The organism is Intestinimonas timonensis (genome assembly GCF_900626145.1).
GTDB lineage: Bacteria > Bacillota > Clostridia > Oscillospirales > Oscillospiraceae > Intestinimonas > Intestinimonas aquisgranensis.
Genome location: NZ_LR130817.1, coordinates 747298 through 861408 on the forward strand (window position 1 = coordinate 747298; position 114111 = coordinate 861408).

Annotated in this window: 112 protein-coding genes, 1 tRNA gene, 1 pseudogene and 2 riboswitches (2 of these 116 cut by a window edge); of the genes and pseudogenes, 53 read left to right on the plus strand and 61 right to left on the minus strand. The window is 59.9% G+C overall.

Annotated features, from left to right (window positions below; genetic code table 11):
* From E0E29_RS10315 to E0E29_RS10335, 6 genes are all read left to right on the plus strand, one after another.
* Positions 1-900, plus strand: the 3' portion of a protein-coding gene (locus E0E29_RS10315) for an S-layer homology domain-containing protein (RefSeq protein ID WP_130849782.1). 246 nt of this gene lie to the left of the window's left edge; the window shows 900 of its 1146 coding nt (coding positions 247-1146); its start codon lies off the left edge, out of view; it ends in the stop codon at positions 898-900.
* A gap of 92 nt (positions 901-992) precedes the next feature.
* Entirely contained in the window at positions 993-1163 is a 171-nt protein-coding gene (locus E0E29_RS18215; protein ID WP_165449869.1) for a hypothetical protein, read from the plus strand.
* A gap of 139 nt (positions 1164-1302) precedes the next feature.
* Positions 1303-1379 (plus strand) — tRNA-Arg (locus tag E0E29_RS10320).
* A 141-nt stretch (positions 1380-1520) separates the two neighbouring features.
* A riboswitch (cobalamin riboswitch) is annotated at positions 1521-1707 on the plus strand.
* Positions 1708-1847: 140 nt separating this feature from the next.
* Positions 1848-2873, plus strand: coding sequence for an ABC transporter substrate-binding protein (locus E0E29_RS10325; protein WP_130849783.1), 1026 nt, complete (start codon positions 1848-1850; stop codon positions 2871-2873).
* Between the two features lie 5 nt (positions 2874-2878).
* Positions 2879-3946, plus strand: a complete 1068-nt coding sequence (locus E0E29_RS10330) for a FecCD family ABC transporter permease (RefSeq protein ID WP_130849784.1) — start codon at positions 2879-2881, stop codon at positions 3944-3946.
* Positions 3946-4722 (plus strand): ABC transporter ATP-binding protein, encoded by a 777-nt coding sequence (locus E0E29_RS10335; RefSeq protein ID WP_130849785.1) that lies wholly within the window; start codon positions 3946-3948, stop codon positions 4720-4722. The genes E0E29_RS10330 and E0E29_RS10335 overlap by 1 nt, the downstream gene beginning before the upstream one ends.
* Positions 4723-4991: 269 nt before the next feature.
* On the opposite strand, the gene E0E29_RS10340 is transcribed toward E0E29_RS10335, so the two are convergent.
* A complete protein-coding gene (locus E0E29_RS10340; protein ID WP_130849786.1) occupies positions 4992-5732 on the minus strand; it encodes an N-acetylmuramoyl-L-alanine amidase in 741 nt (246 codons plus the stop codon).
* A gap of 63 nt (positions 5733-5795) precedes the next feature.
* Positions 5796-6650 carry a 16S rRNA (adenine(1518)-N(6)/adenine(1519)-N(6))-dimethyltransferase RsmA gene (gene rsmA / locus E0E29_RS10345; RefSeq protein ID WP_242622455.1) on the minus strand — a complete coding sequence of 285 codons (855 nt, stop codon included), beginning with the start codon at positions 6648-6650 and terminating at the stop codon, positions 5796-5798.
* 209 nt (positions 6651-6859) lie between these two features.
* On the opposite strand from rsmA, the gene polA reads away from it, so the two are divergent.
* The 5 genes from polA (at position 6860) to tsaD (ending at position 12192) form a co-directional block, all read left to right on the plus strand.
* On the plus strand, positions 6860-9595 hold the full coding sequence (polA, locus tag E0E29_RS10350; protein WP_130849788.1) for a DNA polymerase I: 2736 nt from the start codon (positions 6860-6862) through the stop codon (positions 9593-9595).
* Between the two features lie 27 nt (positions 9596-9622).
* Entirely contained in the window at positions 9623-10081 is a 459-nt protein-coding gene (gene rimI / locus E0E29_RS10355) for a ribosomal protein S18-alanine N-acetyltransferase (RefSeq protein ID WP_130849789.1), read from the plus strand.
* On the plus strand, positions 10059-10646 hold the full coding sequence (locus E0E29_RS10360; RefSeq protein ID WP_130849790.1) for a GNAT family N-acetyltransferase: 588 nt from the start codon (positions 10059-10061) through the stop codon (positions 10644-10646). Before rimI ends, E0E29_RS10360 begins: the two co-directional genes overlap by 23 nt.
* Positions 10647-10915: 269 nt before the next feature.
* Positions 10916-11134 carry a helix-turn-helix domain-containing protein gene (locus E0E29_RS10365; RefSeq protein ID WP_130849791.1) on the plus strand — a complete coding sequence of 73 codons (219 nt, stop codon included), beginning with the start codon at positions 10916-10918 and terminating at the stop codon, positions 11132-11134.
* Between the two features lie 47 nt (positions 11135-11181).
* Complete coding sequence (tsaD, locus tag E0E29_RS10370; protein WP_130849792.1) at positions 11182-12192, plus strand: tRNA (adenosine(37)-N6)-threonylcarbamoyltransferase complex transferase subunit TsaD; 1011 nt, start codon at positions 11182-11184, stop codon at positions 12190-12192.
* A 201-nt stretch (positions 12193-12393) separates the two neighbouring features.
* Here tsaD and E0E29_RS10375 read toward each other — a convergent pair whose 3' ends face one another.
* Positions 12394-12909: a DUF4358 domain-containing protein gene (locus E0E29_RS10375; RefSeq protein ID WP_130849793.1), complete on the minus strand. Its 516-nt coding sequence runs from the start codon at positions 12907-12909 to the stop codon at positions 12394-12396.
* Positions 12906-15431: an ATP-dependent Clp protease ATP-binding subunit gene (locus E0E29_RS10380; RefSeq protein WP_130849794.1), complete on the minus strand. Its 2526-nt coding sequence runs from the start codon at positions 15429-15431 to the stop codon at positions 12906-12908. The genes E0E29_RS10375 and E0E29_RS10380 overlap by 4 nt, the downstream gene beginning before the upstream one ends.
* Before the next feature lie 377 nt (positions 15432-15808).
* On the opposite strand from E0E29_RS10380, the gene E0E29_RS10385 reads away from it, so the two are divergent.
* Complete coding sequence (locus E0E29_RS10385) at positions 15809-15979, plus strand: DUF362 domain-containing protein (protein WP_130849795.1); 171 nt, start codon at positions 15809-15811, stop codon at positions 15977-15979.
* A gap of 121 nt (positions 15980-16100) precedes the next feature.
* The gene (locus tag E0E29_RS10390) at positions 16101-16577 is read left to right on the plus strand and encodes a hypothetical protein (protein WP_242622456.1); all 477 of its coding nucleotides are present in this window, start codon (positions 16101-16103) and stop codon (positions 16575-16577) included.
* 44 nt (positions 16578-16621) lie between these two features.
* Here E0E29_RS10390 and E0E29_RS10395 read toward each other — a convergent pair whose 3' ends face one another.
* Positions 16622-17587 (minus strand): alpha/beta hydrolase, encoded by a 966-nt coding sequence (locus tag E0E29_RS10395; RefSeq protein WP_130849796.1) that lies wholly within the window; start codon positions 17585-17587, stop codon positions 16622-16624.
* A gap of 191 nt (positions 17588-17778) precedes the next feature.
* On the opposite strand from E0E29_RS10395, the gene E0E29_RS10400 reads away from it, so the two are divergent.
* The 9 genes from E0E29_RS10400 to argF all read left to right on the plus strand — a co-directional run bounded on the left by E0E29_RS10400 (position 17779) and on the right by argF (position 27942).
* Positions 17779-19080, plus strand: a complete 1302-nt coding sequence (locus E0E29_RS10400; RefSeq protein ID WP_130849797.1) for a hypothetical protein — start codon at positions 17779-17781, stop codon at positions 19078-19080.
* 23 nt (positions 19081-19103) lie between these two features.
* Positions 19104-19808, plus strand: coding sequence for a DUF6320 domain-containing protein (locus tag E0E29_RS10405; RefSeq protein WP_130849798.1), 705 nt, complete (start codon positions 19104-19106; stop codon positions 19806-19808).
* 186 nt (positions 19809-19994) lie between these two features.
* On the plus strand, positions 19995-21221 hold the full coding sequence (locus E0E29_RS10410) for an argininosuccinate synthase (RefSeq protein ID WP_130849799.1): 1227 nt from the start codon (positions 19995-19997) through the stop codon (positions 21219-21221).
* Between the two features lie 81 nt (positions 21222-21302).
* Positions 21303-22688, plus strand: a complete 1386-nt coding sequence (gene argH / locus E0E29_RS10415; RefSeq protein WP_130849800.1) for an argininosuccinate lyase — start codon at positions 21303-21305, stop codon at positions 22686-22688.
* A complete protein-coding gene (argC, locus tag E0E29_RS10420) occupies positions 22685-23623 on the plus strand; it encodes an N-acetyl-gamma-glutamyl-phosphate reductase (protein ID WP_130849801.1) in 939 nt (312 codons plus the stop codon). The genes argH and argC overlap by 4 nt, the downstream gene beginning before the upstream one ends.
* 20 nt (positions 23624-23643) lie before the next feature.
* Positions 23644-24906 carry a bifunctional glutamate N-acetyltransferase/amino-acid acetyltransferase ArgJ gene (argJ, locus tag E0E29_RS10425; protein WP_130849802.1) on the plus strand — a complete coding sequence of 421 codons (1263 nt, stop codon included), beginning with the start codon at positions 23644-23646 and terminating at the stop codon, positions 24904-24906.
* A gap of 32 nt (positions 24907-24938) precedes the next feature.
* Positions 24939-25796: an acetylglutamate kinase gene (argB, locus tag E0E29_RS10430; protein ID WP_130849803.1), complete on the plus strand. Its 858-nt coding sequence runs from the start codon at positions 24939-24941 to the stop codon at positions 25794-25796.
* Between the two features lie 9 nt (positions 25797-25805).
* Positions 25806-26981 (plus strand): aminotransferase class III-fold pyridoxal phosphate-dependent enzyme, encoded by a 1176-nt coding sequence (locus tag E0E29_RS10435; RefSeq protein ID WP_130849804.1) that lies wholly within the window; start codon positions 25806-25808, stop codon positions 26979-26981.
* A 40-nt stretch (positions 26982-27021) separates the two neighbouring features.
* Positions 27022-27942, plus strand: a complete 921-nt coding sequence (gene argF / locus E0E29_RS10440; protein ID WP_130849805.1) for an ornithine carbamoyltransferase — start codon at positions 27022-27024, stop codon at positions 27940-27942.
* 85 nt (positions 27943-28027) lie between these two features.
* Here argF and E0E29_RS10445 read toward each other — a convergent pair whose 3' ends face one another.
* From E0E29_RS10445 to E0E29_RS10470, 6 genes are all read right to left on the minus strand, one after another.
* The gene (locus E0E29_RS10445) at positions 28028-28885 is read right to left on the minus strand and encodes an IS3 family transposase (RefSeq protein ID WP_130848459.1); all 858 of its coding nucleotides are present in this window, start codon (positions 28883-28885) and stop codon (positions 28028-28030) included.
* On the minus strand, positions 28882-29196 hold the full coding sequence (locus E0E29_RS10450) for an imidazolonepropionase (protein ID WP_130848458.1): 315 nt from the start codon (positions 29194-29196) through the stop codon (positions 28882-28884). Before E0E29_RS10450 ends, E0E29_RS10445 begins: the two co-directional genes overlap by 4 nt.
* Positions 29197-29363: 167 nt before the next feature.
* Positions 29364-29612, minus strand: coding sequence for an IreB family regulatory phosphoprotein (locus E0E29_RS10455; RefSeq protein ID WP_130849806.1), 249 nt, complete (start codon positions 29610-29612; stop codon positions 29364-29366).
* Between the two features lie 389 nt (positions 29613-30001).
* Complete coding sequence (gene pheT / locus E0E29_RS10460) at positions 30002-32692, minus strand: phenylalanine--tRNA ligase subunit beta (RefSeq protein WP_130849807.1); 2691 nt, start codon at positions 32690-32692, stop codon at positions 30002-30004.
* Between the two features lie 46 nt (positions 32693-32738).
* A complete protein-coding gene (gene pheS / locus E0E29_RS10465; RefSeq protein WP_130849808.1) occupies positions 32739-33764 on the minus strand; it encodes a phenylalanine--tRNA ligase subunit alpha in 1026 nt (341 codons plus the stop codon).
* Positions 33765-33791: 27 nt separating this feature from the next.
* Complete coding sequence (locus E0E29_RS10470; RefSeq protein WP_130849809.1) at positions 33792-34151, minus strand: inorganic pyrophosphatase; 360 nt, start codon at positions 34149-34151, stop codon at positions 33792-33794.
* Positions 34152-34514: 363 nt separating this feature from the next.
* Between E0E29_RS10470 and E0E29_RS10475 the strand changes: the two genes are divergently transcribed.
* The 8 genes from E0E29_RS10475 (at position 34515) to E0E29_RS10510 (ending at position 42707) form a co-directional block, all read left to right on the plus strand.
* A complete protein-coding gene (locus E0E29_RS10475; protein ID WP_242622457.1) occupies positions 34515-35903 on the plus strand; it encodes an MATE family efflux transporter in 1389 nt (462 codons plus the stop codon).
* 13 nt (positions 35904-35916) lie between these two features.
* On the plus strand, positions 35917-37452 hold the full coding sequence (locus E0E29_RS10480; RefSeq protein WP_130849810.1) for an NAD(P)H-hydrate dehydratase: 1536 nt from the start codon (positions 35917-35919) through the stop codon (positions 37450-37452).
* 30 nt (positions 37453-37482) lie between these two features.
* Entirely contained in the window at positions 37483-38097 is a 615-nt protein-coding gene (locus E0E29_RS10485) for a hypothetical protein (RefSeq protein WP_242622458.1), read from the plus strand.
* A gap of 33 nt (positions 38098-38130) precedes the next feature.
* Complete coding sequence (gene alr, locus E0E29_RS10490) at positions 38131-39246, plus strand: alanine racemase (RefSeq protein WP_130849811.1); 1116 nt, start codon at positions 38131-38133, stop codon at positions 39244-39246.
* 195 nt (positions 39247-39441) lie between these two features.
* Positions 39442-39807 carry a type II toxin-antitoxin system PemK/MazF family toxin gene (locus E0E29_RS10495; RefSeq protein ID WP_130849812.1) on the plus strand — a complete coding sequence of 122 codons (366 nt, stop codon included), beginning with the start codon at positions 39442-39444 and terminating at the stop codon, positions 39805-39807.
* A gap of 59 nt (positions 39808-39866) precedes the next feature.
* Positions 39867-40400 carry a hypothetical protein gene (locus tag E0E29_RS10500; protein WP_130849813.1) on the plus strand — a complete coding sequence of 178 codons (534 nt, stop codon included), beginning with the start codon at positions 39867-39869 and terminating at the stop codon, positions 40398-40400.
* A 17-nt stretch (positions 40401-40417) separates the two neighbouring features.
* Positions 40418-40693: a metal-sensing transcriptional repressor gene (locus tag E0E29_RS10505; protein ID WP_130849814.1), complete on the plus strand. Its 276-nt coding sequence runs from the start codon at positions 40418-40420 to the stop codon at positions 40691-40693.
* 145 nt (positions 40694-40838) lie between these two features.
* The gene (locus E0E29_RS10510; protein ID WP_130849815.1) at positions 40839-42707 is read left to right on the plus strand and encodes a heavy metal translocating P-type ATPase; all 1869 of its coding nucleotides are present in this window, start codon (positions 40839-40841) and stop codon (positions 42705-42707) included.
* 64 nt (positions 42708-42771) lie between these two features.
* Here the strand turns inward: E0E29_RS10510 and dinB are convergent, their stop codons facing one another.
* The 4 genes from dinB to E0E29_RS10530 all read right to left on the minus strand — a co-directional run bounded on the left by dinB (position 42772) and on the right by E0E29_RS10530 (position 46451).
* Positions 42772-44028, minus strand: coding sequence for a DNA polymerase IV (gene dinB, locus E0E29_RS10515; RefSeq protein ID WP_130849816.1), 1257 nt, complete (start codon positions 44026-44028; stop codon positions 42772-42774).
* A 76-nt stretch (positions 44029-44104) separates the two neighbouring features.
* Complete coding sequence (locus E0E29_RS10520) at positions 44105-45304, minus strand: DUF2812 domain-containing protein (RefSeq protein ID WP_130849817.1); 1200 nt, start codon at positions 45302-45304, stop codon at positions 44105-44107.
* Complete coding sequence (locus tag E0E29_RS10525) at positions 45301-45618, minus strand: PadR family transcriptional regulator (protein ID WP_130849818.1); 318 nt, start codon at positions 45616-45618, stop codon at positions 45301-45303. The genes E0E29_RS10520 and E0E29_RS10525 overlap by 4 nt, the downstream gene beginning before the upstream one ends.
* Positions 45619-45764: 146 nt before the next feature.
* Positions 45765-46451, minus strand: a complete 687-nt coding sequence (locus tag E0E29_RS10530) for an ECF transporter S component (RefSeq protein WP_130849819.1) — start codon at positions 46449-46451, stop codon at positions 45765-45767.
* A gap of 126 nt (positions 46452-46577) precedes the next feature.
* Positions 46578-46719: riboswitch (FMN riboswitch) on the minus strand.
* Positions 46720-46886: 167 nt separating this feature from the next.
* Between E0E29_RS10530 and E0E29_RS10535 the strand changes: the two genes are divergently transcribed.
* The 3 genes from E0E29_RS10535 (at position 46887) to E0E29_RS10545 (ending at position 50103) form a co-directional block, all read left to right on the plus strand.
* Positions 46887-47387: an SLOG family protein gene (locus tag E0E29_RS10535; RefSeq protein ID WP_130849820.1), complete on the plus strand. Its 501-nt coding sequence runs from the start codon at positions 46887-46889 to the stop codon at positions 47385-47387.
* A 140-nt stretch (positions 47388-47527) separates the two neighbouring features.
* Positions 47528-47908 (plus strand): BlaI/MecI/CopY family transcriptional regulator, encoded by a 381-nt coding sequence (locus tag E0E29_RS10540; RefSeq protein WP_130849821.1) that lies wholly within the window; start codon positions 47528-47530, stop codon positions 47906-47908.
* Positions 47908-50103: a M23/M56 family metallopeptidase gene (locus tag E0E29_RS10545; RefSeq protein ID WP_242622548.1), complete on the plus strand. Its 2196-nt coding sequence runs from the start codon at positions 47908-47910 to the stop codon at positions 50101-50103. The genes E0E29_RS10540 and E0E29_RS10545 overlap by 1 nt, the downstream gene beginning before the upstream one ends.
* A gap of 52 nt (positions 50104-50155) precedes the next feature.
* Here E0E29_RS10545 and E0E29_RS10550 read toward each other — a convergent pair whose 3' ends face one another.
* From E0E29_RS10550 to E0E29_RS10590, 9 genes are all read right to left on the minus strand, one after another.
* Positions 50156-52648: an ATP-dependent Clp protease ATP-binding subunit gene (locus E0E29_RS10550; protein WP_130849823.1), complete on the minus strand. Its 2493-nt coding sequence runs from the start codon at positions 52646-52648 to the stop codon at positions 50156-50158.
* Positions 52649-52760: 112 nt separating this feature from the next.
* Positions 52761-53498, minus strand: a complete 738-nt coding sequence (locus E0E29_RS10555) for a CvpA family protein (protein ID WP_130849824.1) — start codon at positions 53496-53498, stop codon at positions 52761-52763.
* A 32-nt stretch (positions 53499-53530) separates the two neighbouring features.
* Complete coding sequence (locus E0E29_RS10560) at positions 53531-54709, minus strand: DUF5711 family protein (RefSeq protein WP_130849825.1); 1179 nt, start codon at positions 54707-54709, stop codon at positions 53531-53533.
* Positions 54710-54750: 41 nt separating this feature from the next.
* A complete protein-coding gene (truA, locus tag E0E29_RS10565) occupies positions 54751-55503 on the minus strand; it encodes a tRNA pseudouridine(38-40) synthase TruA (protein ID WP_130849826.1) in 753 nt (250 codons plus the stop codon).
* Between the two features lie 40 nt (positions 55504-55543).
* The gene (locus E0E29_RS10570) at positions 55544-56350 is read right to left on the minus strand and encodes an energy-coupling factor transporter transmembrane component T family protein (RefSeq protein WP_130849827.1); all 807 of its coding nucleotides are present in this window, start codon (positions 56348-56350) and stop codon (positions 55544-55546) included.
* Complete coding sequence (locus E0E29_RS10575) at positions 56350-57216, minus strand: energy-coupling factor transporter ATPase (RefSeq protein ID WP_130849828.1); 867 nt, start codon at positions 57214-57216, stop codon at positions 56350-56352. Before E0E29_RS10575 ends, E0E29_RS10570 begins: the two co-directional genes overlap by 1 nt.
* A 14-nt stretch (positions 57217-57230) precedes the next feature.
* The gene (locus tag E0E29_RS10580; protein WP_130849829.1) at positions 57231-57497 is read right to left on the minus strand and encodes a hypothetical protein; all 267 of its coding nucleotides are present in this window, start codon (positions 57495-57497) and stop codon (positions 57231-57233) included.
* A 16-nt stretch (positions 57498-57513) separates the two neighbouring features.
* A complete protein-coding gene (locus E0E29_RS10585; RefSeq protein ID WP_130849830.1) occupies positions 57514-58359 on the minus strand; it encodes an energy-coupling factor transporter ATPase in 846 nt (281 codons plus the stop codon).
* A gap of 37 nt (positions 58360-58396) precedes the next feature.
* Positions 58397-59263, minus strand: a complete 867-nt coding sequence (locus E0E29_RS10590) for a class I SAM-dependent methyltransferase (RefSeq protein ID WP_130849831.1) — start codon at positions 59261-59263, stop codon at positions 58397-58399.
* 191 nt (positions 59264-59454) lie between these two features.
* Between E0E29_RS10590 and E0E29_RS10595 the strand changes: the two genes are divergently transcribed.
* The 4 genes from E0E29_RS10595 to E0E29_RS10610 all read left to right on the plus strand — a co-directional run bounded on the left by E0E29_RS10595 (position 59455) and on the right by E0E29_RS10610 (position 64430).
* Complete coding sequence (locus E0E29_RS10595) at positions 59455-60153, plus strand: hypothetical protein (protein ID WP_130849832.1); 699 nt, start codon at positions 59455-59457, stop codon at positions 60151-60153.
* 226 nt (positions 60154-60379) lie between these two features.
* On the plus strand, positions 60380-61225 hold the full coding sequence (locus E0E29_RS10600; protein ID WP_242622459.1) for an undecaprenyl-diphosphate phosphatase: 846 nt from the start codon (positions 60380-60382) through the stop codon (positions 61223-61225).
* Positions 61226-61281: 56 nt separating this feature from the next.
* The gene (locus tag E0E29_RS10605; RefSeq protein ID WP_130849833.1) at positions 61282-64014 is read left to right on the plus strand and encodes an FtsK/SpoIIIE family DNA translocase; all 2733 of its coding nucleotides are present in this window, start codon (positions 61282-61284) and stop codon (positions 64012-64014) included.
* Between the two features lie 5 nt (positions 64015-64019).
* The gene (locus E0E29_RS10610; RefSeq protein ID WP_165449870.1) at positions 64020-64430 is read left to right on the plus strand and encodes a GNAT family N-acetyltransferase; all 411 of its coding nucleotides are present in this window, start codon (positions 64020-64022) and stop codon (positions 64428-64430) included.
* A 65-nt stretch (positions 64431-64495) separates the two neighbouring features.
* Here the strand turns inward: E0E29_RS10610 and E0E29_RS10615 are convergent, their stop codons facing one another.
* The gene (locus E0E29_RS10615) at positions 64496-65866 is read right to left on the minus strand and encodes a PepSY1/2 domain-containing protein (RefSeq protein WP_130849835.1); all 1371 of its coding nucleotides are present in this window, start codon (positions 65864-65866) and stop codon (positions 64496-64498) included.
* Positions 65867-66024: 158 nt separating this feature from the next.
* Here E0E29_RS10615 and E0E29_RS10620 point away from each other — a divergent pair, with 158 nt between their 5' ends.
* The 4 genes from E0E29_RS10620 to E0E29_RS10635 all read left to right on the plus strand — a co-directional run bounded on the left by E0E29_RS10620 (position 66025) and on the right by E0E29_RS10635 (position 70014).
* A complete protein-coding gene (locus E0E29_RS10620; protein WP_165449871.1) occupies positions 66025-66576 on the plus strand; it encodes a copper amine oxidase N-terminal domain-containing protein in 552 nt (183 codons plus the stop codon).
* A gap of 84 nt (positions 66577-66660) precedes the next feature.
* The gene (locus E0E29_RS10625; RefSeq protein ID WP_130849837.1) at positions 66661-67599 is read left to right on the plus strand and encodes a phosphodiester glycosidase family protein; all 939 of its coding nucleotides are present in this window, start codon (positions 66661-66663) and stop codon (positions 67597-67599) included.
* A 253-nt stretch (positions 67600-67852) separates the two neighbouring features.
* The gene (gene abc-f / locus E0E29_RS10630; protein ID WP_130849838.1) at positions 67853-69331 is read left to right on the plus strand and encodes a ribosomal protection-like ABC-F family protein; all 1479 of its coding nucleotides are present in this window, start codon (positions 67853-67855) and stop codon (positions 69329-69331) included.
* 14 nt (positions 69332-69345) lie between these two features.
* Entirely contained in the window at positions 69346-70014 is a 669-nt protein-coding gene (locus E0E29_RS10635; protein ID WP_130849839.1) for a class I SAM-dependent methyltransferase, read from the plus strand.
* Here E0E29_RS10635 and E0E29_RS10640 read toward each other — a convergent pair.
* From E0E29_RS10640 to gltX, 3 genes are all read right to left on the minus strand, one after another.
* Positions 69995-70993, minus strand: a complete 999-nt coding sequence (locus E0E29_RS10640) for a hypothetical protein (protein ID WP_130849840.1) — start codon at positions 70991-70993, stop codon at positions 69995-69997. The two genes, E0E29_RS10635 and E0E29_RS10640, sit on opposite strands and share 20 nt — an antisense overlap.
* Positions 70990-71484, minus strand: a complete 495-nt coding sequence (locus E0E29_RS10645; protein ID WP_242622460.1) for an RNA polymerase sigma factor — start codon at positions 71482-71484, stop codon at positions 70990-70992. The genes E0E29_RS10640 and E0E29_RS10645 overlap by 4 nt, the downstream gene beginning before the upstream one ends.
* A gap of 113 nt (positions 71485-71597) precedes the next feature.
* The gene (gene gltX, locus E0E29_RS10650; protein ID WP_242622549.1) at positions 71598-73064 is read right to left on the minus strand and encodes a glutamate--tRNA ligase; all 1467 of its coding nucleotides are present in this window, start codon (positions 73062-73064) and stop codon (positions 71598-71600) included.
* Positions 73065-73232: 168 nt separating this feature from the next.
* Here gltX and E0E29_RS10655 point away from each other — a divergent pair, with 168 nt between their 5' ends.
* The 4 genes and pseudogenes from E0E29_RS10655 (at position 73233) to E0E29_RS10670 (ending at position 75406) form a co-directional block, all read left to right on the plus strand.
* Complete coding sequence (locus tag E0E29_RS10655) at positions 73233-73535, plus strand: ArsR/SmtB family transcription factor (protein ID WP_130849843.1); 303 nt, start codon at positions 73233-73235, stop codon at positions 73533-73535.
* Between the two features lie 87 nt (positions 73536-73622).
* Positions 73623-74623, plus strand: a pseudogene (locus E0E29_RS10660) (permease).
* A 118-nt stretch (positions 74624-74741) separates the two neighbouring features.
* Positions 74742-75059, plus strand: a complete 318-nt coding sequence (locus tag E0E29_RS10665) for an MTH895/ArsE family thioredoxin-like protein (protein ID WP_165449872.1) — start codon at positions 74742-74744, stop codon at positions 75057-75059.
* Complete coding sequence (locus E0E29_RS10670; protein WP_130849844.1) at positions 75056-75406, plus strand: recombinase family protein; 351 nt, start codon at positions 75056-75058, stop codon at positions 75404-75406. Before E0E29_RS10665 ends, E0E29_RS10670 begins: the two co-directional genes overlap by 4 nt.
* A 471-nt stretch (positions 75407-75877) precedes the next feature.
* On the opposite strand, the gene E0E29_RS10675 is transcribed toward E0E29_RS10670, so the two are convergent.
* The 12 genes from E0E29_RS10675 to E0E29_RS10725 all read right to left on the minus strand — a co-directional run bounded on the left by E0E29_RS10675 (position 75878) and on the right by E0E29_RS10725 (position 86784).
* Complete coding sequence (locus E0E29_RS10675) at positions 75878-76627, minus strand: metallophosphoesterase family protein (RefSeq protein ID WP_130849845.1); 750 nt, start codon at positions 76625-76627, stop codon at positions 75878-75880.
* A gap of 20 nt (positions 76628-76647) precedes the next feature.
* Positions 76648-78291: a recombinase family protein gene (locus E0E29_RS10680; RefSeq protein WP_130849846.1), complete on the minus strand. Its 1644-nt coding sequence runs from the start codon at positions 78289-78291 to the stop codon at positions 76648-76650.
* Positions 78292-78294: 3 nt separating this feature from the next.
* Positions 78295-79104 carry a recombinase family protein gene (locus E0E29_RS10685; RefSeq protein WP_165449873.1) on the minus strand — a complete coding sequence of 270 codons (810 nt, stop codon included), beginning with the start codon at positions 79102-79104 and terminating at the stop codon, positions 78295-78297.
* Positions 79101-80654 carry a recombinase family protein gene (locus E0E29_RS10690; protein ID WP_130849848.1) on the minus strand — a complete coding sequence of 518 codons (1554 nt, stop codon included), beginning with the start codon at positions 80652-80654 and terminating at the stop codon, positions 79101-79103. Before E0E29_RS10690 ends, E0E29_RS10685 begins: the two co-directional genes overlap by 4 nt.
* A gap of 68 nt (positions 80655-80722) precedes the next feature.
* Positions 80723-80872: an SHOCT domain-containing protein gene (locus E0E29_RS18220; protein WP_165449874.1), complete on the minus strand. Its 150-nt coding sequence runs from the start codon at positions 80870-80872 to the stop codon at positions 80723-80725.
* Positions 80869-82803 carry an ATP-dependent DNA helicase gene (locus E0E29_RS10695; protein WP_130849849.1) on the minus strand — a complete coding sequence of 645 codons (1935 nt, stop codon included), beginning with the start codon at positions 82801-82803 and terminating at the stop codon, positions 80869-80871. The genes E0E29_RS18220 and E0E29_RS10695 overlap by 4 nt, the downstream gene beginning before the upstream one ends.
* 425 nt (positions 82804-83228) lie before the next feature.
* Positions 83229-83723, minus strand: coding sequence for an AsnC family protein (locus tag E0E29_RS10700; protein WP_130849850.1), 495 nt, complete (start codon positions 83721-83723; stop codon positions 83229-83231).
* Positions 83724-83967: 244 nt separating this feature from the next.
* A complete protein-coding gene (locus E0E29_RS10705) occupies positions 83968-84204 on the minus strand; it encodes a hypothetical protein (RefSeq protein WP_118623837.1) in 237 nt (78 codons plus the stop codon).
* Positions 84205-84255: 51 nt separating this feature from the next.
* Positions 84256-84861, minus strand: coding sequence for an ImmA/IrrE family metallo-endopeptidase (locus E0E29_RS10710; protein WP_130849851.1), 606 nt, complete (start codon positions 84859-84861; stop codon positions 84256-84258).
* Complete coding sequence (locus tag E0E29_RS10715; protein ID WP_130849852.1) at positions 84858-85256, minus strand: helix-turn-helix domain-containing protein; 399 nt, start codon at positions 85254-85256, stop codon at positions 84858-84860. Before E0E29_RS10715 ends, E0E29_RS10710 begins: the two co-directional genes overlap by 4 nt.
* Before the next feature lie 123 nt (positions 85257-85379).
* A complete protein-coding gene (locus E0E29_RS10720; RefSeq protein WP_130849853.1) occupies positions 85380-86339 on the minus strand; it encodes a helix-turn-helix transcriptional regulator in 960 nt (319 codons plus the stop codon).
* Positions 86340-86526: 187 nt separating this feature from the next.
* Positions 86527-86784, minus strand: a complete 258-nt coding sequence (locus E0E29_RS10725; RefSeq protein ID WP_130849854.1) for a helix-turn-helix domain-containing protein — start codon at positions 86782-86784, stop codon at positions 86527-86529.
* 157 nt (positions 86785-86941) lie between these two features.
* Between E0E29_RS10725 and E0E29_RS10730 the strand changes: the two genes are divergently transcribed.
* The 5 genes from E0E29_RS10730 (at position 86942) to E0E29_RS10750 (ending at position 95418) form a co-directional block, all read left to right on the plus strand.
* Positions 86942-87574: a recombinase family protein gene (locus E0E29_RS10730; RefSeq protein WP_130849855.1), complete on the plus strand. Its 633-nt coding sequence runs from the start codon at positions 86942-86944 to the stop codon at positions 87572-87574.
* Between the two features lie 259 nt (positions 87575-87833).
* Positions 87834-88736 (plus strand): zinc-ribbon domain-containing protein, encoded by a 903-nt coding sequence (locus E0E29_RS10735; RefSeq protein ID WP_278045161.1) that lies wholly within the window; start codon positions 87834-87836, stop codon positions 88734-88736.
* 10 nt (positions 88737-88746) lie between these two features.
* Positions 88747-92649 carry an S-layer homology domain-containing protein gene (locus E0E29_RS18225; protein ID WP_165449875.1) on the plus strand — a complete coding sequence of 1301 codons (3903 nt, stop codon included), beginning with the start codon at positions 88747-88749 and terminating at the stop codon, positions 92647-92649.
* A 141-nt stretch (positions 92650-92790) separates the two neighbouring features.
* Complete coding sequence (locus tag E0E29_RS19260; protein WP_130849857.1) at positions 92791-92967, plus strand: integrase DNA-binding domain-containing protein; 177 nt, start codon at positions 92791-92793, stop codon at positions 92965-92967.
* Positions 92968-93255: 288 nt separating this feature from the next.
* A complete protein-coding gene (locus E0E29_RS10750) occupies positions 93256-95418 on the plus strand; it encodes an S-layer homology domain-containing protein (protein ID WP_130849858.1) in 2163 nt (720 codons plus the stop codon).
* A 104-nt stretch (positions 95419-95522) separates the two neighbouring features.
* Here the strand turns inward: E0E29_RS10750 and E0E29_RS10755 are convergent, their stop codons facing one another.
* From E0E29_RS10755 to E0E29_RS10765, 3 genes are read right to left on the minus strand one after another with little or no spacing between them, the layout of a single operon-like run.
* On the minus strand, positions 95523-97562 hold the full coding sequence (locus tag E0E29_RS10755; protein ID WP_130849859.1) for a C40 family peptidase: 2040 nt from the start codon (positions 97560-97562) through the stop codon (positions 95523-95525).
* 6 nt (positions 97563-97568) lie between these two features.
* The gene (locus E0E29_RS10760) at positions 97569-99902 is read right to left on the minus strand and encodes a VirB4-like conjugal transfer ATPase, CD1110 family (RefSeq protein ID WP_130849860.1); all 2334 of its coding nucleotides are present in this window, start codon (positions 99900-99902) and stop codon (positions 97569-97571) included.
* Positions 99895-100248, minus strand: coding sequence for a PrgI family protein (locus E0E29_RS10765; protein WP_075704031.1), 354 nt, complete (start codon positions 100246-100248; stop codon positions 99895-99897). Before E0E29_RS10765 ends, E0E29_RS10760 begins: the two co-directional genes overlap by 8 nt.
* A gap of 103 nt (positions 100249-100351) precedes the next feature.
* Between E0E29_RS10765 and E0E29_RS10770 the strand changes: the two genes are divergently transcribed.
* Positions 100352-100690, plus strand: coding sequence for a hypothetical protein (locus tag E0E29_RS10770; RefSeq protein WP_118623807.1), 339 nt, complete (start codon positions 100352-100354; stop codon positions 100688-100690).
* Position 100691: 1 nt separating this feature from the next.
* On the opposite strand, the gene E0E29_RS10775 is transcribed toward E0E29_RS10770, so the two are convergent.
* The 14 genes from E0E29_RS10775 to E0E29_RS10840 form a co-directional block, all read right to left on the minus strand.
* Positions 100692-101537, minus strand: a complete 846-nt coding sequence (locus tag E0E29_RS10775; protein WP_130849861.1) for a VirB6/TrbL-like conjugal transfer protein, CD1112 family — start codon at positions 101535-101537, stop codon at positions 100692-100694.
* Between the two features lie 65 nt (positions 101538-101602).
* A complete protein-coding gene (locus E0E29_RS10780; RefSeq protein ID WP_130849862.1) occupies positions 101603-101929 on the minus strand; it encodes a formate hydrogenlyase in 327 nt (108 codons plus the stop codon).
* On the minus strand, positions 101926-103659 hold the full coding sequence (locus tag E0E29_RS10785) for a VirD4-like conjugal transfer protein, CD1115 family (protein ID WP_242622461.1): 1734 nt from the start codon (positions 103657-103659) through the stop codon (positions 101926-101928). Before E0E29_RS10785 ends, E0E29_RS10780 begins: the two co-directional genes overlap by 4 nt.
* A 72-nt stretch (positions 103660-103731) precedes the next feature.
* Positions 103732-104466, minus strand: coding sequence for a DUF3801 domain-containing protein (locus tag E0E29_RS10790; RefSeq protein WP_130849863.1), 735 nt, complete (start codon positions 104464-104466; stop codon positions 103732-103734).
* A complete protein-coding gene (locus E0E29_RS10795; protein ID WP_130849864.1) occupies positions 104447-105853 on the minus strand; it encodes a relaxase/mobilization nuclease domain-containing protein in 1407 nt (468 codons plus the stop codon). Before E0E29_RS10795 ends, E0E29_RS10790 begins: the two co-directional genes overlap by 20 nt.
* The gene (locus E0E29_RS10800; protein ID WP_130849865.1) at positions 105853-106170 is read right to left on the minus strand and encodes a plasmid mobilization protein; all 318 of its coding nucleotides are present in this window, start codon (positions 106168-106170) and stop codon (positions 105853-105855) included. The genes E0E29_RS10795 and E0E29_RS10800 overlap by 1 nt, the downstream gene beginning before the upstream one ends.
* Positions 106163-106528 (minus strand): hypothetical protein, encoded by a 366-nt coding sequence (locus E0E29_RS18445; protein WP_130849866.1) that lies wholly within the window; start codon positions 106526-106528, stop codon positions 106163-106165. The genes E0E29_RS10800 and E0E29_RS18445 overlap by 8 nt, the downstream gene beginning before the upstream one ends.
* Positions 106512-107426, minus strand: a complete 915-nt coding sequence (locus E0E29_RS10810; RefSeq protein ID WP_130849867.1) for a HipA domain-containing protein — start codon at positions 107424-107426, stop codon at positions 106512-106514. Before E0E29_RS10810 ends, E0E29_RS18445 begins: the two co-directional genes overlap by 17 nt.
* A gap of 5 nt (positions 107427-107431) precedes the next feature.
* A complete protein-coding gene (locus E0E29_RS10815; RefSeq protein ID WP_118359266.1) occupies positions 107432-107704 on the minus strand; it encodes a hypothetical protein in 273 nt (90 codons plus the stop codon).
* Between the two features lie 93 nt (positions 107705-107797).
* The gene (locus E0E29_RS10820; protein ID WP_024723025.1) at positions 107798-108526 is read right to left on the minus strand and encodes a DNA-methyltransferase; all 729 of its coding nucleotides are present in this window, start codon (positions 108524-108526) and stop codon (positions 107798-107800) included.
* Positions 108516-109106: a hypothetical protein gene (locus tag E0E29_RS10825; protein WP_130849868.1), complete on the minus strand. Its 591-nt coding sequence runs from the start codon at positions 109104-109106 to the stop codon at positions 108516-108518. Before E0E29_RS10825 ends, E0E29_RS10820 begins: the two co-directional genes overlap by 11 nt.
* Positions 109107-109880 (minus strand): DUF7768 domain-containing protein, encoded by a 774-nt coding sequence (locus E0E29_RS10830; RefSeq protein WP_130849869.1) that lies wholly within the window; start codon positions 109878-109880, stop codon positions 109107-109109.
* Positions 109877-110518, minus strand: coding sequence for a hypothetical protein (locus E0E29_RS10835; protein ID WP_130849870.1), 642 nt, complete (start codon positions 110516-110518; stop codon positions 109877-109879). Before E0E29_RS10835 ends, E0E29_RS10830 begins: the two co-directional genes overlap by 4 nt.
* A gap of 14 nt (positions 110519-110532) precedes the next feature.
* Positions 110533-111291 carry an adenine nucleotide alpha hydrolase family protein gene (locus tag E0E29_RS10840; RefSeq protein WP_130849871.1) on the minus strand — a complete coding sequence of 253 codons (759 nt, stop codon included), beginning with the start codon at positions 111289-111291 and terminating at the stop codon, positions 110533-110535.
* Positions 111292-111403: 112 nt separating this feature from the next.
* Between E0E29_RS10840 and E0E29_RS10845 the strand changes: the two genes are divergently transcribed.
* Complete coding sequence (locus E0E29_RS10845) at positions 111404-111676, plus strand: HU family DNA-binding protein (protein WP_116722047.1); 273 nt, start codon at positions 111404-111406, stop codon at positions 111674-111676.
* Positions 111677-111717: 41 nt separating this feature from the next.
* Here E0E29_RS10845 and metK read toward each other — a convergent pair whose 3' ends face one another.
* Genes metK through E0E29_RS10860 form a run of 3 tightly spaced genes read right to left on the minus strand, consistent with a single transcriptional unit; the run spans position 111718 to position 113600 of the window.
* Complete coding sequence (gene metK, locus E0E29_RS10850; RefSeq protein ID WP_130849872.1) at positions 111718-112869, minus strand: methionine adenosyltransferase; 1152 nt, start codon at positions 112867-112869, stop codon at positions 111718-111720.
* A complete protein-coding gene (locus E0E29_RS10855) occupies positions 112859-113323 on the minus strand; it encodes a DUF3846 domain-containing protein (protein WP_341273104.1) in 465 nt (154 codons plus the stop codon). Before E0E29_RS10855 ends, metK begins: the two co-directional genes overlap by 11 nt.
* A gap of 10 nt (positions 113324-113333) precedes the next feature.
* Complete coding sequence (locus tag E0E29_RS10860; RefSeq protein ID WP_130849873.1) at positions 113334-113600, minus strand: hypothetical protein; 267 nt, start codon at positions 113598-113600, stop codon at positions 113334-113336.
* A 145-nt stretch (positions 113601-113745) separates the two neighbouring features.
* On the opposite strand from E0E29_RS10860, the gene E0E29_RS10865 reads away from it, so the two are divergent.
* Positions 113746-113955, plus strand: a complete 210-nt coding sequence (locus E0E29_RS10865; protein WP_130850851.1) for a hypothetical protein — start codon at positions 113746-113748, stop codon at positions 113953-113955.
* Between the two features lies 1 nt (position 113956).
* On the opposite strand, the gene E0E29_RS10870 is transcribed toward E0E29_RS10865, so the two are convergent.
* Positions 113957-114111: the 3' portion of a gamma-glutamylcyclotransferase family protein gene (locus E0E29_RS10870; RefSeq protein ID WP_130849874.1), read on the minus strand. It continues 349 nt past the right edge of the window; only the last 155 of its 504 coding nucleotides appear in the window; its start codon lies beyond the right edge, outside the window; its stop codon occupies positions 113957-113959.

The following is a 114111-nucleotide window of genomic DNA, read 5'->3' on the forward strand; positions in this document are numbered from 1 at the left end:
GGTACCGCCGGCGGCGGCAGCTATCAGGCCGCCTTCCAGGACATTCGGGTCAAGCAGGGTGATACCATTCAGGTGACCGCCGGATCGGGCTTTCTGCTGCTGGCCGGCAGCGGAGACCTCTCCTGCACGGGGAAAAAGACCATTGATCTCTCCAGCGGCTGGGAGAAGGGGGCCGGCGCCCTGACCCAGGGGCGGCGGTATCTGGTGATGGAGGACACGACAGCTACCATCACGGTGACCTCTCCCACAGCGGTCCTCTCCCTGGAGGGTTACTATACCCTGACAGAGAGCAGCAAGACCGATTATAACGCCTTAGTCGACGCCCTGCACATCATGGGGCTCTTCCAGGGCAGCGATACGGGTTATGGCTCCGGCTACGATCTGGAGCAGGCGCCCACCCGTATTCAGGGTCTCATTATGTTCCTCCGCCTCATCGGGGAAGAGAAGGCGGCACTGTCCACCACGGCGGCGTGTCCCTTCACCGATGTGCCGGCCTGGTGCCAGAGCTATGTGGCCTACGCCTATGAGAAGGGGTACACCAAGGGCATGGATGAGGCGGCCAAGCTCTTCGGCACCAATGACACCCTGACCGCCGGGCAGTATGTGACCTTCCTCCTGCGGGCGCTGGGGTACAGCGAGAGCGGCGAGAGCCCCGACTTCACCTGGGACACCGCTCTCCAGCGCAGCGTGGAGCTGGGCGTCCTGACGGCGGGAGAGCGGCAGATTCTGGAGAGCGGCACCTTCCTGCGGGCCCACGTGGTCTATCTCTCCTACTTCGCCCTGGACGCCGCCCAGAAGGACGGAAGCGGGACCCTCCAGCAGCGTCTGGTAGCCGCAGGGGCACTGGATGAGGCAGTGGTGACCGCGGTACGGTCCGGCGTAACTGTTTCCCGGATGTAAGTTTTGATTTATGGAGCACGAAACCGCTGCCCGCGCATAGGATGAGGTGGAGGCCGGAGACGGTCTACCATCTCATTGGGAGGTACTTCATTATGGGGTGCAACAACGGCTGCGGGCTCAGCGGCTTTGGCGGCGGCAGCTGCCTGTGGATTATTCTGATCATCATCCTGATTTGCTGCTGCGGCGGTAGTTGGGGTGGCTGCGGCAACAGCTGCGGCTGTGGCAATAACTGCGGCTGCGGCGGCAACAACGGCTGCTGCTGAGTCAACATAGGATGCGGGCGGGGGGGCTCCCCCGCCCGCAACGAAAAAATTGTCTTTTTTTAAAAATACCTCTTGCATTTCCTCAAAGGATATGCTATCATGATTGAGCTGTCAGGAAGAACTTCCTTGAAAGCGACAAGCGGCTGTAGCTCAGCTGGATAGAGTGACTGGCTACGAACCAGTAGGTCGGGGGTTCGAATCCCTTCAGCCGTACCAGCGCATCGCAAGTGTTTCACTTGCGATGCGCTTTTTCCTTGCCATGAAAGTCCCGTGACCTAAGGATGGATGGAAGAAAGGCCCAGCGCCCGGATGACGCTTGACAATTGGGGGCGCATCCTCTAGAATAGGGGACTGTCACAATTACATATTCGGCAAGTGCCCAGCTCCGGCTGGGGTAAAAGGGAATCGGGTGAGAGTCCCGAGCGATCCGGTCACTGTGAACGGGGAGCGAGCCGCAGATGCCATTGCCGCGCAGAGCGCGGTGAGAAGGCGCGGTCCGCAGAGATCCGTAAGCCAGGAAACCTGCTTGGTTGAATGAAAACAGAGATGTCTTCCGCTGAGAGCAGTCTGTTGGAACGGTGCACGGCCTTTGCCGGGCACTGTTTTCGTGCCGTCTGCCCGGTTGGGCAGGCGGCCGTTGTTTTTCGGCGGGAGACACACGGAAGCAGGAAAGGAGCGCCCCCCATGAAAAACGCAAAGACTCTGGCTACGCTGACGGCCCTGGCCCTGACGGTCTCCCTGACCGCCTGTTCCGCCGGAAAGACGGCGGAAACGACCCCGGTGCCCACGGCTACCCAACCCCAGAGCAGCCACTACCCGGTGACCATCACCAACTACAATTACGCCGGCGAGCCGGTGACCTATACCTACGAAAAGGCGCCGGAAAAGGTCATCGCCGTGTACCAGGGCTGTATCGAGACCATGATCGCCCTGGGACTGGAGGACCACGTACTGGCCTCCTACGGCCTGGACAATGAGGTCAAGGACGAGTGGAAGGACGGTTTTGCCCGGATGAACTATGACGAGACCGTCTTTGCCCCAGATAAGGAGACGGTCACCCTCCTGGAGCCGGATATGATCTTCTCCTGGGGCTCTTACTTTGGGGAAAAGAAGCTGGGCGACGTGGCGGCCTGGAATGAGAAGGGCGTGGGGACCTACATGAACTCCAATACCGTCCCCGGCGGCACCCGCACCCTGGAGAACGAATATACCGACATTCTGAATATTGGTAAGATCTTTGACGTGGAGGACCGTGCTCAGGCCCTGGTAGACGAGATGAAGGCCCAGGTGGAGACCACGCTCACCGCCGCCCAGGGGCAGGAGCCCGTCCGGGTGGCGGTGGTAGAGCCCACGGCCAGCGGCACCATCACCAACTACGGCGCCGACTCCCTGGCCGGAGATATGGTCACGGCCCTGGGCGGCGAACTGGCCCGGCCGGATGGCAGCGACATGGGTAAGGAGGACCTGGTTGCCTGTGATCCCGACGTGATCTTCGTAGTCTATATGGCCTATGCCGGGGATGATCCCGACACCGTTCGGGCGGAGCAGCTCGCCGCCGTCCAGGACGACCCCGCCCTGGCCAGTCTGTCGGCGGTGCAGAGCGGCCGGGTCCACCTCATCATGCTGGGTGACATGTACGCCAGCGGTCCCCGCACCATTGACGGCCTCAAAACCTTGGCACAGGGCATGTACCCCGGCCTGGACCTCTGAGCGCCGTGGAACGGAACCGTTTTGGGGCTAATTCAGCCTACCTCCTGGTCTGTCTGGGCCTGTTGGGGGCGCTGCTGCTCTCCCTCCTGGCTGCGGTCAGCTTCGGCACCGTGTCCATCCCCCTGGGGCAGGTGTATGAAGTCATCCTGGAGGAGCTGAGGGCCCTGTTACCGGGCGGGACGGCGCCCACCGGGAGCAGCGTCCACGATGTGGTGTGGCTCATTCGGCTGCCCCGGCTGATCCTAGCCGTGGGGGTGGGGATGGGGCTCTCGGTCTGTGGTGCCGTCATGCAGGCCATCGTCAAAAATCCCCTGGCTGACCCCTATGTGCTGGGCGTGTCCTCCGGCGCTTATCTGGGCGCCTCCCTGGCCATGCTGCTGGGGTTTGGGGGACTCCTGGGGGGCAGCGCCATGGGCATGCTGGGCTGCGCAGGGGCACTGCTAGTTTCTCTGGGGGTGATGGCTCTGGCCAATCTGGGCGGGCGGTCCAACGCCGTCAAGCTCCTCCTGGCCGGTACCGCCCTCAGCGCCGTGTGCTCCGGCTTCTCCAACTTCTTCATCTTCTTCCTCAACGACGACCACGCCGCCAGCGCCGTGGTCCAGTGGTCCATGGGTTCTCTGGCCGCCGCCGACTGGGGGAGCAATGCCGTCATCGTTGCCGTGGCGGTATTGGGGACGCTCTTTTTCTGGAGCCAGTACCGAAACCTCAACCTGATGCTGCTGGGGGATGACTGCGCCGTCACCCTGGGCACCGACCTCCACCGGTGGCGGCTCATTTACCTGACGGTAGCGGCGGTGATGGTGGGCTTCGCGGTCTACAAGGCGGGGCTCATCGGCTTTGTGGGGCTACTTATCCCCCACGTGGTGCGGATGCTCTTCGGCACCGACCACAAAAAGCTCATCCCTATCTCCGCCCTCCTGGGCGCCATCTTCCTGGTGTGGGCCGACGTGCTCTGCCGGGTCATCCTGCCGGGCAACGAGCTGCCCATCGGTGTGCTCACTGCCCTGGTGGGTGCTCCCGTCTTTGTCTACCTGATGGCCAGGAAGAAATACGGCTTCGGAGGTGGTGACTGATGGAGATCCGTGCGTCGGACGTCCAGGCCGTTTTGGGCGGCAGCCAGATCCTCCGTGGGGTGGACCTCCGGGCGGAGCGGGGGGAGCTGGTAGGGATCATTGGGCCCAACGGCAGCGGCAAGAGCACCCTGCTCAAGTGCATCTACCGGGTCCTCCAACCAACGGGAGGTGTCGTCTACCTGGATGGAAGGACACTTTCCGAATACAGCTATAAACAGTCCGCCCGGCAGGTGGCTGTTGTGGCTCAGCACAACTACTATAACTTCGACTTCTCCGTCCGGGATGTGGTTATGATGGGCCGAGCGCCCCACAAGAGGGCTCTGGACCGGGACAACGCCCAAGACTATCAGATGGTGGCCCGGGCCCTGGAGACGGTGGGCATGGCGGACTTTGCCCAACGCTCCTTCGCCACCCTCTCCGGAGGTGAACAGCAGCGGGTCATCCTGGCCCGGGCCCTGGCCCAGGACACCCCCTGCCTCATCCTGGACGAGCCCACCAACCACTTGGACATCAAATACCAGCTCCAGCTTATGGACATCGTTAAGAGTTTGGACCGGACGGTGATTGCCGCCATCCACGACCTGAACATCGCCGCCATGTACTGCGACCGGCTCTACGCCGTCAAGGAAGGGCGGGTGGTGGCCTCCGGCAGGCCGGAGGAGGTGCTCACCCCGGAATTGATCCGGACGGTCTACGAGGTGAATGCCGGGGTGCTCCGGGACAGAGAGGGCGGGCTGCGCATCTTCTATCACCCAAGCGCTCATGGTTCAGGATAAAGAGAAAAAGGACGCGGCAGAGTGCTCTGCCGCGTCCTTTTCATGATGAGACGCAAAAAACGCCGACAGCCAAGCTGACGGCGGAAGTTTTGGTCTGCCTCCCCGGAGAAGCGGCTGCCTCTCCGGGGAGCACAGCAGTGTTGCAAAGAGAGAGGGAGGAGGTTGGAATGGTTTGGGTCCTTGCGAGTATTAGGATACCACACCACGCACAGAAGTGATGGACAGATTTAGAACGCTCTGTGAACTTTCTATGAACGTCACAAAACATGTCAAACCAGGGTGATGTAGTCCCCGCTGGCGTAACCGGTCACATCCCCAAAGCGGACCAGATACCACCCCTGCCACTGGTTGATGATGGTGAGCCGGGCGCCGTCATAGGCCCGGGCCAGGATGGGGGCGGAGCGGTCGGGTCGGGAGCGGATATTGAGGGAGCCCCAGGATACGTCCACCACCCCCCGGCGCTCCGGCACCGGAGTGAGGAAGGGGATGCCGAAGTACTGGCACAAGGAGTCCACCAGGTTTTGGGCGATGAGGTCCAGCTGGCTTTTCACCCAGGCGGCGTCGTCCGGGTTATCGTGGTAACCCAGCTCCAGAAAAACGGAAGGGGCCCGGAGCTTGCGGACCTCGCCAATGGTGGTGGTGGCCTCGGCCCGGACCAGGGAGGGGATGGGATAGATCCGCTTCAGGTTCTCCGCCATGATCTCTGCGGCCCGGCGGCCCTTGGCGCTGCCGGGGTAATAGAAGACCAGCACACCCCGCACCTCTCCATAGCGGCCCTCCGGGGCGGCGTTGGAGTGGAGGGCCAGGTGGAGGTCGTAATTGCCCCGATTGGAGGCGACAATGGAGCTGGCGGCGGTCATGTCTGGGGTGTTCCGGGTGTAACGGATGCCGGAGGCATCCAGGTAGGGGACCATGGCGTCGGCGAGACGATTCATCCAGTATTCCTCGGAGCCGCCGCTCACATAGAGATTATTTTCCTGGGTGGAGGGAGAGAGGTAGATAATGGGCATGGAGAGGCCCTCCTTTCCCTTCATGCTATGCGGAAAGGAGGGCCGGGGACACGATAGAGAAGCTTAAAAATCACCCAGGGCACGAGTGAGGGCGGCAAACTCCGGGATACCCAACCGCTCACCTCGGATGTTTTCCTCCAGACCAGCGGCGGCAATGGCGGCTTTGATATGTTCCTTGTCTACGCCGCCCAAACCGGCGGAGAGAGCATTGAGGAGGGTCTTGCGGCGCTGGCCAAAGGCGGCTTTCACCACCCGGAAGAACCGCTTTTCGTCCTCTACACCCTCCGGGGGAGCGGACCGGGGGACCATACGGATCACCGAGGAGGTCACCTTGGGGGCGGGGACGAAGCACTCGGGCCCCACGTCGAAGAGAAGCTCGGGGACGGTGTGGTACTGGCAGTACACCGAGAAGGCGCCGTAGTCAGCCGTGCCCGGGGCGGCGCAGATGCGCAGGGCCACCTCCCGCTGGATCATCACTGCGATGCAGGAGAAGCGATTGGCCTCGATGAGGGCAGTGATGACGGGAGTTGTGATATTATAGGGGAGGTTGGCGCAGGCCATGGGCACCATGCCGGAGAATTTCTCGTCTACAAGGACAGGAATGTCCAGCTTCAGAATGTCGGCGGGGAGGATCTCCACGTTGGAGAAGTCCGCCAGGGTCTCGTCCAGCACCGGCAGGAGGGAGCGGTCCAGCTCCACCGCGACCACCTTCTGGGCCACGGCGGCCAGCTGAGAAGTGAGGGGGCCGATGCCGGGGCCAATCTCCAGCACGCCGTTTTCCGGCCCCACGCCGGCCCCCTCCACCAGTCCCCTTGGGACCCAGTCCTGTATGAGAAAATTCTGCCCCATGGACTTGGAGAAGTGAAAGCCGTGTCGGCCCAGCAGGGCCTTGATGGTATTGAGATCACAGAGATCCATAACAGCACTCCTATGTGTTGATGTGTGAGAAAAATCAGTCGTGACCATTATACCCCCAGCCAGCCGGGCTGGAAAGGGGGAGTTTTGTGATAACGGTACATTTTTGTTTCTGAGGAGGGGCTGGCTTTTTCTTGCCCTGAGGCGGGAAAGCTGTTATACTATACTGTATCTGTGTATCTGAACTTTCACGCGGCGCGGAGGGAACTTCCATGAAGCTCATGGTCATCGACGGCAACTCCATCATCAACCGGGCCTTTTACGGCATCCGGATGCTCACCACCCGGGACGGCACCCCCACTAACGCCGTCTACGGTTTCCTCACCATCCTCCAGAAGCTGGTGGGGGAGGAGTCGCCCGACGCCCTGTGTGTCTGCTTTGACCGCAAGGCGCCCACCTTCCGTCACCTGGCCTACGAGGGCTACAAGGCCCAGCGGAAGGGGATGCCCGATGAGCTGGCCGCCCAGCTGCCCATCCTGAAGGACGTGCTCTCCGCCATGAACATCCCCCGGTATGAGATGGACGGCTGGGAGGCCGACGACCTGATGGGCACCATCTCGGTGAAGGATACTGCCGCTGGCTGGGAGACCGTCATCGTCACCGGCGACAAGGACTCTCTCCAGCTCATCACCGATACCGCCCGGGTGAAGCTGGTCACCACCCGTATGGGACAGACCACCGAGAAGGACATGACCCCGGAGACCTTCCGGGAGGTCTATGGCTTCGATCCCATCCACATCATCGACCTCAAGGCCCTCATGGGAGACGCCAGCGACAACATCCCCGGTGTCAAGGGCATCGGGGAAAAGACGGCCATGGACCTCATCCAGCGCTACGGCAGCGTGGAGGCCATCTACGCCGATCTGGACGCCGTGGAGGCAAAGCCCGCGGTGCTCAAGAAGCTGAAGGAGGGCGTGGACCAGGCCAAGATGTCCTACGACCTGGCCACCATCCGCACCGACGCCCCCCTGGAGTTCGCCCCCGGCGACGCCCTGCGGCGGGAACCTGACCAGCGGGCCCTCTACGACCTCTTCCTGAAGCTGGAGTTCAACAAACTCATCGACAAGATGGGCTTAAAAGCCCCTCAGGGGGAGGCGGTCCAGGCCGAGGAGCTGGTGACGGGCACCTGCACCAGCGAGGTGGTCACCGACCCCGTCCGGGCGGAGGAGCTGCTGGAAATCTGGCGGAAGCAGGACAGCGTGGACGTGCTGGCCCTCCCCGACCTGGACGTGGTGGCGGTGGACTGGTGGGAGAGTAAGGAGAAGGCCCACGCCGCCGTGCTGATGGCCTCCAAGCTGGAGGGGTACAACGATACCCTGAAGGCTCTCTTCGCCCCTGACATCAAAAAGAATACCCACGATGTAAAAACCCTCCTCTCCCGGCTGCTGACTGAGGGCATCGAAGGGGGCGGTTTCGTCTTCGACACCGCCATCGCCGCCTACCTTCTGGCACCCACCGACGGCAGCTACGATCTGGAGAAACTGTCGGTGACCTATTTCAATCACGAGACGGCCAAGGCTAAGGAGACCTATCTGGCCAAGGACGCCTTTTCCCCTCTGGCCGAGTTCCAGACCGCTCTGGACCTGGGGAAGGACCCCTATGAGGGGGCGGAGGACCAGGAGGCCGCCGCGGCGGAGGTGAGCGGCCCCATGGGCGCGCTCCTGTCCCACTGCGCCCTCATCGGTGCCTTGAAGGAGGCCATGGCCCCACGGCTCACCGAGCTGGGCATGGACAAGCTCTTTTATGAGGTGGAGCTCCCCCTGTGCCCTGTGCTGGCCGAGATGGAGCACGCCGGAGTGCTGGTGGACCGGCAGGCCCTCACCACATTCGGCGCCATGCTGGAGGAGCGCATCAAAGCCGACGAGGCCATCATCTACGACCTGGCGGGGGAGGAGTTCAACATCAACTCCACCCAGCAGTTCGGCAAGATCCTCTTTGAGAAGCTGGGGCTGCCACCGGTGAAGAAGACCAAGAGCGGCTGGTCCACCAGCGCCGAGGTGCTGGAGAAGCTGCGGGGCAAGCACCCCATCGTGGAGGCGGTGCTGGACTACCGGCAGCTGGCCAAGCTGAAGAGCACCTATGTGGACGGCCTCACCAAGGTCATCGCCGCCGACGGGCGCATCCACACCTCCTTCCAGAACACCGTCACCGCCACCGGACGCCTGAGCTCCACTGAACCCAATCTGCAAAATATCCCGGTGCGTACCGAGCTGGGGGCGGAGCTGCGGAAGATGTTCGTCTCCCCCAAGGGGTGGCAGCTGGTGGATGCTGACTACTCCCAGATTGAGCTGCGGCTGCTGGCCTGCATCTCCGGGGACGAGGCCATGCAGGCCGCCTTCCGGAGCGGGGAGGACATCCACACGGTGACGGCCTCCCAGGTCTTTGGGGTGCCGACTGAGTCGGTGACCCACGAGATGCGCCGCCGGGCCAAGGCGGTGAACTTCGGCATCGTCTACGGCATCTCCGATTTCTCCCTGTCCCAGGACATCGGGGTCACCCGGGCGGAGGCCAGGGAGTATATGGACAAGTACTTTGAAACCTATCACGGGGTCCGGGACTATATGAAGGAGGTGGTGGAGCAGGCCAAGGAGAACGGCTATGTCTCCACCATCCTGGGCCGGCGGCGGTGGCTGCCTGAGCTGAAGTCCTCCAACTTCAACCTGCGCTCCTTCGGGGAGCGGGTGGCCCTCAACATGCCTATCCAGGGTACCGCCGCCGACCTCATCAAGCTGGCCATGATCAAGGTGCGGGACAGGCTGCGGGAGGAGGACCTGGAGGCCCGGCTCATCCTCCAGGTCCACGACGAGCTCATCGTGGAGTGTCCCGATGGGGAAGTGGAGCAGGTCAAGGCCCTCCTCACCCAGGAGATGGAGGGGGTCATGGACCTGCCGGTGCCCATGCGGGCCGACTCCGCCGCCGGGCGGAGCTGGGCGGCGGCCAAGGAGTAAGGAGCAAGAGAAGGAGAGAGAGTACCCGTGCATTATGATTTGGTTCCCATGGACCGCTCCCATCTGGAGGGAGTGCTGTCCATCGAGCGGGCCTGCTTTGAACGGCCGTGGTCGGAGCAGACCTTTACCGACGCGCTGTATAACGATTCCGTCTCCCTGATCGCGGCCCAGGGAGAGGATGGGACGGTGCTGGGCTACGCCGAGCTGTCGGTGATCCTGGACGAGGGGTGTCTGGAGAAGATCGCCGTGGACCCCAAGTACCGCCGCCAGGGCGTGGCAGAGGAGCTTTTGGGTGCTTTTCTGCGGTTTGGCCGGGCAAATCTGGCTTTCATTACCCTGGAGGTCCGGGAGAGCAACGCCCCGGCCATCGCCCTCTACGAAAAGCTGGGCTTTCAGCAGGTGGGGCGGAGAAAGAATTATTACGCGGAAGTCCATGAGGACGCAATTTTAATGACGGTGGAGTTTGATCGAATTGGAACAGTATGAGTTGAAGAAGTTGGATCTGGATACCCTGCACCTGGTCTATCGGGACCATTTGACGCCGGACTTTCCTCCGGCGGAGCGCAAGCCCCTGGCGGCTATGGAGAAGCTGCTCTCCGCAGGGCGGTATGAGCCCTGGGGCCTCTACCGGGGCGAGGAGCTCATGGCCTACGCCATGATGTGGAAGGACCCGGAGGGCGGCTTTGAGCTGCTGGACTATCTGGGCGTCTGTCAGGGCAAGCCCCGGGGCGAGGGCATCGGCACCGTGATGGTGGCCTACCTCATGGACCATTACAGCCATGTGGAGGGCATCCTGGTGGAGGCTGAGGCCGAGGACGACGGACTGCCGGAGGAGGAAAACGCTCTGCGCCGCCGTCGGCTGGCCTTCTACCGCCGGGTCGGCTTTAAGGACCTGAGCTATGTGGCTGATATCTATGGCGTGCGCTACGCCATGTTCCTCTATGGTGACAAGAGCGAGGAGGAGGCTATGGAGGCTCACCAGCGTCTCTATCACTATGAGCTCACTCCCTGGCTCTACGACAAGTTCATCTATATCCCCGAAAAAGCCTGACCGGTTTCTAGTCCTAAGCGAAGGCCGGCAAGAAAACAGAGATAGCCCCATTCATACTCTCGGGTGGATGCGGCATCGTCCCAGTCCAATGGAGGATTGAGGTCATTCCAGTGAGAGAGAGCTTCCGCATACCCAGTGCTGTCAGCAAGAGGGCGTGTTACGCTCTCATAGAGAGACTCCAGCAAGAACTCCATAAAGTTGACATCCTAGACATTTTGTGTCTATATGATGCTAGACAAAATTTGTCCTGTCAAGAGAGCGTGTGTGATATGAGACCACAACCCATTCGATTAAAAGAACTACGGGAAGCAAGAGGGCTGACCCAGGAGGAGCTGGCGGACCTGATGGGCGTGGTGCCCCGTCAATACCAGCGCTACGAGCGGGGAGAAGGGGAGCCCAAGCTGGCGGGCTGGATTTTTCTTGCCGACTTCTACGACGTATCGCTGGATTATCTGGTGGGACGGTCGGAGGAACCGGCGCGGCGCTGAGCTGAGGGAGCCGTTTCCTGTGAATTTCTAGGAAAAGAGCTGATACCATGAACATACTGGCCTTTGAGTCTTCCTGCGACGAGACTGCCGCCGCGGTGGTCCGGGACGGCCGTCAGGTCCTGTCCGACGTCATCGCTTCCCAGGCGGACATGCACGCCATCTACGGCGGCGTGGTGCCGGAGATCGCCTCGCGGAAGCACGTGGAGGCCATCGCCGGCCTGGCCGACGCCGCCCTCCAGAAGGCGGGCCTCCAGCGGCGGGACATCGACGCCGTGGCCGTCACTTACGGCCCCGGCCTCATCGGCGCGGTGCTGGTGGGGGTCAACTTCGCCAAGTCGGTGGCCTACGGCCTGGGAGTGCCCCTCATCCCCGTCCACCACGTCCGGGGACACATCTCGGCCAACTACATCGCCCACCTGGACCTGGAGCCCCCCTTTGTCTGCCTGTGCGTCTCCGGCGGCACCACCCTCATCGTGGATGTGAAGGACTACACCAAGATGCGGGTGCTGGGCGCTACCCGGGACGACGCGGCGGGGGAGTGCTTTGACAAAGTGGCCCGGGTGCTGGGCATCGGCTACCCTGGCGGCGCCCCCATGGACCGGCTGAGCCGGGGCGGGGACGACAAGAAATACACTTTCCCCTCGGTCCACGTCCACGACGCCCCCATGGACATGTCCTTCTCCGGACTGAAGACGGCGGCCATCAACCTCATCCACAACGCCCAGCAGAAGGGAGAGAAGTTGGATCTGCCCTCCCTGGCGGCCTCCTTTGCCGGGGCGGTCAGTGATATGCTGGTGCCCAGAGTTATGGAGGCGGCCAGGCTCTGCCGTTACCGAAAGGTGGCGGTGGCCGGGGGCGTGGCGGCAAACTCCCGGATTCGGGGGGATTTGGAGAAGGCCTGTGCCCAGGCGGGCATGGAGCTCTATCTGCCCCCCCTCTCCCTGTGCGGCGACAACGGTGCTATGATTGGCTGTCAGGCCTATTACGAGTACCTGGCCGGTAAACGGGGTGGGCTGGATCTGAACGCCTACGCCAATCTGGACATCGAAAAGGGATAAAACTTCATGCGCCCAAGGCGCACCATGAAAACAGGCGAAGGCTGGGTCGCATGAAGTTTTCGCGCATGTGGGCCGTCCCGGCCCACGCGCTGTAATCTCATGGCCGTGCCGCTGTAAGCGGCACATGGCCAATTTTGCTATGCTTTTGCATAGCAAAAATGGTCCCTTCCCGCTTTGGGAAGGGACCATTTTTTGTTTGCCTCAGCCGTTGAGAGAGGTCTTGATGGCGTCCAGGACGGTGTCCTGGTCCTCGCACATGACCAGCAGAATGGTGCCGTCGTCCAGGGTCTCTACCTTGGCGGCGTTGGCAATCTCATACTGGTCCACCAGATACTGCTCAAAGCTCTGCTTCTGCTGCTCCACGAAGGCGTTGACGCCCTCCAGAACCTCCTCGCTCTTGCCCTCGGCGGGGAGAATGGCGGCCACGCCGTAGGCCTTGATGTTCATGGGGGAGATGGCAACAGCGAAAGCGTCGGTATTCTCGTCGGTGACGCCAATAAGGGAGAGCACCAGGGAAGCGGTGTCATCTTCGGTGGAGGTGACCACGGGAACGGCCTCGTTGAGCTCGTCGTCACGGGCGGACTCGATGGTGGTCTTATAGGCCTCGGTATACTCCTCGGGGGTCTTGCTGGCGGTGCCGGAATCCTTGCTCCCGCAGCCAACCAGGGCGGAGAGGAGCAGAAGGGCAGACAGGGAAAGAGACAGCATACGTTTCATGGGGATGATTCTCCTTTAGCTTTGTTTTGTTCACAGTCTCCTTGGACGCAGGCCGCCGGATTTTGTTCCCCGGGTGCCGAAAAAATATTTAGTTTGTTTTCCTCGGCCAAAACCATGGCGGTTTCTCCAGCGGAAAGTCCGCCCCCCAAAAGCAATTCTGCGATAGGGTCCTCCACCTGGGTGCGGATGGCCCGGCGGAGGGGGCGGGCGCCGTATTCCGGGTCAAATCCGGCATCTGTAAGCCGGTCCAGGGCTTTGTCGCTCACTTTGAGGGCAACCTGGTGCTCACCCAGACGGCGTTCCAGCTGCTCCAGCAGCTGCCGGGCGATCCGACGCAGTTCCGGACGGGTGAGCTGCTGAAAGACCACGATCTCGTCCACCCGGTTGAGAAACTCAGGCCGGAAGATCTGCTTGAGCTCGGAGAGGACGGCTTGGCGCAGCTCTTCCGGCGGACGGGTATCTCCCTGCCGGGCCGTAAATCCCAAATGCCCCCCCTTGGCTGTGAGCCGCCGGGCGCCGGCGTTGGAGGTCATGACCACCACGGTATTTCGAAAGTCCACTTTGCGGCCCTGGGCGTCGGTGACCACGCCGTCCTCCAGGATCTGAAGCAGAACACCCCATACGTCGGGGTGGGCTTTCTCCAGCTCGTCGAAGAGGACCACAGAATAGGGTTTGCGCCGCACCCTTTCCGTGAGCTGTCCGCCCTCGTCATAGCCCACGTAGCCCGGCGGAGAGCCCAGGAGCCGGGAGACGGTGTGCTTTTCCATATACTCCGACATGTCGAAGCGGAGGAGGGCGTCCTCGGTGCCGAACATGGAGGCGGCCAGGGCCTTACACAGCTCAGTCTTGCCTACGCCGGTGGGGCCCAGGAAGAGAAAGGAGCCAATGGGACGACCGGGCTCTTTCAGCCCTGCCCGGCTCCGGCGGATGGCCCGGGCCACCGCCTGTACGGCAGCGTTCTGCCCCACCACCCGGCGGTGAAGCTCCCCCTCCAGGGCCAAGAGGCGGTCAGACTCGGCCTGCGTCAGGGTGCTTACCGGGATGCCGGTGCAGTCGGCCACCACAGCGGCCACGTCCTCCGCCTCCACACCACGTTTTCCATGGTCCTGGTGCCAGGCGCAGCACTGTACCGCCAACTCCCGCCGGAAGTCCCGTTCCGCGTCCCGGAGCATGGCGGCCCGCTCGTAATTCTGCCCCCGGATGGCGGTCTCCCGGGCGGCGGCAGCCTGACAGGCCTTTTCCTCCAGCCCCCGCAGGGCGGGAGGAGTCTCCAGGGCACTGATCCGGACCCGCGCGGCGGCCTCATCAATGAGGTCCACCGCCTTGTCCGGGAGAAAACGGTCGGGGAGGTAGCGGCAGGAGAGGGTCACTGCCGCCTCCAGAGCCTGGTCAGAGATGGTCAGCTTGTGGTGGCTTTCGTAGCGGCTGCGCAGGCCCCGGAGAATGGCCAGGGCATCCGCCTGGCTGGGTTCCTCTACCAATACGGACTGAAACCTCCGCTCCAGCGCGGCATCCTTTTCGATATATTTCCGATATTCCGCCAGAGTGGTGGCGCCTATTACCTGGAGATCTCCCCGGCTGAGAGCCGGCTTGATGATGTTGGCGGCGTCAATGGCGCCCTCCGCACTGCCCGCTCCTACGATGGTGTGGAGCTCATCCAGAAAGAGGATGATGTCGCCTGCCCGGCGGACCTCCGCCAGGATGTTTTTGACCCGCTCCTCAAACTCGCCCCGGTACTTGGTCCCCGCCACAGTGGCGGAGAGGTCCAGGGAAAGGAGCCGCTTGCCCCGCAGGCAATCGGGGACCTGGCCGGAGACGATGCGCCGGGCCAGGCCCTCCACGATGGCCGTCTTGCCAACGCCGGGCTCGCCGATGAGGGCGGGGTTGTTCTTCTGCCGCCTGGAGAGGATCTGGATGACCCGGTGGATCTCCCGGTCCCGTCCGATGACGGGGTCCAGGCTGCCGGCGGCGGCCAGACGGGTCAGATCTTTCGCAAATTGTTCTAACAGCTTTTTTTCGCCCCGTTCCGTGTGTTCACGCTCCGGACGGGGACGGGCCGGCTCACTCCAGGGGAGCGGACCGGCGGGCGTCTCGCCCAGAGCTTTCATGGTATCTGTGTAAAGGCCGCCCAGCTGGCCGGTGGCGGCCAGGACCTGAGTGGCGGCGCAGGTCCGCAGGCGGAGAAGGGCCAGAAGCAGATGCTCGGTGTCCACCTTCCGGAAGCCGGTCCGCAGACACTCCGCCGCCGCCAGTTCTACCGCCTGCCGGCAGTTGGGCGTCAGGCCCTGGAGGGGGAGACTCACGGTGCTGCCCGCGCCGGAGACCTGTTTCACCCCCTCCTCCAGGCGCTGGGGGGTGAGGCCGGAGGCCCGGAGGATCTGGGCGGCCACGCCCAGCCCCTCCTGGCTCAGCCCCAGAAGAAGGTGCTCCGTCCCCACATAGCTGTGGCCCAGCCGCACCGCGGCCGCCTGGGCCAGCTTCAGGGCTGCCTGGGCCCGCTGTGTGAATCGGTCTTCTCGGATGGTCTCTCACCTCGGTTCCGTTTGGTCTGGGCCGTACGAGCAGTCCGGTGCCCGTGGGCGCGGCTGTGTGCGGCACCCGCCAGCTCGGGGGTCAGGGCGCCGGCCAACTCCGCGCGAAAACGGTCCTGATATTCCCGCATATGCTCACCTCCCGGGAGCGCATTCTTGGCTCCTCACGCTTCTAACTATATCCAGGTCCCCGGCGGGATAAACCGCCTTCCGGCTGGTCACGCCTGGAGCGTATCCCTAGTTTAACCACTCTGAGGACTTCTACCCGCAGAGGCAAAAAAATGAGGAGGGAAATTTGCAGAAATAAACGTTGCATTTTTTCGAAACTGTGGTAGAATAGGCTTACATTCAAATTGGAGGTGTTACCAATGGCCTATGTCATCAGTGATGCTTGTGTGAGCTGCGGCTCTTGTGCCGATTCCTGCCCCATGGGTGCTATTTCTCAGGGCGACAGCCAGTACGTCATCGACGCCAATACCTGCATCGATTGCGGTTCCTGCGCTGATACCTGCCCCACCGGCGCTATCTCCCAGGGCTGACACACACAGCGTACTTAACGAAAAAACAGGGCGGCGTACTTGGTACGCCGCCCTGTTTTTTCTCTTGACAGGACTACCGGGCTTGGGTATGCTGGAACAAATGAGAAAAAGGAGCAACGACATGGAACACCACCACGAGCACTGCGGCTGCGGCTGCGGACACGACCACAGCCATGAGCGCCATCATGAGCACCACGGTGAGCACGCTCATCACCAGGGAGAACTCACCCCGGCCCAGGCGGCCTTTTTCCATGAGCTGGAGCACCACCGCTACCTGCCTCTGGCCCGGTTCCTGATGGAGAGTACGGCGGAGGACGACTTTTCCGCCGTGGCCCTCTCCCCGGTCTACCTGCGGAGCCCCGAGGACACCATGAAGCAGGTGAAGGAGATGGGGGCGCTGCTGCTGGACCTGGAGCGCCGGGGCTGGATCACCCTGGACTACGGCTACGCTCTGGAGGGCTATCCCTACGAGGAGTACCGGACCTCCCAGCTATACGCCTACTTCTGCCGCACGGTGGAGGAGGCCAAGGGCCGGCCAGGCTTTCTGGGGGACACCCCGGTGCTGGAGCTGGGGAGCATTGCTCTGGCAGAAGAATAAAGGAACGGGAGGCCGCGCGCCGCGCGGCCTCCCGTTTTTTGAGCTCAGTCCATCTCCAGCAGGAACTGGCCGATGTGATTCATGGCTTGGGCAGCCTTTTTCATGGGGAACATTTGGAAAACATGCCACATGTCGGGCCACACCTCCAGGCGGCAGGGAGTGCCGGCCTGAACCAGGCGATCCCGGAGCCGCACGGAGTCGGAGAGCAGGATCTCGTTGGTACCGGCCTGGATGAGAACAGGGGGGAGCCGCCTCAGATCTCCAAAAAGGGGAGAGAGCAGGGGGGCGGACAGGTCCTGACCGGGGGCGTACACCCCACGTACCGCCCGGATATAGTCCATGGTGAGCATGGGATCGTCGTCCCGGTGCTCCTGATAGGACTTGCCGCTGGCCGTCATATCGGTCCAGGGGGAGAGAAGGACCAGCCGACGGGGGAGAAGCCGTCCAGCATCCCGGAGAAGCATGGCCAGAACAAGGGCCAGGTTGCCGCCTGCGGAGTCGCCGGCCACCACCACGTCCCGGGCGCCGTAGCCCAGATGCATCAGGTAATCCCAGGCCTTCATGGCATCCTCCAGGGGGGCGGGATAGGTGTACTCGGGGGCCAGACGGTACTCAAAGGCCAGTACCTCGTAGCCGGTGACGCCGGCCAGCTTGGCGGCCAGAATGCGGGCATAGCCCAGGTTGCCGCTGGTATATCCGCCGCCGTGGCAGTATAGAATGACATGGCGCTTGTCATGGCCACGCTCCGGCCGGACCCAGGCGGCGGGCATGCCCCGGAGGTCGAAGGGCTCCCAGCTCATGCCCAGCATGGGGGCTACCAGTCGGCCCAGCAGCTCCTGACCCTTGCGCTGGCGCTCCAGGTCGCCTGGGTCCATAGAGTCGGGGGAGGTAGCGGAGTGGATGGCCTTGAGGGCACCCATGACGGCGCTGGTGCGCTTTTGCTCCGCGGTTTGTCGTGCCTCGGGAGAGAGGGGGGACAGGTGTTTGCGTTTTTTTTCTTTGTGTTCCATAAAAACTCCTGACTGTGCGGCGGAGGCGCTGCCGCCGCCGTATGGGATGCGGTGAAGGGAAAATCTCTTCTCATCTTACAGGATATTCCCTTGGATTGCAAGGCCGTGGGGTTTATAGTATAATGATACCTGCTGACCGCTGCCCGGGGGCGTGATCCCCCTGGCGCATACAGGAAAGGGGCTGCTTGGCCGTGCCGAAAAAGAAGAAGACGGAGTGGTACCGCCTGGACAACGCCGCCATGATGTACTCCGCCATCCAGCGGGAGAACTACTCCGCCATTTACCGCTTCTCGGCGGTGATGACAGATCTGGTGGACCCGCAGGCACTCCAACGGGCCATTGACCGGACCATGCCCCGGTTTCCCGGTTTTCGGGTCCACATCAAGCGCGGCTTCTTCTGGTACTACTTTGAGCCCAACGACGCCCCCGGCCCCTTTGTGAAGGAGGACATGAGCAACCCCTGTCAGCCGGTGCGTTTCAAGGAGGATGACGGCTGGCTCATCCGCTTTTTCTACTATGGACACCGCATCTCTCTGGAGGTCTTCCATGCCTTGGCCGATGGGGCGGGGGCGCTGACGCTGTTCCGAACTCTGCTGGCGGTCTACCTGCGGGAGCTGGGCCACCAGATCCCCAATACCGGCGGGATTTTGGATGTGGACGAGCCGCCCTCCCGGGAGGAGCAGGAGGACTCCTATTTCCGCTATGCCAAGTCCCGGGTGCGCCGTGGTATGGGGGAGAGCAAGGCCTATCAGAACAACGGTACGCCGGAACCCTTTTATACCCTCAATGTCACCATGGGCCTGGTGCCCCTGGACAAGCTCCGGGAGGTGGCCAAGGGCTACGGTGCCTCGGTGACGGAGTACCTCTCCGCAGTCCTCATCGAGTCCATCCTGGCCAAGCAGCGCCGGGAGGGACGCCGCCGGGAGCTGCCGGTGGCGCTGGCGGTACCCATCAACCTGCGGCCTCACTTTCCCTCCCGCACCCTGCGCAACTTCATCCTGACGGTGCGGCCCGTCATTGACCCGGAGCTGGGGGACTACACCTTTCCGGAGATCGTCTCCCAGGTCCATCACCATATGCGCCTGCACATCAGCCGCCAGGAGATGCAGGCGGTTATCACCCGCAACGTGATGCTTCAGAAAAATAAGCCGCTCCAGCTGGTGCCGGCGCCGGTGAAGAACCTTACCATGGCCATCAGCTACAAGCTGGTGGGCTGCCGGCCCTATTCCACCACCTATACCAACCCCGGCGCCTTTACCGTTCCGCCGGAGATGGAACCACACATCCAGCGCATGGAGGTCATACTGGGCCAGTCCTACACCCCGCGCAGCAACTGTGCCTCCATCAGCTACGGAAACACCATGGAGATCACCTTTGCCGGTACGGTGAAGGAGTCCGACGTGGAGCGGGACTTCTTCCGTCACTTGGTCCGGGAGGGCATCCACGTGAAGGTCATATCCAACCGCCAGAGCCCGGAATCGCCGGCCGGTTGAGCGGGTACAGGGAGGAGATACGAATGTCATACTGCGTCAACTGCGGGGTGGAGCTGGACCCCACCGCCAGCGCCTGTCCCCTGTGCCAGACCCCGGTGGTCAACCCACGGCAGCCGGTGGACACCGAGTTGCCCCCTCCTTTCCCCAGCAGGCGGGAGGAGGTGCAGCCGGTGAACAAGCTGGAGCTGGCCTTGCTGCTCTCGGCCATGCTCGGCTCGGTGGCGGTGGTCTGCGGGGTGCTGAACCTCTTTTTCCTTCATTCCAGCCGCCCATGGTCCCTCTATGTGATCGGCGCGGCAGTGATGCTGTGGATCTGGCTGGTGCCGCCCCTCCTCTTCCGGGGTATGCCTCTGTGGGTCCGGCTGGGTCTGGACGCCTGCGCCGTTGGGGTGTACGTCTACCTCATCTCCATCGATCTCCATGGCATAGAGTGGTATCTGGGACTGGCTCTGCCCATCATCCTCACCGGCGGTGCCATTATGGTGGCCCTAGGGCTGATCCTCAGCCGTGGGCGGTCGATTCTTACCAGCGTTACCCTCATCATCGGCGCCATCGGCCTTTTCGTTATGAGCATTGAGCTCTACGTGGACCGCTGGCTTCACCAGGACTACCTCCCAGGCTGGTCCCTTGTGGTGGCCGCTGTATGTGTGGCGCTCATCATTCCGCTGGTCATCGTCCGCCGCCGCCCGGCGCTTCGGGACGAGGTACGCCGGCGGTTCCATATGTAACCCAATGTGCAAAGGAAGCGTATAAACATAAGAATATACATTATATAACGCATATTATACATATTGATGTGAGATTGTACGAGAAAATAGGGAGGCAATTCGCATATTTATGCGAATTGCCTCTTGCATTTTCTCGGCGGAAGTGGTACACTGTGTCCAACATCGAAAGACATGGAGGAGTTCACCATGACAGATCACAAGGACATCAAGAAAGTCGTACTCGCCTATTCCGGCGGCTTGGATACATCCATCATCATCCCCTGGCTGAAGGAGAACTACAACAACTGCGAGGTCATCGCCGTCTCCGGCGACGTGGGCCAGGGCACCGAGCTGGACGGCCTGGAGGAGAAGGCCATTAAGACCGGCGCCTCCAAGCTCTATGTGGAGGACCTCACCGATGAGATGGTGGATGAGGTCATCATCCCCTCCATGAAGATGGGTGCCAAGTACGAGCAGTACCTGCTGGGTACCGCCTTTGCCAGGCCCATCATCGCCAAGCGGCTGGTGGAGATCGCCAAGAAGGAGGGCGCCGACGCCATCTGCCACGGCTGCACCGGCAAGGGCAACGACCAGGTCCGGTTCGAGCTGGCCATCAAGCGCTTTGCTCCCGAGATGAAGATCATCGCCCCCTGGCGTGAGTGGGACATCAAGGGCCGGGACGAGGAGATCGACTACGCCGAGGCCCACAACATCCCTCTGAAGATCAGCCGGGAGACCAATTACTCCAAGGACAAGAACCTGTGGCACCTCTCCCACGAGGGCCTGGACCTGGAGGACCCCTCCAACGAGCCCCAGTACGAGAAGGAGGGCTTTTTGGAGATGGGCGTGAGCCCCATCGCCGCCCCGGACAAGCCCACCTACGTCACCCTGGAGTTTGTCAAGGGCGTGCCCGTGGCCATTGACGGGGAGAAGATGAAGGCCAGTGACATCATCCGCAAGCTCAACAAGCTGGGCGGTGAGAACGGCATCGGCCTGCTGGACATCGTGGAGAACCGGCTGGTGGGCATGAAGGACCGCGGTGTGTACGAGACCCCCGGCGGCACCATCCTCTACCACGCCCACGAGGTGCTGGAGATGATCACCATCGACAAGGACACCGCCCACATGAAGGCCAAGCTGGCGGTGGACTTCGCCGACCTGGTCTACAACGGCAAGTGGTTCACCCCCCTGCGGGAGGCCCTGAGCGCCTTTGCCGACAAGACCCAGGAGCACGTCACCGGCACCGTGAAGCTCAAGCTCTACAAGGGCAACATCATCAATGCCGGCGTCACCTCTCCCGAGACCCTCTACTCCGAGGATCTGGTCACCTTTGAGGAGAGCGACTACGACCAGAAGGACTCTGCCGGCTTCATCAACCTGTGGGGCCTGCCCGACACCGTTCAGGCGCTGCGGGAGCAGGGCAAGCTGAAATAAGAAAACGGACAAAGAGGGACGCCGCGCCGGTCAGCGGATCGGCACGGCGCCCTTTTTCCCATACGTAAGGAGCGAAGGAACATGAAACTTTGGGCAGGACGCTTCCAGAAGGAGACCGATACCGCGGTCAACGACTTCAACTCCTCCATCAGTTTTGACGCGCGGCTCTATAAGGAAGATATCGCCGGCTCCATGGCTCACGCCGCCATGCTGGGCAAGCAGGGCATCATTGAGGAGCACGAGGCGGAGAAGATCATTGAAGGCCTTCAGGCCATTCTGGCCGATATCGAGGCCGATAAGGTGGAGTTCTCCGAGGAGAACGAAGACATCCACATGAACATCGAGAGCGAGCTCACCTCCCGCATCGGGGACACGGGCAAACGCCTCCACACCGCCCGGAGCCGGAACGACCAGGTGGCGGTGGACTTTCGCCTCTACGTGAAGAAGGAGATTCCGGTCATCATCGGCATGGTGCTGGACCTGGAGAAGGTCCTCATCAAGAAGGCCCAGGCCAATCTGGACGCCGTCATGCCGGGCTACACCCATCTCCAGCGGGCCCAGCCGACCACCTTCGCCCACTACATGATGGCCTACGCCAACATGCTCAAGCGGGACGTGACCCGGCTGGAGGACTGCCTGGAGCGGATGGACGAGTGCCCTCTGGGTGCCGGCGCCCTGGCCACCTCCACCTATCCCGTGGACCGGTTCCAGACCGCCGCCGCCCTGGGCTTCGCAAGGCCCACCGACAACTCTCTGGATTCCGTCTCCGACCGTGACTTCGCCATCGAGTTCACTTCGGCCCTGTCCATCCTTATGATGCACCTGTCCCGGTTCTCCGAAGAGATCATCCTCTGGTGCTCCTGGGAGTTCAAGTTCGTGGAGCTGGACGACGCCTACTCCACCGGCTCCTCCATCATGCCCCAGAAGAAGAACCCCGACGTGGCCGAGCTGGTCCGGGGCAAGACGGGCCGGGTGTACGGCTCCCTCATCACCCTTCTCACCATCATGAAGGGCCTGCCCCTGGCCTACAACAAGGACATGCAGGAGGACAAGGAGCCTGTTTTTGACGCCATCGACACCGTGGAGCAGTGTCTCCCCGTATTCGCCGCCATGGTGGACACCCTCACCGTCAAGCACAAGAACATGCAGAAGGCGGCCGCCGGAGGCTTCATCAACGCCACCGACTGCGCCGATTACCTGGTGAAGAAGGGCCTCCCGTTCCGGGACGCCTACATGATCGTGGGCCGGCTGGTCCACATGTGCATCAAGACCGGCGAGACTCTGGATACCCTGCCTTTGAAGGACTTCCAGTCCGTGTCCGGCGCCTTTGGTCCAGACGTGTACCAGGCCCTGGAGCTCAAGACCTGCGTGGGCGGCCGGAAGGTCTACGGCGGCCCCGCCCCCGACTCCGTCAAGACCCAGATCGAGCATATCCAGCAGTTTGTGGAGGCGCGTGAGAAGAAATGAAACCCAAGGTTTACATCGACGGCCAGGAGGGTACCACCGGCCTTCAGATCTACGAGCGGCTGGGGGGACGGGACGACATCGAGCTTCTCCTCATCGACCCTGACAAGCGGAAAGACTTGACGGAGCGAAAGAAGCTCCTCAACGCCGCCGATCTATGCTTCCTGTGCCTGCCTGACGCCGCCGCGATTGAGGCAGTGGGCCTTATTGAAAATGAAAAAACCAAGGTCATTGATGCCTCCACTGCTCACCGGACGGCAGAGGGCTGGACCTACGGCTTTCCGGAGCTGCTGGCCGGACAGCGCCAGCGGATCAAATTCGCCAAGCGGGTGGCCAACCCCGGCTGCCACGCCACCGGTTTCCTGGCTTCCGCCGCCCCTCTGACGGCCATGGGGGTCCTGCCCAAGGACGCCGCTCTCACCTGCTTTTCCCTCACCGGCTACTCCGGTGGCGGGAAGAAGATGATCGCCGACTATGAGAACGGGGAGAAGGCGGAAGCCCTTTACAGCCCGAGAATCTACGGAACCACCCTCCGGCACAAGCACCTGCCCGAGATGAAGGCCTATGCCGGTCTCACCCAGGCCCCCATCTTCTGTCCGGTGGTGGACGACTACTACAAGGGCATGGCCACCACCTTGATGCTGCCCGTCTCCCTGCTCACCGGCCACCCCACGGCGGAGGACCTGTGTGAGATGCTGGCCCGGTACTACGAAGGGGAGGCCCTGGTACAGGTGCAGCCCTATCAGAAGGAGGCCGCCTACCTGGCGGCCAACACCATGGCGGGGAAGGACAGCCTGACGCTGGTGGTTTCCGGCCATGAGGAACAGATCATTGTGACCGCCCTCTTTGACAACCTGGGCAAGGGCGCCTCCGGCGCGGCGGTCCAGAACATGAACCTGATGCTGGGCTTCCCCGAGACCACGGGGCTGTCCCTGTGACGACAAAGGAGTTGTGTGATATGAAACAGATCTCCGGCGGCGTGGCCGCCCCCAAGGGATTTACCGCCTCCGGTGTCCACTGCGGCGTGAAGAAAGGGAAGGGGGACGGCAACCAGCCCCCCATGAGCAAGATGCCCGAGGTGCTGGAGGGCAAGAAGGACCTGGCCCTCATCGTCTCCGAGCAGCCCTGCACCGCCGCGGCGGTCTACACCATGAACCGGGTGAAGGCGGCGCCCCTGTACGTCACCATGGACCACCTGGAAAACGGCGAGGCCCAGGCCATCGTGGCCAACTCCGGCAACGCCAATGCCTGCGCCCCCAACAGCCATGAGCACGCTGAGAAGATGTGCGAGCGGGCCGCCCAGGCCACCGGTCTGAAGGCCAGCGATTTCGTGGTGGCCTCCACCGGCGTCATCGGTCAGGAGCTCAACATCGCCGCCATCCAGGCCGGGCTGCCCGCCTGTGCCGCTGCCCTCTCTAAGGACGGCTCCGACGCCGCGGCCAACGCCATCATGACCACCGACACGGTGAAGAAGGAGCTGGCGGTGACCTGCTCCATCGGGGGCAAGACGGTGACCATCGGCGCCATCGCCAAGGGCTCCGGCATGATCCACCCCAACATGGGCACCATGCTGTGCTTCGTTACCACCGACTGCGCCATCACCCACGAGATGCTCTCCGATGCCCTCCACGAGATCGTCCCCCGCACCTTCAACCGGGTGACCGTCGACGGCGACACCTCCACCAACGACATGTGCGTGGTGCTGGCCAACGGCATGGCGGAGAACTCCCTCATCGAGTGGAAGGACGACGGCTATACCGTCTTCTACAAGACCCTGTACAGCGTCTTTGAGCAGATGGCACGCTCCATTGCTGCCGACGGCGAGGGCGCCAGCAAGCTCATCACCTGTACCGTGCGGAAGGCTCGCAGCGAGGAGACTGCCGAGCGTCTGGCCAAGGCGGTGGTGGGCTCTTCCCTGGTTAAGGCCGCCATGTTCGGCTCCGACGCCAACTGGGGCCGGGTCCTCTGCGCTATGGGCTACTCCAAAGCCCCCTTCCGCCCTGAGTATGTGGACGTGAAGTTCTCCTCCGCCGTGGGGGAGATCCTGGTGTGCCAGCAGGGCGCCGGGGTGGACTTCGACGAGGAGGCCGCCAAGAGCATCCTCAGTCAGGATGAGGTGGTCATCGATGTGGACCTCAACGAGGGTGAGCACGAGGCCACCTGCTGGGGCTGCGACCTCACCTACGACTATGTGAAGATCAACGGGGACTACCGGACCTGATGAGCCCGGCACATCCCATGGAGGTAACTGAAATGTCCGATTTCCCCGTGGCCCAGCGGGCTCAGGTCCTGGCCGAGGCCCTTCCCTATATCCAAAAATATTATGGCAAGACCATTGTGGTCAAATATGGCGGCAATGCCATGATCTCCGAAGAGCTCCGCCAGGCCGTCATCAGCGATATCATCCTTCTCCACCTGGTAGGCATCCAGGTGGTGGTGGTCCACGGCGGCGGCCCGGAGATCTCCGCCATGCTCAAGAAGATCGGCAAGGAGTCCAAGTTCGTGGACGGCCTGCGCTACACCGACGCCGAGACCATGGAGGTGGTCCAGCAGGTGCTGTGCGGCAAGGTGAACAAGGATCTGGTGGCCACCCTCAACGCTGTGGGCGGCCGGGCCCTGGGCCTGTGCGGCATGGACGCCGGTCTCTTCCAGGCCAAAAAGCTGGATGAGAAGTACGGCCTGGTGGGGGAGATGGTCCAGGTGGACCCCGCCATCGTCAATGACGCCCTTTCCGACGGCTACATCCCCGTGGTGTCCACTGTGGCCCAGGGGGTGGACGGTGAGACGGCCTATAATATCAACGCTGATACCGCCGCTGCCAAACTGGCGGTGGCTCTGGGAGCGGAGAAGCTCATCCTCCTCACCGATGTCCGGGGCCTCCTGCGGGACCCCAAGGACGAGTCCACACTCCTGCCGGTGGTGGAGCTCTCCAAGGTGCCCGGCCTCATCAAGGACGGGGTCATCCAGGGGGGTATGATCCCCAAGGTGGACTGCTGCGTGGAGGCGGTGCGCTCCGGCGTGAAGAACGCCGTCATCCTGGACGGCCGCATCCCCCACTCTATCCTCATCGAGCTGCTGTCCAACGAGGGCATCGGCACCATGCTGCTGTGAGGTGATACCATGGATTTTCAGACCATAAAGGCCCGGGACGACCAGTATGTGGTGCACACCTACAACCGCTTCCCGGTTGACATTGACCACGGCAAGAACGCCACCCTCTGGAGCGCCGAGGGAAAGGAGTACATTGACTTTACCTCCGGCATCGGCGTCAATTCTGTGGGCGTGGCCAACCCCAAGTGGGTGGATGCCGTAGCCGTCCAGGCGGCCAAGCTGGGCCACATGTCCAACCTGTTCTACACCCAGCCCTGCGGGGCTTTGGCCGAGCGGCTGTGCCGCCGGGCGGGGATGTCGGCGGCCTTTTTCGCCAACTCCGGCGCCGAGTCCAACGAGGGCCTCATCAAGCTGGCCCGGAAATACTCCTTTGACAAGTACGGGAAGGGGAGGGGGACCATCCTCACTCTGACCAACTCCTTCCACGGCCGGACGGTGACCACTCTGGCCGCCACCGGACAGGACGTGTTCCACAATTATTTCTTCCCCTTCACCGACGGTTTCCGCTCCGCCGAGCCCACTATGGACGGCATCGCCCAGGTGGCCGGCCACGACGTCTGTGCCGTCATGCTGGAGCTCATCCAGGGGGAGAGCGGCGTGTGGCCTCTGGAGCAGTCCTTCATCCACGACCTGGCCGTCCTCTGTGCTGAGCGGGACTGGCTGCTGCTGGTGGATGAGGTCCAGACCGGCATCGGCCGCACCGGCACCCTGTTCTGCTACCAGCAGTACGGCATCCTGCCCGACGCCGTCTCCTTTGCCAAGGGTATCGCCGGTGGCCTGCCCTTCGGTGGCTTCTTGGTGGGGGAGAAGTGCCGGAACGTGCTGGGTCTCGGTACCCATGCCACCACCTTCGGCGGCAACCCCATCTGCGCCGCCGCCGCTCTGACCACCCTGGACATCCTCAGCGAAGAGATGATGGGGGAGATCGCCGATAAGGGCAAATATCTCCGCAGCGCCATCGAGGCCATGGACCTGCCCTGCCTGGGCAAAACCAGGGGTCTGGGCCTGATGATCGGTGTGGAGGTCAAGCCCGGCCAGACCAACCGGGACGTGGCCATGAAGCTCATGGACAACGGCCTGCTGGTGCTGACGGCCGGGCCCGCCCTGCGGCTGCTGCCGCCGCTGACCATCACCAAGGACGAGATGGACAAGGGCCTTGCCATCATGAAACAGACCCTTTCTTAACACAGGAAAAACGAGAGAAGTAAGGATGAGGTGATCGACGATGAAAAAAGACCTGCTCAAGCTGCTGGATCTGACCCGGGAGGACATTACCAAGATCCTGGACGTGGCCGACCAGATGAAATACAACCAGAAGCACGGCCTGCCCCACGACTGCCTGAAGGGCAAGACTCTGGCCATGATTTTTGAGAAAAACTCCACCCGGACCCGCGTATCCTTCGAGGTTGGGACCTACCAGATGGGAGGGCACGCTCTCTTCCTCTCCGGCAAGGAGAGCCAGATCGGCCGGGGAGAGCCCATCGCCGACACCGCCCGGGTGCTCAGCCGCTACTGTGACGGCATCATGATCCGCACCTATGGACAGGACGAGGTGGAGGAGCTGGCCAAGTACGCCACCATCCCCGTCATCAACGGTCTTACCGACTTCGCTCACCCCTGCCAGGTACTGGCCGACCTGATGACTGTCCGGGAGAAGATGACCCGGCTGGAGGGTCTGAAGCTGTGCTTCATCGGCGACGGCAACAACATGGCAAACTCTCTCATCGTGGGCGGCCTGAAGTGCGGCATGGACGTGTCCGTTGCCTGCCCCGAGGGCTACGACCCCGATCCCAAGGTGCTGGCCTTTGCCAAGACCGTCACCGACGCCAAATTCACCCTCTGCCGGGACCCCAAGGAGGCCGTTGCCGGGGCCGATGTGGTCATTACCGACGTGTGGGCTTCCATGGGCCAGGAGGAAGAGGCACAGAAGCGCCGTCTGGCCTTTGAGGGGATCTATCAGGTCAACGCTGAGCTCATGAAGCTGGCCAATCCCGGCGCCATGGTGCAGCACTGCCTGCCCGCCCACCGGGGGGAGGAGATCACCGCCGAGGTCTTTGAGGCCCACGCCGATGAGATCTTTGAGGAGGCCGAGAACCGGCTCCACGCCCAGAAGGCCGTGATGAGCCTGCTCATGGGCAACAACTGACACAGAAAAAGCGCCCCGTTCCGGTGAACTGCCCCAGATTGTGCGGACAGTACAAAAAAGAGCCCTTAGTAGGAAAGATTAAGTTTTAAGCGGAGAGGCGTCGCGCCAGCGGCGCCTCTCCAGTTTTTAACTGGATGCGCTCATGGTTATAGAAGTAAATATAGCGGTCAATCATCTCATTGGCTTCGGAAAAGGTCGCCGGTTTGTGGCGGTAAATACATTCTGTTTTGAGGATAGAGAAGAAATTTTCCGCCATGGCGTTGTCGTACGGGTTTCCTTTCCTTGACATGGATGGTGTGATTCCGTATGCTTGAGTCAGATTGAAGTATGCTGCAGAGGTGTACTGAAATCCTTGGTCGCTGTGGAGCTGCAACTCCGCAGCGACCCTCTTTTTCTCCTGTTTCATTGCCAGATGAACGGTATCCAGAACCAAATTCACTGTCTGCTGGGTTCCAGTCTTGTAGGCGATGATGCTGTTGTCATAGAGGTCCCGGATTATGGAAAGGTACAGCACACCCTGCCTGGTGTGGATGTAGGAGATGTCTGTTACCCATTTGCTGTTAGGTTTGTCCGCATGGAACTCCCTGTTCAGCAGATTCCTGTATTTGTGTGCCTGCCGCCCCATCTGCTGCCATTTCCTGCGGCGGCGGATCTCCGAGAGCAGATCATATTTCTTCATGATTCGCAGCACAGTTTTGGGATTGCAGAAGATATTCCGGCTTTTCAGCCACAGCCACATCCGCCGGTAGCCGTAGGTGCGGAAGCTGCGTTCCCGCTGCTGTGCGATGAGCCCCGCAAGAGCCGCATCCTTTTCTGGCTTGCCTAGGCGATGGACAAAAGCATAGTAGCCGCTTCTGGACACTCCAAAGAATTTGCACATGACTGCCACTGGATACTCTGTCCTGTGACGATAGATGATATGATACTTTACCTTTGCTCTCACTTCCTTTCTGTGAAGCGCAGAAAATCCCGCAGTAGTTTATTTTCCATGCGAAGCCGTTGGATCTCACAGGCCTGCTCTGCCACAACGTCTCCTGGCGCAGCATCTTTTCTCGGCCGTCCTTTCGGTCGTGGGCGGATTCCGGCTTCCAGTTTTCGTTCTTTACGGCGCTCACGCTCAAGTAGTCTTTTTACCACCTGCTTATTCCGGAAGCCATAGTATTCTGCGACTTCCCGCTGTGTTTTCCCCTCTGCCAACATGGCCTTGATCTCTGGTAAAAGCATTTGAACGTGTGTGTAATTTCGTTTCTTCATGACAAAACCCCCTGATGTAGTCTATTTTCCTACATCAGGGGGGCTTTTGTCACTGTCCGTTTTTACTGGATCTGTTCACCGGCTCGCCGGAACGGGGCGCTTTTTTACTCATGGATAAACAAAAAGGTGCCTGCGTGAGACCACGCAGGCACCTTTTCATCTGTTTGTCAGCTCGCCAGGTATTTCTTCACCAGCTCCTGGAGCAGCTCGTCCCGGTCCAGCTTGCGGATCAGGGAACGGGCGTTGTTGTAGTTGGTGATATAGGTGGGGTCCTCGGACAGGATGTAACCGACGATCTGGTTGATGGGGTTATACCCCTTCTCCTGGAGGGCGTTGTAGACGGCGGTCAAAATAGCCTTGATCTCTTCGTCCCGGTCCTCATTGAGGTTAAATTTGCGTGTAAAATCGATCTCCATGTCGGAAACACCTCCCGTTTGGTGTAATGGATGGGGATGAGCATACAAAATATAGTATATCTTACTCATCACGGATGCTCTTATTGTACTCGAAATGACTCCGGGTGTAAAGGGGTGGTGGCGAATTTTTATGAAGATTTAAGGGTTTGCCGCCAGCCGTCAGCGCAGGACGGCGCCCAGTTCCTTCTCCAGGGTCTCCAGGATGCTCTTTACGTCGGCGTCAGCCATTCCCGCAAACGCAAAGCGTTTGCAGGGGCACAAGGGCCGATTTAATTTGCGCGGCGGAACTGAATTCCGCCTTGCGCCAAGGTCCCGGCTTTCAGCCGGGACACTTGTACGCACTGACGTGCGCCCCGCTGTGCGGGGACCCGCGAAGAGACCGAGTGACCTCAGCGCAGGATGGCGCCCAGCTCCTTCTCCAGAGTCTCCAGAATGCTCTTTACGTCGGCGTCAGCCTCGTCGGCGGTGAGGGAGCGGTCGTCGGCCCGGAGCACCAGATTAAAGGCCACAGACTTCTTACCCTCGGGGATGCCCTTGCCACGGTAGATGTCGAAGAGGGTGACGTCCTTCAGGAGGCCCTTGGCGCCCTTGCGGATACAGTCCTCCAGCGCGCCCACGGTGATGGCCTCGTCGCACACCACGGCAATGTCACGTGTGACGGCGGGGAACTTGGGCAGGGGGACGTACTCGGGGACAGAACGATCCATGTGCAGCAGCTGATTGAAATCCAGCTCAGCGCAGTAGAATTCGGCGTCCACGCCATAGCTCTTGGCCACCAGCGGGTGGACCTGGCCCAGCACACCGATGCGGGAATCGCCGACGTACACATCGGCCACCCGTCCGGGGTGGTAAGAGGGGTTGGGCACAGAGGGGACCTCAAAGCGGACATTCAGGGCCCGCAGGTCCTTCAGAATGGCCTCCACGGCGCCCTTCAGAGCGAAAAAGTCCATGTCGTCGCCATAGGCGCCCATGGAGAGCACCTTGTTCTCGATGGCCAGGCCATCCTCGCCGCCGTGCAGGTAGATACGGCCCACCTCATAGAGCTTCACGTTCTGGTTGCGGTAGTTGTAGTTGCGGGTCAGGATCTCCAGCATGGAGGGGAGGACGGTAGTGCGCATGATAGAGGTGTCCTCGCCCAGGGGGTTGAGGATCTTGAAGGACTCCCGGCGGGGGTCGTCGGCGGCCCAGCGGATCTTGTCGTAGCAGGTGGGGGAGATGAAAGAGTAGGTGATGATCTCATCGTAGCCCATGGCCCGGCACATGCCGCCCAGCTGCCGCTCCAGCTTCTCCTCCTCAGAGAAGCCGCCCAGAGTGGTCTGGCCCCGCATGAGGGTGACGGGGATGTTGTTGTAGCCGTGGAAACGGGCAACCTCCTCGGCAAGGTCCGCCATGCCGATGACGTCGCCGCGCCAGGAGGGGACGGTGACCTGGTCGCCTTCCACGCCGAAGTCCAGCTTCTTCAGGATGCGGACCATCTCGTCGGCGGCGATGTCGGTGCCCAGCAGGCCGTTGATACGGTCGGGCTCCAGCTTGAGGACACGGGGCTGGGGCACGTAGTTGAGAATGTCGATGGTACCGGGGAGAACCTCGCCGGCGCCCAGCATCTCCACCAGCTCACAGGCTCGATCCACGGCGGGGAGGGTGTTCATGGGGTCCAGGCCCTTCTCGAACTTGGCAGAGGCCTCGGTGCGCATGCCCAGGGCCAGGGCGCCCTTGCGGATGCAGGTGCCGTCGAAGCAGGCGGATTCAAAGACCACATCGGCGGTGTCGTCCACGATCTCGCTGTTCAGACCGCCCATAATGCCGGCCAGGCCCACGGCCCGGTGCTCGTCGGCAATAACCAGATGGTTGGCGTTGAGGATGTGCTCCTTGCCGTCCAGGGTGGTGAGGTGTTCGCCCTCCTCGGCCCGGCGGACGATGATCTTGCCACCCTTTACATAGCGATAGTCAAAGGCGTGCATGGGCTGGCCGTACTCCAGCATGACATAGTTGGTGATGTCCACGATGTTGTTGATGGGGCGTACACCCATGGCGCGCAGCCGTTCCCGCATCCACTTGGGGGAGGGGGAGATCTTCACGTTGCGGACCATGCGGGCGGTATACCGGGGCACCAGGTCGCTGGCGGGGGTCTCCACGTCCAGCAGATCTACCAGGGAGCCCTCGCCCTCGGCCTTCACCACGGGGGTGTGGAGATTCAGGGGGGAGTCATAGGTGGCGGCTACCTCGCGGGCCAGACCGATGACGGAGAGACAGTCGGGGCGGTTGGGAGTGATCTCGAACTCCACCACGGAGTCGTCCAGGCCGATGACAGACTTGATGTCGTCGCCGGGCTTGCACTCCTCGTTGAGGATGAAGATGCCGTCGGGAATGCAGTGAGGGAACTCGGCCTGCTGTGCCCGCAGGTCGGTGAGGGTGCAGATGTGTTCCTTCTTGGTATCCAGCGCCACCAGGTCATCGGTGTGGAGGTTGGGAGAGGTGGTGGAGACAGTGCAGGTCTTGTCCCCGGTGTCCAGAGTCACATTATAGGTGGAGTAGGCGGTGGTGACCACCTCGGTGACCTTGGCGCAGACCACGCTGCCGAAGATCTTGTGGCCAGGCTGAATGTGGTTGGGAATGGAGGGCTTCTCCTTATCCAGGGGCTTGTAGTCGCCCAGAATGGCGGCGGGGTCGATGACAGCATAGGGGAAGTCCCGCTCCTCCAGGCCCAGCTCGGAGAGGCCGCACATCATGCCGTTGGAGACCTCGCCCCGGAGCTTGCCCTTTTCGATCTTCACGCCGCCGGGCAGGGTGGACTTGTGGAGGGCGGCGGGGACCAGGTCGCCCACATGGACGTTCCAGGCGCCGGTGACGATCTGGATGGGCTCGGCCTGGCCAACATCGATCTGGCAGATCCACATGTGGTCGGAATTGGGGTGGCGCTCCATGGAGAGGACACGGCCCACCACCACGTTGGAGATCTCGGCACCCAGGTCGGTGGTGATCTCCACCTTGGAGCCGGAGAGCGTCATGGCCTCGGCGAAGTCACGGTCACCGGCGTCCACGGTGACGAACTCGCGCAGCCATTTACGAGACAGATTCATATTCTAAAACTCCCTTACATCAGGCTATTCATTGTGGAGCGGCAGTTCAGAACTGCTCCAGGAAGCGCACGTCATTTTCGAAAATGAGGCGCAGATCGGCGATCTTGAAGCGGCGCATGGCGGTGCGCTCCAGACCGATGCCAAAGGCCCAGCCGGAATAGACGTTGGTGTCGATGCCGGCCATCTCCAGCACACGGGGGTGGATCATACCGGCGCCCAGCAGCTCGATCCAGCCCTCGCCCTTGCAGGTGGGGCAGCCCACGCCGCCGCACTTGTGGCACTGGACGTCCATCTCGCAGGAGGGCTCGGTGAAGGGGAAGTGGTGGGGGCGGAAGCGGGTCTTGGTGCCCTTGCCATAGAGCTTCTCCACTACGGTGTTGAGGGTGCCCTTCAGGTCGGCCATGGTGACGCCTTTATCGATGACCATGCCCTCCACCTGGTGGAACATGGGGGAGTGGGTGGCATCCACCTCGTCCTTCCGGTACACCCGGCCGGGGGCGATGATGCGGATGGGCAGCTCCATGGTGTCCATGGCACGGACCTGCATGGGGGAGGTCTGGGAGCGGAGCATCACCCGGCTGTCCTCATCAAAGTAGAAGGTATCGCTCCAGTCACGGGAGGGGTGGCCCTCCTCAGCGTTGAGGCGGTCGAAGTTGAGCTCAGCCAGCTCTACCTCGGGGCCGTCCAGCACGGTAAAGCCCATACCGATGAAGATCTCCTTGATCTCATCCAGGGCGATATACATGGGGTGGCGGTGACCGGCCTTAAAGGGCTTGCCGGGGATGGTCACATCCAGGGACTCGGCGGCCAGACGGTCCTCCAGGGCCTTGGCCTCCAGCTCCTTGCCCCGGCGCTCCAGAGCCTCCTCCAGAGCGGCCCGGACCTCGTTGGCCAGCTGGCCCATGGCGGGGCGCTCCTCGGCGGAGAGCTTGCCCATCTGCTTCAAAACGGCGGTGAGCTCACCCTTCTTGCCCAGGTACTGGACACGGAGGGCGTCCAGGGCGGCGGAGTCGTTGGCGGCCTCAAAGGCGGCCAGGGCCGTCGCACGGATCTGTGCTAACTGTTCTTTCATCGGTGCTTTCTTCCTTTCGGATGTTGATTATGGTGTGGAGCCGGGCCTGGGAACGAGCAGGCCCTTCATAGATGGACTGCGATTGTGAAAATCCAGAACCAGCTGGATTTCTTCCCGGGTGCAGCCAAGGAGGAGTTTCACCTCGATGTCGCGCTTTTCCAGGTCCACGGTACAGATGATGGCGTTCAGGGACTGGGCGGGGGCTGAACCCTGCCAGACGTCCACGCCCTCACCGTCTGTGGAGGAGGTCTGCGCCAAGTAGCCGTAATCCAGGGGATAGGTGAGTGCGGGGAAGCGGGGATGAGCGGACCCCCGGGGACGGTCGATGACCAACTGAGAGCGACGGATCAGTTCGTCCAGCGCGGACCAGAAATCCGGATGTTCCATAACTGCCTCCTGATTCAGACGACAAAAAAGCCCTCCGTCCCACACTGGGACGAAAGGCATGCCTTCCGCGGTACCACCCACGCTTCGCGGTCACCCGCGCACTTGAGGCCCCGTAACGGAGGGCGGCCGTCCCTGTCTCCAGGGCCGCTCCGGGGCGAACCAAGCACGGCGTCCGCAGTCTGGCTTTCAGCCGGTGACCAGACCTCTCTTGGCGGCGGTTTCGCACTATTTTCCCCTTCCACGCATTTACAAATGTACTTTATATCACATTGGCGGGAAAATTGCAAGATGAAATTGACTCAATACCTTCCAAGGGCTATAATGGGGGGCAGTTCAGCGCGAAAAAGAAAGGAGGCGGAGGACGTGAAGCAGGACCGCCGGGCACTGCTCCTATACGAGCCTAACCTGTATAAGGCTTTCCTCACCCTGGCGCTGCCCGTGTTCGGGGCCAACTTTATGAAGGCGTTCAATGAGCTGGTGGACACCTTCTTTATCGGCCAGACGGCAAACTCAGTGGCCGCCCAGGCGGGGGTATCCATCTCCTGGCCCCTGATCAATATTTTCGCTGCTTTCCAGGTGGGTTTCGGGGTGGCCGGTGTGGCTGTGGTGAGCCAGCTCTTGGGGGCGGGACGCCGGGAGGAAGCCCGGGAGAACGCCGGGGTTCTGCTGGCGGTGGCCGTCCTCTTCGGCGTAGTGCTCAACGCCCTCCTCTATTTGGTGGCCCCCTGGGTCATGGCCTTTACCGGCGCCACCGGCGACGTCTTCACCTGCAGCGTCTCCTACCTCCGGGTGCGCTCCTTTGAGCTCATCTTCACCTTTATCTTCGCCGCCTTCCAGGCGGTGCGGCAGGCCCAGGGGGACACGGTGACCCCGGTGGTCTTGTCGGTGAGTGCTGTGCTGCTCAACATCGTGCTCACCGGTGCCTTTGTTCAGGGCCTGGGTATGGGGGTCTTTGGCGCAGGCCTGGCCACGGTGCTGGGCAACGTGGCCGTAGCACCGGTGTGCCTCTTCCTTCTCTTTTCCAAGCGGCAGGCCCTCCACCTGGAGTGGGGCCGCATCACCCTCTCGTGGCCCATCCTCTTCCGCCTGACCCGCATCGCCGCCCCGGCGGCCTTCAGCCAGGCCCTGAGCTCCCTGGGTTTTCTGGTGCTTCAGACCGTCATCCTCAGCTATGGCGAGGCGGTGACGGCGGCCTTCAGCATCGGGAACAAGATCTCCAATATTCTCCTCATGCCGGTGCTGGCTCTGGGGTCTGTGCTGGCGGCCTATGTGGGTCAGAACATCGGTGCCGGGAATGGCGACCGGGCCCGGCAGGCCTACCGGGTGAGCCGAAATATCGGTTTTGCCATCGCTGTGGTGGGGAGCCTGATCCTGCTGCCCTTCCGGGTGGAGCTGGTTGGGCTCCTCAGCAATGACGGTGCTACCCGCATCGCCGCCGTGGAGTACATGTTCTGGGTGCTCCTCACCCAGCCCCTCATGTCCCTCTTCCAGAATTATCTTGGGGTATTCAACGGCTCCGGTAAGACCATCTACGCCTTCTGGATGTCCACCGCCCGTCTGTGGCTGGTGCGGCTCCCACTCATCATGTTTTTCAAGCATTTTACCGCCGTGGGCAGCACCGGTGTCTGGTATGCCATGGTATTGAGTAATTTTGTCATCCTGTTCCTTGGAGCCTTCCTGTACCGCAGGGTAGATTTTACCCCCTGCCGGGCAGTAATGGAGGAGGAACAGGCTGCGTTTGAGAATTTGTAGGAGGAATTGATTGATGAAGATCGCCACATCGGAACAGATGCGGGGACTGGACCGATCCGCCATCCGGGAGCGGGGTATTCCCTCTCTGCAGCTCATGGACAGGGCCGCCGCCGCAGTGGTGGAGCGCTGTCTGGAGCGGATGGCGGGGAAGGAGAAAAAAAGGGTGGCCGTTTTCTGCGGCGCCGGTAACAACGGCGGAGACGGTGTAGCCGCCGCCCGGCAGCTGATGGAGGCCGGCGTGGAGGTCCGCTGCTTCCTGGTGGGTCGCCGAGACAAGATGACGCCCGACTGCCGGGAGATGGAAGCCCATTTGGAGGCAGCGGGTGGAAAGTTAGAGGACTTTACAGCTGATCCGGCTTTTGCGTCCTGGTGCCTGGGCTGTGATCTGATGGTGGACGCCCTCTTCGGCATTGGACTCAATACGGAGCTGCGGGGAGACGCCTATACCGCCGTACAGATGATGAACACCTGCTCGGTGCCGGTGGTGGCAGTGGACATCGCCAGCGGAGTAGAGGCCGATACCGGTCGGGTGTTGGGCTGTGCGGTAGAGGCGGTGGAGACCGTTACCTTCACGTTGCCCAAGGTGGGCAATCTTCTGGGGGAGGGAGGCACCTTGGCTGGCCAGCTCACTGTGGCCGACATCGGTATCCCTGACGACCTTGTCCGGAAGCTGGAGAGCAATCTCCATGCTGTCTTTCCCCAGGAGCTTTACCTGCCCAGAAGAGACCGGGATTCCCATAAGGGGAATTATGGTAAAGTATATATCCTTGCGGGCAGCGTGGGGTACAGCGGCGCCCCGATCCTGGCTGCCCGGGCGGCGGTGCGGTGTGGGTCCGGCCAGGTATCCCTGGGAGTGCCGGGTCCGGTGTGGCCCATTGCCGCCCAAAAGCTGGACGAAGCCATGCCGCATCCGCTCCCTGCCTCCAAGGACGGCATGCTCTCTCTGGAGGCCGCTGAGGAGGTGCTGCGACGGTTGGAACCCTGCGGTGTGTGCCTCATCGGTCCCGGCTTGGGCCGGGGCAACAGCGTGGGCTCCGTGGTGCGGCATCTGCTGAAGACGATTCGGCTTCCCGTGGTGCTGGACGCCGACGGCATAAACGCCCTGGCGGGGCATATAGATGGATTGGATGTCCGCCAGGGGGAATGTACGGTGCTCACTCCCCATGACGGCGAGTTTGCCCGGCTGGGTGGGGATCTCTCCTCCGGGGACCGACTCTCGGCGGCCCGGACCTTTGCCGCCGAGCACGGCTGTGTGTTGGTGCTCAAGGGACACCGCACCATCACAGCCTTCCCCGACGGAGAGGCCTATGTGAACACCACCGGCAACCCCGGTATGGCCAAGGGGGGCAGCGGAGATGTGCTCAGCGGTATGATCCTTTCCCTGCTGGGCCAGGGGTTCCCACCCCGGGTAGCGGTACCTATGGCGGTGTGTCTCCACGGCATGGCGGGCGATGTGTGTGCCGGGGAGCTGGGGGAGTACGGCATGACCCCCGGCGACATGATCGACCGGCTCCCGCTGGTGCTCAAGGGCATCATAAGAAACAACTGAGCACCGAAAACCAGGACAGGAGGCGGAGCTGTGCGCAGAGCGGCTTGCGCACTGATGATGACCCTGTGCCTCATGCTCTCCGGATGCGGCGGGCAGGCCACAGATGAAGTAGACCAGCTGACCCTGGACATCCGGGGAGAGTATTTGGCTCTGGATCGGGTGACGGCACAAATGGAGGTGGGCGCAGATTACGGCCGCCGCGTGTATGCCTACACCATGGAGCTGGACTGGCAGCGGGAAGGGGACACCACTGTCGCCGTGACCGCACCGGAGACGGTGGCTGGGATCACCGCCCGGATCTCTGCCGGAGAGACCTTCCTGGAGTACGACGGCGTCAGTTTGGAGACAGGTCCACTGGATGAAAGTGGGCTCTCCCCTGTGGGGGCAGGTATTTTCCTGATGAAGGCTGCCACTGAGGGGTTTATTGCCGAGAGCGGTTTCGATATTCTGGAGGAGCGGGACTGTTTGCGGCTCCTATGCCGGGACCCGGAGGGGGCGCCGGGGGAGGGGACGGAGTGCACCCTCTGGTTTGACAAAGATACTCATGACCTGTTGCGGGGGGAGATCTCCACGGACGGTCAGCGGGTCATCGAATGTACCTTTACCTCGTTTGTCAGAGTGGAGACGACGGGAGAAGACACATAGAGGCCCAAACATAGATAGTGAGGCGTAAAAGTCATGGAAGATGCACAGAAGAGGACCTGGGCAGAGATCGACTTGGGACGGCTGGCGCGGAACTACCACGCCCTCCGGGGACTGACGCCGCCTGGGTGTAAATTCCTAGGTGTTGTGAAGGCCAACGCCTATGGCCATGGCGCTGTGCCGGTGGCCAAAAAGCTGGAGGAGCTGGGGGCGGATTACCTGGCGGTGGCCTGCTTGGACGAGGCTCTGGAGCTGCGGAACGCCGGCATCCAAATTCCCATCCTCATCCTGGGGGTGACGCCGGCGGAATATGCCGGTGTCCTGCTGGAGCATGATATCACCCAGGCGGTAGGGGATCTGGAGCTTGCCCAGGCCCTCTCGGCCGCCGGTGTGGCGGCGGGGCGCAAGGCCAAGGTCCACATCAAGGTGGATACAGGTATGTCCCGGCTGGGCTTTTTGTGGAGTCAGGGGGCAGAGGAGGATATCCGCCGTGTGTACGGCCTGCCCGGCCTGGAGTGTGAGGGAATCTTTACCCATTTCGCCAACGCCGACGGGGATGAGACCTACACCATGGAGCAGTTTACCCGCTTTCTGGACCTGCTGGGCCACCTGGAGCGGGAGGGTGTGACCTTCCCAATTCGCCATTGCGCCGCCAGCGCCGCTGTGTTAAACTATCCCTGTACCCATTTGGATATGGTCCGGCCCGGGATCGCCCTCTATGGCCACTATCCCGCCGCCGGTATGGAGTATACCTGCCCTCTGGAGCCGGTCATGACCCTGAAGACCCGGGTGGCGGCGGTCCGCAGCTTGGCTGACGGTACGCCGGTAAGCTACGGCTGCACCCATGTCCTGAAACGGGACAGCCGCCTGGCCGTGTTGCCCGTGGGCTACGCAGATGGCTTCTTCCGCCTGTTTTCCAACCGGCTGGAGGTGGAGATCAGAGGCCAGAAGGTGCCGTTGGTGGGTCGGGTGTGCATGGACATGTGTATGGCCGACGTCACCGACCTGCGAGAGGTGAAGGCCGGCGACGTGGTGACCCTCTATGGTGACGAGGTGCCGGTGGAGAACGGCGCCGATCTGGTGGGCACCATCCAGTACGAGCTCCTCTGCGACGTGGCGCCCCGGGTGCCCCGGATCTACCTGGAGGGCTGAACGGCCCCATCCCGCCGGGCATATGCTGAAGGGGGAGGTTCCGCCGGGCAGGCGGCGGGAGGGCCCGCCGCGCTTCAATTTTAGAGACCTGGCGTATAATTCCCGCCGCCCCGTGGGAGAATCATAGTGTCGGTGTTACATAGGCTTCGGCCTTGGTGACGCCGGGCACTATCTTCCAGCGGAGTGTGAGCATACGTGGACAACAGCGTAAAACGCGGCGATATTTTTTACGCCGATCTGAGCCCTGTGGTGGGGAGTGAGCAGGGGGGCGTCCGCCCGGTGCTGATCATTCAGAACAACACCGGCAACCGCCACAGCCCCACGGTCATCGCGGCCGCCATCACATCTCAGACGGGGAAGGCCAAGCTCCCCACCCACATCGAGCTGGCCGCCATGAGCTGCGGACTGCCCAAGGATTCTGTGATCCTGCTGGAACAGATCCGGACCCTGGACAAACGGCGGCTCCGGGAACGGATGGGCTGCCTGGATGAGAAGCTGATGCACCGGGTGGACTCCGCCATTGCCGTCAGCTTTGGTCTGCATCCGGAAGAACTGGTATAAGGGACAGCCGGTCGGACGCCGGTCCGGCCGGTCCCTCTTTTTTACTATGGAGGTTACATATGAAAACGCGCCGCAAAACCCTTTTCACCACCGTCCTCTCCGTGGGCGTCCTCACCCTGTTGCTGGGGGCCGCCGCGGGGAGCCAGACCGACCCTCTGGTCACCATGAGCTATCTCAACGACGTCAACACCCCCGCCATTCTCAAGCAGGTGGACGCCAAGCTGGACAGCCGGGAGCAGGCTCTGGTGGACAAGCTGGATGGGGTGGCCGACGCCTATGCCCAGGAGGTGGAGTCTCTCATGGGCACTTCCTCCGGCAGTGGTACCGCTTCTTCTGTTTTCTCCGTGGTGACGGTGAAGGCAGAACAGCAGCTGCTGGGCTCCACCGGCTGTGAGCTGCTGCTGCGAAGCGGTTCCGCCACCTGTGTGGCGGCCTCTGCACCCGGGCTGGTGGACTCCACGGAGGGTTCCACTCTGGCCTCCGGCGGCGCTGTGCAGCCCAACCACCTCTACCTCATCACCGCCGACGGCAGAGGGCTGAAGGCCACCGCCGACGCCACGGTAATGGTCCGGGGCAGCTACACCATTTCCTGAGGCGGGAGGGGAATACAATGAGACAGTGCATGGACGCAGAGAACCTTCACCGCCGGCTCAAAAAGATCATTGGACAGGTACAGGCCATTGACCGCATGGTGGATGAGGATGTTCCCTGTGAGGATGTGCTTTTACAAATCAACGCCGCCAAATCCGCCCTCCACAAGGTAGGGCAGGTGGTGCTGGAGGGACACATCAACCACTGTGTCCGGGACGGAATCGAGCACGGCGATGCCGAGCAGACCATTGCCAGCTTTACCAAGGCTGTGGAGCGGTTCGCCAACATGAAATGACGACTGAGATCCCTGGGCGGAGCCAAGCTCCGTCCGGGGATCTTTTTGTCTTTGGTCCGTAGATCCTCTTGACAACCTATACCCCCATGGGTATAATCATGGGCATAAAGAAACCATAAGGGGTATAGGTATCTGGAGGTGGCGTATGGAACGGTTGGAGCGAATACTGGCCTGGGGCGATGTCCGAAAGGAGATCCTTTTTCTGACCCTGTCCGCAGTAGCGCTGGGGTGCAGTATCGCGGGCATTTCTCCCTTTCCCTTTGACATGGCCTGGGTTGCCATCGTGCTGTGCGGCGTGCCCATCATTTTGGAGGCAGTCATTGGTCTGGTGACGGCCTTTGACATCAAGGCCGATGTGCTGGTGTCTATGGCCCTCATCGCATCCGTGGTCATCGGCGAGGACTTCGCGGCGGGCGAGGTGGCCTTTATCATGCAGCTGGGGGCCCTTCTGGAAGACCTCACCGTGGCGAAGGCCCGCGCGGGTATCGAGAAGCTGGTTCGCCTGACGCCCCGCACTGCCCGCCGGCTGACGGACAGCAGGGAGGAGGTCATCCCCGCCGAGCAGGTGCGGGTGGGAGACCGGCTGCGGGTGCTCCCCGGGGAGACGGTGCCGGTAGATGGCATCATCCGGATGGGACAGACCTCCATTGACCAGTCGGTGATGACGGGGGAGTCCCTGCCGGTGGACAAGGGCGTGGGAGATGAGGTCTCCAGCGGTACCGTCAACCAGTTCGGTGCCTTTGATATGGAGGCCACCAAAGTAGGGGAGGACAGTGCCATCCAGCGGATGATTCGTTTGGTCCAGTCGGCGGACGCCGGAAAGGCCAAAATCGTGGGCCTGGCCGACCGCTGGGCCACCTGGGTGGTGGTTGTGGCTGTTGCGGCTGCAGGTCTCACCTGGCTTGTCACCGGAGAGATCATCCGGGCGGTGACCATCCTGGTGGTCTTCTGTCCCTGCGCTCTGGTGCTGGCCACACCCACCGCCATCATGGCGGCCATTGGCAACGCCACCCGGTATGGCTTTCTGGTCCGGGAGGGGGATGCCCTGGAGCGGCTGGCCGGGGTGTCTGATGTGGCTTTTGACAAGACGGGCACACTGACCTTGGGGACCCCAAAGGTGGTGGAGGTCCGGAGCTGTTCCCCCGACCATGACCGGAACCAGCTGTACGCCTGGGTGGCCAGCGCCGAGCTCCGGTCGGAGCATCCCCTGGGAAAGGCGGTGGTGAACTGCTACCGGGAACTGGGGACTGGTGAGCCTGTCCAGCCGGAGGAGTTTCAGATGCTGCCGGGCCGGGGTGTCCGGGCGGTGGTGGAAGGGAAAGCCCTGATCGCAGGCAACGAGGCCCTCCTGAAACAGAATGGAGTGCCGGTACCGGAGTCGGCCCGGTCGGCGGCGGAACACTGCTTGGCGGAGGGCTGCACCCTTATCTATCTGGCGGTGGACGGGGTGCTGGCGGGCTTCCTGGCTCTGGCAGATACCCTCCGACCGGACGCCGCCGACACCGTCCGGGGTGTGCGGGAGGCTGGGGCGGAGCCGGTGCTTCTCACCGGCGACCACGCCAATGCCGCCCACCATATCGCTCAGACCCTGGGCATCCAGACAGTCCGCTCCGACTGCCTTCCGGAGGACAAGCTGGACTGGATCGACGGGCAGCAGCGGGCAGGCCGGCAGGTGTGCATGGCGGGGGACGGCATCAACGACGCTCCCGCCCTGAAAAAGGCACAGGTGGGCATCGCCATGGGAGGTGTGGGCAGCGACATTGCCGTAGACGCTGCCGACATCGCTTTGGTCAACGACGACATCCACGCCTTGCCCCATCTGCTTTCCCTGTCCCGGCGGATGATGACCACCATCCGCTGCAATCTGACCTTCTCTATGGGCCTCAACTTCCTGGCCATCCTCCTGGCTATGACTGGTGTGCTCAATCCAGTGGTGGGTGCCCTGGTCCACAACGCAGGATCAGTGCTGGTCATCGTCAATTCCGCCCTGCTACTGCGGTGGCGGAAAAAATAAAAATGAAACAGCACGCCCTCCGCGCCGATGATGGCGTGGAGGGCGTACTGCTGTTTGGCGTGTTTCAGTCCCGGCCTGTGCCGCCGGGGGGTGGGATGCTGCCGGCGTGACCGGCGGGATGGTCGATATCCTCCCACATGGTGACGGCGGAGCGGATGGCGGCTTTGCCGAACTTGGTCCGGATGCCGTCCACCGTCCGCTCCAGCTGCTCACGCCGCTCCCGGCGGGGGGTGGCGTCGGCGGCGAAGAGGTCCAACTGCTCTCCGGCCTCCCCTTCGGGAATCAGGTTTTGGCCCGTAATAGTGAGGGCACGGATGGGGGCGCTGCCGCTCCAGGAGGACTGGATGAGCCCCAGAGCCGCCCGACCGATGTCCTGGGCCGTGCAGGAGGGAGTCTCCAGCCGGGTCTGACGGCAGATGTCCTTGAAATTGGGGTCCCGGATGGTGACCTGGACGGTGGTGCACTTCATGGCGTGCTTCCGCAGCCGGGCGGCCACGCTGTCGGAGAGAAGGGCCACGCCGGTGTGGATGTCCTTCCAACCCACCAGGTTCCGGCGGAAGGTGATGCCGTTGCCCACCGACTTGGGGGGCGGTGTCTCACCGGCACGGGTCACCGGGCTGTGCTCCAGACCAGCGGCGTATTCATAGAGCTGCCCGCCCTGCTTGCCCAGCAGCTGCTCCAGACGCTCCCGGCCGAAGGCGGCCAGGTCGCCGATGGTGTGGACGCCGTACTGGTGCAGTACCCGGGCCGACGCCCGGCCCACGAAGAGAAGGTCGGTCACCGGCAAAGGCCACACCTTTTCCGGCACGTCTGCCCGGGTGAGGACGGTGGTTGCGTCCGGTTTTTTCAGGTCGCTGCCCAGCTTGGCAAAAACCTTGTTGAAGGAGACACCCACGCTGATGGTGAGTCCAGTCTCTTCCTTCACGGTGCCCCGGATCTGGTCGGCGATGGCCCTGCCGTCCCCACCGAAGAGGTGCATGGAGCCGGTGATGTCCAGCCAGCTCTCGTCGATGCCGAAGGGCTCCACCAGGTCGGTGTACCGCTCGTAGATGGCGTTGACCCGCCTGGACCACAGCCGGTACTGGTCGTGGTGGGCGGGGAGGAGGATGAGATCGGGGCATTTCCGCCGGGCCTGCCAGATGGTCTCCGCCGTCTTGACCTGGAATTTCTTGGCCGCCTCGTTCTTGGCCAGGATAATGCCGTGGCGGCTCTCCGGGTCGCCGCACACCGCCACCGGTTTGTTCCGCAGCTCCGGCTTGTCCCGCAACTCTACCGAGGCGTAAAAGCCGTTGAGGTCACAGTGCAGGATGGTCCGGTCCATGTCTCCACCCCCTTTTCCTCAGTGTACCACAGGAAATTCAGTTAGTCAAACACCTGTTCGATGAAATCCTTACCCATCACCCATCCCACCGGAGGAGAGCGGCCACCTGATCTAGGTGTTCGGTCAGGTCCCGGCTGCCGGTGTAGTCCAGATGGACCACCCGGTTCCCCAGTCGGACGAAGAGCTGCTGACCGCCGTAATCCACGTTCTCCACCACCACCAACCGGTCAAAGCCGGGGGCGGACAGCTCCTCCACGGCGTAGCGCTCCGGCACATAGCGGAGGTCGTAGAGCTCATAGTCCATCAGATCCTCCAGCAGGGGACCGGCCAGTAAGGGGAGGGTCAGGTCGTACCACTCCATCTTCAGGTAGCGCCGCTCCCTATCCAAGGCGCCGGCCTGCTTCACCTCGTAGATCCGGGCCAGGGGCCGACCGTCGTAGGAGATGAAGTTGTCCCGGTCAGGGCCCACGTAGCCGGGATAGCCAAAGGGCTCCGGGGCGTAGCCATCCCCCTCCAGCTCCGCCAGGGAGAGCACCGGGGCGGGGCGGTCCAGGCCGGAGAGCTCCGTATCCCACTTGGTCACTCCAGCGAAATAAGCGGTGGTGAAGCCGATCTGAATGAGGGCGGCGATGGACAGCAGGAGGGTGTAGCCCTGCCGCACCAGCCCGGTGTGCCGCCAGCGTCGGGGCCGCTGGTGGGGGATGCCAGCCCGGAGCCGCCTCCGCAGGCGGCACAGGCCCCACACCTCCAGCGAAAAATGGAGGACCAGGACCAGCTCTACCAGAATAACCAGATTGGTATAGAGGGAGCCGAACCGTACCAGGCTCAGGACCAGGCCGAAGGAGCTGTCCAGGCGGGCCCACACCATGAAGGCCACCAGAGCCGCCATCATGGCCAGCAGGAGCCACACAAACCGGGTCAGCCTCTTAGTGAGCCGGTCCAGGGTGTAGCTCTGGGCCACCGGGTCGGTGTGGAACTCGGGGGCGTCCGGATCAGCCGTCCGGAACAAGGCTAGATAGCCGATCTTTCCCATGTAAGTCCAGCCCAGATCCGCATACTCGCCGGTCTGGGCGGGGATGGAGGTCCCGCCCTTTTCCGTGGGCTCGGCGTGCCAGCGTACCTTGGCCGGGTCGCCGGGACGGAACTGGGCAAAAAAGGTCCCAAATTTCTGGAAATGGAGCCCTTTGGCCGCCATCTCCTCCAGCCATAATTCAATGCCGTCAAGGTCCAGGAAATCCACCGGGACCAGCCTGCGCACGATGTTCTGCTCCTTCATGGCCGTTCCTCCTCACTCTCGGCGTCGGCCACGCAGGCGCGCAGCCGGGCCACCTCCTCCTGGTACCGCTTTTCACCGATTTCCGTGAGCTGATAGGTCCGCTTCCGTCCCTCAACAGCGATCTCCGTAAGAAAACCCTCCTCCTGGAATTTGCCCAGAATGGTGTAGAGGGTGCCCGGCCCCATGTTCACCCGGCCCTTAGTCTTGCGGGAGACGAAGTCAGCCACCTCCGTGCCGCACAGGGTCTGCTTCCGAAAGGCCATGAGCACATAGAACATGGTTTCGGTAAGGGATTCCAGGGATTTTTTGCCCATGGGCAGCCTCCATTCTGATATCGTGATTCGATATCGTCTATCGATATTATAACATCGAGGCACGATATCGTCAAGCGGGCAAAAGAAAACTCCCCCGGCGTGAGCCGGGGGAGTGGAACGTAATCAGGGAAGGTGGGAAAATGGGATCAGATGACGCCCCAGAGAACCAGGGCCAGCAGGACGAAGGTGGCCAGCAGCACCAGGGAGAAGAGGAGGAAGCCGGCGCTGGAGCGGCGGGAGGGCTGCTCGCTGGTGGAGGGGGCCACCAGGCCGGACCGGCGCAGGGCGGTGACCACAGGCTTGTAAAGCAGGAGGGTGGCGGCCATGTTCATACCACCCTTGACCAGGTTGAAGGGGAGGAAGATGGGCACCAGCATGGCGGCCACGGCCTCACGGGGCATGCCCTGGTAGATGGGAGTGAGGAAGTAGTTCCACAGCAGCATGACAACGGTGAGGGCCACCACACCGGCGGCCAGACCCAGCACGGCGCCCGCCATGGTGTGGCGCTTCTTGTAGATGAAGGTGGCGGTGCAGCAGAAAGCGCAGGTGGCCAGGGCGTTCATGACAAAGCCGATGATGCCGGTGTGGCTGACGGTGATCATCTCCACGAAGGCCACCACGACAGCCATAGAGGCGGCGGCCATGGGTCCAAAGACGAAGCCGCCGATGCAGATGACCACATCCTTGAAGTCGAAGTCCAGGAAGCCGTTGACGCTGGGCAGCAGCTTGGACACCAGCATGACCACGAAGGCAATGGCAGAGAGCATGGCCAGGGTGGTGATGGTCTTGGTGTTGGTGGCCGGACGGGCCTTGACCAGTGTGGGATCGGACATAAAAATACGCGCTCCTTCCGGACGCGGCCACATTCCAGCCGCGCCCCATGTAAAGTAGAAAACACCCGAAAGACCCAATGCCTTCCAGGTGTTAAACACGTTACATGGGGAGAGGTGCGCATTTGAACACATCTTCTTCCATCCAGACTTCGCACTCGAAAAGAGCACGTCACTGTCGGTCCCGGAGTTCCACCGGGTCAGCCGCGCGGAAGCGCGGGTCGCGGACTGTACCGCCGATCGGGATTTTCACCCTGCCCTGAAGACATTTTTGATTCAGTTGTTTTCTCTACCTGCTATTATACATGGTCCCACCAAAAAAGCAAGCCCCAAATTTTGAGAAACAAATGTTCGATTTCCGTTGACTTGTATTGCTGGATATACTACAATGGCAGAGACAAGAATGCCGGGACAGGCGGAAAGGGGAGAGGACAGGGCGTGAAGAGAGAGACCACCTGCTGTTTTACTGGCCACAGGCCCAACAAGCTCCCCTGGGGGAACAATGAGTCCGATCCCCGGTGCGCAGACCTGAAGGCACGGCTGGGTGCGGCTCTGGAGACAGCCTACGCCGACGGCTACCGCCACTTTCTCTGCGGTATGGCCCTGGGCTGCGATCTCTATTTCTGCGAGGCGGTCCTGGACCTGCGGGACCGGTACGAAGATGTCACAGTGGAGGCCGCCGTCCCCTGTGAGGAGCAGTCTGCCCGGTGGCGGGAGCGGGACCGGAACCGGTATTTTGCCCTGCTGGAGCGATGCGACTATGAGACTCTGGTCCAGCATCACTATACTGCCGGATGTATGCAGCGCCGGGACCGGTATATGGTGGACCGCTCTCAGCGCATCATCGCTGCCTATGACGGCAGGACGCTGGGCGGGACCATGTATACCCTGACCTACGCCCTGCGTCAGGGGCTGGAGACCGTGATTTTAGACCTGTGAACAAAGGTCCTGTGCTGACAAAACGCCGGCGCAGGGCCTCTTTCTGCATTTGCAAAAATATCTTGACAACAAACTTCTGCAAATGTAGAATATAGCCACAGAAGGACTTCTGCAAATGCAAAATATAGGGGGCTCCAAACGTGAAGGAAAACAAGCGGCTGCCGGAATCGGAACTGGATATCATGCTGGTGGTGTGGGCCGGCGGGGGAGGGGTCACCGCCCCCGCCATCCTGGAGCACCTGGAGCGGCCGCTGACGGCCAGCGCCCTCCACAGTTACCTCAAGCGGTTGGAGGAGAAGGGCTTTCTCGCCTGTACCAAGGAGGGCAAGACCAACGTCTACACCCCCCTGGTGAGCCGGGAGGAGTACCAGCGCAGTGAGGGCCGCAGTATTTTGAAAAAACTCTACGGCGGCTCTCTCTCTCGGTTTGCCGCCGCCCTCTATGATGGGGACAAGGTAGCGCCAGAGGAGGTGGCGGACCTCCAGGCCCTCCTGGACCAGCTGAAGGAGGGAGAACGGTGATGGCGGAACTGGTGGAGCGGCTGGGACACCTCTCCCTGACGGCGTCTGCGGTGCTGCTGCCCCTGCTGCTGCTGAGCGCCCTGATCCAGAAGAGATATACCGCAAAGACCTGCTATGTCCTGTGGCTGGCCCTGGCTGTGTGGCTCCTGCTGCCGGTGGACTGGTCTTTGCCGGAGCCCGCCGTCACCATCACGGTGCCGGAGGTGCCCCAAGTGTGGACGGCGCCGGCGGAACCGGTGGCCGCCACTGTTGTGACCGGGACATCGGAGACGGTGTCTGAGCCAGCCAGGATGACCCTACCCACTCTGGGTCAGATCCTCACCGGGACCTGGCTGGCGGGGGCGCTGGGGTTGCTGCTGTGGCACGGGACCGGCTACCTGCTGGTCCGGTGTCGGCTGCGTGTCGGGAGCTGGGAGGAGCCGGAGGACCAGGTTCTGATGGCCTCCCTCTGGAAGGGGGAGCACGGAGCGCCGGAGGTGCTGCGGACCGAGGATACGGCGGCGCCCCTGTCCCTGGGGCTCTTCCGGCCTCTGGTGTTTCTGCCCGCCAGGCTGGGGGAGGAGGAGACCGCCATGGTCCTCTCACATGAGCTCACGCACGTCCGCCGTCGGGACCTCTGGTATAAATTCCTGCTGTTGCTGGTCAACGCCGCCCACTGGTTCAATCCCCTGGTGTGGTGGATGTGCCGGCAGGCGGGTCGGAATCTGGAATACTGCTGCGACGACGCAGTGGTGGCGGGCCGGGATGCCGCTTTTCGGTACGACTACGGTCAGATCCTCCTGCGGTACGCCGCCCATGGCGCCGGTCTCCCCCTGTACGCCACCCGGCTGAGCAGCGGGGGCCGGCAGATGAAAGGAAGACTGATGAATCTGTTTCTCAAGAAAAAGACCGGCGTAATGCTGGTGGCGGCGGTACTGTGCGCCGCCGTGGCTGTGGGCGCTCTGGTGACGGTCCAGTCCGCCCAGGCCGAGACGCCCATGACGGCCCGGGAGGCCCTGGATACCCTGGCCCAAAGTGTGACGATCAATGACAAGGAATTGACCTTTACTATTCCTGCGGCCTATGAGAAAGCCGACGACTGGCGTATCCAGGTGTCCGGCCGGTATCAGATGAAGGAGAACGGGACCATGAGCGTCCACCTCGTCGACAACGATGGCACTGCCGGGCGCTGGAAGGGGGGAGAGGGCGCCTACTCCGTCCCCCTCACCGATTACGATCTGGACCAGTTTGAAAGCCTCACCCTATGGGCCTTCCTCACCGATGAAAGCGGGCAGGAGTTGGAAAAGGAGGTAGACCTGCTGTCCGCCCGCGGTACGAATGGGCACGATGTGATCCTGTCGGGGCTGGATATGAGCGCTGCCGAGCCCGCCTGGGTCTGGCCGGTGCCGGAGTATCAGGAGGTCACGGAAACCTTTGACACCCGGGTCCACCCCATCACGGGCAAAGAGAGCAGCCACGACGGCGTAGATATCTCCGCCCCGGAGGGTGTGGCGGTGCTGGCGGTGCGCAGCGGCACTGTGGCGGAGACAGGCTGGGACGACACCGATGGAAATTACGTCCTTCTGGACCACGGGGACGGCCTCACCACCCTGTACGGCTGTCTGAGTGCGGTCTCCGTCCAGACTGGGGATGCCGTGGCTCAGGGAGACGTCCTGGGGGCTGTGGGCCAGACCGGCGCTGCTACCGGTCCCCATCTCCACCTGGAGGCGGCCCAGGACGGTGCCCTGTATGATCCCCTGACCTGGTTCCCGGTGTTGCCGGAGACGGCCCTGAAGCCGGAGGCGATCACCATCCAGGGGCTGACCCTGACCTGCAACGGCCACGCCTACGATTTGACCGAGCGGTCCCCCGCCATCACCGCCGTGACCAAGATGCAGTGGGTGGGGGAGGAGCTCCTCCTGGAGTGCCACACCGGCCCCGAAAACAACCTCTACCTGGTCTTTGATCCCCAGACGGAGACCTTCGTGAAGGAGCTGGCCGGGACCCACCTCAACTGGAAGGGGGAGGACCTAACCACTGGGGTCTACGCTTTCTGGGGCGATATCTGTACCTGGGACGGCACCGTGCTGGCCACGGTGGACCTTGGGACGGATGGCTATGTCAGTGATTTGTCCTTTACAGATAGTGGGGATCAGGTGGAGGTGACCGTCACCCAAAATGAGGTCAGCAGCACCCAGTTGGTGTCCCTTACCTGACTCAATAGACAGAAAAAGGCCCGCCTTCCGGCGGGCCTTTTTGATGCCTTTTTTAGAGAGCCAACAGCTCGATCTTGCCGTCCTTGCCCACGGCCTTGAGCTGGGTGATGGGCTCCATATAGCTCTCGATGATCTTGGTGGCGATGGGGTCCTCCAAGTCCTTCTGCACCTGGCGGCGCAGGTTCCGGGCGCCATAGGTGAGGGAATAGGAGGTCTTGACCAGGTGGTCCAGGACGCTCTCGTCCCAGGTGAAGGTGATGCCCTTGTCCCGAAGGTTGTCGGTGAGCTCGCCCAGCATGATCTTGGCGATCTCCTTGAAGTTTTCCTCGCTGAGACGGTTGAAGTAGACCACCTCGTCCACCCGGTTGATGAACTCGGGCCGCAGGAACTGGCCCAGGGCCTTCATGGCCTTGTCCTTGCCCTGCTCCTTGTCGGTGCGGCCGAAGCCCACGGAGCCGCCGCCCTTGTCGCTGCCGGCGTTGGAGGCCATGACGATGACGGCGTTTTCGAAGTTCACGTTCCGGCCCTGGGCGTCGGTGATGTGGCCGTCGTCCAGGATCTGGAGCATGATGTTGAGCACATCGGGGTGGGCCTTCTCGATCTCGTCAAAGAGGATGACACAGTAGGGCTTCCGGCGGACCTTCTCGGTGAGCTGTCCGGCCTCGTCGTAGCCCACATAGCCCGGGGGAGAGCCGATGATGCGGCTGACGGCGAACTTCTCCATGAACTCCGACATATCCAGTCGGATCAAGGACTCGGGGGAGTTGAACATGTCCTGGGCCAGCTGCTTGACCAGCTCGGTCTTGCCCACGCCGGTGGAGCCCACGAAGATGAAGGACACGGGCTTGCGCTTGGAGGCGATGCCCACCCGCCCCCGGCGAATGGCATTGGCCACCTCGTGGACGGCCTCGTCCTGGCCGATGATATGGCTCTTGAGTCGGTCCTCCAGGTGAGCCAGACGCTCGAACTCCTGCTCCTGGATCTGAGTGGCGGGGATTTTGGTCCACAGCTCGATGACCCGGGCAAGATGAGCCACAGTGAGGGGCGGGGTGAGCTTGTCGGCCAGGGAATCCTTCTCCTGAGTGAGCTGGAGCTCCTGGCTCTTGAGGACGGCCAGACGCTGGTAGGCCTTCTCGCTGTTGACGCGCTCCAGTTCACTCCGCTCCTGGTTCACCTGCTCCAGCTGCTGCAGGAGCTCGGCCAGCTTGGTCTGGCGCTCGGTGTCCTCGGGCTGGGCGGGAGTGCTCTCCAGCTTTTCCTTCTGTTGGAGGAGGGTCTGCTCCCGGCGGCGCAGGCGGTCAAAGGGCTCGCCGGACTTGTCGTTGGCGGCGGCCAGCATGACCTCCCGCTCCTTGGCAATGTCGGCCAGTTCCTTGTCGATCTGCATGGTCCGGGTGAGGGCTTTGTTGTGGAGGTTCACGTCAGAGGAGGCCTCGTCAATGAGGTCGATGGCCTTGTCAGGGAGGAAACGGTCGGTAATGTACCGCTCCGACATGGTGACCGCCAGGCGGCACATCTCCGGGGAGATGGTGACATGGTGGTACTGCTCATAGTAGGGGGCAATGCCCTTGATGATCTCGATGGCGTCATTCACCGAGGGCTCCTCCACCATGACTGGCTGGAACCGGCGCTCCAGGGCGGAGTCCTTCTCGATGTACTTGCGGTATTCGGTGAGGGTGGTGGCGCCGATGACCTGGATCTCGCCCCGGGAGAGGGCGGGCTTGAGGATGTTAGCAGCGCTCATAGAGCCCTCGGCATCGCCGGCGCCCACCAGGTTGTGGACCTCGTCGATGACTAGGATGATGTTGCCCAGCTTCTTGATCTCCTCGATGAGGCCCTTCATCCGGCTCTCAAACTGACCGCGGAACTGGGTACCGGCCACCAGGGAGGTGAGGTCCAGCAGGTAGACCTCCTTGTCCAGCAGCTTGTAGGGTACGTTCTTCTCGGCGATGCGCAGGGCCAGACCCTCGGCGATGGCGGTCTTGCCCACGCCGGGCTCACCGATGAGGCAGGGGTTGTTCTTCTGCCGGCGGTTGAGGATCTGCACCACCCGCTCCAGCTCGGAGTCGCGGCCCACGATGCGGTCCAGCTTGCCCTCCTGGGCGCGGTTGGTCAGGGAGATGCAGTAGTTCTCCAAAAACTTCCGCTTGGGCTGGCGCTCCTTGCCGGCGGATTTCTCCTCCCTTTGCTGGCGGGTCTGCTCACCGCCGGGGGGCTCGGAGGCCGGCTGGCCGCCGAAGAGCTTGTTGAGGAAGGGGAAGGTGGCGGTGCGCCCCTCGTCATCCTCCTGCTCGTCATCGGGCTGGGGGGCCAGACCCTCCATGCCCTCGGCGCCGCCAAAGGCGGACATCATCTCGTTGGTGAGACCCTCAAGGTCCTCCTCGCTGATGCCCATCTTCTGCATCATATCTTCCACGGGCTTGATCCCCAATTCCTTGGCGCACTTAAGACAGAGACCCTCATTCTTGGTCTCTCCGCCCTCAATGCGGGTGACGAAGATCACGGCCACGTTTTTATGGCAACGGGAACAAAGTGTAGGCTGCATACGTTACTCCTTTTCGGGAGATGGGTCGCGCTGCATACATCCCCCGGAGAATCGAATCTATCATGGAAATATGAACTGGTAATGAATTTCGTACAAAAACTTTTTTGAGCGGTCAGACGGCGGTTTCGGTGGCGGCGGCCAGCCCGCCCAGCACCAGAGCCACCGGGTTGGTGGTCATGAAGAATTTGAGCAGGTGGGTCTGCTCCACAGTCTCCTCGGGGATGACCTTGCCCAGATAGCGGAGGACCCAGGCACACAGGAAGAGGATGGCACAGCCCTTGATCAGGCCCAGAACGGCGCCGCCGGTCTTGTTGAGGAAGTGGAGACCGGGGAGGTGTGCCACCAGGTCCAGCCCGTGGCTGATGAGGGTCCAGGCGATGAGAATAAGAACGAAGAAAACCACAAAGAGGATCATGTAGGCAACGGTACCGGCGATGGATGCGGCCACGGCCGCAGCGGCGTTGGCGGCGACCTCAGTCATGCCCTGCTCCACGGCGTCGTTGACAGCGTCCACAGCGCTCTGGTAGAAGCCCATGTCCTTCAAAATGTTGAGGATCTCGGTGAGAGGAATCTCATCGGTCTGGAGGTCGGCGTCCTGGTCGGGGAGGACGGTAGAGTCGGCGATCTCCTGGTCCAGCCGCTTCTCAATGGCGGAGGCGAAGCGGGGTTCCAGATAGTCGGCCACCTTGGGGGAGAGGGCACCGGCCAGGAAACCGGCACCGATAAAGGCTACCAGCACCGCCACCAGGCCGCACAGGGAGAGCAGAAGCCCCCGGGAGGCGCCGTGGATGGTAAAGACGGCGAGAACAATGAGCAGAATGATGTCGAAGATAATTGCGGTTGTCAGCATGGTTACACCTCGGTCAGATAAACGGGAAGGGATCAATCAGGAATACAGAGCTGGGCGGTCTCGCCGCTGGCAAGGTAAGCGGTGCCGTCACTGCGCAGGACCACGTTGCGGGCGCCCATGGTGTTGTCTATGGTCTCATAGACCTGGAGGTCCTTGGTATAGATGGTGAGGGTGGAGGCGGTGAGCACCGCCACGTACCGGCCGGAGGTGGCCAGATCCAAGATCTGATCCTCCAGATCCAGGGTGGCAATGGTTTCGCCCTTGGTATCCACCGTGGTCAATGTGGTGCTGCTGCCCGCCCGGTACTTGCCCAGCAGCAGGGCGGCGTAGCCGTCACCGCCCAGAGAGTAGTCCTTCAGATAGGCGCCGCCGTAGTCACAGGTCAGGTTGGCAGCGCCGTCGGTGCTCACGATACTCAGGCCGGTCTCGCCCAGAGCCCAGAACACGCCGCCGGAGCAGCTCAGATCCAGGATGGCGTTGTTGCCCAGGGAGCACTGGGCAAAGGCCTCGTCCCCGGCCCTGTCATAAAGGGCAAGAGTACTCTCAAAGGTGTTGTTGGACTGTCCCACGGTGAGAACGGCGGCGATGGTCTTCCCGTCCTGGGAGGGAATGGCGTCCATGACATAGCGGGTGGAGATCCGAATGGCCATGGTGGGCTGGAAGTCGCTGCCGTAGAGGGTGACGACCCCCTTATAGCCCGTCTCACGGGTGACCACTGCCAAGGTCCTGCCTGGACCCATGCGGGCGGAGAGGATCTCGTGGCCCTGCTCGGCGTCCAGGGAGAAGATTTGAGCACGATCGGCATAGACCCGCAGGGTGGTGCCGCCGGCATCATAGACCACCGCGGCGTCATCCCGAATGTCGGCCATCGGGTGGAGAAGGGAGAGGGCGTCGTTGAGGTATTCCACGCCGCTGGAGGAGTAGAGCCGAATACCGGCGGAGGACCACACCAGCAGGTCATCTCCCAGACTGGAGAAGCCGCCCCGACCGGAGCTGTCGAACTGGAAGGCGTCGATCTGGCCGGAGTCGCTCCGCTCCAGGGAGCGGTAAGTGAAGTAGCGTTTGATGGCGTCCAGGTTGATGCGGTCCCGATAGGCCACCAGGGCCACCGCCCCCAGCAGAAGGGCCAAGGTGAGGGGAAAGGCCAGCAGGCGCAGGATGGGATTTGGTTTTTTCTTGGGTGCCGGTGGGACCGGCCTGAGTTCTTCCATGTTATGTGCTCCTGATCTGGTGTCATGTGAACGGGGAGGGCTTACAGCACATCCTCGTCATACCACAGCTTGGTCATGTAAAGGCCGCCCGGCGGTACAGTGGGACCGGCGGCGGTACGGTTCTTGCTTTCCAGAATGGCGCTCACTTCCTCCGGGGCGAATTTCCCCTCGGCGGCGTAGACGCAGGTGCCCACCATGGCCCGCACCATGTTGTAGAGAAAACCGTTGGCACATACTCTGCACTCGATCAGGTCACCAGTGCGGCTGATGTCAAAGTAGTACACCGTGCGGATGGGGGAGCGGACATCGGTGCCCACAGCACGGACGGCAGAGAAGTCATGGGTGCCCACGAAGCAGTCGGCCGCCCGCTGCATCACGTCCTCGTACAGGTGCTTGGGGTAGAACCAGGCCCGGTTCACATAGAAGGCGTTGCCCAGCCGGGAGTTGTAGATGCGGTAGGTGTACTCCTTTTTGATGCAGGAGCCGATAGCATTGAAGTCCTCCGGGACCTCTGTGGCCTTCACCACAACGATGTCGTCGGGCAGGCGGGTGTTCACCGCCAGGGGGATGCGGTCGCAGGGGATGCGGGAGGTGGTGCGGAAGTTGGCGATATAGGTTTCGGCGTGGACGCCGGCGTCGGTTCGTCCGGCGCCGGTGCACTTCACCGGGTGGCACACCACGGTGGAGAGGGCCTTTTCCAGGGTCTCCTCCACGGTGACGGCGTTCTTCTGCACCTGCCAGCCGTGGTAGGCGGTGCCCACGTACATGAGCTTGAGGGCAATGTTCCTTGTCATAGACGTTGCAGCGACTGTAAAGCCGCACTCCTTGTCGTTGTTAGATCCCGAGAGTCCGGAAAATCAGCACCACAGCCACCAGGGCAGCGCCCAGAATCAGGGCGGCGATGTCAGAGCCCTGGAACCGGAGCTGCCGCAGCCGGGTGCGGCCCTCGCCGCCGTGATAGCAGCGGCACTCCATGGCGGTGGCCAGCTCGTCGGCCCGCCGGAAGGCGGAGATGAAGAGGGGCACCAGCAGGGGTACCAGGGCCTTGGCCTTCTGAAAGAGGTTTCCGGTGTCGAAGTCGGCCCCTCTGGCCTTCTGGGCGGACATGATCTTGTCGGTCTCCTCGATGAGGGTTGGGATGAAGCGCAGGGCGATGGACATCATCATGCTCAGCTCATGGACGGGGACGTGGATCTTCTTGAGGGGACCCAGCAGCTTTTCCAGGCCGTCGGTGAGCATGATGGGGGAAGTGGTATAGGTGAGCATGAAGGTGCAGGTGATGAGGAAAGAGATGCGCAGCACCATGAAGAAGGCAGCCCACAGTCCCTCCACCGTGATTTTCAGAAACTTCCACTGCCAGATGGGGTCGCCGGGGGTGTAGAAGATGTTGAGCACGGCGGTGAGGATGATGATGAAAAGGATGGGCTTCATGCCTCGTAGGATGGTCTTGGGCCGGATCTTGGAGACAGCGATGCAGGCGCACAGTGTCACGAATAGAACGGCGTAGGCCAGCCCACCCTTGGCGGAGAAGAGGGCCACAATGTAGAGAATGGTAAAGAGCAGCTTGGTCCGGGGGTCCAGCCGGTGGATGATGGTATTGCCGGGGAAATACTGCCCTAGAGTGATGTCCTTGAGGGCCATTATACCGCCCCCTTTCGTGCCAGATAGTCCCGGACGGCGGAGCGGGCCTGGTCAATGGTGTAGACCGAGGGGTCGATGTCCACCCCCATGGCCCGGAGCCGGTGAAAGACCCGGGTGACCTGGGGGACACCCAGTCCCATGGCCTCAAGCTCGTCCCCGTGGGAAAAGACCTCCCGGGGGGTGCCGGTGAAGGGAATGTGCCCCTTGCTCACCACCACCAGCCGGTCCACGGTGCGGGCCACCTCCTCCATGGAGTGGGAGACCAGGATGATGGTGGCGTTTTTGGCTCTGTGGTAGTCCCTGATGTTGCCCAGGATGGACTCCACACCCACCGGGTCCAACCCGGCGGTGGGCTCGTCCAGAATGAGGACGGAGGGCTCCATGGCGATGACGCCGGCAATGGCCACCCGGCGTTTCTGTCCGCCGGAGAGCTCGAAGGGGGACTTCTCCAGCACGGCGTCGGGGAGCCCCACAAAGGCGGCGGCGTCGCGGACCCGGCGGTCTACTTCGGCATCGTCCAGCTTCATGTTTTTAGGGCCGAAGGAGATGTCCTTGTAGACCGTCTCCTCAAAGAGCTGGTACTCCGGGTACTGAAATACCAGTCCCACCTGGAACCGGGTCTGGCGGGTGCGCTCCTTGGTCTCCCAGATGTCCTTGCCTTCAAAGAGGACCCTGCCCGAGGTGGGCTTCAGCAGGCCGTTGAGGTGCTGGATCAGGGTGGACTTGCCGGAGCCGGTCCGGCCGATGATGCCCAGGTACTCGCCCCGGCAGGCGGCAAAATCCACATCCTCCAGTGCGGCGTGCTCAAAGGGCGTGCCGGAGGAGTAGATGTGGCTGAGTTTTTCCGTTTGTATGATGGCGTCCAAAGGTGGATCAGTCCTTACATTTTGGAAGTGGTGGCGGGGTCCTGCTCCAGTCTGTAGAGCTGGTCCTGAAGGAAACGGACCTGGGTCTCCAGCCGGCGCAGGCGAAGCCAGAGAGCCGTGATGAGCCCGCCCAGGGCGGCGAGGATCAGGCTCGGGATGAGACAGAGGAAAAACCAGTAGTTTCCGTCAGAAAGAGAGACGCACAGGGTGAGCAGAAGCATGGAGGCAAAAAAGACAAGGATACAGACCCCGATGACGGGGTGGTTCCAGTCGCTGTTCATGAGCGGCCTCCTTTTGTCATTTCGTGAGCAGGTCGTAAAGAGCCTGGGCACACTCCTCGTCGGAGAGAGCGTCCAGAGGGAGGTCCAGACCGTCCCGCCGGAGGGTCCAGCACAGCTCCACCGTCTCGGGGACGGTGAGCCCCACCGATTTGAGAGCCTCTACGTGGGAGAAGACATCCCTGGGGGTGCCGTCGGCCACCACTTTGCCCTTGGACATGACCACCAGCCGGTCGGCCTGAGCGGCCTCGTCCATGTGGTGGGTGATAAGGACCACCGTCACACCGGCGGTGAGATTGAGCTTTTTGATGGTATCCATGACCTCACGTCGGCCCACCGGGTCCAGCATGGCGGTGGGCTCGTCCAGAACGATGCACCGGGGCGCCATGGCCAGCACGCCAGCGATGGCCACACGCTGCTTTTGTCCGCCGGAGAGAAGGTGAGGGGCGTGTTCCCGGAACTCATACATACCCACGGTCTTGAGGGCGTCGTCCACTCTCTGCCGGATCTCCTCCGGGGGGACCCCCAGATTTTCTGGGGCAAAGGCTACGTCTTCCTCTACCACGTTGGCCACGATCTGGTTGTCGGGGTTCTGGAAGACCATGCCCACCGTGCGACGGATGTCCAGCAGCCGGTCCTCGTCGGCGGTGTCGATGCCGTCCACGTAGACGGTGCCACCGGTGGGGAGGAGGATGGCGTTCATATGTTTGGCCAAGGTGGATTTGCCGGAACCGTTGTGGCCCAACACGGCCACGAAGGAGCCGGAACGGATATTCAGATCCACGCCGTCCAGCACCACAGGGGTGACGCCTTCGGCGGCGGGATAGGAGAACCGGAGGTCCCGGGTCTCAATGATGTCACTCATGGTAAAAGACCTCGCAGTCGGGAAAAAGTGGCGGGGTTCAGCCCAGGCTGGTCCAGCGGCCGGTGGCGCCGCAGGGGAGGACCAGGCTGGTGTCGGTGACGGGGAGGCCCAGCTCCTGGCTGTGGGTGCGGCCGCCCCAGCGTTTTGAGACCACGGTCTCCAGAATGTAGGTGAGCACCGACGGGGCAAGGCCCGTGGTGTAGGAGTTGATGAGGAAGAAGAGGGGATCGTCAGAGAGGACTCCGGCCACCAGGTTCACGAAGGGCCACAGGTTCTCCTCCAGCTTCCAGATCTCACCGGAGGGTCCCCGGCCATAGGAGGGAGGGTCCATAATAACGGCGTCGTACCGGCGGCCCCGGCGGATCTCCCGCTCCACGAACTTGCCGCAGTCGTCCACGATCCAGCGGATGGGGGCGTCGGCCAGGCCGGAGAGTTTTGCGTTCTCCCGGGCCCAGGACACCATGCCCCGGGCGGCGTCTACGTGGCAGACGGAGGCACCCGCCGCCGCGCAGGCCACCGAGGCGCCGCCGGTGTAGGCGAAGAGGTTGAGCACCGAGATGGGGCGCCCAGCCTTCCGGATGAGATCGGCGCAGAAGTCCCAGTTGGCAGCCTGCTCCGGGAAGAGGCCGGTGTGCTTGAAGTTCATGGGCTTGACCTGGAAGGTGAGGTCCCGGTAGCGGATCTTCCACTGCTCGGGTACGTCTTTTTTCTCCCACTGACCGCCGCCGGTGGAGGAGCGGGCATAGCGGGCGTCGGGCCGCCGCCACAGGGGATTGTCCCTGGGGGTGTCCCAGATGGCCTGGGGGTCGGGGCGGACCAAGATACGGTCCCCCCAGCGTTCCAGCTTTTCCCCTCTGCCGCAATCGATCAGCTCATAGTCCTGCCATTTGTCCGAGACCCACATGGTGTCGCTCCTCCTCATTTTCTCTCAAGCAAATCGATTAATTATACCATAAAAAAGAAGAAGGGTCAATTCATTCCCGAAGGGGGAGATTTGTCGGAACCCGTTGAGTTGTGGTGCGTCTTGTGATAAAATAAAAAACAAACGATTCGGGCGCGTCCGTCCGGAGAGAACAGGAAACGGAGGATACACACATGGAGCGAGGGGAGCATACCTTCCGTACAGCAGTGGTGGGAGGGTTCAACCGCCAGGATGTGCTCAATTATATCGAGGCCACCGTCAGGGAGAGCCGTGAAAGAACGGCTGCCCTCCAGAAGGAGCTGCAGGAGCTGAGGGAGGAGCGCACGAAGCTCCGGCAGGAGAAGACGGCGCTGGAGCAGCAGGTGGAGACGCTGCGGAAGGAGACCGAGAAGCTGCGCAAGACCGGCACCGACCAGGGCACCGAGCTGGGACAGGTCCAGGCGGAACTGACCCGGGAGCAGGAGACCTGTGCCGCCCTCCGGAAGGAGTTGGACGGCTACAAGGACCAGTGTGCCAAATGGGAGGGGGGCGCCAAGGCCTACGATGACCTGAAGGACCGTACCGCCACCATCGAGCTGGAGGCCAGGCAGCGTGCCCGTGCCATCGAGAGCGCCGCTGAGGAGAAGGCAAAGAAGCTGCGCACCGAGGCGGAGCAGATTCTCTATAAGGTCCAGGCGGGCTATGGCCGCCTGCGTGGTGACGTGGACGCCACCATCACCCACGCCAGTGGGGAGCTGGGCCGGGTGGACAAGGCCCTGGAGCAGGTGCGCTCGGAGTTCGCCGAGCACGACGCCGCTCTGGAGAAGCTTCTCCAGTCCTGCAAGGATGTGGCCCGCAAGGTGCCCGATCCCCTCCCTCTGGAGGAAAAGTAAAAGGTCCTATCAGATTTGGTTTGGATCACAGATCCGCCACCTCGCCGAACAGCGGCGGGGTGGCGGTCTTTCTGTGTCGGAAAGGGGACTTACCCGACGAAATAACGGTATTTCCCCCTCAGGATAGGGGTAGAAATGTTTTTTGCCCTGTGCTAATATAATTATAATGTTCCCACATTGAAAAGCGCCGCAGCGGCGGCAGATCTGAAATCGGGAGGATCCAACGTTGAACTATCTCTTTTCCATTGCCATGGGTTTCTTGCAGGGCGTGGCGGAGTTTCTGCCCATCTCCAGCTCCGGCCACCTGACGCTGTTTCAGTACTTTTTCTCCCCGGAACAGAACCCGGAGGAGCTGGACATGCTCTTTACCATCCTGCTGCACTTCGGTACTCTGATCTCGGTGTGCGTCTACTACTGGCGTGACATCATCGATATGATCCGGGAGTTCTTCCTGGGCATTTCCGACCTTTTCTCCCGGCGTGGAAGTCACGAGGGGCGCCCGCCGGAGGCCCGGCGGCTGGTGCTGATGATTATCGTTGGCACGCTCCCCCTCTTTGCTGTGCTGCTGGTGAAGGACACGGTAGACGCCGCCTTCTCCAATGTGACCTTTGTCTCGGCGGCCCTCATCGCCACCGGCTTCCTGCTCTTCTTCTCCGACCGGATGGCCAAGGGCCGGAAGACTGCCCGCACCGCCACCATTCTGGATGCCCTACTGGTGGGCTGCGCCCAGGCGGTGGGCACTCTGCCCGGTATCTCTCGGGCCGGCTCCACCATCTCCGCCGGCATGCTCTGCGGCTTTGACCGCACCTTTGCCGTGCGCTTCTCCTTCCTGCTGTCCCTCCCCGCGGTGCTGGGTGCCAACATCCTGGAGATCGCCGACGCTGTCCAGGCCGGCGGTGTGGACATGTCCAGGCTCCCTATGTACATCGTGGGCATGGTAGTGGCCGGCGTGGTGGGCTATTTCGCCATCCGGCTGGTCAACCTGCTGGCCAACAAGGGGAAGTTCGGCGCCTTTGCCTACTACTGCTGGGCGGTGGGCATCGTCTCCCTGGTGGCCAGCTTCCTGGTCTGAGCACATAAGATCGATCCCGGCGGTCCCGGCCGCCGTATTCCGGAAAGGATGGTTCCATGGCGACCACACGAAAGAAGACGACGGGGGGGAAGCGAACGGCCTCCTCCGGCGGAAAGCGAAGCGGCTCCAGCAGCTCCGCCGCCAAGAAAAGCGGCGGCAGCCGCTCCAGAAGCACGGCCCCCCAGCCCAAGCCCATCCGGCGGGAGGTGGGAGCGGTTATCTGCCTGCTGCTGGCCTTTTTTGCCGCCTTTGGCTATTTTAATATCCAGGCCATTTTTATTGACCTTTTCTGCAGCCTCCTCAAGGGCCTCTTTGGTTACGGTTTCTGGCTGGCCCCTCCCATGCTGGTGGTGGCCAGCTATATCCTAGCCTTCCACCGGGGGCGGCCAGTGCGCCTGCGGCTGTGGTGTGCCCTGCTGACCCCCCTGGTCATGGGAGCCATTCTCCACCTTTTCCTCTATAAAGGGGAGTTTGCCTTCAGCATAGAGGCCATCGGCGGACTCTGGAAGCAGGGAGAAACCGTGCAATGCGGGGGTGTGGTGAGCGGTCTCATTGCTGAGACCCTAACTCTGGTGTTCAGCCCCATCGGCGCCGGGCTCATCCTGATCCTGGCCCAACTGCTGATGTTCCTTGGGGCCTTCCACCTCTCCGTTCCGGAGATCGTGGACGCCATTCGGAACCGTCCCCGCGCCGAGTATGAGTATGTGGAAGAGGAGGAGCCTGAGCCGGAGGAGCGGCCGGTCCGCCGCCGCCCGGAGCCGGAACGGCGGAGATCGGCCATTGACATCCCCGTTGACGATGGCCCAGCCCAGCAAACGGAGAAGCCCCAGACGCAAAGCCTCTTCCCCAGGAAGGAGCGCCTCTTCAACCGGAAGGCGGGGGCCATGCCCCCGGACCAGGTGCTCACCGGTGCCCGGCCCATGGCGGCGGAGCCGCAGCCGGAGCCGTCTGCCCCGCAGCCTGAGCCCGTTCCGGCACCGGCTGTCGAACCGGCTCCCGCTGTCCAACCAGTATCCGTCATACCGCCTGTCCCGGAGGTGGAGCCGGAGCCGGCGATTCTCCAGCCAGAGCCGGAGATCCCTGTGACACCCCCTCCCATGCCTCTGCCGGAGATCGTGCGAGAGCCCGCGGTGGAGAAGGTCTCCGCCAAGGAGGCGCAGGCCGAGGCGGCCAAGGTGGGGCAGGATATTGAAAAGACGATGGCGGAGAGCACCCCTGCCGTTTACCAGTACCCGCCGGTCTCCCTCCTCACTGAGGGAGGCGGCGACGTGGGGGCTGGTGCCCAGGCCGAGCTCAAGATGAACCAGGAGCGCCTGGCCGACACCATCCGCTCCTTCGGTATCGAGGCCCAGATCTCCGACGTGACCCGGGGCCCCTCGGTGACCCGGTACGAGGTGGAGCTGGATCAGGGCGTCCGTCTCAACAAGCTCACCAATCTCTCCGACGACATCGCCCTGGCCCTGGGCGCCACCGGCGTCCGTATTGCCCCTATTCCAGACAAGATCGCCACAGTGGGCATCGAGGTGCCCAACAAGCTGGTGAGCCCTGTCCACATCCACGAGGTCATCGACTCCAAGGAGTTCCGTGACCACTCCTCCAAGGTGGCCTTTGCCGTGGGTAAGGACATTGCGGGCAACTGTATCGTGGGCAATATCGCTAAGCTGCCCCACCTGCTCATCGCCGGTACCACCGGCTCCGGTAAGTCGGTGTGTACCAACTCCCTCATCATCTCCCTCCTCTATAAGGCCACACCGGAGGAGGTCCGCCTCATCATGGTGGACCCCAAGATGGTGGAGCTGGGCATCTACAACGGCATCCCCCATCTGCTCATCCCGGTGGTCACCGACCCCAAGAAGGCGGCGGGCGCCCTCCAGTGGGCGGTCACCGAGATGATGAAGCGCTACCGGGCCTTTTCTGAGGTGGGCGTCCGTGACCTGGCCTCCTACAACGCCCACGCCGCCAAGACCGAGGGCATGGAGAAGATGCCCCAGATCGTGGTGGTCATCGACGAGCTGGCCGACCTGATGCTGGTGGCGGCCAAGGAGGTGGAGGAGTCCATTTGCCGGGTGGCCCAGATGGGCCGTGCCGCCGGTATGCACCTCATCATCGCCACCCAGCGGCCCTCCGCCGACGTTATCACTGGCCTCATGAAGGCCAATATCCCCAGCCGTATCGCCTTCGCTGTGGCCTCCGCCCTGGAGTCCCGCATCATTCTGGACACTACCGGTGCCGAGAAGCTGGTGGGCCGGGGCGATATGCTCTATTTCCCCCTGGGCTCCGGCAAGCCCCTGCGTGTCCAAGGCTGCCTCATCTCCGATGAGGAGGTGGCTTCGGTGGTCTCCTTCATCAAGGAGCAGAGCACCGTGGAGTACGACGAGTCGGTCATCCACGAGATCGAGCAGCACGCCGCTGAGAAGGAGAAGGGCGGCAAGGGTGTGGGCGGTTCCGCACCTGAGGAGGTGGGGGAGGAGTATGACGAACTCCTGCCCGCCGCCATTGAGGTGGTGGTGGAGACCGGCATGGCCTCCGTGTCCATGCTCCAGCGGCGTCTCAAGCTGGGTTACTCCCGTGCCGCCCGTCTGGTGGACCAGATGGAGGAGAAGGGTGTGGTGGGTCCCTTTGAGGGTTCTAAGCCCCGGCAGGTCCTCATCACCAAGGAGCAGTGGCAGGAGATGCAGTTCAAGCAGGGCATGGTGGACCGTGCCCCTGAACCGGTACCCGACGAGCTGGAGTTTGAGGGCGACGCCATTCCTCAGAGTCGTGAGATGCCTCCCTTCGATATGGAATGAGAAACATGAACGGCTACAAGATCGTATCTGCGGGTGAGCTGGAGGGCCAAGCCATCCACACCGGCCTTCGAAGCTATAATCGGAGATTTGTACCGGATATGGAGGACCTCTCCCTGGCGGTCATCAATGAAGCAGGACAGATCATCGGCGGCTGTGATGCGTTCCGCATGGGAGAATTGGCCATGCTGGATGTGCTCTGGATAGCGGAGGAGCATCGGGGCGCCGGCCTGGGTGGGTACATTCTGCATCAGTTGGAGGAAAAAGCCCTCCGGCAAGGTGCCAAGCGGATGGAACTCAACACCTTTGGTTTTCAGGCGCCCGGCTTTTATGAAAAACTGGGTTACCGCCGTTTTGGTGCGATTGAACCGGCGGTGGGGACCTATGGCCACTACTTCTATGTCAAAGACTTGACCTGAACAAACAAAAACCCCGGCGCGGCACCAATGGTGCCGCGCCGGGGTTTTTTGCTGCCTGCTGCTGATTAGAGTACAAGAGTACCGTTTTCATCCTCCAGCAGCAGGAGGATCTTCTCCTCCTGACCATTCTGGGCATTGACATAGACGATGACATGGCGGCCGTCCTCATCCTGGCACTTGAATTCGTGGCACAGGACCTCGTATTCTCCGCCGGTAGGGATGACGGCCAGCTGGTGGGATAGGACGGTGAGGGCGGGGGAGACTACGGCCTGAGCCTCCGCCTCGGTGACGGCGGGGGCGGGGAGGTCACGGATCATATGGTTCATGAGGTAGCCCTCCGACTCAAAGCCCACCACACGGCCGGTGTCCAGGGCCACGGAGACCTTTACCAGGTCGGGGTAGCAGAGAACGCCCCCCTGAACGGACGCAAAATTGATGGTGATCACGCCGCCCTGGTCGATGAAATAACTCTCACGCATAGAGGGATAGCCCCGGGATGCCAGGAAATCCCGGGCCAGGGCAGCGGCCTCCTCCTGGGAGAGTGTAGCCGTTCCGGCGGAGCGGGAGTTGATGGCCTCCAGCACCAGACCACCCTGCTTGGTCACCTCCACGTACAACTCGCCGCCGTCTACCGCAGCGGAGAAACCGTAGGTGGGCAGGGTGCCCTCTCCGGAGGAGACCAGGGAGAAGAGCTCCGGTTCCAGGTCAAAGAACTTGGCGGCGGCAAGGCGGGCGTCTTCCTGGGTGACCTGGGCCAGACCCTCCAGCATCCGGGGCGCCCGTCCGGTGATGTGGTCGGAGAAGGGACCGTCGTAGATAAGCGTGGGCAGTTCGGGAAAGTCCTCCTCAACGGTCTGGTAGACAGAGCCTGCCAGCTCTTGACCGCCGCCCTCCTGGCCGGAGAGCCGCGCTTCCGCTGTGTCCATATCCTCCAGTGTGGCCGCCCCGGAGAGCAGATCGGCCTGGAGGGCGGAGACCTGACTGGACAGGGTGGCCGCTGCGTCTGCCAGACTGCGCAGGCCCTCCCGCTCCTCCTCGGAGCAGGTGCCGTTTACCGCCGCCGAGCGGGAGAGGGCGGCGGCGTAGTCACCGGTTTTGGCCAGAAAAGCGGCAGTCTGCTCCAGCTCAATGTTACCGTAGGGCAGTTCGCCCAGCGCCATCTGGGCCGACATGGCCCGGCCAAAGATCTGGGTGCACAGGGCGCCCAGCATGGAGGGGGTGGTGGCGTACACACCCTTTTGCAGGTCGGTGCCCAGCTGGCCCAGGTTGGCCGAGAGCTCGGCGAAGGCGTGGAGCCGGTTGTTGGTGAGATAGCGCCGGTAGGCTGCCGCCTCCATCTGGCCTTGGACGGCCAGGCCGGCTACCACCGCGAAGGCGGCGGCCAGGAAACTCACCCTCCGTGCCAGCTGCCTGGGACTTTTTTTGCGTTGTTCCATCAAGAGCGCCTCCTTTCCACCCTAGGATGGACAGCGGCCGCAAAACTCATTCGGCAGCAGATGGTGAAATATTTGCCGTATGCCGTTGGCATATTGATTTTTTCCAGACGAGGCAATATAATGAAGAAGCTATATTTTGCAAGAGAGAAGGCAGGAACATGAAGAAAAAGTATCTCTTTGGGGTGCTTTTGGCACTCTCGCTGGTGGTCGGCATGCTGCCGGTCTCCACTCTGGCCGCCTCATCTGAGGTGGCGCTGAAGCTGGGCAGTCCCTGGTGCGCCATTGATACCCAGGTCACCCAGGTGGACGAGAGCAACGCCCAGGTCACCCCCTACGCAGTCCAGGTCAATGGCGGCGGCTACACTCTGCTGCCCATCCGTCGGGTGTTGGAGGCCTTCGGCGGCTCTGTGGAGTGGGTCCCGGCCACCAACGGTGTGCTGTGTACCCTGAACGGGCATCAGGTGGAGCTGGCCCCCGGCTCCGCCCAGGCCACGGTAGATGGTCAGGCTGTCACTATGGATGTGCCCGCCGAGGCCAAGAACGACCACACCTTTGTGCCGGTCCGGTTTGTCTCCGAGAATTTGGGCCTCTCTGTGTCCTATGAGCCCACCAACCAGATCGTGGTGGTGAGCGCCGCCCCCGTGGACCAGAACAACCTCACCAATCTGAGCAGCGTGAAGGCCCTGACGGAGAAGCTGGCCAGCATGTAGCCCGCTGTCCAGCCGGTCACCTACCAGGAGGGGAGCTACGCCCTGCCCTCCGGCACCGTCAGCGCCAAAATCATCACTGTAAACATGAGCGATCCCCGGGTCTCCGTGAAGAGCGCCATCGTGGGCAACAAGCTCAACGCCACCGCCGACTTCGGCAGCATTGTCTCTTACTCCGGCGGCGCTACGGCCACCATCAACGCCAACTTCTTTGAGTCCTACGAGGACATCAAGGACCCCATAGGCCCCGTCATGGTGAACGGGAACTTTGTCTACGGCAACAGCGGCTCCCTGACCTCCCTGGGCATCACGGCGGACGGCAAGATGTACTATGGCCGCCCCTCTGTGTTTTATCGGGTCATCACCACCGACGGCTGCACCGCCCAGCAGTGGTCCGGCTACAATCTGAACGTCTTTGAGCAGTATACCGACGGCTCCGTGCTCTACACCCCCGCCCGGGGCGAGAGCGTGCCCGTCGCCTGCGCCTGCGCAGCCCTCACCGTCCGCAATGGTGTCACCACCGACTACCGGGCCGTGGCGGCAGGGGAGACCCTGACCATCCCCGCCGACGGCTATGTGCTGTGGATGGGCTCCGCCTTCACCGCCACCCACTACTACCAGGTCCCTGAGCTGGGCCGCACCGTGGCCATGGAGCCCTATCTGCGGGTGGAGGACAAGGAGGGCTTCGTCCTGGACGGCGTCACCTCCCTCATCTCCGGCGCTCCCCGTCTGGTGAAGGACGGCGCCATCGAGACCTATCTGGACCCCGGCTTCACTGAGGCCCGCTTCACCACCAGCATCACTCCCCGCACCGCCGTGGGTACAACCGCCGACGGGAAGCTGCTGCTGGTCAGCGTTCCCTCCGCCTCCATCCAGCAGATGCGGGAGCTCATGCTCCAGCTGGGCTGCCAGGACGCCATCAACCTGGATGGCGGTGCCTCCACCGCCATGTACTACAACGGCCAGACTCTGGCCGCCCCCGACCGTCAGCTCACCACCACCCTCCAGGTCTTTGTGAGCCCCTGACCGCTTGACAAGGCGGCGCGTTTCTGCTATGTTGTACCCAGAAAAAATGATTTGAGGTGAAAGGATGCGCAAGTAACTTGCTGGATTTGGATACGGGATACGGGTGGTCACCGGACCACCTGTGGTCTCCTGTACCTGTCGGCAAGCGGCCTGCGCTCCCTTCACGTTGTGCGCCTTCCCATCCAGCGGGACAGAATGGGCGCGGAGCGTTGCCGCTCCGCGCCCATTTTTGTGTATTGGAGGCGTTTTTTTCATGGCTTTGATCGAGATCTCTCACCTTAGCTTCACCTATGAGGGCAGCTTTGAGCCGGTCTTTGAGGACCTCTCCCTCCAGCTGGACACCGAATGGCGGCTGGGACTCATCGGTCGCAACGGCAGGGGCAAGACCACCCTGCTGAGACTGCTCCTGGGGGAGGGGCGGTATACCGGCACCATTTCCGCCCCTGAGCCCTTTGACTACTTTCCCTTCGATGTACCCGACCCGGAGGCAGAGGGGCAGACAGTGGCGGAGACCCTCCGGCCAGAGCTGGAAGAGTGGCGGCTGATAAAGGAACTGCGGCTGCTGGGACTGGAGGAGGAGGTGCTGTACCGGCCCTTCTCCACCCTCTCCCACGGGGAGCGGACCCGGTTCCTTCTGGCCCTCCTCTTTCTCCGGGATTACCGCTTTCTCCTTATCGACGAGCCCACCGATCATCTGGACGCCGCCGGACGGGCCCTGGTGGGGGACTATTTGGCCCGAAAGAAGGGCTTTCTCCTGGTCTCCCACGACCGGGCCTTTCTGGACCGGTGCATCGACCATGTGCTGGCCTTCCAACCCACGGGCTTGGTGGTGCAGAAGGGCAATTTCTCCACCTGGTGGGAGGAGCAGACCAGCCGGGAGGCCTCGGAGCGGAGCGCCCAGGAGCGGCTGAAAAAGGACATCCGTCGGCTGGAGGAGGCCGCCCGCCGGACGGCGGACTGGTCCGACGCGGTGGAACGGACCAAATACGCCAGCCGAAATTCCGGCCTGAGGCCGGACCGGGGCTATGTGGGCCATAAGGCGGCCAAGCTCATGCGCCGGTCCAAGGCGGTGGAGGAGCGGCGGCAGGCCGCTGTGGCGGAAAAGTCGTCCCTCCTTCGGGACGCGGAGGAGGCGGAGACACTAAAGTTAAATACCTTGACGCCACCTCAGCAGAAGGTGCTGGAGGTCCGGGACCTCTTCATTGACTACGGGGCGGGACTAGTGTGTACCGGTCTCACCTTCACCGTGGAGCGGGGAGACCGGGTGGCCCTCCGCGGGGCCAACGGAGCGGGGAAGTCCAGCCTGCTCAAGCTGCTGCTGGGGCAGGACATCCCGCACACCGGCCAGGTCTGGCGCTCCGGCGGCCTGACGGTGTCCGTGCTGCCCCAGGACACCGCCTTTCTCCGGGGGAAGCTGAAGGACTTCATCCGGGAGAGTGGGGCGGAGGAGGCCCTTTTCAAGGCCATCCTGCGGAAGCTGGGCTTTCCCCGGAGCCAGTTTGACCAGCCACTGGCGGCGTACAGCGCCGGACAGAAAAAGAAGGTTCTCCTGGCCCGGAGTCTCTGTGAGACGGCTCACCTTTACATCTGGGATGAGCCGCTGAACTACGTGGACATCTACACTCGGATGCAGATGGAGGAGCTGCTACTGGCCCACCGGCCCACCATGGTCTTTGTGGAGCATGACCAGGCCTTCACCGACAAGGTGGCCACCAAAGTGATCGAGTTATAAGGAGGGAAAATGACATGGAACTGGAGGAGATGACGGCCTTTTTCACCAGCCGTCTGGATCTGTATGACGAACACATGCTCCAGGAGGTCCCCGGCTGCCGGGCGGGCTACGCCCGGATGGCGGCGCTGCTGCCGGAGGGGATGGCCCGTCTGCTGGACCTGGGCTGTGGCACCGGCCTGGAGCTGGAGCCCATCTTTGCCCGCTTCCCGGCGCTGAGGGTGACGGGGGTGGACCTGACGGCGGCCATGCTGGACCGTCTGCGGGCGAAGTTCCCCGACAGGGAGCTGACCCTCATCCGGGGCAGCTATGTGGGCATGGACTTCGGCCGGGCCTGCTATGACGCCGCGGTGTCCTTTGAGACCCTCCACCACCTGGAACCGGAGGAGAAGGGGGCGCTCTACCGCCGGGTGTGGGAGGCCCTGACGCCGGAGGGGGTCTATGTGGAGTGCGACTATATCGCGGCGACGGCAGAAGAGGAGGAGGCCCTGCGGGCGGAGCACCGCCGCCTGCGGATGGAGGCCGGGGCGGGTGAGGATACCCTCTACCACTTCGACATCCCCTGTACGCTGGAGCATCAAAAGGCGCTGCTGGAAGCGGCGGGCTTTGTCCAGGTGACGGCGGAGCCGTTGGAGGGGGACACCGTTCTGCTGACAGCCCGAAAGGTCACTCCGACAGGGGCGTAAGGAAGATGTGGTCCACCTGCAAAGTGGTGGGCTCCACCTCGTTGATGAGAGCCAGGATCTCATCACGGCTCCCTTGGACGCAGAAGTTCTGGCTCCTGAAGTCCTCCATTTCCCGGGCGGAGGCCAGAGCCTCCTCCACCACGCTGGTCCCATAATAGACGCGGAAGTTGGAGAAGATGCCCAGAGAGGTGAGCAGCTTGGGCTGAGTGAGGAGGAGTTCCAGGTTGTCGGCATAGTACTGGACCAGTTCCGGACCGTTCAGTTCCCGGGGATCGGTTTCCCCACCGAAGAGGTGGGGCGAGGCCAGATTGACGCCGCCCTGATATTCCACCTCCGGGTCATAGACCTGGGCCCATGCCACCTCTGCCGGCAGGGCCCGCAGCTCCTCCATGGTGCGGGGGGTATTGGTGCCCACAGACAGGCGGAGATAAGCGGAGGAGGGCAGCTTTTCCAGTTCGGCAAGTAGGTCGGTCCGGTCTATGAGGTCCGAGTCAAAACGACCCAGATATTTGGTCAGCTTCCCGGTGGGGTCAGAGGTCACCTCTGCCTCACCCAGGCGGATGGTCAGGTGGACGTCGGTGTAGCCGCCAACATAGGCTTTCAGATTTTTGGGCCCGACCACATAGAGGGCCGCGTCATAGGTGCCGAAGCTGGTATCGGTGATGTCGGTGCCGGTGACTCGGACATAGGGCTGCATGGTGCCGAAGTAGGCATTGAGGTATTGGGTAAAGCCTCCATCGTTCTCCTCCATGGGGATGGGGTTGAAGGCGGTGAGCTTGGCCAGTGGGTTGATAAGGCCAAAAACCAGAGCGGCGCAGATTACCACCACCAGCAGGGTTTTGAGACAGATGCTGCGGACCCGGCGGCGGATAAGCTTCTCCAGGGCCCTCAGCTCCTCCTCAGCGGACTGGGCGGGGGAGGAGGCCTCCGGCTCTCCCAGGGCTTCCAGGCGGCGGTCCAGATCGTCAGGCTGTGTCATGATGGTTCCTCCTCTCCAAGCTCTTCCCGGAGCCGGCGCTTGGCCCGGGACCGGAGCTGACGTACATTTTCACGGGTGATATGGTGGGTGTCGGCGATCTCGCCGTCGGTGAGGCCGAAATAGACGCTGTCCAACAGGATGGACCGCTGGAGCACCGGCAGCCGGGCGATGGCAGAGTAGAGCCGCCGCTTCTCCTCGTCGGCAATGAGCTGTTCCGGCAGGGTGGGGGAGGGGTCGGCCAGGTGCTCGGGCAGGTCATCCTCGCCCCGCCTGGCCCGGTCCCGCCGCTGGTTGAGGAACTCGTTGCGCAGCACCTTCACCAGCCAGTGGTCCAGGCTGCCGGTGGCCCGGTAGGAGAGAAGGGCCTTAAGGAAGGCGGACTGCACCAGGTCCTCGGCCTCCTCCTGGCTGCCGCACAGGGCGTAGGCGTAGAGCAGCAGGGGACGCCGCCGGGCCTCATAGACCCGGCGCAGCAGATCATGGTCGGCCACGGCATTCCCTCCTCTCTTGTCCTCTCTACTAAGAATAACACTTGTCAGCCCGTTTTGTGACAACAAAAATGGAGCATCGCGTTTGCGATGCTCCATTTTTTCGCATTGATGGTTTACAGGGCAGCGGAGACCTTCTCCAGGCCCAGCTTCAGCCGGCGGAGGGTCTCATCCTTACCAAGGATGTGGCAGATCTCCACGGCGCCGCCGGGGGTCACGGCCTTGCCGGCGGCGGCGATGCGCACCGGCCACATGAGGGTGGCGTTTTTCACGCCCAGGGACTCGGCCAGGGACACCAGGGTGTCGTGAATGGCGTCGTTGGTCCAGGCGGAGATGGCCTCCAGGGCGGGGATGGCGGCCTCCAGCATGTTCTTGGAGACCTCGGAGTTGGTCTTGGACTTCTTGTTGGTGAAGAGGTCGGCGCCGTACTCGGGCAGAACGTCGAAGAAGTCCAGCTTCTCCGGGATGTCGGTGAGGCGCTCGCACCGGGCCTGGAGGAGGCCGGCGACCTCCTGGGAGGAGTATGCCTCGTTCTTCACGGCCTGACGGATATAGGGCTCCGCCACGGCGTGGAAGGCCTCGGGGGAGAGCTCACGGAGATAGTGGGCGTTAAAGTAGGTGAGCTTTTCGATGTCAAAGATGGCGGGGGACTTGGAGATGCCCTCAATATCGAAGATATGGGAGAGCTCTTCGATGGTGAAGAACTCACGCTCCACGTTCTCGCCACGGGGAGACCAGCCCAGGAGGGTCACATAGTTGACCACGGCCTCGGAGAGGTAACCCATAGCCAGCAGATCCTCATAGGAGGGGTCGCCTTTCCGCTTGGACATCTTGTTGTGCTGGTCCCGCATGACGGGGGAGCAGTGGATATAGGTGGGGACCTCCCAGCTGAAGCCCTCATAGAGCAGGTTGTACTTGGGGGCGGAGGAGAGATACTCGCTGCCCCGGACCACGTGGGTGATGCCCATCAGATGGTCATCGATGACGTTGGCGAAGTTGTAGGTGGGCAGGCCGTCCCGCTTGATGAGGACCTGGTCGTCCAGGGTGTTGTTTTCCACGGTGATGTCGCCGAAGACGGCGTCATGGAAGGTGGTTTGCCCCTCCTTGGGGATTCTCTGCCGGATGACATAGGGGACGCCGGCTTCCACCTTGGCCTTGGCCTCCTCGGGAGAGAGGGTACGGCAGGGATCGTCGGGCCGGTCGAAGTCGCCGCTGTCCTCCTCGGACTCGGTCTTTTCGCAGAAGCAGTAATAGGCATGGTCCAACTCCACCAGGCGCTGGGCATACTTGCCATAAAGGTCCCGGCGCTCGGTCTGGATGTAGGGACCCACAGGGCCGCCCACGTCGGGACCCTCGTCCCAGGTAAGACCGCACTTGCGCAGGGTGTTGTAGATGATCTCGGTGGCGCCCTCTACCAGACGGCCCTGGTCGGTGTCCTCAATACGCAGGATGAACTTCCCACCGGCGTGGCGGGCGATGAGCCAGGTGTAAAGGGCGGTGCGCAGATTGCCTACGTGCATGTAGCCGGTGGGAGAGGGGGCGAAGCGGGTGCGGACCTCTCCGTGAGGGATGCGGGCTTCCATGTCGTCGAACCACTGTTTGTCCAAAGTGAATTCCTCCAAAAAGTTCATGTGACACCATTTTAACACAAGGAAAGGTCTTGTCAAGCATGTGGAGACCTTTCCCCTTGACAGGACGGGGAAGGAGTGGTAGAATACATCAAAAGTTTTTGATGTGAAGGAGGCGGCGACATGTACGAGGAGGCCGTAAAGGTATTCAAGGCCCTGGCGGACCCCAAGCGGCTGGCCATTTTGGAGCAGCTGCGATCGGGGGAGAAGTGCGCCTGCGTCCTTCTGGAGCCACTGGACCTCTCCCAGTCGGGCCTCTCCTACCACATGAAGGTACTGTGTGACTCCGGTATCGTGGCCAGCCGGCAGGAGGGGAAGTGGACGCACTACTGGATCGACCCGGCGGGTAGGGCCAGGGCCGCCGCCCTGGTGGGGGAGCTCACCGCCCCGGTCACAGAGACGTCCTGCTGCCGCTGCCAGGACTGAGGAAAGGCGCCGCCGGTCCGGCGGCTCTTTTTTAGGCCAATACATCAAAAATTTTTGATCTATTTTCACAGGGAAAGGGGAACTGTTATGTCCATTGGTACGTTCCTGCAGGACCAGGTCCTGGGGATGGCGTGGCTCAAGGAGCTCATCGGGCGAGGGCTTTCGGCCCTCGGCGTGGATCTGGAGAGCCGGCTGGGAGGGAGCATTCACTTTTTTCTCTATGACATGGTGAAGATCATGGTGCTCCTCACTGTCCTCATCCTGATCGTCTCTTACATCCAGAGCTATTTTCCGCCGGAGCGCTCCAAGCGCATTCTGGGGCGCTTCCACGGACTGGGCGCCAATATCGTGGCTGCTCTGCTGGGGACGGTGACGCCCTTTTGCTCTTGCTCCCCCATTCCGCTCTTCATCGGCTTTACCCGAGCGGGCCTTCCCTTGGGGGTCACCTTTTCCTTTCTAATCTCGTCTCCTATGGTTGACCTGGGTTCCATCATGTTGCTGACGGGGGTCTTTGGATGGCGGGTGGCCGCCGCCTATGTGGCCCTGGGTCTGGTGGTGGCTGTGGCGGGCGGTACGCTCATCCAGGCCCTCCGGCTGGAGGATCAGGTGGAGCCCTATGTCCGGAGTCCCGGCGGGGGAGAGGCGCCCCAGGAGAAGCTGACCTGGCGGGACCGGCTCTCCTACGCCTGGGATCAGGCCCTGTCCACCGGGAAGAAGGTGGCACCCTATGTGCTGGTGGGTTGGGCATCGGGGCCATCATCCACAACTGGATTCCCCAGGAACTGGTGGTGAAGGTCCTGGGTGGGGATGGCCCCTTTGGCGTGATCCTGGCCACCGCTGCCGGCATCCCCATGTACGCCGACATTTTCGGCACTATCCCCATTGCGGAGGCCCTGCTGGCTAAGGGTGCCCGGCTGGGCGTGGTCCTCTCCTTCATGATGGGTGTGACCACCCTTTCCCTGCCGTCGCTGATCCTGCTGCGGAAGGCGGTCAAGCCCCGCCTGCTGGGCATTTTTGTGGGCGTGTGCACGGTGGGCATCCTGATCGTGGGGTATCTCTTCAACGGTATCCAGGGCATGCTGCTCTGAATCTGAAATATTGATAAAGGAGAAGATGATGATGGCACTGTTTGGATTTGGAAAGAAGAAGGAGAACGCCGCACCCTGTTCCTGCGGCTGTACCTGCGAATAATCGGGCGGCGCGGTCATGCCGGAGGAGGGTATTTTGGTCCTTGGCTCCGGGTGCAGCTTCTGCCACCGGCTCTATGAGAATGTGAAGGCGGCGGCGGAGAAGCTGGGCTGCGCCGGACAGGTGGAGTATGTCACGGACATGGCGCGGGTGGCATCCTACAACGTCATGCGCATGCCCGCTCTGGTGGTCCGCGGCGCTGTGGTCTCTTCGGGAAAGGTTCTCAAGGCCGAGGAGGCGGAGGAACTCCTCCGCCGGTCTACGGAGGGGCGCGGCTACTGTCCCTTTACGGTGTCCAGATATCAGCGGCGCACGACCCGCAATACGACACGATGAAAGCCTATTTCTATTGCCGGGTCGCTCACGACGATAGCTTTTCTTTGGAACAGCAGGCCGCCAAGCTCCGCCGTTATGCGGAACAGACCGGGTACACCATCGTTGGTGTTGCCGCCGAGTATGGCTCGGGATTGACCCTTGACCGTCCGGCTCTGCAAGAGCTGACGGTGGCCGTTCTTGCCGGAAAGGTGGATGTGGTGCTGGTAAACAGCCTTGACCGCTTGGGGCGAGATTGGGGCATGACAAAGCAATACATCGACCTGCTGACCGAGCACAAGGTCAAGCTGCTGTGCGTGCGGGAACGGATGATGATCGACAGCTCCAGCTTTTCACCATTCTTCACATAAAAAAGCAGAGTGTCCATTACAGGATACTCAGATCCTATAAGGACACTCTGCATGTCGGGTGTTGACAGAAAAGATGCAGGAGCAAAGTCTTGTGTCGCAAGGGTTTGCGGGCTTTTGAGGCTCGATTTTCCGTTTTGCAATTCGAACCCCCAGCATCTTGTGATGACGGATGAATGATCTGTAAATGTGCGCGTGAATCTATAAATTAAGTATACGTGAAAATACATAAAACGTCAATTCCAATAGACCAATTTTACGAGCCTTTTATTTGAAGATCCTTTGCGCTATCAATCGTCATGTTTGTTTCCTCCTGTTTTTTGTCTTGGGCGTAGCCTGCGTCAACACAATGGCATAACGTAGTCGGGAAAGCTATTCGTGAACCCGGACAAAGATTTATGCCTGAGCTTGTGAAAAACTTACTTAAATAGAAAGTGGAGACACATTAGCCAATCGCCAGTGCGCCTCCACTCATCATTTCAGTCGGATAATCTGATTATAGAGCATTACGAACTCCTTCTCTACCACCATGTTTTCGTGGTAGTGTCCGAAAAACCAGTATTGGAATCGGCATCGCTCTCGAACCTCATCGAGAAAGTCTGTCAGGGCATCCCGTTGGAACAACCCGCCGCTGAATGTGTCCTGAATGCTACTGGGGCAGCAGTGGGTGATGATGTAGTCCACGTCCCAACCTGTTTTGTCCAGTGCTTCTCTTGCGGTCCGGTATTCGTCCTCGCCGGGCAGTTCCTCTTTCCACCAGGAGCGGTGATTGACTCGGTAGAGAGCGCCTGCGGCGTTGAGCTGCCGCAGCTTTCGCTCATAGTCCGGATTATCCGGTTCCAGAATGCCGTCCCGGATATCGTGGCTGCTGGCGCCGCCCATGGTAAATATCCGCTTTCCGCAGATGTTATAAAGCTGGCCCCGCATCAGATGCAAGACACTGGGGCGTATGGCCTGTACCAAGCCGCCGTGCCATTGGCTGATTGGATAGTTGTGGAGCAGATCATAGTTTTCATGGTTTCCGCTGACGAACAGCGTGGTAAAGGACCTGGTCTCCAGCCAGTCCAGCCACTGCTGCTCCGCATCGCCGCCATCCCAGACACCGCCGAAGTCTCCACAGATGATGAGGTAATCCTCTTTGGTCAGGTCACGTTGCTCATGGAATGCTGCAGGCAGGAGCCTGCTGAAATCACCGTGCGTATCACCGGTTATAAAAATGGCCATTTCTTTTCTCCCTTTTCTACTCATTCTACTTCCTGTTCCAGCACCACATCCGAGTCTCGGAAGTGGATGTGGATGGTTTCCGCATCCTCCACCGTGATCTTTTGGATGACCTGCCGGACGAGCTCATTGTCAAATTCCGTGTAGCCCGCGGCGCATTCCATGATACTGTCCCACATCTGCTGGCGTCTGGCAGCCTGTTCCTCCAGATTGACCTCTGCCTGCTGCGCGTCTGCGATCTGCGCCTTAAGGGATTCCTTCTCATCCGTCAGCGCTTTCATTCTGACATTCAGCTCGGTATCGGCCATGTTGACGAGCAGCCGATCCAGCACATCGCTTTGCTCCCGGCTCACCGCATCCATACGCTTCTTCAGCTGCAGCAGCCGTGCACCGGCCTGAGATAACGCCTGCCTTGCTTCCTCCGCCATGGCCAGCACATCGGGGCAGACCTCCTGCCGGATGGCGGCGTACTCGTTCATGGCCGCGAGGATGGCGCTGTGCAGCTTGCCTTCATCCAGTGTCGGAGAGTGCTGGCAGTATTTTGTACCGAACTCCAGCCGGGAGACACAGCGCCACACGATGCGCTTTTTCCCATTTCTGGCCCATGTGACCCGCTTGTAGGGGGAGCCGCACTCGCCGCACACCAACAATTCTGTCAGTGCGTATTTACCGGAGTATTTCCCAAGTTCCGTTTTTCCGCTCTTTTGCAGCACCTTCCGTTTGCTGGACCGGCGCGTCATCTCCTGCTGCACCCGATTGAACAGATCCCTTGAGACAATGGCCGGATGGCTGTTCTCCACATAGTACATCGTGCGTTCACCACGGTTCTTTTTGACCTTTTTGTTGATGCAGTCCGTCACATAGGTTTTCTGCAGCAGGGCGTCCCCAATGTACTTTTCATTGGTCAGGATATTGTGGATGATGGAGGGAGACCAGCGCTCTACACCCTGTGCGGTGGGAACACCGTCCTCGTCCAGCTCCCGCTTGATCTGTCCCAGGGTGCAGCCGTCCAGATACCTGTGGTAAATGCGGCGAATGATCTCCGCTTCCTCCGGTACGATCTCCGGCTGTCCGTCCGCCCCCTTCCGGTATCCCAGCATCTTTTTGTACTGGAAGGTGACCTTTCCCGCCTCCGCGCTCTTCTGCTTTCCCCACGCGACATTCTTGCTGAGAGACTCGGATTCCGCCTGGGCGAAGCCGCTGAACAGGGTGATGAGAAATTCGCTGGATTCCGTGAGGGTGTTGATGTTTTCCTTCTCGAAGTACACCCCAATGCCGTTTGCTTTCAGGAGCCGCACCGTATCCAGGCAATCCACCGTGTTTCTGGCAAAGCGGGAGAGGGACTTGGTGATGATGAGGTCGATGTGTCCCCGCTTGCAGGCAGTGATCATCTTGTTGAACTGCGTCCGTTTTTTCAGGCTGGTGCCGGAGATGCCCTCATCGGCATAGATCCCTGCCATCTCCCAATCCGGGCTGTCCTGGATCTTCTGGGTGTAGTAGGTCTTTTGCGCCTCATAGCTGTTGAGCTGCTCTTCACTGTCCGTCGAGACGCGGCAGTAGGCCGCTACGCGCATTTTCCCGTCATGGTCTCTGTGCAGTTCTTCCGGTTTTCTGGTTGCGGGGATCACCCGCACCCGCCGCTCTAAGGTGGCTGCTGTCGCTTCCATGGATCATTCGTCCTTTCCTGTCGCTTTTTTATCCGTAAATATAAGAGTTACTTCGGTATCCTGTGAGATGGTGATATGGGAAACCGCTCGTTGGAAGCGTCTCCAATCCGCCTCTGTCAGACTATCTGACGGCTCAGATTCGGCAGACGGCTCTGGACAGCAGGCATACCGCGCTGCCGCACCCTGCAGGATCAGCACCATCACCGCTTCCGGCGAGGCCGGCTGCTCCAGCCCCCGGTTGATGGCATTGTCCAGCCGCATGACCTCCGCAGAGGGCGTGTAGGCGGTGCAGCTGGGCTGTTCATGGTTCCGGAACTGACGGACGATCCCGTTTACCGTTGCATCCATGTCCATGACCGCGGTATTCCCGCAGCCTTCGCATCTCAGATACAGCTTGCCGCTGTTCTGCCAGCCGCCGCCCAGCCGGGTCATCTTCCCGCCGCAGGTGCAGCGGAAGTATGGAGTCAACCGCGCAATGGCAGGCTTCTCTCCGTGGGACTGCTTCCTGGCATTCTTTTCCGCCGTCTTTTCCTGCGCCGCTTGGAAAATATCCGCTTCCACCAGTATGGGGTATCCCTCCTTACCGGTGTAACGGGGATTTTCCAAAAGGCGCTTTACCTTATGCTTGTTCCAGAGCGGCACTTCCCGGCAATACGGAATACCCTGCCGGTTCAAGGCGTCCGAGATGGCCTGATAGGAAGCCCCGGCGTTATAGAGCGTAAAGACCATACTGACGGTCCGCTGCTCCTCCGGCACGATCTCTAACGCGCCGTTTTGGATCTGATACCCGTATAACACCTTGCGGTTGATCATCTTGCCGCCACCTCCCATTGTTCTGTCAGTTCCAAGCCTCCGTAAAGCCGGAAGCGGATACGGTTTTGAGACTCTGCAATGATCTTCTCCACCAGATGTTCGAACAGCTCTTCATCGAAGCCGTCCAGCCGTTCCGGTCCGTTGAGAAGCGTCTGCTCCACCTTGCGGAGCGCGTCCATCGTTTCGTCTATCGCTTCGTTCTCTGTCAGCCTGCGCCGTTCTCCGCGAAGCTGCGCCAGTCTGGCGCTGATGGCATTCATGCGGGCGGCGCAGATATCCGCGTCCAGCAAGCCATTGGCCCGCAGAGTGCTGATCTTATGGCTTTCTTCTGTTGCTTCCGCGATGGCCCGGTTGATGGTCAGCAACTGCGGATGATTCTGCCGCAGGATCGTGTCCAGCGTGTTCAGCTGCCGGAGGGCCGGGGCCAGAATGATGTCCGCGCTGCTTTTGAGCCTGTGGTACATCCGCAGGAAGGCGGCATGGATCTCCGCTTCCGGGATGCGTCCTACAGGGCAGTCCGCTGCGTGGCGGTCGTGGGTTCGACAGACCCAGGACACATATCCGCTCTGGCTGCTTCGGCGCTGAAACACCGTCCCGCAGTTCCCGCAAACGATTTTTAAGGCAAGAGGGCTTTTTTCTCTGCGCTTTTTCTCTTTCTGCGCTTTCTTTTGCAGCAGTGCCTGCACCCGCTCAAAGGTGTCCCGGTCTATGATAGCTGGATGGGAGTTCTCCGTGTAGTATTGCAGGCGTTCCCCGTGATTTCGTTTCTGCACGAAGGGAAAGCCGCAGCTGTAGGATTTCTGGCTCAGAGCGTCTCCGATGTACTTTTCATTGGTCAGCAGGTATCGAATCCCCGTTTCTCTCCAGCATTCCGCGCCAGACTGGGAGGGGATGCCTTTCGCCGTCAGCTGCTCCGCAATCCATCCGGAGCTGCGCCCCTTGAGGTATGCGTCGAAGATCCAGCGCACCGTGGCGGCTTCCTCCGGGACGATCTCAAGGTCTTTCTTATTTACGATTCGGTATCCGTAAGGGGCGGTGCAGGTGATAAATTCCCCACGCTCCATCCGCCGCTGATAGCTCATCTTCTGATTGGCGGAGATGGAGATGGATTCTTGCTGGGCAAGAGAACCGGAAACGCTCACCATCAGTTCGGTGGTGAGCGTTTTCGTGTCGATATTTTCTTTTTCAAACCGGACGCTGACGCCCATGGCGGATAACTCCCGCAGGGCGGACAGGCAGTCTCTGGTATTCCGGGCGAAGCGGGATACGGACTTCACCAGAATACGGTCAATCTTGCCCTTCCGGCAGTCCCGCATCATGCGGTTGAAGTCATCCCGCTGATCCATCCGGGTGCCGGTCAGCCCTTCGTCGGCATACACATCCACCAGCTCCCAGCCGTCATGCCGGGCGATCTCTTCCGTATAACTGCGGATCTGGGCGGCGTAGGAATGCAGCTGATCTCTGGAGTCCGAGCTGACCCTGCAGTAGGCCGCCACCCGCAGATGTTCCGCTTCCCGCGTCTGCGGCGCGATGATTTTTACCTGTGCCATGTTTTTCACTTCCCTGTATCTTTTTTGCCAACACACAAGCTACCACACGATCCGCAGAATATCCAGCACTATTCCCAAACAGTCTGCGGGGAATATTTCTCTCTGGCCAGTCTCTTGGCGTAAGACAGTTCTTCCGCGCTCAGCAGGCCGATTTCCGCCAGATGCTCCAGCATCCGGACTGCCAGCCGATACTGCAATTCTTTCTTTGCGTCGATCATCTTCCCACCTCAAAATAGCTCTCCGGCTTTTTCTCCCGCAGAAACCTTGTCACTTCCCGCAGGCTGCCGGTCCTCCGCATTTCCGGCAATGCCTCACTCACAGCCTGGGCGTATCTGCGCCCACGGCAGGCCCGTTCATCCAGAATGGCGATGACGCAGGTATCGCTCTCCGTGCGGATGGCCCGTCCAAAGCCTTGGCGCAGCTTGATCTGCATCTCTGGTACAGCTACCTCACGGATGAATGCGTGAAGGGAAGGATACTTTTCCAATTCCCGCTCCTTCCGGGCGTCCGGATAGGCGAAAGGCAGGCGTGGGATGATCAGCAGAGATACACAGTCGCCGGGGAAATCAAAGCCCTCCCATGCCGCGCCGGTGGCCAGCAACACCGCTCCCGGCGTGTGCCGGAACTGTTCGATGATGTGGGGCGCGTTGCGGCCCAGCGTCAGCAGTGGGAATGGGAGCGATTCCTCCCACAGCCGCTCCTTCACAGCCGACATGGCTGCGTAGGATGTAAAGAGCACCAGCGCGTGACCGGTGGCTGCTTTGATGAGTCCGACGAGCTCGGCAGTCAGCTCATTAAAGTACACATCCGTATCCTCCACTCTCTGGCGGGGCGGGATTTGCGGAAGGTAGAGCAGGCAGTTGTTCCGGTAGTCAAAGGGGGATGGAGAAACGGATTCCATGACACGGTGTCCCTTCTCCAATCCTGCCTGCGTTTTGAAACGGCGGAAATCACTGCCCACCGCCATGGTGCCGGAGGTCAGAACAAACGCCTGATCCGGCTGCCACAGGATCTTTTTCATCCGCTGCGTGATGTCATCAGCCGCGGCGCACAGCATGGTGCCGCCTGTGCTGACATCTTCGGCAGTGTAAAAAATCATATCTGTCTGGGAACTGGTGAACAGCTTGACCGCGTCCAGCACCGTATTCAGCTGGCGGCTTCCCAGCGGGGAGAGCAGGCTGCCGATCTGCCGCTGGATGATGGGCAGTGTGCAGGATGGCGCGGTCAGCAATCGCAAACAGGCTTCCACCGGCTCCGCTTCCTCTCTGGGCTGTGCCAGCTTGCGCAGCAAAGGACCTGTGCTGTCCTCCAGCATTTCTGCCGCCAGTAAGTACCGTTCCTCTTTTAGCTGAAGGATAAGGTTTCGTATCTCTTCGGCTGCCAACGTCACACCCAGCATCTGCTGTGCGGTTTCCGGGAGCTTATGGGCTTCATCCACGATGATGATGCTGTGCTCCGGGAAGATGGGGCGTTTTCCCTCGCTGCGGTGGATGGCGTCTGCCACCAGCAGGTTATGATTGCAGATTTGAAACAAAAATTGATTTTTGTCGCAGGTCTTGAGGAACCGCTGATAGCGGCAGTCCCTCTGCTTGCAGTCGCAGACCTGCGGTACGCAGACACGCTCCCGGTCATAGCCGCTGAGATGAGAAACTCTGTCCATGTCCAGCGTTTCCCTAAGAGTCCGGAGCGCCGTCAGCGCTTCCGGATTTTTCTTTGCAGGATATACCTGACGCAGCCGCCTGTCCAGCCGCTCGTCGCAGACATAATGGCTTTTGCCTTTGCGGATGACCGCTTTCAGTGGCTTGGTAAGAATCCCGTCCGCCATTAGGACGCAGGACAGCAGCGGCAGATACTCCGTCAGCACCGCGTTTTGCAGCGCGATACTGGAAGTGGAAATGATGATGGGGCGGGCGATCTGCCCTGTCGGGAAAGCAGACGCTGCCGTGGCAGCCGCCAGATAGGCGTAGGTCTTGCCGATGCCCGTCCCGGCATCGCACAGGGCGATCCTCCCGTCCTGCATGGCGTCCAGCATCCGGTGGCTCAATTGGATCTGCTCCGGGCGCTGCGCCATACCGTGGGCGGGAAGAAGGTCCTGAAAAATATGGTCGATCAGTTTATGGGCTTTCAGCCTGTTGTCATTGTTATTCATCCGATAATTTCCTCTTTTCCTGTCATGCTTTGTTTTCGTTTCCACCGTATTTGCAGCGCGCGCCCCGGTGGGAAAAGGGAACAATACGGACAAGGTCCGGCAAGACCTTCACGGGCGTATTTCCGGGATCTCTACTGCTTTCAATCCCGGAGCAGCCCAGCCTCTTCATGCTGGCCAGTGCATTGTGTCTCATTATCTGCCCGGACAGCGTCTCTGCGGGCGGCGCTGCCAACGCCGCCCCCGCGCAGGTAAAATCGCTCGCCGCGGGAAGCTGCAAGGCTTCCCGCGGGTCGTGGCGCACACTGCGCGGATCGCTCTTCTGTCCGGGTGGTTATCCGTATTGCTGGTATGCAATTTTCAAGGAACAGCGAGGGGCATTCGGAGCCCCTCACTGTCCTCCCGAAAATTGCGTTCGGTGAATACCCTTATTTCGAGGAATTTTCAAAAAACTTTTTGAGATCCCGCAGGATGCGGTCTCTCCGCTTGATGACCGCCCGCTGGCTGACGCCCATTCTTTGGGCGTATTCCCGTGTAGACGCGCCGTCGAAGAACAGGGCGTTGATGAGTTCCCGGTCGATATCCTTTAGTGACAGCAGCGCCAGCAAAAGGATCTGCTTCTGTTCTGCCAGATTCCGAAGTTCCTCACGCTCCAGTGCCTCCGTTTCGGCGCTGGGGGCCGTTTCTGCTCCGACATAGTCCGGCAAAAGCGCATCTTCCTCCATCTGCTCCAGAGAGAGCAGTTTTCCGGAGGACTGTTCCTCCATGATGTAGCGCTCCCTGCGGTCTGCCTGCGCATAGGCGAGGTAGACATCCTCCGGCACCTCTACGTCCATACCGTCTACAGTGATGATATTGGCGATGACTTCGCCACCTTCGTTTCGAACGCGCCGATAGTTGCGTTCTTCCTGCCATTTTTTCATGATTCATGACTCCAATCTCAGATTTTTTTGAAATGTCTGAGATGGGGTCACGGATATTTAGCGATATAGGGCTGCCAGCGTCTGCGCATTGTGTGCCTTTCCGCTTTTCAGCCAAAGAAAGGCGCAAAAAAAGAGCCTTACACATAGCTGAAAAGCTACTTGTAAGGCTCCTAACTCAATGTTCCCATATTCGATGATGGGTGGCTGGTGCGCTTGACGAAGTCATATCAATTGGATTTTTAATTTATGCCTGAACATATCCCATAAAGGGGATGGGCGTGTGGATCAGGGGGTGAGCATCCGGTGTCAGTACCGTGATGCCGATTTGTTCGCCGCACTTGGGGCATTTGGCGATCAGGTCAGGGTGTTCCGCTCTGTGCAGAGCAAACAGCCTGTACTGAGACTGCTCCGCACCACTGGGGATATCCGCGATACGGCCCTTGCCGCACAGCGGACAGCGCAGGGAATTGGTTTTTGACATAGCGCCTCTCTTTCTCTGTTCTCTTTTTTGAGAACAACACATGAAAATTTTTTACAGCAGGTTATGGTTCTCCAACCGAATGCGCATGGCCTGTTTGGATACCTGAAAGATACCTGCCATATCCGTCACCAGCTGTTGGTTCGTCCGTCCGGAGCGCAGCTGATAGAAACAGCGCTTGACCTGCGGCAGCGGCAGCAGAAGGATAGAGCCCAGCAGGTTCGCCTGCACTTCCAATGTGTTGTCGCTCTCATCGCCGGAACGGAGCGCCGCGTTTTCGCCGGTCCCGCTGAACTGTTTCTTATGGAGCAGCCAGTGCCCCAGCTCATGGGCGCAGGTAAAGCGCAGCCGCCCGGTAGATGCTTCCTCTTCGCAGAGAGAGCAGTCGATGAGGATGGTGCCGCCCTTGACGGGAAGAAGGTCATAGCGGTGGTTTTCCCGGTCATAGATCGCTGTGAGACCGTCGTCAAAGATTGTCTCGCCCAAAACCCGCCCATTATTCCGCAGATATTGATACTCCAGCACCAGCCCCTGTGCCTCGATGATGTCCTCAATGGGAATGGCTGCGGGGGAACCGTAATAAAGTCTGGGGTCATAGGCGGTGATCACATCGCGGGCGATCCGCTCCAGCGCCTGTTCGCGGTAATATGCTTTTTTCATGCGTCTATTTCACCGCCCTCTTTGGATTTCTTTGCGCGCTGGGTAATCCGGTCGATAAATTCCTGCCACTCCTGGTCTGTGGCGTCTGCCTCCTTTGCCGTGCGGAGCGCGGCCCGGACGATCTCCCGATTCATGATGTAGTCCGGCAGGTCTGCGGATACCCGGTTATTCTGGGACTTGGCGGCAAGATCCAGCATCTGCTCGGTTTCCACCTTGCTCAGATGCAGTTCCTGCTCCAACCGTTCCAAATATGCGCGCGTCGGCGCCGGTCTGCGGTCGTTCTCAATGTTGCTCAGATAGACTGGCGACAAGTCCAGCTTTGCCGCCAGTGTGCGCAGGGACAATCCGATAGATTGCCGTTTCTCTCGAACGAAGCTGCCGAATGTCTGTTCCAAGTAACTCACCTCCTATCCGTGTTCTCTTCTCTGGAAACACTGTAGCCTCAGTATAGCAAACATTCGTTCGATTGGCAAGACGTGAAAAAGGTGGTGTTCCCCGCAGGGAACACCACCCAGAAATTATCTCAGCCACGCTGCCATATCCCGCATTTCCTCCAGCACTGCTGCTGGGCTGACGATGCGAATCTTACCGCTAAAGGTAAAGACCCAACTGAAGAACGGAGGACTTGGCGCGACCTCGACTGTGGCACGGAAATGCTGTTCATCTACAGTTTCCGTCCGCACATTTTCACCGAAGCGGTCGATGACGCTGCGCATGACCTCATTATCGCACAGCAGCTCTACGGTACAGAGGTTGTCCGGGTACATCCCAAACACCTTGCGGACATACTCCGCCGGATCAAAGTCCGGTGTCTGGACTGCCGTATGTTCCAGCGGTTCGACTGCCGTCATGCGATCCACCCGAAATTGTGCAATCTTTCCGTGCTTTTCCGACCAGCCTACGGCATAATAGCAATCTCGGCTCCAGATAAGGGCATACGGGCTGAACTGATAGCGGTAACCGTTATGCTTGAGTATCTTTTCTTTCTGCGGGGTGTATTCGTAATACTGAAAGGTGATCTGCCGTTTTTCCTGAATGGCGTTATGGATCTCATCCACGCTGTAATAGATGCACTCATTCTCCGGTTTGGCGGTACCTTCCATATAAATATGCCGATCCAACTGGCGGGCATGAGATTCACTGGTGAGCTTACCCAACTTTTCAATAAGCCGCTCGCTCTTTTTGGCCGTAATAAAGCGGGAGGATTCCACCGCGTCCACCAGCAGCTTCAGCTCCGGCAGTTCAAACAGCCTCTCCCCCACGAAATATCGATTCTGGGTGCTTTTGACGCATACGATGTCCATACCGCTGCTTTGCAAGACTTCAATAGCGGAATATACGCTCTTGCGCCCCGCCTGAATGCCACACTCCTGCCAGAAGGCAAGAATATCCGCCACAGAGGCCGGATGCTGGTCATCCGTATGCTCATACAGATACCGCTGTAATAGCAGCAGGCCGTATTGGGATTCATTTTTCATGTAGCAGCACTCCATTCAAATGAGAAAAGGCGCGGCGGCAATGTGTAACCGTCAAACGCAGCAGCGGATGAAAGATTTTCCGCGAAAAAGAGAGAATACCCCTTATAGAGCGTAGAGTTCACGCACTATGCGTGTACTCTACGCGAAAAATGGAGGAGCGCTGGCGGTAGAGGCTGAGAAAGAGGCTTCATTTGATTTCCTGTTCCAGCATATCGAATTCAGGTGTGGAGAAGAACTCACCGAGGGTGATCTCAAGACCATCACAAAGCTTCTTAATCGTCACGACGCCCGGATTTTTGCTTTCATCATTAAGGATACTCTTGATGGTTGCCTGAGGAACAGCAGATAGATTTGCTAACCCGTTCGGCGTAATTTTTCGTTCTGCGCAAAGTTGGCGGATGCGAAGTGCAACAGTTTCCCGAGTATCTATAGTGTAAACCTCCATGACGATTTATCACTATGGTAAATTATTTGAGAAAAGGTTATTAGTGATACTTCACTAATTGAAAAATATGTGCTAATATAGTGATATAACACTATATTGCCCATGTGGCCGGCACCTGGCTTACAATTTATCCACCGATAAATTGGGAGGTCAGCACATGGAATACGGTTATGCAAGAGTTTCTACCAAGGAGCAGAATGAACTGCGTCAGCTCATCGCCCTGCGGGAATTCGGGTTAACGGACCGGGCGATTTTTGTGGACAAGCAGTCCGGCAAGGATTTTGACCGCCGCAGCTACCAGCGGCTGCTGCGCAAACTGAAAGACGGCGACACGCTTGTGATCAAGAGCATCGACCGTCTCGGCAGAAACTATGAGGAAATTTTGGAGCAATGGCGCATCATCACAAAGGAAAAGGGTGCGGCAATCGTTGTGCTGGATATGCCGCTGCTTGACACGCGGCGGAATCGAGATCTCACCGGAACGCTGATCGCGGACATCGTGCTGCAGCTGCTATCCTATGTGGCGCAGACAGAGCGCGAGTTCATTCATCAGCGGCAGGCGGAAGGGATCGCCGCAGCGAAGGCACGAGGTGTGAAGTTCGGCAGACCCCGCAAGGCGCTGCCGGAAGGATTCGGCGAAGTCAAAGTGCGTTGGGAGCGCGGCGAGCTGTCCGCACGGGCGGCAGGGAAACTGCTGGGCGTCACCCACCGGAGCTTTTTACTCTGGGCACAGGATGACGGGTGTAAAGAAACCGTTAAGAAAACGCAGAAAGTAAAAAGGGCTGGATAAAAAAGTACGCTTTTTTAGTCGGCTTTAAGCTGTTATCCTATTGATATTCTATTAGAGGAGTGCTATGGTTAAGGTGTAGATTTTATGTATATCGCTGTGGTCGGCAACCTGTACATTTTTATCCACTATGCCAGATACACAATCCGCGATAAAAGACCCTTCCGCCTGTATTGCAGGCGGACAAGTATTCTGCGGGAGGTGAGCAGCGATCCATCCGTCTCTGTACGATTTCTGCGCCGGGCATGAACAAGCTCACCTGCTGACACAATGGGACGATGAACGCAATGCGCCGCTCACGCCGAAGGATGTGACCTACGGAAGCCACCAAAAGGTATGGTGGCGATGCCCCCAAGGCCATTCCTATCGTTCCGAAGTCAGAATCCGCGCGCGGGGAACGGGATGTCCCGTCTGCGCGGGCCGCGCTGTTCTGCCGGAGGAAAACTCTCTGGCGGCAAAATTTCCTGATCTGCTTTCGGAGTGGGACACGGAAAAGAATTCTCCGCTGCTGCCGACGCAGGTCATGCCGGGAGCACACCAGAAGGTCTGGTGGAGGTGTCCGAAAGGACATAGCTGGCAGGCGAGCGTTGCCAGCCGCGTCACATCAAACGCAGGCTGTCCGTTCTGCGCGGGACAAAAGGTCCTGTCCGGATTCAATGATCTCGCTTCGCTGCATCCGCAGCTTGCTGAACAGTGGGATCGGAAAAAGAACGGTGCGCTGACGCCGGAGACGGTGAGCGCATATTCCAATCGCCGCGTGTGGTGGCTCTGTGACAGAGGACATTCTTTCTGTGCGGTCATCGCCCACCGTGTGAACAGGGAAAGCGATTGCCCGTACTGCACCAACCGCAAGGTCCTGCCGGGATTTAATGATCTGGAGACCAAGGAGCCGGTGATCGCATCGCAGTGGCATCCGACCCTTAACGGCAGTTTCACGCCGCAGCAGGTAACGCCCGGCAGCAGCCGGAAGGCATGGTGGCTGTGTGAAAACGGCCATGCGTGGCGGGCGGTCGTCAGCAGCCGCACGGGAAAGCAGCGCTGCGGCTGTCCAATCTGCGCGGGCCGGCCATTGGACCGATGCACAGCGATTTTAAGTGAACCTCCGGCGGAGCCGGTAAAAATAAGTGCCCAAACTGCGGGGAGCCGCAGAAAACATATACTGTAGGAGGATCATTATGAAACATAAGCTGCTATCCATTTTACTATGCCTCGCGATGGCGCTGTCGCTCTTACCGACGGCAGCCCTGGCGGAGGAGGCGACAGGCGCTGGACCGATCAAGGTAGGGGAGACGAGCTATAGTTCGTTTAGCGATGCCGTCAATGCGGCGGAACCTGACGAAAGCGGCGTCATCACCTATAAGATCAGCGGTAAGGTTGATGTGACTGATATCGGCTGGGTGCAGGTCGCAAAAGCTGGTCTGCCCGACCTCTCCAAGGTCGAGTTCATTGGCATAACCGACGATGCGGAAATCTGCATCACCCAAGGCGTAGCGATTCTGGCTGATCAGAGCTATGACATCGACGTTAGCTTTGAGGCCTTAAAGTTGACGAAGTTGAATCCGCAATGGGCGGGTGACTTTGGCCACAGCACGAATTACTTCACCTGCTGGCTCCGCAACACCGGCAGGGCAGAAAACACCGTGACCTACACGAACTGCACCTTCCCCAACGGCGTGTGCAACAACCAGTACGGCAAGACGGTGTTCAACAACTGCCAGTTTACTAACAGTGCCAACTATAATCTTTGGAACTACGGCGGCAACACCGAAGTGAAGAACAGCGCCTTCATCGGTGTCCGCGGTATCAAGACCTACAACGAGGGCACGCTGGCAGTCGCGCCCACGGTGAAGATCGAACAAACCACCTTCAGCGGTCTGACCGAAAAGGCAGCCATCGTCGCTTCCAAGGCGACCGACATCACGCTGACGAATGTGACCGCCACCGGCTGCATTAAGGGCCTGCTTCAGAAGGACATTGAAGGCTCTACTACGGACGAGCAGAAAGTCACCATCGAGGCCAACGGCACCGGTATCAGCGGTGACTTTAATATTACAGCCGAAATGGATGCCGAAGCCGCCAAGAACGAGTTCAACATCACAGCCGGTACGTTCCCCGGAGGAATCAACAATGACTACCTTGCGCCTGGTGCAAATTTTGACGCGACCACAGGCGAGGTTAAAATGTCGTATGTTGCCAAAATCGGCGATACCGAGTATCCCACCCTCGCCGACGCCTTTGCGGCCACAGACAAAACCGGCGACACCGTGATCGAGCTGCTGGACGACATCAATATGACCGGTAAGAACTGGACGCCGGTGAGTGTGGATGGAAACCATGGTCAGGGCGTCATCACCCTGAACGGCAACGGCAAGACCATCACCGGCCTGAGCGCCCCCTTGTTTGCGGGCGGCTTTGCGGGCAAATCCGGCATTGTGATCAGGGATCTGACCATTGCTGATGCGGATATCAACGACCCAACGAATGATCAGGGAATCGGCGCATTTATCAACTGCGTGGATTCCATGCCTCGAATCGAACTGGATAACTGCCATCTGAAGAACAGCAAAATTGTCAGCACCGGCGGCGCGCGCGTCGGCGGTCTGATCGGCTGGACATCCGGCTATAACAAACCGAACGACGGCCCGGTCGATACCAAGGTCACGCTTACAAACTGCTCCGTCGAGGATGTGACGATTGAGGCGAAGGGCTCTGTCGGCGGCCTGATCGGTCACGCCGGTGCGAATCCCGCCACCTACCACACCATCACGGGCTGCACTGTAAAGGACAGCACTCTGACGTGCACTGAGACGGGAAAGAGCTGGTGCGTCGGCGATCTGGTCGGCACGGCGAATGACGGTCAGATCACCGTTGACGCTGCTACTTCCGCAAGCCAGAATACCTTGACGCAGGAAAATGCAGACCCCCAAAAGCCCAAAGACAGCATCTTCGGCCGCGACGCGGTCAACGATACCGGTCTTGTGATCGTTGACAACAAGGTCGTTGCCGCCGGTACTGCTTACGGCGATATTGTTAACAAGAACGCCAACGAAGTGCTTGTGGAGGTTTCGAAGGGTCATTGGGTGAAGCCGAAAGAGGATACGGTCGCTATGATCGGGGCAAGGGAGTACTCCACCCTCCCCGACGCTATCACCGCCGCCAAGGACGGCGACACCATCAAGCTGCTGAAGGACGTGACCGTTACCAAGCCGATTGAAGTCACGAAGAGCATGACGCTTGATCTGAACGGTCATGTACTGACTGCTGCGACGGCATCAACAGCTACCGTAAAAAACAGCGCGATTTGGGTCACTGCTGAAAAGGTAAATTTGACCATCGACGGCACGACCGCAGGGAGCGGTATGACGATGGGAGATACGCATGATACCAACTGGGAGGCAAAAGTGTGGGGCTTTGTTGACCTTCGCGAGGGTTCTGCTGGTTCTACGGTAACTGTTAACGGTGGATCTTATACCGGCAGCACCTGCGCAAGCGACAGCTATCACTACACTGCATTGTTTACGGTGGGCAGTGAGAGCAAGTTGGTCCTGAACAATGTCAGCGCCGAGACGGACGAGCGCGTTGTGAAGGCTTCCAGCTGCGGTGAGGTCGTTGTCTCTGGTGGTACCTATAATATCACTGGTATTAATGCGTTCTTAGGCGCTGCCTTTGAAACCAAGACCGCATCGTTCACCGACATGAAGCTGACCGCAAAATACGGCGGCTGCGTGCAGGTTGGACGCAATGCAACATTGGAAAATTGCGAGATCAAAGTTACGGATATCAGAACTGGAGATGGCACGTACTTGAATTGTGCGGTGGCTGTTCAGTATGGCGGCACCGCCACTGTAAAGAGCGGCACCTATACCGCTCCGTATGCTGCCTATGTTTACAACTCCGGCGGTACGATCAACATTGAGAACGGTACATTTACCGGTGTTGTTCGCGCTGATGCTACAACTGGCAAAACAGCAACTATCAATATCAAAAATGGCTCTTTCAATGGCGAAATTCAGAAGGGCGGCGGCCCGGGCAGCGAGACCATCTCCATCACCGGCGGCACGTTCAGCTTTGATCCGAGCACGAAGGTCAAGAACAACGGGACAGACTACATCGTCAAGCGCGCTGGCAGCGAGGGCGCTTATACCTACACGGTTCTTGCAAAATCCGGTTTGACCTCCGGCGTGTATCTGACAAACCCCTCCGGCGCTCTGGCAAGCAATTACTATGTGAGCAGCACCGCGAACGGTGTCTGGACGGTCAGCTACTCTGCGCCCAGCTCCGGCGGCGGTTCCAGCTCTTCCTCCAGACGCTATGACGTCTCCGCGCCCTCTGTCAAGCACGGCGATGTGACCGTCAGCCCCAAGAGCGCCTCCAAGGGCGATACCGTGACCATCACCGTCAAGCCCGACAGCGGCTATGAGCTGGACACCCTGACCGTGAAGGACGCCAGCGGCAGCAAGATCAAGGTGAAGGATAAGGGCGACGGCAAGTTTACCTTTACCATGCCCGCCTCCAAGGTGACGGTTTCCGCGGAATTCGCTGAGATTGAGACGCTGGACTTCGCGGACGTTCCCACCGACGCCTACTACTATGAGGCTGTGAAGTGGGCCGCCAAGAAGGGCATCACCGGCGGTATTGGCAACGGCCTCTTTGGGCCGAACCAGCCTTGCACCCGCGCACAGATCGTCACCTTCCTGTGGCGTGCTGCCGGTTCCCCCGAACCCAAGACCATGAGCAGCTTCGCCGATGTGTCCATGGATGCCTATTATGCAAAGGCAGTTGCATGGGCAGTAGAGAATGGTATCACCACCGGCACGGGCGATGGCAAATTCAGTCCTGACGCCACTTGCACCCGTGCCCAGAGCGTGACTTTCCTGTTCCGTGCCATTGGTAAGCTGGTCGATAGCAAGGCTGAGTTCAGCGATGTGCTCGCCGACAGCTACTATGCAAACGCGGTGGACTGGGCCGTGGAGAACGGCGTCACAAACGGCATTGGTGATGGCCTGTTCGGGCCAGACAATAGCTGCACCCGCGCACAAATCGTCACTTTCCTTTACAGAGCCTATCAGGGGAAGTAAGGCGAATCGGCAATCCAATAAAAAGCTCCCGCTGAGATCATCCTCGGCGGGAGCTTTTTACTCTGCACGGCAGGGAATTGGCGGAAACATTGCTGCAATGCGAATACTTGACGTATATATCGAAAGCTGTTAGGCGCTCCAATGTGTTATGATAATTCTATCATACATATTGGAGCGCTTTTCCAGAAAGGAGTGTGTGATTTGGCGGAAAAGCGCAAAGATAGGAATGGGCGTGTCCTCAAGACCGGAGAAAATCAGCGCAAAAACGGCACCGATGAATGGCCTATGCTCTTGCGTTGGGGAAGCCAACCCTGCTGATCCACCCTAATACATGGAAAAAGAAATGGCTGAATGTTGTAAAACGTGAAGGCGAGTAGCATATTCAAAAATTTTATCCATCCTCATACTTTAGAACGATTTACATTTTGCGAAGTTGCGGATATAATTACTATGAATCAATATGAAGCGAAAAACTTATGATGAGGGGCGCGCCCCTCATCCCGTGTGTACACACGGGATGATAGCTCTCTGTGACCTGTGGACTTTGCCCGCTGAGGTCAGGCGGGCATGAACAAAACCTGACCACCATACAAAGGAGGACATACCATGAAAAAACGCATCGGAAGTCTGCTTCTTATTCTGGCGCTGTGCTTTACGCTGTTGCCCTCGGCGGCATTTGCGGAAGAGAACGAGCAAAGCAGCAAAATCTCAATCACAACAGTAGATGAACTTTTGCAATTTGCAAAAGCTGTGGACAATGGCGAATATGACGATAAAACAGATGCGGTTGTATCGCTGGATGCAGATTTGGATTTAACAGGTGTTACATGGACACCGATTGGCAGCAAATTTGACACGGATGGAAATCTGCTGCATTACTTCAGCGGCAAATTTTACGGAAACGGGCATACGATTTCCAATTTGGATTTTTCCGCAAACTATGGAAAGACAGAGTATCCGTCTTTCGGATTTTTCAGTGAGGTTTACGGCGCTGAAATTTCCGGTTTGACGATTCAAGGCAATCTTGATGTGTCCAATGCAGGGTATGTCTATTTTGGAACGGTAGCGGGTGTTGCAGCAGACAGTAAAATTTTTGATTGCGTTTCAGATGTATCGTTCACGGATACTGAGAGAGCCGACATCAATGGCACTGTGGCTATGTGCGGATATGCAATAAATAGCACGATTGAGTACTGCCAAAACAAGGGGGATTTTTCAGTAATGAAGGACACCTCCCAATTTTGGATGGGTGGTATCGCAGGTCTTGCTGAAAACAGTACCGTACAGTATTGTGCCAATACAGGCGATATGACTTCTTGGACACCTTCTTCCGGTGGAATTGTTGGACAGTTGATTCAGAACTCAAAGGTCATAAATTGTTATTCCACAGGGAAAATGGCCCCTCTTGGCAAGGGAACTACGGATTTCGGCGGCATTGCAGGTGCAGTTGGCAAAGGTACAGAAATCAGACATTGTTATTTCGCCGGGGAAGTGGATTTGTCTCAATATACTGCCACTAAACCTTATACGCGTTTAGGCGGTATTGCAGGCGGTGTTTCTTCTGATACACCTGTTTTTGAAAACAACTATTTCGTGGAAACTGAAAATGTACCTGCTTGCAGTAAGTATACGGAAGCAGGTACAGCAAAGTCCCTTAAATATATGGAAACTGAGGATTTCTTTAATGAAATCACTGCTGCTGGCGGCAATTATCGATTTAATTCTAATGGAACGCCCCTTTTGCCTGCACCTAAGTATACAGTTTCTTTTGTCGTAACACCTGCTGAATTGACGAATGTAGTCATTAAAGTGAATGGTCAGGAAGTAGCAAGCCCTGTTGGTTTGGAGGCGGGCACTTATGCGGTCGAGGTCAGCGCCGATAATTGTGAGGTTTTCAATTCCAATATTACGATTACGGCTGATACAGCAACTCATACGCAGACCATTACAATGACTTATCGGAGCTCCGGTGGCGACGATAGCGACCCGACTTACGCCATCGAGGTGGGCGAGGACATCCGGAACGGCACAGTGACAGCAAACCGCCGCTACGCCGAGCGTGGTGATACTGTGACAATCACCGTCAAGCCGGACGATGGTTTCAAACTGGATGACCTCACCGTTACCGACAAGAACGGCAATGAATTGAAGTTGACCGACAAGGGCAACGGCAAGTACACTTTTAAAATGCCTGCCGGCAAGGTCACGGTAAGTGCGACCTTTGCGCCGGAGAAAACCGCGGCTGACTATTTTGCCGATGTTCCCGCCAACAGCTATTATGCTGACGCGGTTTTGTGGGCGGCGAAGAACGGCATCACCGGCGGTATTGGCAACGGCCTCTTTGGGCCGAACCAGCCTTGCACCCGCGCACAGATCGTCACCTTCCTGTGGCGTGCTGCCGGTTCCCCCGAACCCAAGACCATGAGCAGCTTCGCCGATGTGTCCATGGATGCCTATTATGCAAAGGCAGTTGCATGGGCAGTAGAGAATGGTATCACCACCGGCACGGGCGATGGCAAATTCAGTCCTGACGCCACTTGCACCCGTGCCCAAAGCGTGACTTTCCTGTTCCGTGCCATTGGTAAGCTGGTCGATAGCAAGGCTGAGTTCAGCGATGTGCTCACCGACAGCTACTATGCAAACGCAGTGGCGTGGGCCGTGGAGAACGGCGTTACCAACGGCATTGGTGATGGCCTGTTTGGACCGAACAATAGCTGCACCCGCGCACAAATCGTTACGTTCCTTTTCAGAGCCTATCAGGGCAAGTAAGAACCCAAGCGGCAGGGAGCCTCTATTGAGGCTCCCTGCCTTTCTCTGTATATCATGGAGCATGATAGCAATCAACTATGAACACATCTCCATGCGCACATTTCTCAATCCGCAAAATACTCGGGCCTGCCAATCGAGGTAAAGCCGCTTTTCCCCGTCACCACCACATTATTCTCGCTGCTGGCACAGTGGATGACCATGATATTACCGCTGCTGTCAAAGCCGCAGACAATACCGACATGGCTGTCGCCTGGATAAAAGACAAGGTCTCCCGGCTGGGCATCGCTCCATGAAATATCGGTGCAATAGCTGTGCTGACTGGACGCTCCACCGCCATGCCCAATGACGTATTGTCCGCCGCTCTGGTTGTAGAATACCCAATCCACCATTCCCGAACAATCCAGTCCGAAGGGCCGCACGGTGCCAGTGGTGGAACTGCCCTCGGCTGTAACTTTCATCGGCATTCCCCAGCGGCTGTCCCAGCCAATAATCAATGACTTTCCTCCCCAGAAATAATGGACTTTGCCCAAGAGTTGATACGCCGTCAGCACAACTTGCCTACGTTCCGCACTAAGGTCGGCGGGGAGATTCTCCATAATTTTCGCCACATTCTCCGGGCTGAGTTCGATATTCTGATAACTTCCCGTCAAAGCCATGAACAGTTCCTGATATTTCGGCTGCATGAGTTCCTCTAACAATCTGCGCTGTTCCGTGTTGAATTGGTATTCATCCGCCATTTGCAGGTGCGTTTTTATTGTGACGATGATATGCAAAATGACCGTATCCGCTTCATCTTTGCCGCCTGGTACTATTTCCGTCCAATAAGTGATGGCGTTCATGTCCCAGAAGATTTCACGAAGGATCTCCATTTTTTCTTCGGTCAGTGTGGCGACCTCATCCGGTGAAGCGTTGTCCGTGGTGGTCCGCACAGCATAAACAGCCAGCACATCCCGCCAGTTGGAAATCATGGCGGCGCTGCCAGCGTTGTCCATGTCCAGTTCATCGTAGGGGTTCTCTGTCTTGATCTGCTCGATCCGGGCGGCGAACTCGCCGTTCAATACGCTGACAGCTTCCGGCATGGTGTAGCCGGTGCCGCTGTCCTCTCCGGAGAAAAAGATCCCAAAAGGCGACACAATCAGAAGTCCAATCAGACAAATCACCAGCACCATGGCTACAACTGTGCTCCCACCAGCCGCTATTGCCGCAAGTAAGCTCTGGGCAGCGGCAATGATGGAGCGCAGCGCGCGGCCCGCCGCCTGCGCGGTTTTTTGCACCGCGGTTTCTGCCGCTTTTGTCATCTGCTGCCGCTTGGCCATCTGCATGGCCGCTTCTCTGGCAGCGTATGTTCCAGCCGCAGTCGCATGGACGGTGGAGGAGCGCACGGCCTGTTCGGCGGACAACACCGCAGATTTGCTGCCCTCACGCGCTTTTGGCACGATCCCTGCAACGTGATTCGGTGTTTTCGGTTCGGGGAGTTGGTGCTTCTTTGGCTGCTGGATGCCGCCGCGCTCTTTGATTCTGCCCCTGCTGGTTGGCTTGAAACCTTCCGTACGCAGCGAATCTCCACGCAGATCATCCTGGTGCCGGAACCGCCGCTCTGCCCGCCTGCGCTGCGCCTGCTGGCGGGACGCTTTGCGGCCCTGCTCTTGAATGAATGTCTGCTGGCCCTGCCGCTGCGACTCAGGCGCTGATGTTACAGCGGTCTCGCCCTGTGCGCTGATATAGGCATTCTTCGTCTTGACTGCCTGCTTCATAGCCGCCTGTCGTGCCTGCTCCCGCACTGGCGGTGAGGGCGCTCTTGCCCTCGCCGCGTCAGTCTCTCTGGTTCGGATGACAGGCGGCACGTCGCTGTTGGAGCTGGGGGCAGAGGCGTCACCCTGGGGTGACGCGCTCTGCTCCGCGTTTTTCTTCTTGCGCTGCTTCAGCAGTTCCTTCTCCGCCCTGCGTAAGGCGCCGGCAGAGGAATCCTCGATGGCGTCGCCGCCATATTCATCCCGCCGCCCCTGCTGGGCGGTATCCCGGAGCTGAGTCCGCAGACGCTCCGAGCCGTCATCCAGCCCCTTGCGCAAAAGTTCCTTTGGCGCGGATACAGCTTTCTCTTTGACACGCTCACCCAGCGTGGGTTTTTCTTTAATTTTCTCCATGGGCTATCACGCAGCCAGGTCCGAGGGCTTCGTGGTCATCATTTGGTACAGCTTGTTCTTGGGAAAATGATCCACGAAAGGCACGATGGCGCTGCCGCACTTGATGAGCCCACGCCCGGAGTCCACATTGGTGATGTAGGAGAGCTGATTATCCGAGATGTTCAGCAGGCGCGCCAGTTCCTCCCGGTCTGTGGCCGCCTGGTTCAGCATGATGAGAAATTCAGAGTTCGCCAGCATGGTGCGGGCCGTGTGGGACTGCAGCAGATCCTCGATATTCTGGCTGATCCCCGTGCCGCAAGCCTGGTATTTTCGCATTCGTTTCCACAGGGTGAACAGGAAATTGGCGCTGTACTCATGCTGGAACAGCAGATAGATCTCATCAATATAGATCCAGGTGTTGCGCTTCAGCCCACGGTTGCGGATGATGCGGTTGAAGATGCTGTCCAGCACCACCAGCATTCCTACCGGCAGAAGCTGCTTGCCAAGGTCTCGGATATCGTAGCAGAGGATACGGGCATTGGTGTCCACATTGGTGGGCTTGGCAAAGGTGTTGAGACTGCCGTCCGTAAACAGCTCAATGGCCAGCGCCACATCCTGTGCTTCCTTTTCCGGCTGGCGGAGCAGCTCCGCGTGGAAGTCCTGCAAGGTGGGGACCGCGCCGTGATAGCCGCTGCGGATATAGTCCCGGTACACCTGCGCGGTACAGCGGTCGATGACGGATTTTTCCTTGGCAGACAGCTTGCCTGCCCCAATGAGCTGTTCACAGAGGGAGAGCAGGAACTCGGATTTCAGCACCACGGGGTTTTCTCCGTCCCCATAGCCCTGCTCCATATCCATGGCGTTGATATGGTTGGGTGAGGTGGCGGAGATGTTGATGACCTGACCGCCCAGTCCTTCGATGAGGGGGCGGTACTCCGACTCCGGATCGATGACGATGATATCGTCCTGCGTGGACAGCGCCAGTGACACCATCTCCTTCTTGGCGCTGAAGGATTTGCCGGAGCCGGAGACGCCCAGAATGAATGCGTTGCCGTTGAGAAGCTGCCTGCGGTCCGCCACGATGAGATTTTTGCTGATGGCGTTCTGCCCGTAGTACACACCGCCACGATCCCAGATCTCCTGGGCCTTAAAGGGCATGAGAACAGCCAGCGCTTCCGTGGTCAGAGTGCGCAGGGCATCGATGCGGCGCAGGCCCAGCGGCAGCGCCGTCACCAGCCCGTCTGCCTGCTGCCAGTTCAGCGTCGTGAGCTGACAGAGGTGCTTGCGGGCAATGGACTGGAGCGTTTCCGTATCACTGTCCAGTTCTTCCTTGCTGTCTGCCAGATGCACCAGCGTCACCACGGCAAACATCATCCGCTGGTCGCGGGTGGTGAGATCGTCCAGCATCTCGCGGGTCTCCTTGCGCTGCTGCTCCAAATCGTAAGGTACTACGGCAGAAAAGTTATTGTTGGCGTTCTGCCGGCGCTGCCAGTTGGTCACATTGGTCTCCACACCCAGCAGGCGGTTCTGCATCTCCCGCACCGCCTCATCGGTAGGGACAGGGATGATGTCAATGGACAGCATGAGACTGCGGTTCAGGCTGGTAAGCTCATTGATCATGGAATCCTTGATGTAGCTGGCATACTCCTTCAAAAAAAGCACCCGGCCATATTTACCGCCCATGATAAAATGATCCTTTTTGAATTCCATGCTGTCCGGGCAGATGGCGTTCTTGAAGGAACGCCCGTTCTTCATGTTCTCCCGGAGGTCAAAGCGGAACTCGCTTTCCTCTCCCACACGGTAGAAATCATGCAGGATGTGGAGTCGGTCTGCCGCATCCATCTCCTCGCAGTGGGAGTCCATGTGGTTCAGACGGGAAGAGGCGTCATGGACCGTGCGGTCAAAAAATGCGCGGGCCTCCTCTACATTTTTCTTGTGGACGGACAGGGTGATGTAGCGCTCCTGCACCACGCTGTTGGAGGAGTCCGTCACCTTATCCAGCAGCATGGCGTTGTATTCCTTGCGTCCGCCGTCCAGATCGTCTCCCTTGGGCGGGATGAGGATCTCCTGCTCAAAATTGCGCCGGTCCAGGCGCTTATTGTTGATGGTGATCTTCGTGGTGGAGCCGGTGTCCAGTGCGTTCAGCAGCTCGGAATAGCTGAGAAACATGGCTGTCTTATCCTCTTTCGAGGCGATGGCGTAGTTGATGTCGCTAAAACGCAGTGTTTTAGAATACTTGCTGCCAAATTGAAAGACCCCATCCGGCCAGATGCGGCGGATGGGGATGATGTCCTGTACAGATCTCGGAACCGTAAACCTTTCTTTGTCCTGCTTCAGTGTATTTTGCAGAGTTTTAATCAAGTTTGAGAGCCTCCTTTATCGTTGAATTTTCCAGAGCTTTGGCGTATATGTTGTCCGATTTGAACACGAGCCTGCGGGGAAACAGGAATTCCGAGCGGATATACGCGAGCAGAAAGCGTTCCAGCGTCATGCCGTTATACTGAAAAAAGCCGCCCAGGGCAAAGGGAAAGGCTGCAAGCACGCAGACCCAGCCGATCTCCCCATTCCCCAGCACAGGGCGCAGGCCGAAATATACGCCCACCGCCACGGCGACCGCCAGCAGTGCGAACAGCAACTGCCGCAGGGACAGGCCGAAGAATAGACTCTCCTGGTAATTTCGTACTTCTTTGTTGATGCGGACCTCCAATGGATCACCTCCGAGTTTTTTCTGAGTTTTGCTGAACAGACTCTTGCTTTGTCTGTGCAGTCATGGTACTATGCCACAAACCCGATGAAGGAGGTCGTGACACATGATCGCTTTTCTGATGATCGCCGGGCTTGGCGTCCTGGCGCTTCTCTCCCGGCTGGCCGCGCTGACACGGATGACCATCCCGCTTTTGTACACCGTGTCCATGCTGACGGTGTTCCACGGTTGGTATCGCACCCATACCGTGCTGGCAGACCGCATCCTGTTCGCTCTTGTAGGGCTGGTGGTGCTGTCCTGGCTGCTTTCACTGATCCGCTTTGTCTGCGATCTTGTTATGCAGGCACGGGATGACGCTGCCGCTATGGAGTATTTCTCCTACCGTGTTCGCAAAGCACGGGAGAACGGCGAAGACACCGTCAGCACAGAGGGCCTGTGGCGCTGAATCAGCCAAGGCCCATCAGCTCCCGGATGATGCGGTCGCTCATCTTGATCGCGCCCACCAGCACCAGCATATTGAAGATCAGTTCGCCCACATAGTTCCATACGATAGTGGCTGCCGCCAGCGTATCGTCCGCGATGGCGGGCGGGGACGAGGCAAAGGCAGAGAAGATCACACAGGCCAATACGATGACACAGCCCTCCAGACAGATGGCGGCATAGCTTTTCAAAAAGGCTACGCCGATACTGCTGGAGGGCTGTCCCGCAAAGCTGGCCAGCGGGATGGGTGCGATGGCTGTGGCGATGTAGAGCTTAAAAAAACGGCTATATACCGTCAGTATCATGACAAGGGAGAGCACCCAGATAAAGAGCGAGCCCAGCAGCGTCACCGCCCAAAGGGGGATGGAGTCAATAAAGCCCACATCCTCGATGACACTCACCAGTTCATCCGGTAATGTGGTGGCAGACATCGCCGTCAGCCCGGAGGAATCCATGATGGTCGTCACCATGCCCTGGGCAACGCGAAACGCGCCGGTCATCAGCTCCATGCCCCACGATACCGCCGCCTGCGCCAGCACAAAGCGGATGAAGCATTTGAAGGCCACTTCCGGCTTCTTCATCTCGGTAAAGCTGCCGCAGGTCTTGACCACGCCCATCACGAAAAACAGCACCAACAGCGCATACCCCACAGCTTTTAATCCATCGTTGATGTTCACGATGGCATTCCAGACACCGCCGCCCTTAAAGGACTCCGGCGAGGTGCTGATAAGCTGCCAGATCTCTGCCAGCCTGCCGTTCCACATTTCCAGCGCGGAGTTTAAGTTGTCTACGATCCAGTTTCCACTTCCCATTCAAAATCACCTCCTACGGGAAGAACAGGGTGAACGGTATCATGCCGTTCACCCTGCCGCGTTTTTCAGCCGGTGATGAGGGAGAGAATCTCCTTGGTGAAGGTAATGACGATGCCGCCTGCCACTGTCAGCATGCCGTTGGCGCGCTGGGATGGATCATGGCTCTTGAGAGACAGACCCACCTGCAGGATGCCGAAGCCCAGCAGAATAAGACCAATGGCGCGGATCAGCGAGAAAATGAAATCAGACAGGTTGTTGACCACCGTCAGCGGGTCATCTGCCGCCAGCGCAGGCACTGCGGTGGCGACCAGAAGCAGAGTAACGCAGGCAAAAACGGAATAGACGCGCTTTGCCTTTCTCTCGAAATTTTTGTTGTTCAAATCATGTTTCATGCTGCAGCATTCTCCTTTTCATTGTCAAAATCAATCTGGAACAGCGGCTCTCCCGTAATAGGAGGCTCCACCGTTCCGTGGTGGATGTAGGGCGGTCCGCCGCCGTCCATCGTATAGCGGATGGCGGGATGCTCCATGAGCTCATACTTTTCGTCCATCACCGGCCGTGTGCCGCGGATGAACAGAATACAATACCGGTTATCCAGCATCCGCACCTCGTCCGGCGTCAGCAGTTCCCGCCCACTGATCTGGAAGTTGGTGGAGTAAGACCCGGACCGCCCTTTGGTCTGCCCGTGGGTCTTGGTGTCGATGGTGGACTTGCCCAACGCCTCGGAAATGTACTTGTGGGTGCTTGCCTCGTTACCGCCCAGATAGAGCAGCGTGTCCGAGTTGCCGGGGATGGTTTCCCATGAGTCCTTATACAGCTCCTTGATCTGCGCCATGTTCTGGATGATGGTGCTGCAGGAGATGTTGCGTGAGCGCATAGTCGCAAGCTCCCGCGGCAGCCCCGGCAGATTGACCGATGGCGCTTCATCCAAGATGAAATGCACATGGCAGGGCAAGGCTCCGTGATGGATCTGGTCTGCGCAGTAGTAAAGGGTCTGGAAGATCTGGGAGTACAGAAGACTCACTAAAAAAGTAAAGGTCGTATCATTATCCGGGATGACGGCGTACAGAGCGCACTTTCGCTCTCCCAGCGTGTAGAGATCCATGTCATCATGGTCGGTGACAGCTTTGATCTGCGGCAGATTGAAGGGTGCCAGCCGCACAGCGGCAGACACCAGAATCGATTTTGCCGTCTTGCCCGCCGCCTGCTTGAAAACCTTATATTGCCGCAGGGCAACACTTTCCGGGTTCTCATACTCCATTGCCCGGAACAGCAGATCCAGCGGGGAGACATACTCGTCATCGTCCTCCTTCACTTCGGCATATTCCAGCACACGCATCACCATGGAAAAATTCTGCTCATATTCCGGCGCTTCCTGGAACAGCATGAGGATGATGGCCTGCAGCAGTGCTGTCTCGGACTTCGACCAGAACGGGTCGGACTCGTGACTGCCCTTGGGCGTCGTTGCCTGGATCAGCGTGTTGACCAGCTTCAGCGCGTCTTTTTCATCCCGCAGGTAGCGGAAGGGGTTATAGCCGTCTGACTGCGACAGATCCACCAGATTCAGCACTCGGATGTCGTATCCCTGCCGTTTCAGATACCCTCCGGTGGCGGTCAGCACCTCCATCTTCGGGTCCGTGATCACATAGTTGCTGTTTGCTTCCAGAATGTTGGGCTTGACATAGCCGCGGGTTTTGGCCGCGCCGCTGCCGCCAATGACCAGCACATTCAGTGAGCGCCGGTGCTTGTGGGTATCCAGCCCCAGCCGCACATGGCGGGTGAGGATCTTGTTCTGCTTTTGACGGAACTGCGCGTTGAGCTGTCGGGGAGAGCCCCATGCGGCGGAGCCGTGTTCCTCTCCGTCCCGTGTCCTGCCCTGTCCGGAAGCATAGAGACACAGCCCCATGAGATATGCGCCGGTGCAGACGAGAATGGACAACAGACTCTTGTCTGTCCATTGGATCTGGAAGGGTTGCTCCAGCGCGGCAGTTAAGTTTGATAGCAGCTCCGGTAGACCGCCGCCAAGGGACTGGGCGATCAGCAGCGCCGCCCATACCACAGGGATATAGAGGAACAGGGCAAGTACCAGATCCGTTGTTTGGGATGTCTTTTTCAGCCGCATCACCTCCTGCATAAAAAATACGAGGCCGGCAGAGTAGAATGCTCTGCCGGCCTCGCTGACGAAACGGCTTCCTTACTTTGTTCTGTCCGGTCGTGCTTTTTGATGGATCTTTTCTCTGGCCGGGGCAGACTTCTGCCGGGTATCCAGCTGCGCCTGATACCCTTTCAACCGTTCCAGAACTGAAGTGCGCTCATTCGTCATCGTCCCGGCAGCCGTTTCCCTGCCGCTGGATGAGGTCGATCTGCCTTTGGTATCTGGCAAGTCTGTTCCCGACCGAGATTCTTTTTTTGGCGCCACCTCCTGCCGCTTGCCCACAGGCGGTGTCACAGGCGTTTCCCCCTGCCGGGGGCGTTGCTGTTCGCGCTGCGGCGCCTCCTGTCCCACACGGGCTTCCTGCTCCTTAGAGGTGGCATCCTGCCGCGCCTGCTCCGGCTGCCCGGTATATCGGATGCGCTCAAAGATCATATTGGCGCGGTCGATCTCCGTTACCGGCATGATCACATCCACGACTTTTCCCTTGTTATCCGAATCACGGATGGCAGAGAACAGGATCTTCTGTTTTCCTGCCCGCTGCCTGAATTGCTGATACTGCTCCGGAGACATGGCGAACCGCCGCACATCGCGGGTCTCCTTCAGCATCTTTGCCAGATTGACTTTGCCGGAAATGGTCTTGTGTTTTTTCGCCAGCGCCATGGTGAGCGCCAGTACATTTTTAATGGCGGAGCCGCTCAGCCGGACAGCGACCTCGCTGCCGGAGAGCATCATGCGTACCAGCTGGTCCGCCGCTTCACCGCCTCCGATGTTCATGTTCCCGCACCTCCTTCGGGTGTTCTTCTGTTTTCTGGATGTCCTGCTCCATTACAGGCGTCTGCCGGCAGATCTCCCGGCAGAGCTTCAGCTTTTCCCGCTCTGTCCGGATCTTCCGATTCACCTCTGAGAGCTGTTCATACACTTCTGCCTTTTCTTTCTTCAGCACCTCCTGCGGAACGCCGCTGTCCTCCAGCAGCTTCACAGCTTTCATGTACTGCTCAAACTCCTGCTCCATGCCGGTGAGCCCTTCCTCGTATAACGCTCTGCTGGGTTCCAGCGCCTCCGCGTCTGCCAGCGCCGCGTAGAGCGGCTGGCGTTTCTTCTTCCGCACATTGAGGAGGGTCCGCTGCTTTGTCAATCTGCCCAGCGTTTCCTCTGTGCGTTGTTCGAATGCCGCCATGTCAGCAGGCGTTGTGATGTCATTTTCCCGCAGGAACGCGAACTGTGCCTGATACCGTTCGAAGCGCATGACCGCCTGCCGCAGATGCGGCGTCATGCGGGGCGGATACTGTCGCTTTTCGATCTTGCCCAGTAGATAGAGATAATGGACATAGAGGGCGAGAAAACCGCTGTATCTGGGATGCTTCTGGTACGGCTGATATGCCGGCAGCGCAGGCAAGACAGGCCGCAGCCCCGCTTCGATTTGTTCCAGGTTGCCCTGGATGGCAACACGGATTCCGTCCTCTGTGAACAGCGGATCTCGCCTGCCGGGGTACTGGTATCGATCCTGCCCCCGCAGGCGGAAACCGAGCCTGCCGCCATGATGGATCTCATACCCCTTATGCTCCATGAGCAGGAAGAAGTGGCCGAGGTCGTTGGCGTCCCGGATGGCGTCATGCAGATCTGCCTCCAGCATGGAACGGAAGGTGGGCTGCCCCCTGGACTGGCGCAGCCACTCAATGTAGCTGACCGACCTGGCAGGCGCGCCCTGCACGATGACGGACAATCCATGCTCCCGGCAGAGTCGGTCTGAAATGGCACGGATCTGCTGGTAGTAGCTTTGCTGCGTACTGTGATACTTTTCGCCGGTATCTGCATTCACCGAATTAAATACAATATGCGAATGGATATGATGCCGGTCTACATGGGTCCCAATCACAACCTCAAAGCCGTCCAAGTGTTCCTGCGCGAATGCTTTAGCAATTTCTAAAGCAAGTTCAGGTGTGATTTCACCAGGCTTGAACGATTGAATGATGTGATAGCATTGACGCTTATCCAATCGTCCGGTTTCCAGCTTTGTTTTCATCATCTCGCGGTACTCTCTCCCTGGATCGCAATTAAAATGTGCTGTTAAAATATGCCCATCCGTTTTGTCACCGTTCAGAACATAATCAATGGCTTCTTTTAAGCCGCCGTTACGAGGCAGGATTTTCGTAACAGCCATTACTTATTCGCTATCCGGAACATAAGCTCATATACCTGATCCAGAAGATAGAGTCCCCGTTCGGCATCCTCCGGCTTCGCAATTCCGGCATTGACGCTGCGGGCAATCTGGTTGATGTTGTTGCCGATATGATGTATTTCCGTCCGGAGCTCTTTAATTTCTTTTGTAGGGCGGGCTTTGACCGGTCGTCCCTCAATAAGCCGTGCAAGATATGCCCGTTTTGTCAGCCTGCACTCTTTGGCCTGACAGCACAGCAGCTGATACTGCTGTGTTGTCAGTACGATGTGCAGATGGTGTTCTTTCTTGTTCTCATTCACATTTTTCTCCTTCCTGCGGCGTATAGCCGCAAGTTTTCCGCCCGCAGGCGGCATTGGGGACCGGGGTATCCTCGGCAAGCTGTGCAAATGTACATTTGCGCGATGCTTGCGCCAGCGCCGCCCACGGCGGCGTTGGCTGTTCCCCGCCGATGGCGGGGCGCTTTTTGAGAGGTAGGTTGATTCCAATACAGGCGGACACGGTCCGCACCTTTTCCAGAAAAAAGAAATGTCTGGCAGCAGCGCCAGACATCCGGTTTCGCAGGGTCCTTCCGCACAGGGTGTCAATGTAACACCCAAAATAGAAGAGGCAGGGTGTCTTGATGACACCCTGCCTGTCATTATTACCGTTCAAAATCATGGTCGTGCGCTGAACGCTCCCGTTTCTTCAATTTTCGCATTGAGAAATCAAGAATTCGCTCTTTTCTGGCCTGTAGCATGGTCTTATAAAACTGTTTTTGCAAGTCAGACGCAAATGGCGTTTCATCGATGATTGCAAATACTTGCTCCATATTGATTCTCGGAAGGATTCGCTTCAGTGCCGCATTGCAATCCGAATAAGACAACGACGAAATGAAGTTAAAATAATTGATTCTCTGTCCGTTGATCTTTATGCCGGAGAGAGGTAGAGAAAAGGTCCGAAGATCCTGCTCCTTCTGGCTTTCCAGTGTATTTCGCATGATGCTTTCGTCAGCCTGTGGGTAAAGGCTGCTGCCGCAGTCATATACAGGAGCCAAGTGGAGCTCATCCGTCATGGTATTATACAGAAATCCCCAGTTGCCATTATGCCGATCCCAGTTGCCGATCAGGGCATCTACGATAAACATATCCCAGAAGTGCTGTTTCAGCAGCGCAGGAGGAAAGGCTGTCTGGTCCTCCATAGCTTGTGTGATATCAGACAGTTCTGTACCATAGCCGCTGTGTCCGGAATTGATCACCGTATTTTTCAGAGATGCGAAGTCCTGCAGCACGATTCCTGGTGAAGTGAAATCCTTGCAGGCAACAACAATTTTTTCCGCACCGTTTTTTCTGTAGATTCCCAGAAGTGTTTCCTGTGCGGCAATACCAACGCTGTTGAAAATATGGCAGCCAATGTATTCTGAAATGCAGCTATTGGCATAACTCAACTCTTTATTTTTAGGAGCGAGTGCCGGGAATTTCAGCATATACTGTTCACCGTCGTAAATGACAGCGATCTTTGCGCCATTCGCTCCTGCATAAAACTTATTGCGGGTAGGTAAGGCTGTAAAATCAAGCATTGTACTCACTCCTTTCCCATACGGAGATATTTTTCTCTCAGATACCATGCCTGTTCTGATGAGATGACCTGCTCTACTTCATAGGAATTGATCAGCGCATTCAGGTCGCACCAGCAGAGATCCCAATGGTTATCCTGCCTGCCGCTATCAATGATGTTCCATGATTCCTCCATTCTCAGGATGGATTCGTGGAGGTCTTCCGGCAGTCCACATTCCAAATAGGACTGGTCCAGCGGCTTTCCCGTTTCCGGATCATATTGTGCGTTTCGATCATTCATACCTGCGTCCTCGCTTGTAACACCATTCTATTGTTTTTATTATACCGACTTATCCCTGTTTTAGCAAGTAGTGTTGCCAGACAGCTCAGTAGATCATGCCGCCTTTTCCAGCTCGGCTCGAATACGTTCCCGTGCCAGCTCCGCATAGGTGTCTGTGACTTCGATGCCGGTGGCGGTATAGCCCTCCTGCACAGCCGCCAGCACCGTGGTACCGCTGCCGGCAAAGGGGTCCAGAATATGCCCGCCCGGTTCCGTGATCTTCACGATGTCCCGCATCAGCTGCAGCGGCTTCTCCGTCAGATGGATGCGGCTCTGGGGATTGCCGTATTTGAACACCCCCGGCAGACACGGGACCGGACGGCTGATAGGCATATCGCCGTTGGAGCCCCAGACGATATATTCCGCCTGCTGGCGGAAGCGCCCCTTCTGCGGGCGGCTGTTGCCCTTATCCCAGACAGCGGTGCCTCGCCAGATCCAACCGGCCCACTGGAGGGCGTCTGTGGCTGCGGGAAGCTGCCGCCAGTCGATAAACATACATACCGGCGCACCGCTCTTGCATACCTTTCGCGCTTCATACAACCACTCCGCCGCCCAACGGGTCCAGGAGCGCTGGTCCTTGGCGTCCCCATCGAAAGGGGGCGGTGCGTTCTCGCCCATGCTGGAATACTTCCTGGCTGTGGATTTGTTTTTCTCCGCCTGGGTGCGCCCACCGGACGCATAGGGCGGATCGGTGATGACAGCGTCAAAGGTGTTGGGGGCAAAGGTCCCCAGCACCTTCAGAGCATCCCCCTGGAGGATGCTCCATTTCTGATTATCGCTCATGCTCATGCTTCTCCTTCTTTTTCGTTCGATTTTCGCGGGGCGGAGACAGCTCCGTCTCCACATATTCGCTGATGATTCCCAGTGCTTCCTCGTAGCTGTGGCACGCTCCGCCCATGATGCGGGTCTGCATTTCCTTTGCTTCTGCCGCCATGCCATTCTGCCGAAGAACTCTGGCGGCAATACCCATCAGATGGAAGATGTTGCCGTCCTGCCCCAGCAGAGGGCAGAGAGGGCGGGGGTTCTCCTGCCGGACGGAGCGAAACCCGCCCAGCCTGTTGGGAACATAGTCGGACAGCCATGTGCCGCCGAATGCGCCGTGGGTCTGCAAACGCCACATCGCCAGCTTCCCCATATCCACCTGAATGTCCTCGAAGGGGAACAGCAGATTGGTGAGTCCATCGTGCTGAAAAACCTTGACCGTCTCAAAGCGGCTGCCATTCTGCAGGATGCCGTCCTGCGTCAGCAGGTCGTTGATGCCATCCAGCCACTCCTGTGCCTCTCCGCCGCAGCCCTGCAGCACCAGTCCCTCCTGATGCTCCATATCCCGCAGATCGTCCGCAGTGATCCTCTCAATTGGCATTTATCTCTCCTTTCTTTTGGGATGCCGTGCAGGCGGCGTCCAGCCAATGGTTTTCTGATCCGTCATCACGGGGATGCCCAGCTCACCGGCTTTATAGATCTCCTGCCACATCCCATCCGTCCAGACCGGACCGTACACATTCATCTGCTGACAGGATTCCAGCAGGCGCAGTCCCATCGCCCTGGCTTTCTCGTCCTGGGCGGGATCGGTGGGATCTGCGACAGGCGGGAACAGCAGATGCGGACAGATAGGGATATTTCCCTCCACAAACACCTCCTGCGCTTTCTGCCGCGCAAACTCCACATTGTTTGTCACATCGCCCCGCAGCGGAGCACAGATATAGACCAGCTTGGGGCCGCTCCGTTCCAGCTCCGGCGTGCGCTCCCGGAATGCGGACAGATACTGACCGACGGCATCCCGCAGAGCGGCATAGTCCGCGGCAGTGGGATGATAGGCGTACCATTCCACTTTTCCGTAGTCATCCCACAGGTGGGGAATGACGCCGCTGCGGAAGTTGGGATTGTTCGGCACCTGCTTTTTACCCCAGACATCCTGAAAGCGCAGCAGCGTCCGGTCCACCACGCCCTCCGTGCGGTTGAGCACCGTGAGGCGGATGGCGTCATATTGGCTGGAGATATGGGTAGAGAGAAACTCCACCCGTACACGCAGGTCCTTTCCGAGATCTCCCACGCACACACGCCCGGAGAATTGAGGCCGATCCACAAGATTGCTGTGTTCAAACAGCTTTCGCAGCTCCTGCTCATACACGGTCATCGCTCCACACCTCGTTTCTTTGGCGTTTTTGTTTTCATAGGACTTACTTCTTTTTGCAGAGGTTTTAAGGTCTCACGCCCGATGCCGCGGATCACGCTCCGGCTCTTGCCGCTCAGGACAAAGGTATCCCTTGTATCGTTGCGGACTTCCTCGCAGGGCAGGATCACGGCAGAACCGGTGATGCGGATATCCCCCTGCACCGTGCCATACACCTTGCAGTTGCCGGACAGGATGGGAGTCCCCATCGTATGGGGATCGTGAATGATCTGCGCGTTTCCGGAAGCCAGCGCTTTTCCGGTCATGGAGGCCCCGCGGAGATAGGCGTTGTCCTCGGCGTGGCTGTGGCCGCTCATCACGCTGCCTTTGGAAACATAGGCGCTGCCACAGGCAATGGCGTCGCCCCGCAGACAGGCATCCCGATCCACATAGGCGTCACCCGCTGCAATGGCGTCATCGAAGATCCACGCGCAGTCTCCCGGCTCCGCGGACAGGTTGCTTTCGCTTTCCACGAAGCCACCTATGTCGCCTGCGCGGATCTCACCGCAGATGTCCCGCAGCGCGCGGATGCGGTGCAGGAACGGATATTCCTCATGGGCCATGTCTGTGATCTCATATTTCTGATTGCTGATGGTTCTCATCTCCTTTTTCTTTTTTATGCCGCTTTTGGGCACAGGGCATCTTCTTTTCGGAATGCCGCATCGATGTCGGAAAAGCGCTCCGTGCGGTTGAATTTCTCGGACACCTTTCCCGGCATGGCCTGCAGCTCCAGCATTCTTGCCCACAGCTCCGGATGGTGGTCATAAAGGTGCCGCAGTTCCTTCCGCTTGGCATTCGGGCAGAACCAGCAGCCGCCACGGTCTGTGAACGCATAGACAGGTGAAAGCAGCCCTGCCGTTTGGCAGAGCTGCTTTGCATCCTCTTCGGTGTAGTGATATTTTTCCAGCAGGGACACCTGATCTCCCTGCAAGCGGTGCAAGCGCACCGGCTCATCGCTGGCGATGCCCACATACTGCACAGTATCCGGCGTCAGAGTCCTGTTATACCGGCGGATGGGACGGAGTTTACAGTCCCGCTGAACGTAGCAATGCCCGCACAGAGGGAATCCGCGCCGAAGTCCTTTTTTCGGACCGCGGGTAACTGTTCCGGCAAACAGGTTCAGATAGGTCTTATCCGAACGCAGCACACGGACCGGGATGCCCAACCGTTCCAGTCTGGGGAGCGCAGTCTCATAGATGAATGCCCGATGCTCCGGCACCTCGCCGGAGGTCCTTTTATCGAACATCACCTCACAGTAGACCGCTTCATCCAGCGGTTCCCCGTGCTCCAGCGCCAGCAGGATCGTGGCAAGGCTGTCTTTGCCGAAGGAGCAGGACGCAATATGCAGGGTGTTCTTCTTTTCTTTTGAAATCATGATCATCCTCTCTGATTCTGTTTTTGCTGGCAGTATTGTCAGCAGGTGGGGAGTCTGCTATAATAGCGCATATCATTTCCAGTCATTTTAGATATGAAGGAGACGAAATACGATGAATAAAACAGAACTGATCACCGCCATGGCGGAAGCCAGCGGCCTGACCAAGAAGGACTGTGACACCGCTCTGAATGCGTTTGTCGACACGCTGCAGACTGCGTTGAAGTCCGGTGACAAGGTACAGCTGCTGGGCTTTGGCACCTTCGAGGTGAAAGAGCGCGCTGCCCGCACCGGCAAGAATCCCGCCACCGGAGCCACCATTGAAATCCCCGCTTCCAAAGCGCCGGCTTTCAAGCCCGGCAAGGCATTCAAGGATTCCGTGCAGTGATAACACGCCCGCGAGAGACGATCTCTCGCGGGCCTTTTCTGTTATCGGTGCGATACGCCCATGTCCTTGGCACGACAGGCACATTCCAGAACCTCTGTCATGTCCGTGCGCTCCCAGGGCGCGTCCGCATGGGTGAAGTGTCCGTAATTGCAGAACTTTTGGAACATGGGCTGATCTAGTCCCAGCGTTCCGATCATGCCGTCCGGCGTCAGGTTGAATACCGTGCGGACTGCCTGTTCCAACACATCATCGGAATAGATGCCGGTATGCTCCGTATCCACCGTCACCGCCACAGGCTGTGCCTTGCCGATGGCATAGGCAAGGCTGATGGTGCAGCGCTTGGCCAGTCCTGCCGCTACGATATTCTTGGCAATGTAACGGGTCATGTACGCGCCGCTGCGGTCCACCTTCGTTCCATCCTTGCCGGACAGCGCGCCGCCGCCATGAGGGGCGAGGCCGCCGTAGGTATCCACCATCAGCTTGCGTCCGGTGAGTCCGGTGTCCGCTTCAAAACCGCCCTGGACAAATCGACCGGAGGGATTGACCAGCACTTCGGTATGTTCGTCCAGCGGAAGTTCCTGCATGGCGGGTCGGATCACATGGCACAGGATGTCCCGGCGCAGTTCCGGCAGGGGCAGCTCCTCCTCATGCTGGCAGGATACCACCACTGCGGCAACGCGGCACGGGACTCCAGAGCGGTATTCCACAGACACCTGTGCCTTGCCGTCCGGACGCAGACCGGGGATGATGCCCTGCCTGCGGGTATCGGTCAACAGGCGGGTCAGTCGATGGGCCAGCACCACAGGCAGAGGCAGCAGCTCCTTTGTTTCATCGCAGGCAAAGCCGTACAGGATTCCCTGATCTCCTGCGCCGGTCTCCGTGCCGCCGCACACAGCTTCCGCAATGTCGGGACTCTGCTCATGGGTGATGACCTCCACCTCATAGTCGTTGCCGCCGTATCCGGCTTCCCGCACCGTTCTGCAAATAATGGCAGGGATATCCGGAATCTTCGCTGCCGTGATCTCGCCTGCAGCGATGATCTTTCCGGCTGTGGCCATGACCTCACAGGCAACGCGGGCAGCGGCGTCCTGCGTAAGGCAGGCATCCACCACCGCGTCCGCGATGGTGTCGCAGAGCTTGTCGGGATGTCCCTCGGTGACTGACTCAGCGGTCAGAATGCAGTTATCTTTCATGTTCATGTTTCTCCTTTTTCATCGGTTTCTTATGCGCCTCCGGCTGTTTCGGAACAGAGAGGATCATTTCGTTGCTGTATTTGTCCTTGTACTTTTCGATCTGCTGCTCCGTCAGCGAGGCAAAATCATCCTCTTTAAGACCGGCAACAAAAAATGTGCCGCAGACAATGTCATACGGCACACCGTGATCATCGGTCAGGGCGCGGTTCCACGGCAGGCCCAGCAGCTTGCCCTCGTCATTTGCGATGAGCGCCACCGGGTCATCGAAGGGGTAAACTGCCTGAATGGTGCCGCCTACGAGCTCCTGCATGGCAGAAAGAGTGTGGTCGATCTCCTGCACTTCAGGCATTTCCATGGGGCGCACCACAAGGACTTTCATTTTTTCTGTGCTGATATGGGTTCCTCCTTCCCAAAAGAAAAGCGGCAGCGACAGATTCCTCTGCCGTTGCCGCAAATGGTGATTCTTATTCTTTTTTGGATGCCAGCGTCCGGGTCTTCAGCAGGGCATTCTCCAACGCCCGATGATCTTCATGCTCCGGCCACCATTGTGGGCGCAGGAAGCCCAGCACCGCAGCCGCCCATTCATAATCGGCCCGTTCCAATGTACCGCGCATCAGCCCTTGCCGAAATCTTCGATGCTGCTCCCGCACTGCCGGGTCCACGCTGTCCCGTTCCAGATACAGTTCCAGAAAACCGCCGAGGACAGCTGCTTCCTCCATCGTGTAAAACATATCCGCACCCCTCCCGCAAACAGGGGATATTGTAACACAGACCGTGGAAAATGAACACCTCTTTTTCACTCCGACTGTCTGTTGCGCGGATACCGCGCCTGTGATACACTGTGCTTACGAACAAAAATATGAGGAGGCGGCTGTGATGAGATGGTTTTGGGAGCTTTCATGGCTGTGGAAGATGCTTGGCGTCGCTTTACTGGTTTCCGCGGTATGCGTCGCCGCGGCCGCGCTGATCGGCAAGGCGGCAAAAATCCGCCCCGGCAAAAAGGTTTTTCTGCTCGTTGGGATCTTGGCCTTTGTGATCTCTATTCTGGTGATCTTCTTTCTTGCACAGACGCCGGCGCTGCTCTGAGTTACCGCTCCGGCCCTCTGTTTCGCTCAGGCGCTCTCTTTGGCTTGTCGATCCTGCCGCTCCACACCTCGTCAATGGTCCTGCTCCACGCATCCCGAAGGGAGTCCACCGGCAGGCCGTTGGCTTCAAAGCCCCGCTGGATCACGCGGTAATAAT

Excerpts from the sequence above, each read along its gene's own strand:
- E0E29_RS18215 (WP_165449869.1), top strand. The coding sequence starts at position 993 with ATGGGGTGCAACAACGGCTGCGGGCTCAGCGGCTTTGGCGGCGGCAGC.
- E0E29_RS10325 (WP_130849783.1), top strand. The coding sequence starts at position 1,848 with ATGAAAAACGCAAAGACTCTGGCTACGCTGACGGCCCTGGCCCTGACG.
- E0E29_RS10335 (WP_130849785.1), top strand. The coding sequence starts at position 3,946 with ATGGAGATCCGTGCGTCGGACGTCCAGGCCGTTTTGGGCGGCAGCCAG.
- E0E29_RS10340 (WP_130849786.1), bottom strand. The coding sequence starts at position 5,732 with ATGCCCATTATCTACCTCTCTCCCTCCACCCAGGAAAATAATCTCTAT.
- rsmA (WP_242622455.1), bottom strand. The coding sequence starts at position 6,650 with ATGGATCTCTGTGATCTCAATACCATCAAGGCCCTGCTGGGCCGACAC.
- polA (WP_130849788.1), top strand. The coding sequence starts at position 6,860 with ATGAAGCTCATGGTCATCGACGGCAACTCCATCATCAACCGGGCCTTT.
- E0E29_RS10365 (WP_130849791.1), top strand. The coding sequence starts at position 10,916 with ATGAGACCACAACCCATTCGATTAAAAGAACTACGGGAAGCAAGAGGG.
- tsaD (WP_130849792.1), top strand. The coding sequence starts at position 11,182 with ATGAACATACTGGCCTTTGAGTCTTCCTGCGACGAGACTGCCGCCGCG.
- E0E29_RS10375 (WP_130849793.1), bottom strand. The coding sequence starts at position 12,909 with ATGAAACGTATGCTGTCTCTTTCCCTGTCTGCCCTTCTGCTCCTCTCC.
- E0E29_RS10385 (WP_130849795.1), top strand. The coding sequence starts at position 15,809 with ATGGCCTATGTCATCAGTGATGCTTGTGTGAGCTGCGGCTCTTGTGCC.
- E0E29_RS10390 (WP_242622456.1), top strand. The coding sequence starts at position 16,101 with ATGGAACACCACCACGAGCACTGCGGCTGCGGCTGCGGACACGACCAC.
- E0E29_RS10395 (WP_130849796.1), bottom strand. The coding sequence starts at position 17,587 with ATGGAACACAAAGAAAAAAAACGCAAACACCTGTCCCCCCTCTCTCCC.
- E0E29_RS10405 (WP_130849798.1), top strand. The coding sequence starts at position 19,104 with ATGTCATACTGCGTCAACTGCGGGGTGGAGCTGGACCCCACCGCCAGC.
- E0E29_RS10410 (WP_130849799.1), top strand. The coding sequence starts at position 19,995 with ATGACAGATCACAAGGACATCAAGAAAGTCGTACTCGCCTATTCCGGC.
- argH (WP_130849800.1), top strand. The coding sequence starts at position 21,303 with ATGAAACTTTGGGCAGGACGCTTCCAGAAGGAGACCGATACCGCGGTC.
- argC (WP_130849801.1), top strand. The coding sequence starts at position 22,685 with ATGAAACCCAAGGTTTACATCGACGGCCAGGAGGGTACCACCGGCCTT.
- argJ (WP_130849802.1), top strand. The coding sequence starts at position 23,644 with ATGAAACAGATCTCCGGCGGCGTGGCCGCCCCCAAGGGATTTACCGCC.
- argB (WP_130849803.1), top strand. The coding sequence starts at position 24,939 with ATGTCCGATTTCCCCGTGGCCCAGCGGGCTCAGGTCCTGGCCGAGGCC.
- E0E29_RS10435 (WP_130849804.1), top strand. The coding sequence starts at position 25,806 with ATGGATTTTCAGACCATAAAGGCCCGGGACGACCAGTATGTGGTGCAC.
- argF (WP_130849805.1), top strand. The coding sequence starts at position 27,022 with ATGAAAAAAGACCTGCTCAAGCTGCTGGATCTGACCCGGGAGGACATT.
- E0E29_RS10450 (WP_130848458.1), bottom strand. The coding sequence starts at position 29,196 with ATGAAGAAACGAAATTACACACACGTTCAAATGCTTTTACCAGAGATC.
- E0E29_RS10455 (WP_130849806.1), bottom strand. The coding sequence starts at position 29,612 with ATGGAGATCGATTTTACACGCAAATTTAACCTCAATGAGGACCGGGAC.
- pheT (WP_130849807.1), bottom strand. The coding sequence starts at position 32,692 with ATGAATCTGTCTCGTAAATGGCTGCGCGAGTTCGTCACCGTGGACGCC.
- pheS (WP_130849808.1), bottom strand. The coding sequence starts at position 33,764 with ATGAAAGAACAGTTAGCACAGATCCGTGCGACGGCCCTGGCCGCCTTT.
- E0E29_RS10470 (WP_130849809.1), bottom strand. The coding sequence starts at position 34,151 with ATGGAACATCCGGATTTCTGGTCCGCGCTGGACGAACTGATCCGTCGC.
- E0E29_RS10480 (WP_130849810.1), top strand. The coding sequence starts at position 35,917 with ATGAAGATCGCCACATCGGAACAGATGCGGGGACTGGACCGATCCGCC.
- alr (WP_130849811.1), top strand. The coding sequence starts at position 38,131 with ATGGAAGATGCACAGAAGAGGACCTGGGCAGAGATCGACTTGGGACGG.
- E0E29_RS10500 (WP_130849813.1), top strand. The coding sequence starts at position 39,867 with ATGAAAACGCGCCGCAAAACCCTTTTCACCACCGTCCTCTCCGTGGGC.
- E0E29_RS10505 (WP_130849814.1), top strand. The coding sequence starts at position 40,418 with ATGAGACAGTGCATGGACGCAGAGAACCTTCACCGCCGGCTCAAAAAG.
- E0E29_RS10510 (WP_130849815.1), top strand. The coding sequence starts at position 40,839 with ATGGAACGGTTGGAGCGAATACTGGCCTGGGGCGATGTCCGAAAGGAG.
- dinB (WP_130849816.1), bottom strand. The coding sequence starts at position 44,028 with ATGGACCGGACCATCCTGCACTGTGACCTCAACGGCTTTTACGCCTCG.
- E0E29_RS10520 (WP_130849817.1), bottom strand. The coding sequence starts at position 45,304 with ATGAAGGAGCAGAACATCGTGCGCAGGCTGGTCCCGGTGGATTTCCTG.
- E0E29_RS10525 (WP_130849818.1), bottom strand. The coding sequence starts at position 45,618 with ATGGGCAAAAAATCCCTGGAATCCCTTACCGAAACCATGTTCTATGTG.
- E0E29_RS10530 (WP_130849819.1), bottom strand. The coding sequence starts at position 46,451 with ATGTCCGATCCCACACTGGTCAAGGCCCGTCCGGCCACCAACACCAAG.
- E0E29_RS10545 (WP_242622548.1), top strand. The coding sequence starts at position 47,908 with ATGGCGGAACTGGTGGAGCGGCTGGGACACCTCTCCCTGACGGCGTCT.
- E0E29_RS10550 (WP_130849823.1), bottom strand. The coding sequence starts at position 52,648 with ATGCAGCCTACACTTTGTTCCCGTTGCCATAAAAACGTGGCCGTGATC.
- E0E29_RS10555 (WP_130849824.1), bottom strand. The coding sequence starts at position 53,498 with ATGCTGACAACCGCAATTATCTTCGACATCATTCTGCTCATTGTTCTC.
- E0E29_RS10560 (WP_130849825.1), bottom strand. The coding sequence starts at position 54,709 with ATGGAAGAACTCAGGCCGGTCCCACCGGCACCCAAGAAAAAACCAAAT.
- truA (WP_130849826.1), bottom strand. The coding sequence starts at position 55,503 with ATGACAAGGAACATTGCCCTCAAGCTCATGTACGTGGGCACCGCCTAC.
- E0E29_RS10570 (WP_130849827.1), bottom strand. The coding sequence starts at position 56,350 with ATGGCCCTCAAGGACATCACTCTAGGGCAGTATTTCCCCGGCAATACC.
- E0E29_RS10580 (WP_130849829.1), bottom strand. The coding sequence starts at position 57,497 with ATGAACAGCGACTGGAACCACCCCGTCATCGGGGTCTGTATCCTTGTC.
- E0E29_RS10585 (WP_130849830.1), bottom strand. The coding sequence starts at position 58,359 with ATGAGTGACATCATTGAGACCCGGGACCTCCGGTTCTCCTATCCCGCC.
- E0E29_RS10590 (WP_130849831.1), bottom strand. The coding sequence starts at position 59,263 with ATGTGGGTCTCGGACAAATGGCAGGACTATGAGCTGATCGATTGCGGC.
- E0E29_RS10595 (WP_130849832.1), top strand. The coding sequence starts at position 59,455 with ATGGAGCGAGGGGAGCATACCTTCCGTACAGCAGTGGTGGGAGGGTTC.
- E0E29_RS10605 (WP_130849833.1), top strand. The coding sequence starts at position 61,282 with ATGGCGACCACACGAAAGAAGACGACGGGGGGGAAGCGAACGGCCTCC.
- E0E29_RS10610 (WP_165449870.1), top strand. The coding sequence starts at position 64,020 with ATGAACGGCTACAAGATCGTATCTGCGGGTGAGCTGGAGGGCCAAGCC.
- E0E29_RS10615 (WP_130849835.1), bottom strand. The coding sequence starts at position 65,866 with ATGGAACAACGCAAAAAAAGTCCCAGGCAGCTGGCACGGAGGGTGAGT.
- E0E29_RS10620 (WP_165449871.1), top strand. The coding sequence starts at position 66,025 with ATGAAGAAAAAGTATCTCTTTGGGGTGCTTTTGGCACTCTCGCTGGTG.
- E0E29_RS10625 (WP_130849837.1), top strand. The coding sequence starts at position 66,661 with ATGAGCGATCCCCGGGTCTCCGTGAAGAGCGCCATCGTGGGCAACAAG.
- abc-f (WP_130849838.1), top strand. The coding sequence starts at position 67,853 with ATGGCTTTGATCGAGATCTCTCACCTTAGCTTCACCTATGAGGGCAGC.
- E0E29_RS10635 (WP_130849839.1), top strand. The coding sequence starts at position 69,346 with ATGGAACTGGAGGAGATGACGGCCTTTTTCACCAGCCGTCTGGATCTG.
- E0E29_RS10640 (WP_130849840.1), bottom strand. The coding sequence starts at position 70,993 with ATGACACAGCCTGACGATCTGGACCGCCGCCTGGAAGCCCTGGGAGAG.
- gltX (WP_242622549.1), bottom strand. The coding sequence starts at position 73,064 with ATGGAAGCCCGCATCCCTCACGGAGAGGTCCGCACCCGCTTCGCCCCC.
- E0E29_RS10655 (WP_130849843.1), top strand. The coding sequence starts at position 73,233 with ATGTACGAGGAGGCCGTAAAGGTATTCAAGGCCCTGGCGGACCCCAAG.
- E0E29_RS10665 (WP_165449872.1), top strand. The coding sequence starts at position 74,742 with ATGCCGGAGGAGGGTATTTTGGTCCTTGGCTCCGGGTGCAGCTTCTGC.
- E0E29_RS10670 (WP_130849844.1), top strand. The coding sequence starts at position 75,056 with ATGAAAGCCTATTTCTATTGCCGGGTCGCTCACGACGATAGCTTTTCT.
- E0E29_RS10675 (WP_130849845.1), bottom strand. The coding sequence starts at position 76,627 with ATGGCCATTTTTATAACCGGTGATACGCACGGTGATTTCAGCAGGCTC.
- E0E29_RS10680 (WP_130849846.1), bottom strand. The coding sequence starts at position 78,291 with ATGGAAGCGACAGCAGCCACCTTAGAGCGGCGGGTGCGGGTGATCCCC.
- E0E29_RS10685 (WP_165449873.1), bottom strand. The coding sequence starts at position 79,104 with ATGATCAACCGCAAGGTGTTATACGGGTATCAGATCCAAAACGGCGCG.
- E0E29_RS10690 (WP_130849848.1), bottom strand. The coding sequence starts at position 80,654 with ATGGCACAGGTAAAAATCATCGCGCCGCAGACGCGGGAAGCGGAACAT.
- E0E29_RS18220 (WP_165449874.1), bottom strand. The coding sequence starts at position 80,872 with ATGATCGACGCAAAGAAAGAATTGCAGTATCGGCTGGCAGTCCGGATG.
- E0E29_RS10695 (WP_130849849.1), bottom strand. The coding sequence starts at position 82,803 with ATGAATAACAATGACAACAGGCTGAAAGCCCATAAACTGATCGACCAT.
- E0E29_RS10700 (WP_130849850.1), bottom strand. The coding sequence starts at position 83,723 with ATGAAAAAATGGCAGGAAGAACGCAACTATCGGCGCGTTCGAAACGAA.
- E0E29_RS10705 (WP_118623837.1), bottom strand. The coding sequence starts at position 84,204 with ATGTCAAAAACCAATTCCCTGCGCTGTCCGCTGTGCGGCAAGGGCCGT.
- E0E29_RS10710 (WP_130849851.1), bottom strand. The coding sequence starts at position 84,861 with ATGAAAAAAGCATATTACCGCGAACAGGCGCTGGAGCGGATCGCCCGC.
- E0E29_RS10720 (WP_130849853.1), bottom strand. The coding sequence starts at position 86,339 with ATGAAAAATGAATCCCAATACGGCCTGCTGCTATTACAGCGGTATCTG.
- E0E29_RS10725 (WP_130849854.1), bottom strand. The coding sequence starts at position 86,784 with ATGGAGGTTTACACTATAGATACTCGGGAAACTGTTGCACTTCGCATC.
- E0E29_RS10730 (WP_130849855.1), top strand. The coding sequence starts at position 86,942 with ATGGAATACGGTTATGCAAGAGTTTCTACCAAGGAGCAGAATGAACTG.
- E0E29_RS18225 (WP_165449875.1), top strand. The coding sequence starts at position 88,747 with ATGAAACATAAGCTGCTATCCATTTTACTATGCCTCGCGATGGCGCTG.
- E0E29_RS19260 (WP_130849857.1), top strand. The coding sequence starts at position 92,791 with ATGTGTTATGATAATTCTATCATACATATTGGAGCGCTTTTCCAGAAA.
- E0E29_RS10750 (WP_130849858.1), top strand. The coding sequence starts at position 93,256 with ATGAAAAAACGCATCGGAAGTCTGCTTCTTATTCTGGCGCTGTGCTTT.
- E0E29_RS10755 (WP_130849859.1), bottom strand. The coding sequence starts at position 97,562 with ATGGAGAAAATTAAAGAAAAACCCACGCTGGGTGAGCGTGTCAAAGAG.
- E0E29_RS10770 (WP_118623807.1), top strand. The coding sequence starts at position 100,352 with ATGATCGCTTTTCTGATGATCGCCGGGCTTGGCGTCCTGGCGCTTCTC.
- E0E29_RS10775 (WP_130849861.1), bottom strand. The coding sequence starts at position 101,537 with ATGGGAAGTGGAAACTGGATCGTAGACAACTTAAACTCCGCGCTGGAA.
- E0E29_RS10780 (WP_130849862.1), bottom strand. The coding sequence starts at position 101,929 with ATGAAACATGATTTGAACAACAAAAATTTCGAGAGAAAGGCAAAGCGC.
- E0E29_RS10785 (WP_242622461.1), bottom strand. The coding sequence starts at position 103,659 with ATGCGGCTGAAAAAGACATCCCAAACAACGGATCTGGTACTTGCCCTG.
- E0E29_RS10790 (WP_130849863.1), bottom strand. The coding sequence starts at position 104,466 with ATGAACATCGGAGGCGGTGAAGCGGCGGACCAGCTGGTACGCATGATG.
- E0E29_RS10795 (WP_130849864.1), bottom strand. The coding sequence starts at position 105,853 with ATGGCTGTTACGAAAATCCTGCCTCGTAACGGCGGCTTAAAAGAAGCC.
- E0E29_RS18445 (WP_130849866.1), bottom strand. The coding sequence starts at position 106,528 with ATGATTTTGAACGGTAATAATGACAGGCAGGGTGTCATCAAGACACCC.
- E0E29_RS10810 (WP_130849867.1), bottom strand. The coding sequence starts at position 107,426 with ATGCTTGATTTTACAGCCTTACCTACCCGCAATAAGTTTTATGCAGGA.
- E0E29_RS10815 (WP_118359266.1), bottom strand. The coding sequence starts at position 107,704 with ATGAATGATCGAAACGCACAATATGATCCGGAAACGGGAAAGCCGCTG.
- E0E29_RS10820 (WP_024723025.1), bottom strand. The coding sequence starts at position 108,526 with ATGAGCGATAATCAGAAATGGAGCATCCTCCAGGGGGATGCTCTGAAG.
- E0E29_RS10825 (WP_130849868.1), bottom strand. The coding sequence starts at position 109,106 with ATGCCAATTGAGAGGATCACTGCGGACGATCTGCGGGATATGGAGCAT.
- E0E29_RS10830 (WP_130849869.1), bottom strand. The coding sequence starts at position 109,880 with ATGACCGTGTATGAGCAGGAGCTGCGAAAGCTGTTTGAACACAGCAAT.
- E0E29_RS10835 (WP_130849870.1), bottom strand. The coding sequence starts at position 110,518 with ATGAGAACCATCAGCAATCAGAAATATGAGATCACAGACATGGCCCAT.
- E0E29_RS10840 (WP_130849871.1), bottom strand. The coding sequence starts at position 111,291 with ATGATTTCAAAAGAAAAGAAGAACACCCTGCATATTGCGTCCTGCTCC.
- E0E29_RS10845 (WP_116722047.1), top strand. The coding sequence starts at position 111,404 with ATGAATAAAACAGAACTGATCACCGCCATGGCGGAAGCCAGCGGCCTG.
- metK (WP_130849872.1), bottom strand. The coding sequence starts at position 112,869 with ATGAAAGATAACTGCATTCTGACCGCTGAGTCAGTCACCGAGGGACAT.
- E0E29_RS10860 (WP_130849873.1), bottom strand. The coding sequence starts at position 113,600 with ATGTTTTACACGATGGAGGAAGCAGCTGTCCTCGGCGGTTTTCTGGAA.
- E0E29_RS10865 (WP_130850851.1), top strand. The coding sequence starts at position 113,746 with ATGAGATGGTTTTGGGAGCTTTCATGGCTGTGGAAGATGCTTGGCGTC.